At 63.2% G+C, this 89,041-nt stretch carries 69 protein-coding genes and 1 tRNA gene (1 of these 70 only partly in view); 35 read left to right on the top strand and 35 right to left on the bottom strand.

Annotated features, from left to right (window positions below):
- Both Q363_RS42555 and queF read right to left on the bottom strand, forming a co-directional pair.
- On the bottom strand, positions 1-539 hold a 539-nt coding region (locus Q363_RS42555), incomplete at its 3' end, for a hypothetical protein (RefSeq protein ID WP_035359330.1).
- Positions 540-619: 80 nt separating this feature from the next.
- Positions 620-1,054 (bottom strand): preQ(1) synthase, encoded by a 435-nt coding sequence (gene queF / locus Q363_RS33890; protein ID WP_035359329.1) that lies wholly within the window; start codon positions 1,052-1,054, stop codon positions 620-622.
- Between the two features lie 151 nt (positions 1,055-1,205).
- Here queF and Q363_RS37290 point away from each other — a divergent pair, with 151 nt between their 5' ends.
- The 3 genes from Q363_RS37290 to Q363_RS45175 all read left to right on the top strand — a co-directional run bounded on the left by Q363_RS37290 (position 1,206) and on the right by Q363_RS45175 (position 2,585).
- Positions 1,206-1,610, top strand: a complete 405-nt coding sequence (locus Q363_RS37290; RefSeq protein ID WP_084081026.1) for a c-type cytochrome — start codon at positions 1,206-1,208, stop codon at positions 1,608-1,610.
- A gap of 214 nt (positions 1,611-1,824) precedes the next feature.
- Positions 1,825-2,400, top strand: coding sequence for a hypothetical protein (locus tag Q363_RS33880; RefSeq protein WP_245632654.1), 576 nt, complete (start codon positions 1,825-1,827; stop codon positions 2,398-2,400).
- Positions 2,370-2,585, top strand: coding sequence for a hypothetical protein (locus Q363_RS45175; RefSeq protein ID WP_245632653.1), 216 nt, complete (start codon positions 2,370-2,372; stop codon positions 2,583-2,585). Before Q363_RS33880 ends, Q363_RS45175 begins: the two co-directional genes overlap by 31 nt.
- 85 nt (positions 2,586-2,670) lie before the next feature.
- Here Q363_RS45175 and Q363_RS33875 read toward each other — a convergent pair whose 3' ends face one another.
- From Q363_RS33875 to Q363_RS33850, 5 genes are all read right to left on the bottom strand, one after another.
- Positions 2,671-3,642: an SPFH domain-containing protein gene (locus tag Q363_RS33875; protein WP_035359328.1), complete on the bottom strand. Its 972-nt coding sequence runs from the start codon at positions 3,640-3,642 to the stop codon at positions 2,671-2,673.
- 342 nt (positions 3,643-3,984) lie between these two features.
- On the bottom strand, positions 3,985-5,205 hold the full coding sequence (locus tag Q363_RS33865; protein WP_035359323.1) for a M48 family metallopeptidase: 1,221 nt from the start codon (positions 5,203-5,205) through the stop codon (positions 3,985-3,987).
- Positions 5,206-5,455: 250 nt separating this feature from the next.
- On the bottom strand, positions 5,456-5,980 hold the full coding sequence (locus Q363_RS33860) for a type II secretion system protein (protein ID WP_084081025.1): 525 nt from the start codon (positions 5,978-5,980) through the stop codon (positions 5,456-5,458).
- The gene (locus Q363_RS33855; RefSeq protein ID WP_342667486.1) at positions 5,974-6,600 is read right to left on the bottom strand and encodes a type II secretion system protein; all 627 of its coding nucleotides are present in this window, start codon (positions 6,598-6,600) and stop codon (positions 5,974-5,976) included. The genes Q363_RS33860 and Q363_RS33855 overlap by 7 nt, the downstream gene beginning before the upstream one ends.
- A 5-nt stretch (positions 6,601-6,605) precedes the next feature.
- Positions 6,606-9,170, bottom strand: coding sequence for a cohesin domain-containing protein (locus tag Q363_RS33850; RefSeq protein ID WP_035359322.1), 2,565 nt, complete (start codon positions 9,168-9,170; stop codon positions 6,606-6,608).
- A gap of 209 nt (positions 9,171-9,379) precedes the next feature.
- Here Q363_RS33850 and smpB point away from each other — a divergent pair, with 209 nt between their 5' ends.
- From smpB to Q363_RS33835, 3 genes are all read left to right on the top strand, one after another.
- Positions 9,380-9,922 (top strand): SsrA-binding protein SmpB, encoded by a 543-nt coding sequence (gene smpB, locus Q363_RS33845; RefSeq protein ID WP_035359320.1) that lies wholly within the window; start codon positions 9,380-9,382, stop codon positions 9,920-9,922.
- Positions 9,923-10,070: 148 nt separating this feature from the next.
- A complete protein-coding gene (locus Q363_RS33840) occupies positions 10,071-11,627 on the top strand; it encodes a leucyl aminopeptidase (RefSeq protein WP_035359318.1) in 1,557 nt (518 codons plus the stop codon).
- A gap of 20 nt (positions 11,628-11,647) precedes the next feature.
- Complete coding sequence (locus Q363_RS33835; RefSeq protein ID WP_051979715.1) at positions 11,648-12,028, top strand: Imm50 family immunity protein; 381 nt, start codon at positions 11,648-11,650, stop codon at positions 12,026-12,028.
- Here Q363_RS33835 and Q363_RS33830 read toward each other — a convergent pair whose 3' ends face one another.
- Positions 12,029-14,068, bottom strand: coding sequence for an arginine--tRNA ligase (locus Q363_RS33830; RefSeq protein WP_035359316.1), 2,040 nt, complete (start codon positions 14,066-14,068; stop codon positions 12,029-12,031).
- 155 nt (positions 14,069-14,223) lie between these two features.
- On the bottom strand, positions 14,224-15,240 hold the full coding sequence (locus tag Q363_RS33825) for a lysylphosphatidylglycerol synthase transmembrane domain-containing protein (protein WP_035359314.1): 1,017 nt from the start codon (positions 15,238-15,240) through the stop codon (positions 14,224-14,226).
- A 243-nt stretch (positions 15,241-15,483) separates the two neighbouring features.
- Here Q363_RS33825 and Q363_RS37285 point away from each other — a divergent pair, with 243 nt between their 5' ends.
- Positions 15,484-17,157: a hypothetical protein gene (locus tag Q363_RS37285; protein ID WP_051979713.1), complete on the top strand. Its 1,674-nt coding sequence runs from the start codon at positions 15,484-15,486 to the stop codon at positions 17,155-17,157.
- Here the strand turns inward: Q363_RS37285 and Q363_RS33810 are convergent.
- The 7 genes from Q363_RS33810 to Q363_RS33780 all read right to left on the bottom strand — a co-directional run bounded on the left by Q363_RS33810 (position 17,105) and on the right by Q363_RS33780 (position 34,758).
- Positions 17,105-19,177 carry a DUF3857 domain-containing protein gene (locus tag Q363_RS33810; protein ID WP_084081024.1) on the bottom strand — a complete coding sequence of 691 codons (2,073 nt, stop codon included), beginning with the start codon at positions 19,175-19,177 and terminating at the stop codon, positions 17,105-17,107. The genes Q363_RS37285 and Q363_RS33810 overlap by 53 nt on opposite strands.
- 43 nt (positions 19,178-19,220) lie before the next feature.
- A complete protein-coding gene (locus Q363_RS33805) occupies positions 19,221-21,209 on the bottom strand; it encodes a DUF3857 domain-containing transglutaminase family protein (protein ID WP_051979712.1) in 1,989 nt (662 codons plus the stop codon).
- Positions 21,210-21,408: 199 nt separating this feature from the next.
- Entirely contained in the window at positions 21,409-26,004 is a 4,596-nt protein-coding gene (locus tag Q363_RS33800; RefSeq protein WP_035359309.1) for a cellulose synthase subunit BcsC-related outer membrane protein, read from the bottom strand.
- On the bottom strand, positions 25,946-26,404 hold the full coding sequence (locus Q363_RS41795) for a tetratricopeptide repeat protein (RefSeq protein ID WP_157468183.1): 459 nt from the start codon (positions 26,402-26,404) through the stop codon (positions 25,946-25,948). Before Q363_RS41795 ends, Q363_RS33800 begins: the two co-directional genes overlap by 59 nt.
- 147 nt (positions 26,405-26,551) lie before the next feature.
- The gene (bcsZ, locus tag Q363_RS33790; protein ID WP_035359306.1) at positions 26,552-27,730 is read right to left on the bottom strand and encodes a cellulose synthase complex periplasmic endoglucanase BcsZ; all 1,179 of its coding nucleotides are present in this window, start codon (positions 27,728-27,730) and stop codon (positions 26,552-26,554) included.
- Between the two features lie 30 nt (positions 27,731-27,760).
- Positions 27,761-32,236, bottom strand: a complete 4,476-nt coding sequence (gene bcsA / locus Q363_RS33785; protein ID WP_035359305.1) for a UDP-forming cellulose synthase catalytic subunit — start codon at positions 32,234-32,236, stop codon at positions 27,761-27,763.
- Positions 32,233-34,758, bottom strand: a complete 2,526-nt coding sequence (locus tag Q363_RS33780) for a cellulose synthase operon protein YhjQ/BcsQ (protein WP_035359303.1) — start codon at positions 34,756-34,758, stop codon at positions 32,233-32,235. The genes bcsA and Q363_RS33780 overlap by 4 nt, the downstream gene beginning before the upstream one ends.
- Positions 34,759-35,044: 286 nt before the next feature.
- On the opposite strand from Q363_RS33780, the gene Q363_RS33775 reads away from it, so the two are divergent.
- A tRNA-Lys gene (locus Q363_RS33775) sits at positions 35,045-35,120 on the top strand.
- Between the two features lie 79 nt (positions 35,121-35,199).
- Here the strand turns inward: Q363_RS33775 and rfaD are convergent.
- The 3 genes from rfaD to Q363_RS33760 form a co-directional block, all read right to left on the bottom strand.
- Complete coding sequence (gene rfaD, locus Q363_RS33770; RefSeq protein WP_035359302.1) at positions 35,200-36,171, bottom strand: ADP-glyceromanno-heptose 6-epimerase; 972 nt, start codon at positions 36,169-36,171, stop codon at positions 35,200-35,202.
- The gene (gene hldE / locus Q363_RS33765) at positions 36,168-37,649 is read right to left on the bottom strand and encodes a bifunctional D-glycero-beta-D-manno-heptose-7-phosphate kinase/D-glycero-beta-D-manno-heptose 1-phosphate adenylyltransferase HldE (protein ID WP_035359301.1); all 1,482 of its coding nucleotides are present in this window, start codon (positions 37,647-37,649) and stop codon (positions 36,168-36,170) included. The genes rfaD and hldE overlap by 4 nt, the downstream gene beginning before the upstream one ends.
- 95 nt (positions 37,650-37,744) lie before the next feature.
- Positions 37,745-38,827 (bottom strand): glycosyltransferase family 9 protein, encoded by a 1,083-nt coding sequence (locus Q363_RS33760; RefSeq protein WP_245632652.1) that lies wholly within the window; start codon positions 38,825-38,827, stop codon positions 37,745-37,747.
- On the opposite strand from Q363_RS33760, the gene Q363_RS33755 reads away from it, so the two are divergent.
- The 4 genes from Q363_RS33755 to Q363_RS33740 all read left to right on the top strand — a co-directional run bounded on the left by Q363_RS33755 (position 38,827) and on the right by Q363_RS33740 (position 42,106).
- Positions 38,827-39,522: a DUF4254 domain-containing protein gene (locus Q363_RS33755; RefSeq protein ID WP_342667485.1), complete on the top strand. Its 696-nt coding sequence runs from the start codon at positions 38,827-38,829 to the stop codon at positions 39,520-39,522. The two genes, Q363_RS33760 and Q363_RS33755, sit on opposite strands and share 1 nt — an antisense overlap.
- 190 nt (positions 39,523-39,712) lie before the next feature.
- Positions 39,713-40,273 (top strand): tetratricopeptide repeat protein, encoded by a 561-nt coding sequence (locus Q363_RS33750; protein ID WP_035359298.1) that lies wholly within the window; start codon positions 39,713-39,715, stop codon positions 40,271-40,273.
- A gap of 85 nt (positions 40,274-40,358) precedes the next feature.
- The gene (locus Q363_RS33745) at positions 40,359-41,504 is read left to right on the top strand and encodes a gluconeogenesis factor YvcK family protein (protein WP_084081022.1); all 1,146 of its coding nucleotides are present in this window, start codon (positions 40,359-40,361) and stop codon (positions 41,502-41,504) included.
- Positions 41,501-42,106, top strand: a complete 606-nt coding sequence (locus Q363_RS33740) for a GNAT family N-acetyltransferase (protein ID WP_035359297.1) — start codon at positions 41,501-41,503, stop codon at positions 42,104-42,106. The genes Q363_RS33745 and Q363_RS33740 overlap by 4 nt, the downstream gene beginning before the upstream one ends.
- Here Q363_RS33740 and Q363_RS33735 read toward each other — a convergent pair.
- Both Q363_RS33735 and rlmN read right to left on the bottom strand, forming a co-directional pair.
- Positions 42,099-42,542, bottom strand: coding sequence for a hypothetical protein (locus Q363_RS33735; RefSeq protein WP_035359295.1), 444 nt, complete (start codon positions 42,540-42,542; stop codon positions 42,099-42,101). The genes Q363_RS33740 and Q363_RS33735 overlap by 8 nt on opposite strands.
- Positions 42,539-43,759, bottom strand: a complete 1,221-nt coding sequence (gene rlmN, locus Q363_RS33730) for a dual-specificity RNA methyltransferase RlmN (protein ID WP_425387830.1) — start codon at positions 43,757-43,759, stop codon at positions 42,539-42,541. The genes Q363_RS33735 and rlmN overlap by 4 nt, the downstream gene beginning before the upstream one ends.
- A 95-nt stretch (positions 43,760-43,854) precedes the next feature.
- On the opposite strand from rlmN, the gene Q363_RS33725 reads away from it, so the two are divergent.
- Positions 43,855-45,171, top strand: coding sequence for a M16 family metallopeptidase (locus tag Q363_RS33725; protein ID WP_035359292.1), 1,317 nt, complete (start codon positions 43,855-43,857; stop codon positions 45,169-45,171).
- A 56-nt stretch (positions 45,172-45,227) separates the two neighbouring features.
- On the top strand, positions 45,228-45,758 hold the full coding sequence (locus tag Q363_RS33720; RefSeq protein ID WP_051979711.1) for a type IV pilin protein: 531 nt from the start codon (positions 45,228-45,230) through the stop codon (positions 45,756-45,758).
- A 187-nt stretch (positions 45,759-45,945) separates the two neighbouring features.
- On the opposite strand, the gene Q363_RS33715 is transcribed toward Q363_RS33720, so the two are convergent.
- Positions 45,946-46,899, bottom strand: coding sequence for a DUF2950 domain-containing protein (locus Q363_RS33715; RefSeq protein ID WP_035359290.1), 954 nt, complete (start codon positions 46,897-46,899; stop codon positions 45,946-45,948).
- A gap of 83 nt (positions 46,900-46,982) precedes the next feature.
- Entirely contained in the window at positions 46,983-48,359 is a 1,377-nt protein-coding gene (locus tag Q363_RS33710) for a DUF3300 domain-containing protein (RefSeq protein ID WP_035359288.1), read from the bottom strand.
- 396 nt (positions 48,360-48,755) lie between these two features.
- Between Q363_RS33710 and Q363_RS33705 the strand changes: the two genes are divergently transcribed.
- The 3 genes from Q363_RS33705 (at position 48,756) to Q363_RS33695 (ending at position 51,027) form a co-directional block, all read left to right on the top strand.
- Positions 48,756-49,394, top strand: a complete 639-nt coding sequence (locus Q363_RS33705) for a LolA family protein (protein ID WP_245632651.1) — start codon at positions 48,756-48,758, stop codon at positions 49,392-49,394.
- Between the two features lie 400 nt (positions 49,395-49,794).
- Positions 49,795-50,517 carry an HAD family hydrolase gene (locus Q363_RS33700; protein ID WP_035359287.1) on the top strand — a complete coding sequence of 241 codons (723 nt, stop codon included), beginning with the start codon at positions 49,795-49,797 and terminating at the stop codon, positions 50,515-50,517.
- Positions 50,518-50,565: 48 nt separating this feature from the next.
- Positions 50,566-51,027, top strand: coding sequence for a (deoxy)nucleoside triphosphate pyrophosphohydrolase (locus Q363_RS33695; protein ID WP_035359285.1), 462 nt, complete (start codon positions 50,566-50,568; stop codon positions 51,025-51,027).
- A 14-nt stretch (positions 51,028-51,041) separates the two neighbouring features.
- On the opposite strand, the gene Q363_RS33690 is transcribed toward Q363_RS33695, so the two are convergent.
- The 3 genes from Q363_RS33690 to Q363_RS33680 all read right to left on the bottom strand — a co-directional run bounded on the left by Q363_RS33690 (position 51,042) and on the right by Q363_RS33680 (position 55,395).
- Complete coding sequence (locus tag Q363_RS33690; RefSeq protein ID WP_035359284.1) at positions 51,042-52,292, bottom strand: Nramp family divalent metal transporter; 1,251 nt, start codon at positions 52,290-52,292, stop codon at positions 51,042-51,044.
- Positions 52,293-52,456: 164 nt separating this feature from the next.
- Positions 52,457-54,049: a UbiD family decarboxylase gene (locus Q363_RS33685; RefSeq protein ID WP_035359282.1), complete on the bottom strand. Its 1,593-nt coding sequence runs from the start codon at positions 54,047-54,049 to the stop codon at positions 52,457-52,459.
- Positions 54,050-54,147: 98 nt separating this feature from the next.
- The gene (locus Q363_RS33680; protein WP_035359281.1) at positions 54,148-55,395 is read right to left on the bottom strand and encodes an acyltransferase family protein; all 1,248 of its coding nucleotides are present in this window, start codon (positions 55,393-55,395) and stop codon (positions 54,148-54,150) included.
- 141 nt (positions 55,396-55,536) lie between these two features.
- Here Q363_RS33680 and Q363_RS33675 point away from each other — a divergent pair, with 141 nt between their 5' ends.
- Positions 55,537-56,256, top strand: coding sequence for an energy transducer TonB (locus Q363_RS33675; protein WP_035359279.1), 720 nt, complete (start codon positions 55,537-55,539; stop codon positions 56,254-56,256).
- Between the two features lie 7 nt (positions 56,257-56,263).
- Here the strand turns inward: Q363_RS33675 and Q363_RS33670 are convergent, their stop codons facing one another.
- From Q363_RS33670 to Q363_RS33660, 3 genes are all read right to left on the bottom strand, one after another.
- A complete protein-coding gene (locus tag Q363_RS33670) occupies positions 56,264-57,292 on the bottom strand; it encodes a VTT domain-containing protein (RefSeq protein ID WP_035359276.1) in 1,029 nt (342 codons plus the stop codon).
- A 110-nt stretch (positions 57,293-57,402) separates the two neighbouring features.
- Positions 57,403-58,629, bottom strand: a complete 1,227-nt coding sequence (locus tag Q363_RS33665) for an HlyD family secretion protein (RefSeq protein WP_051979710.1) — start codon at positions 58,627-58,629, stop codon at positions 57,403-57,405.
- A 2-nt stretch (positions 58,630-58,631) separates the two neighbouring features.
- On the bottom strand, positions 58,632-60,215 hold the full coding sequence (locus Q363_RS33660; protein ID WP_245632650.1) for a TolC family protein: 1,584 nt from the start codon (positions 60,213-60,215) through the stop codon (positions 58,632-58,634).
- A gap of 147 nt (positions 60,216-60,362) precedes the next feature.
- On the opposite strand from Q363_RS33660, the gene Q363_RS33655 reads away from it, so the two are divergent.
- Positions 60,363-61,436: a Gfo/Idh/MocA family oxidoreductase gene (locus Q363_RS33655; protein ID WP_035359274.1), complete on the top strand. Its 1,074-nt coding sequence runs from the start codon at positions 60,363-60,365 to the stop codon at positions 61,434-61,436.
- A gap of 297 nt (positions 61,437-61,733) precedes the next feature.
- The gene (gene argJ, locus Q363_RS33650) at positions 61,734-62,978 is read left to right on the top strand and encodes a bifunctional glutamate N-acetyltransferase/amino-acid acetyltransferase ArgJ (RefSeq protein ID WP_035359271.1); all 1,245 of its coding nucleotides are present in this window, start codon (positions 61,734-61,736) and stop codon (positions 62,976-62,978) included.
- A 178-nt stretch (positions 62,979-63,156) separates the two neighbouring features.
- Here the strand turns inward: argJ and Q363_RS33645 are convergent, their stop codons facing one another.
- A complete protein-coding gene (locus Q363_RS33645) occupies positions 63,157-64,119 on the bottom strand; it encodes a quinone oxidoreductase family protein (RefSeq protein WP_035359269.1) in 963 nt (320 codons plus the stop codon).
- 99 nt (positions 64,120-64,218) lie between these two features.
- A complete protein-coding gene (locus tag Q363_RS33640; protein WP_281176128.1) occupies positions 64,219-64,707 on the bottom strand; it encodes an Rrf2 family transcriptional regulator in 489 nt (162 codons plus the stop codon).
- A 340-nt stretch (positions 64,708-65,047) separates the two neighbouring features.
- On the opposite strand from Q363_RS33640, the gene aceE reads away from it, so the two are divergent.
- From aceE to Q363_RS33625, 3 genes are all read left to right on the top strand, one after another.
- Positions 65,048-67,735, top strand: a complete 2,688-nt coding sequence (aceE, locus tag Q363_RS33635) for a pyruvate dehydrogenase (acetyl-transferring), homodimeric type (protein WP_035359266.1) — start codon at positions 65,048-65,050, stop codon at positions 67,733-67,735.
- A gap of 79 nt (positions 67,736-67,814) precedes the next feature.
- Positions 67,815-68,687, top strand: coding sequence for a thiamine pyrophosphate-dependent enzyme (locus Q363_RS37280; protein WP_051979708.1), 873 nt, complete (start codon positions 67,815-67,817; stop codon positions 68,685-68,687).
- A gap of 130 nt (positions 68,688-68,817) precedes the next feature.
- Positions 68,818-70,761: a capsule assembly Wzi family protein gene (locus tag Q363_RS33625; protein WP_342667484.1), complete on the top strand. Its 1,944-nt coding sequence runs from the start codon at positions 68,818-68,820 to the stop codon at positions 70,759-70,761.
- A gap of 23 nt (positions 70,762-70,784) precedes the next feature.
- On the opposite strand, the gene Q363_RS33620 is transcribed toward Q363_RS33625, so the two are convergent.
- Positions 70,785-71,729, bottom strand: coding sequence for a UDP-glucuronic acid decarboxylase family protein (locus tag Q363_RS33620; RefSeq protein WP_035359264.1), 945 nt, complete (start codon positions 71,727-71,729; stop codon positions 70,785-70,787).
- A gap of 144 nt (positions 71,730-71,873) precedes the next feature.
- Positions 71,874-73,289 carry a UDP-glucose dehydrogenase family protein gene (locus Q363_RS33615; protein ID WP_035359396.1) on the bottom strand — a complete coding sequence of 472 codons (1,416 nt, stop codon included), beginning with the start codon at positions 73,287-73,289 and terminating at the stop codon, positions 71,874-71,876.
- Between the two features lie 142 nt (positions 73,290-73,431).
- On the opposite strand from Q363_RS33615, the gene Q363_RS33610 reads away from it, so the two are divergent.
- The 5 genes from Q363_RS33610 (at position 73,432) to Q363_RS33590 (ending at position 79,874) form a co-directional block, all read left to right on the top strand.
- Complete coding sequence (locus Q363_RS33610) at positions 73,432-75,690, top strand: GumC family protein (protein WP_051979707.1); 2,259 nt, start codon at positions 73,432-73,434, stop codon at positions 75,688-75,690.
- Positions 75,687-76,676 (top strand): polysaccharide biosynthesis/export family protein, encoded by a 990-nt coding sequence (locus Q363_RS33605; RefSeq protein WP_035359263.1) that lies wholly within the window; start codon positions 75,687-75,689, stop codon positions 76,674-76,676. The genes Q363_RS33610 and Q363_RS33605 overlap by 4 nt, the downstream gene beginning before the upstream one ends.
- 42 nt (positions 76,677-76,718) lie before the next feature.
- On the top strand, positions 76,719-77,975 hold the full coding sequence (locus Q363_RS33600; RefSeq protein WP_051979706.1) for a glycosyltransferase family 4 protein: 1,257 nt from the start codon (positions 76,719-76,721) through the stop codon (positions 77,973-77,975).
- A gap of 76 nt (positions 77,976-78,051) precedes the next feature.
- Complete coding sequence (locus Q363_RS33595) at positions 78,052-79,248, top strand: glycosyltransferase (protein ID WP_035359261.1); 1,197 nt, start codon at positions 78,052-78,054, stop codon at positions 79,246-79,248.
- 17 nt (positions 79,249-79,265) lie between these two features.
- Positions 79,266-79,874 (top strand): LbetaH domain-containing protein, encoded by a 609-nt coding sequence (locus Q363_RS33590; RefSeq protein ID WP_035359260.1) that lies wholly within the window; start codon positions 79,266-79,268, stop codon positions 79,872-79,874.
- Positions 79,875-79,892: 18 nt separating this feature from the next.
- Here the strand turns inward: Q363_RS33590 and Q363_RS33585 are convergent, their stop codons facing one another.
- A complete protein-coding gene (locus Q363_RS33585; RefSeq protein ID WP_157468180.1) occupies positions 79,893-80,273 on the bottom strand; it encodes a response regulator in 381 nt (126 codons plus the stop codon).
- A 165-nt stretch (positions 80,274-80,438) separates the two neighbouring features.
- Between Q363_RS33585 and Q363_RS33580 the strand changes: the two genes are divergently transcribed.
- Positions 80,439-81,791, top strand: a complete 1,353-nt coding sequence (locus tag Q363_RS33580; RefSeq protein WP_035359257.1) for an ABC transporter ATP-binding protein — start codon at positions 80,439-80,441, stop codon at positions 81,789-81,791.
- Positions 81,788-83,578: an ABC transporter permease gene (locus Q363_RS33575; RefSeq protein ID WP_035359256.1), complete on the top strand. Its 1,791-nt coding sequence runs from the start codon at positions 81,788-81,790 to the stop codon at positions 83,576-83,578. Before Q363_RS33580 ends, Q363_RS33575 begins: the two co-directional genes overlap by 4 nt.
- A gap of 8 nt (positions 83,579-83,586) precedes the next feature.
- On the opposite strand, the gene Q363_RS33570 is transcribed toward Q363_RS33575, so the two are convergent.
- Positions 83,587-84,069: an AI-2E family transporter gene (locus tag Q363_RS33570; RefSeq protein ID WP_051979705.1), complete on the bottom strand. Its 483-nt coding sequence runs from the start codon at positions 84,067-84,069 to the stop codon at positions 83,587-83,589.
- Between the two features lie 154 nt (positions 84,070-84,223).
- Between Q363_RS33570 and purQ the strand changes: the two genes are divergently transcribed.
- From purQ to Q363_RS33545, 5 genes are all read left to right on the top strand, one after another.
- Complete coding sequence (purQ, locus tag Q363_RS33565; RefSeq protein ID WP_035359255.1) at positions 84,224-84,922, top strand: phosphoribosylformylglycinamidine synthase subunit PurQ; 699 nt, start codon at positions 84,224-84,226, stop codon at positions 84,920-84,922.
- Positions 84,923-84,988: 66 nt separating this feature from the next.
- Positions 84,989-85,780 (top strand): tyrosine-protein phosphatase, encoded by a 792-nt coding sequence (locus tag Q363_RS33560; RefSeq protein WP_035359253.1) that lies wholly within the window; start codon positions 84,989-84,991, stop codon positions 85,778-85,780.
- A gap of 39 nt (positions 85,781-85,819) precedes the next feature.
- Positions 85,820-86,791 carry a hypothetical protein gene (locus Q363_RS42550; protein WP_169747242.1) on the top strand — a complete coding sequence of 324 codons (972 nt, stop codon included), beginning with the start codon at positions 85,820-85,822 and terminating at the stop codon, positions 86,789-86,791.
- Between the two features lie 26 nt (positions 86,792-86,817).
- Entirely contained in the window at positions 86,818-87,555 is a 738-nt protein-coding gene (locus Q363_RS33550; RefSeq protein ID WP_035359250.1) for a cupredoxin domain-containing protein, read from the top strand.
- Positions 87,552-89,041 carry the 5' portion of a cytochrome c oxidase subunit I gene (locus Q363_RS33545; protein ID WP_084081020.1) on the top strand. Its footprint extends 313 nt past the window's final position, so only the first 1,490 of its 1,803 coding nucleotides appear in the window; the start codon lies at positions 87,552-87,554; the stop codon falls past the right edge of the window. Before Q363_RS33550 ends, Q363_RS33545 begins: the two co-directional genes overlap by 4 nt.

The following is an 89,041-nucleotide window of genomic DNA, read 5'->3' as shown; positions in this document are numbered from 1 at the left end:
GTCTTGCCGGGTAGTTTTTCGGTGTGCATCTGGGGTTTGAGGTTGGGATCTGCGGTGTTTGGGGCAGCGACTCCCGAGGTCATGGCTGCGAAGCCCGGCGAAGGCGCGCCGGAGGCGATGACAGAGGATGAGATCCCTCCGATGAGGAAGCTTCCGGAGCCCATGGAGGCCGTCGTCTGTCCGCGAGCTCGCATGGCGGCGAGATCGGGCATGTGGGTGCGATTGGCATCCTTGCCGGGTGTCATCCATACGGTGTGGGTGTGGGCGACGGGGTCTGTCACGAAGGTGGTGGTTATCTTGACCCCCTGTGGGCCGAAGATACCGGGAGAGCTCGTCTGCATGGTTCTGCCCTGCGAGTCGCGGGCTTCGGTTTTCGTGTTGACGCGGGTGATGGTGCTTCCGTCGGCGAGCTTCTGGACGAAGGTCTCCTTCTTCGTCGCGGTGTAGGGGAGGTTGGGGTGGCCGACCATCTGGCAGAGGGCCGTGGCGACAAAGAGAGACAGGGCGGCGGGAGCAAGGCAGCGGTTCAGAGCAGTCACAGACGATCCTCCGCAACAGGGTTGGAGACAAGCTCTGCCAGTTTGCTCTCGACCTGTGCGGAGTTCAAATAAAAATTGCGCTAGCGGGGACCTTTTGAGTTTTTGGGGCGAGGGTAGAAGGCCTCGACGATGGTGGAGATGCCGCCGCGGGGGCGGAAGTCGCCGACGACGTGAGCCCAGACGGGGTCGGTGGCTTTGACAACGTCGTTGAGGACCTGGTTGGCGATGTTCTCCTGGAAGATGCCGAGGTTGCGGTACGTAAAGAGGTACTCCTTGAGGGACTTGAGTTCCATGCAGCGCTTGCGTGGCATGTAGCGGATGGTGAGGCGGCCGAAGTCGGGCAGGCCGGTCTTGGGGCAGACGGAGGTGAACTCGGGGTCGTCGATGAGGATCTCGTAGGCCGGGAACTGGTTGGGCCAGGTTTCGATCTCGGGGAATTTGGTGGAGAGGCCGGCGGCGGCGTGAGTGTCGGTGTAGCCGGTGGTCTTTTTAGGGGCTTTGTCCTTCTTGGGCATGGGGATATTTTATCGGGTCAGGCGATTGGTTTGGGCGGCGAGACGAGCATTCCGGGCAAAGGCAAAGATTCATGCCGCAGAAAGATAAAGCTTCCCCATTTGGCGGCGGAGGCATAGGATTTCGCTCGGCAAATAGAAATAGGAAGCTCACATGTTGAAGCTCTTTTTCTGCTGCACACTATGTCTTCTCGCATCTTCGCTACAACAACCGGCCCCTGCGCCGTCCTCGACAGCTATTCCCGCTGAAGCGGCCCGCATGGTGAATCCGGTCAAACCGACGCCTGAGACGTTGGCCAAGGCCAAGAAGATTTATGGCTACGACTGTGCCATTTGTCATGGAGAAAAGGGCGACGGTAAAGGCGACGTCGTTGCCGACTTGAAGCTCAAGATGAAGGACTACACGGATCCGGCGGCTCTGAAAGACCTGACCGACGGAGAACTGTTCTACATCATCAGGCATGGCAGAGGCCAGATGCCGCCCGAGGAGGTTGGGCGCGCAAAGGATGAAGATGTCTGGAATATGGTTGTGCTGGTGCGGTCGTTTGCCAAAAAGTGATGGATTTGCGCTTGACGGCTCGTAAGCGTGGGCCAATGGTGTGAGGGCGCGGTTGATGATGGCGGCTCCTGGCCGAGTCATCGAATTGCGGCGGCCGCGGCTGAGCACGGCAGAGCCTTATTGTGAGCGTGCCGGTTGCATATTATCTTGCGGCATCCGGCAAACTCCCCTCCGGCACGTTTGGAAGCTTATCGATGCTTTGAAGGAGAGTTCTATGGCTACAGATGCCGTTGTTACGCCTGCGTCGCGCGGTCCTGTCTCGAGGCCGGTCAATCGCACTTTGGAACGAATGTTCTTCAGCGGCATGGCCGTTTTGATGTGCGTGTGCGTCTCTATTGGTTTTTCCCCGACGTACTTCCAGGCGGGCATGCTGCAGGCTCCGCTGCCGAGCCCGATTCTGCATGTTCACGGCGCGGTGTTCACGCTGTGGATGCTGCTGTTCACGGTGCAGGCGGCGCTGATCTCGGCGCACCGGGTGAAGTGGCACCGCTCGCTGGGGACGGTGGCGTTCTGCCTGCCGCCCATCATGATTGTGCTGGGTGTGATTGCGGCGGTGGACGCGCTGAAGCGCGGGGTGCAGATCGGGCCGCTCGATCCTGCGGTCTCTTTTGCCATACCGACGATCGGGATTATCGGGTTTGTGATTGTGATCTACGCCTCGTGGCGGGCGCGGAGGAGGCCGGATGCGCATAAGCGGCTTATTCTGCTGGCGACGGCAGGGTTGGTGGAGGCGGCGTTTGGGCGGTTTCCGTGGGAAGGATGGGGTTTCCGCCGGCTGCCGGTGCGTTGACCGGGCTGGGCATTCTGGTGCTGCTATTGATCGTCTATGACCTGGTTTCGCTGCGCAGGATTCACCGGTCGACGATGTGGGCGGCTCCGCTGACGTTCGTGGTGAATGCGCTGGCGGTGCCGATTGGGATGACGCAGGCGTGGCACTCGTTTGCGGCGATGGTGAAGCACGCCGTGGAGTCGTAACTCCAGGCGGCGTTCCGTTGCAGCGGCCAGGACTGGTGAAGAGAGAATGAGGGGGCCTGGGGACAGGCCCCTCTGTTGTGGATGGTCACTGCATCTTAGGCAGCTCCATGAGGAGGCCGCCTGTGCCGGACTGGACTGTGGGAAGCTGACCATTCCAGCGTTCGATGAGAGCCTTCTGGTTCTCGATCTTGCGCAGCTCGAGGAGCTGCGGCGTGAGCGAGGACTGCCGGATACGGTTAGCTTCAGCCTCGCCGTTGGCGCGGGTGACGGCGGCCTTCGCCTCGCCGTCGGCCTCGGCGACGGTCTTGGCGGCTTCGGCCTGAGTCTTGGCGAGTTCGTTACGGGCACGCTCGGCGTCCTGTATGGCCTGGGCCTTGGCGGTGATGGCCGCTGCGATGACGGCGGGAACGCGGGGCGCTCCGATGAAGCCGAACTGCTGGATGCCGACGCCGACGGCCTCCATGCGCTTCTGGATGAGAGCCTGGACGCGGGTGAGGAACTCGGTCTTCTGCTCGCCGTAGATCTGTTCCACGCTGTACGTGGAGGCGACCTCGTTGAGTGAGTTGCGAACCACGTCTCGCAGGATGCCGTGGGTAAAGAGAGAGAGGTCGTTGACGCGATACTTCACGTAGAAGTCGGGCACACGCGTGGGGTCGATGGCGTAGCTGAGCGAAACGTCGGTGTAGATCTCCATGCCTTCCTTGGAGTTGAAGCTCATCTCCTCGTTGGTGGCGCGGCCCTCGCTGAGGTCGCGAGTCCACTTTACGGTTTGCACGAAGGTGGGAAACTCGATGATCTGACTGTGAAGGGGGCTGTAGACGACCCAGCCGGTGCGGATAGGAATCTCCGCGGGGCCGCGCTGCGAGCCGCTGAGAACGACCTCTACGCCGACGTATCCTGCGCCGATGCGCGTGATGGAGACGACGTAGTTGAAGAGAATAAGACAGGCGATAACGACGGCGACCAACACAGCACCAAACCTGAGACGTTTGGAGAGGTTTGGATTTTGCAAGTCGATGGTGGGGCCGTTGCCCGGGAATTCACGAAAGAGAGTCATCAGAGTCTCCAGACCTTTCTGAACACAACGAACCCACCTGCTGCGATGAGAAGCAGCAGGCACAGACCTCCCAGAACAGCTCGATCACTCGGCAAATTGAGTAAATGGAAGGCGGTTACCATGCCGCAGTACAGAAGCAGAGTAACCATGAGAGAGACCAGCAGTTTCCAAAACGGCATACGTTCCTGGCCATACCTTTCGATGGCCCCGATACCAGCAGAGGATACTATGCCGGATTTCCTAAGTAAGTCATAAAGATGGGCGACTCAAGAGTAACCAACAGAATGGCCGCGACGAGAGGTCTCGATCGCGGCCATTCTATTGGTTACAGAGAGTAATGGATCAGCGGCGGCCGAGGGTTGGGCGGTCGTCGGTGCTGGAGGGTGGCGCGGTGGGGTCGTTGGGATCGCTGGTGCTGGCGCCGGTGCGACGGAGGGTGGGCTTCGAGCCGTCCTTCTTGTCGTTGAGCTTGCGCTTGTTCTCGAGGCGGGCGAGGCGGGCCTTGATGTCGTCGAACTCGCTGGTCGAGACGATGTAGTCGGGCCGAGCGGGCATGATGGTGGCGATCTCTTCCTCAGAGCGGGCGATGCGGTCAGGTGTCTGCGGGTGGTCGGCGAAGACCTTGGCGAGAGTGCCGGGCTTGTGCTTCTCGAGAGCGTCGATCTTCTCAAAGAACTGGATGAAGGCCTGGGGATCGTAGCCGGACTTGTACATGTACTGGAGACCGAGCCAGTCGGCCTCGGCCTCGTCGCCGCGGGCGAACTTGAGGAAGGCGATGGGGATGGCGAGCTGAGTGGCCTCGTAGATGCCATAGCCGGTCCAGGTTCCCGAGGTGAAGATGATGAGCGGGATGGAGCCGATCTGCGCGTAGTTCATCTTGGTCATCTGGCGGGCGGCGTGGTGGGCGCAGACGTGGGCGGTCTCGTGCGCCATGACACCGGCGAGTTCAGCCTCTTCGTCAGCAGCCAGAATGAGGCCGGAGTTGACGTAGAAGAAGCCACCGGGCAGGGCCATGGCGTTGATCTCGTCGGAGTCGATGACCTTGATGGTGAAGGGGACCTTGCAGTCGGAGTTCTTAACGATGTTCTGGCCGACGCGGTTGACGTACTCGTTGATGACGGGGTCGGTGACCATGTGGGCGGACTTCTCGATCTCCATGGCGTAGCCCTTGCCCATGCGGACCTCGGAGTCGATGGAGTACCAGTTGCCGAGTCCGCGGCCGCCGACGTTGCGGGTTCCGACAGCGTTGACGTCGTCTAGACTGCCCTTCTTGATGTTGGGGTCGAGGTTCTCGCCGGGGGACGGGAGCGAGTCGGTCTTCTTCGCGGCGGTATCTTTGGCGGCCTTGCTCTCCTCAGGGGTAGCGGTGGGAGAGCCGGGGATGGGCTTCTCGGCGCCGGGAGGGGTGGGAGGCATCGGGCTCGAGGGCTGGGTGCTTTGCGGGGCAGTCTGGGGTGAGCCGGGAGGAGTGGACTGCGGAGACGTGGGGGTTGGGGACTGCGCCCAGGAGACTACGGAGAGCGAGAGTATGGCGGCCAGACTGATTCGAGTTGCGGGACGCATAGGGAGTCTCCTAAGGGAGCTGCTTTCCAGTGCGACGGACGCAGCTCGGCGCTCTGTTAGACGTAGTATGCGCCTTTTTGTTGTGGTGTGGAATGGATGGGTTGGGGAATGTGGGCTTGAAAAGCAGGTTTCTCACCCCGCTTCGCCCTCCGTCGAAATGGCAGGTTTTGGGGTTATGCTGCAGTCGAAACGGCGATTTTGACTCTTACGCTCGGGTCGGAGATGACGATCTTTTTACAGGAGCGAATGCTTACCAGGTGGAGTAGGAGGTTCCGTCGGAGGCGGCTCCTTGGGCTCCGGAGTGGACGTCGTTGATACCGGACTCGGTCTGGTCGAGAGTCTGGAGAGTGTCGTCCTGGGCGGGGATCCAGGTGTCCGTGCGGTTCGTGAACGGGTCTTTGGGCATGGACTTGATATAGCCGGCCTGGACGAGGTCTTCGAGGGTCTGAGGGGCTTTCTGCTTGTCGACGGTGTAGGCGTCGATGGCGGAGCGCATGGTGCGGAGGTCCTCTTTGAGGACGGCCTCTTTGGCGTGACGGACGCTCTGAACGTACATTGGGACGGCGATGGCGGCGAGGAGTCCGATGATGACCATGACGATCATCAGCTCGATGAGGGTGAAGCCGCGTTCCTTGTTTTCAGGCCTGTCCCCGCGAAGGATTGGGCTCCCGGCATCCTGGGACGAAATACAGGGGTTGCTCCGCTCCACGGCTTCGCCACTCCGGTCGAAATGACGGAGGTTTGGGAGAGGGCGGAATGGGGAGAGGTTCACCATGTGGAGTATTTTGTTCCGTCGAGGGCGGTGCCCTGGCTCTTGGAGTGGACGTCGAAGACGTTCTGGCCGCCGAAGGAGTCGGAGTCGGGGTCGTCCTGGTTGGAGCGGAGGCCCCACTCATTGGTTCCGGTCATGGGATCGACGGGGATGCGGCGGAGGAAGCGGACTTTCTTGCCCTGTACGTCGACGCCATCGACGAGGGTCTGGAGGTCGGGCGGGTAGCCGAGGGAGTCGGCCTTGACCTGAAAGGCTCCCTTGTCGGCGGCGTCCTTGTAGCGATCGATGGCGGCGCGCAGTTCCCAGAGGTCGCGGCGGAGCTCTCGCTCCTTTTCGCGGCGGGCCTGGAAGCGGGCGATGGGGACGGCGGCGGTGGCGAGGATGGAGAGGATCGCGACGGTGATGATGAGTTCGACGAGCGTGAGGCCGGCTTCGCGGTTGGTGATGTGAGACCGGGGGCCGGCAGAGAAGAGGACCTCAGGGGCTAAAGCCCCTTTCCCCTTCGAGCTGTTATGGCTCGGCTGAAGCCGTGCCCTTAAGCAAAACGTTTCGAGCTTGGCTCGAATGAACCCAGGTCTCAAAAGCGAGACCTGGGGCACCCGGGCTTGTGTCGAGTTGTTCAACGCGATCACTTGACATGCACCACGGCCTGCGAACCGACGGCCGGAAGATTGGCCTGGGTGCTGTTGCGCGCACCCACCTTGACGAGGGCGAGGTTCGAGTCGCCCGCGGCGACGGCCTTGAAGGTCAGGGTGGCGACGCTTCCCTGCCCGGTGACGCCGGCGACGTTGGGCGGACGCGAGGTGGAGATGGTCACCAGGCCGTTGCCCTCGTCTCTATGGACGATGGAGACGGCTTGTCCGTCACGCGCCAGCAGGTCACCGGCGTCCACATTGACGAGCTGGAGGACGGCGGGGTTGTACTGGAGCTGCATCGGCACGGAGTAGAGATCGCTTGCGTTCGTTGCCCGGATCGCGACCTGGAAGGTGCTGCCGACGGCCTGGTTGCCGGCAGGAGGAGCGACGGAGAGGCTGATGGGCGAGCTGGGCGGTGCCTGAGTCTGGGGCTGGGCCGGCGTTGGAGTGGGTGTCGTTCCCGGTGCGGGTGGGGTGGGCGGCGCGGCCTGCTGCTTCATCTGCTCGACGGCAGCGGAGGCGGCGTTGGCGGCCGAGGTAGGCTGGCCGATCTGCGGCGTACGGGCAGGGTTCAGATCGCTGAGCTGGTCTGCGAGTGTGCCGTCGCGGCGAAGCTCGATGGACTGGCCGGTACCGGTGTCGATGGCGCGGGTGTTGAGGCGGGAGAGGACGGACTCGCGGACGATGTGCGGGATGAGCAGGAAGACGATCTCGTTTTCCTGGACGTCACGGGAGTTGGAGGCGAAGAAGTATTTGAAGAAGGGGATCTCGCCGAGGCCAGGGGTGCCGGAGGAGCTGCGGCTGTCCTGCTTGGTGACGAGGCCGGCAAGGATGCTGGGCTCGCCTTCCTTGAGCTGAATGACCTGCTCGACGACGTTCTGGCCGATGATGGGCTCGGTGACGCCGGAGATGGTGACGGAGCCCTGCTGGGAGGAGACCTCCATCTTGGCCTTGAGGGTGACCTGACGGTCGTAGTGGACGGTCGGGGTGATGTCGATAGTGACGCCGACGTCGAGGTAGGTGAACTGGGTCTGAACGCCGATGCTGGCTACGCCGGTGGAGACGCCGGCGTTGTAGGAGCCGGTGGCTACGGGGATGCGCTGGCCGATCTTGAGATTGGCGCGCTGGCCGTCGGTGGCGCGGATGCGGGGGTTCTGCAGGATGCGCGTATCGGAGGAGGTGAGCAGAGCGTTGAGCGTGGCAGGAGGAATGCTGACGGCGAAGTTGGTGGCGTTCAGGTTCGCCAGGGTGTTGAGGGTGAAGTTGGAGGACGTGGTGGTGGTGGTGGTGGTGCCGTTGGTTGGAGTGGAGCCGGAGCCCCCGGAGGTGCTGCTGGGCGAGGCCTGCGGGGTGACGGTGATGGACTGCGGCAGGGTGATGCCGAGGTTGCGCAGCTTGTCGCGATTGACCTGGAGGATGGCGACATCGACGACGACCTCAGGACGGGCGCGGTCGAGGTCGTTGATGAGCTTCTGGGCGAGGAGGAGCTGGTCAGTGGTACCGCGGATGATGATGGCGTTCTGGCTGGGAACGAGCGTGATCTTCATGCTCGGGTCCATGAGGTTGCGAATCGCGGTGAGCACCTCGTTGGCGTCCTGCTGCTGGGCGGCGTTGGTAAGGTAGAAGGTCTGGACGGCGAGTTGATCGAGGTCGGTGCGCTTGGTGCGGTTGTTCTGCGCGACGAAGATGGTGTTAGGGGTGACGGGCTTGTAGAAGGTTCCGGCTTCAATACCGACGATACGCAGGGCATCGGCGAGCGAGACGTTGGTGAGATCGACGGGGATGCGCTTGGAGGTGTAGTCGGGATCGAAGATGACGTTGAGTCCGGCGGCCTTGCCGATGGCCATGTAGATGTTTTTGACGTCCTCGACCATGTGAAGCGTGATGGGCTCGTTGGAGACGGGCTTGAGCTCGATGGGGCTGGCGACGGAGGTGATGCTCTTGAGGGCTTCCTCCTGGCCGGACATCTGCTGCATGCCCGGAGGCGCCAGGACAGATGAAGGAGCTTTGAGCTGCTGATCGACCTGATCGATCTCCTGCTGGGCAGTCTGGTTGCCGCCATCGATCTCGAGGGCGCGTTTGAACTCAGTCAGTGCACCCTGGAGGTCGCCGTTCTGGCGGAGCAGGCGGCCGCGGTCGACGTGTGAGATGGATGCCTGGAAGCGCGTGGTCTCGAAGTGGGCCCTATAGCGGAGGTCCTTGGGATCCTTGAGGGTGGCCTGACGATAGGCCTCGAAGGCGGTGTCCCAGTTCTGATGGAGCTCGGCGTCCTGGCCTTTCTTGTACCAAGATTTGGCCGACTGCGCGTGAGCGTGCGTTGCGGCGCCGGCGACCAGAATCAAAAGCAGCAGTGCCGGGAGCGCCTGAGCGGCGCGTGTCTGGAGCTTTGCGAGGACTACGTTCTTGCCGCGACCCATTCTACGTCTGTCTGCGTCCTTTACACCGTTAAGAGTGTGGCGTTTGCCGGAGTACACGCCTGCCCCAGTGTTGCTGAAGGGGAGGACGCTGCCTGCGGGGGCGGTGCCTGCCAGGCTGTTGCGCTCCGGTGAGTATAGCATTCGGGCCTAAGAATTCCTTCTGTCTGGCAGGTGTGACTTTTGAGTCATTCAGATATTGCAGGGGTTAGTCGTACGGACAGTAGTTAGACGTGCGGAGATCGCATGCGTGAGGTGGTGTGAGCAAGAGCGGCTTGCCACAATTGTGTTATGCCGCGGTGGGCTTCTTCGATGGCTGACGGCGCATGTGGACATGTTAAAGTAGAAGATTCATGCCTCGTTCCCTCTCCAATCCGACTGCGGCCTACCAGCCGAAGGCGACTGCTGCAAAGCCGAAGGACCGCGATCCTGTGGCGGCGGGAGCGCGCGACGCTGCCGTGAACAGGGCGGCGAGCCACAATTACTTCCTGACCGACCGGTTTGAGGCGGGAGTGGCACTGCGGGGGACCGAGGTGAAGTCGATCCGCGAGGGCAAGGCGAACCTGAAGGACTCCTACGGGCTGCTGAAGGATGGCGAGTGCTTTCTGCTGAACGCGCATATTGGACCTTTCTCGCATGGGAACGCGATGAATCACGACTCACTGCGGACGCGGAAGCTGCTGCTGCACAAGCAGGAGTTGCGCAAGCTGGAGGGGCTGACGCGGCAGAAGGGGTTCACGCTGATTCCGACGCGGCTCTACTTTCGCAATGGACGGGTGAAGTGCGAGCTGGCGCTGGCCAAGGGCAAGCAGGACTGGGACAAGCGCGAGACGGAGCGTCGGCGCGAGGCCGACAAGGAAGCGCGGGCGGCGATGGCGCGCGGCCAGCGGCGATAGAAAATACTCTTTCTTTGTAAGAAAGATGAGAAGTCGGCGGTGCAGCCGGAGCGTCTGTTCTATCCTTTGAGACGAGGCGCGTGTTTTTGACTCGTTTTTGATGCTTCTGATGTAGGAGGCAGCGAGCCGCTCGCGCTAGGATATTGCCATGGATATGAAGCTGGTGTTTCAGGATGCGGCGGGCTTCGCCACGCCGATGCTCGCAGTGTTTGCGGTGGACATTGCGACGGGCAAGGACGCCGATCCGCTGGTGGCTCTGCTGACCACATCGGACGCAGTAAGCAACGCGGCAGCGACAGCGCTGGCGACGGGCGAGTTCAAGGCCGTGCTGGGAGAACAGCTTCTGCTGCATGCTCCGAACGGGCTGAAGGCGCAACGGCTGCTGATCGTGGGGCTGGGCAAGGCGAAGACGCTGTCGGTGGATGAGGTGCGCAAGGGCGCGGGCACGGCGGTGCGCTCGGCCAAGCCGCGCGGCGTGCGCGAGATGGCGATCGCGTTTCCGGAGGACCACGCGCTGGACGACGAGCACATGGAGAACCTGCCCTGCACGCTGCTTTGTCGCGCACTGGTGGAGGGAGCGGCGTTTGCCGAGAGGGATTGGGACACGTACCGGAGCGAGCGGAAGGACGTCTCCGTGCAGGAGCTGACGGTAGTTGCGCGGGATGCGGAGGCCTCGACCACGGAGGAGATTCAGAAGGGATTTGAAGAGGGTCAGATCGTTGCGGCGGCGCAGAACTTTGCTCGCGTGCTAGTGAACGAGCCGGGAAATGTTCTGACTCCGACGGAGTTGGGCAGGCGCGCGGCGGCGATGTGCGCCGAGGTGGGCCTGGAGTGCGAGGTTCATTCGACGGAGAAGCTGCTGGAGCTGGGGATGGGGGCGTTCCACGCGGTGGCGAAGGGCTCGGCCGAGGCGCCGGCGCTGATTGTGATGACGTATCAGCCGAAGCTTGAGAAGGGAAAGACGCTGGCGAAGGATGCTCCTGTGCTGGGGCTGGTGGGCAAGGGCATCACGTTTGATACGGGCGGCATCTCGATCAAGCCGGCCGACGGCATGGAGAAGATGAAGTACGACATGGCCGGGGCAGCGGCGATGATCGGAGCGATGCGCGCGATCGCGCAGCTGAAGCCGGCGGTGAAGGTGATCGGCGTGGTGTGCTCGGCGGAGAACATGCCGAGCGGACGGGCGTACAAGCCGGGCGACGTAGTGACGTCGATGTCGGGCAAGACGATCGAGATTCTGAACACGGACGCCGAGGGGCGGCTGGTGCTGGCAGATGGTCTGCACTACGCGAAGACGCTGGGATGCACGCACCTGATCGACGCGGCGACGCTGACGGGAGCGTGCGTGGTGGCGCTGGGGATCATCAACGCCGGGCTGTTCTCGAACGATGAGGCTGCGTTTGAAAAGTTTCTGAACGCGATGAAGGTTTCGGGGGAGAAGTTCTGGCGGCTTCCCTGCACCGAGGACTACAAGGACCAGATCAAGAGCCAGATCGCAGACATTATGAACACGGGCGGCACGCGATGGGGCGGTGCGATCTCGGCGGCAATGTTCCTGAAGGAGTTTGCGGACGAGACGCCGTGGGTGCATCTGGATATCGCGGGCTGCGCGTGGATCGAAGAGGTGAAGCCGTGGCAGCCGAAGGGGCCGAGCGGGATCGCGGTGCGGTCGATTATTGAGTGGGTTCGGGGGTATGAGGCCTAGACTCAGGAAGCAGGAGATCGGTGCCCATCTCTTACAACTTCCCCGGTGCAGCAGACGTCATCGATTGGTTTGGAGCGTGGCCGTCATTTCACGACGCCGAGATTGTGAGCCTCGAACTGAACCGGGTCGGAACTTCGATTCTGAAGGTCCATGCTTTTTCTTCGCGGACGAAGCATGCCATTGTCAGCTTTCTTCTCTATGACATCGTCACGATTCACCTTGATGACTTCAACCATCAGAACGTGATCTTTGACCTGAAAATCCTGAGAAATCCCGAGGGTTACGAGATCTTGCTTGCGCCCTGCTATGGACTATCTGGAAGCATTGTCGCGAAGCAAATTCAAGTCACCCTCGAACCGGGTATTCCAGAGGGTAGTGTTTACGCAAAAGACCAGAGATGACTACATGCGCTCGGGGGCTTCGATGCCGAGGTAGCCGAGGGCGCGGATCATCTCGCGCTGTGCTACGGCGGCGGTGGCGAAGTAGAAGGCTTTGCGCGTGGGGTCGGTCTCGTGGAGGATGTGGTGGCGGTGATAGAAGTTGTTGAACTGCTGGGCTAGCTGGAAGGCGTACTTGGCGAGGTAGGCGGGCTCGGAGGTGGCGATGGCCTGCTCGATGAGCAGGGTGAGCTTTGAGACGAGCAACCAGGTCTCCCAGAGCGTAGTTCCCTCTTCGCCCTCGAGGATGCCTGAGAGATCGAGCGAGGCGAAGGCCTGGAGTGCGGCCTCGGCGGAGGTCTCGCCCTTACGGAAGATGTTGGCGGCGCGGACGATGGCGTACTGGACGTAGGGACCGGTTTCGCCCTCGAAGCTGAGCGCGTCTTTGAAGTCGAAGGCGATGACGGTGTTGCGCGTGTAGCGCAGCATGAAGTAGCGCAGGGCACCGACGCCGATCTGTTTGGCGATGGTGTCGCGGTCGGTATCGGAGAGGTCGGGGTGGCGGGTGTCGACCTCGGCGCGTGCTGCGGCGATGAGGCGGTCGAGAAGATCGTCTGCCTTGACGCCGAAGCCCTTGCGGCCGCTGACCTCGATGTAGGGGCGCTTCTGGTCCTCTTCGCTGATGGGGTAGCCGAGTTCGATGGCGCAGCGTGGGGTGAGGGCGACCATCTCGTAGGAGAAGTGAGTGTAGCGGTCGGCGGCCTCGGTGAAGCCCATGCCGCGCAGGGCCTGGATGACCTGGGTCTGCGGGTCGTTCTGGCGCGAGTCGATGACGTTATAGATGGCGTCGGCGTGGCCGAAGCTGGGGTGCGGGGTCTCGCCGCTCTCGGCGGAGATCCAGCAGGTGTGGCTGGAGTACTCGTAGAACTCTTTGTAGCCGAAGTCCTTGCCGGGCAGGAGGCCGAACTTCCAGAGGTGGTAGGCGATGTCCTTGCCGACGTAGGTGATGGTGCCGCTGGAGCGGATGATGACCTTGGCGTCTTCGTCCGGGCCGTCATTTGTATCCCACGTCTCAGAAGCGAGACGTGGGGCACCCGGATCTGCGGCTCCGTTGACGGGGGCGCGGCGCATGACCCAGCAGCCTTTGTTCTTGCCCTCGGTCTCGAGGTAGAGGACGCCTTTGTCGATCATGAGTTGGCGTGCGGCGTCCCAGAAGTGGAGGTGCAGGATCTCGCTCTCGCGGGGAAGGAAGTCGTACTCGATGGAGAGACGCTGCATGGTCTCGAGGTGGCGGCGGAGGACGGCGGTGGCGATGAGGTCGGCGACCTGTGCGATCTCGTTGCCGCCTGCTTCTACGGCGTGGAGGGTGGCGAGGCGCAGGGCCTTGCGCTCGGCGAGCGCGGAGTCATCGGCGGTGTACCACTGGGAGACGCGGGCGTAGAGGTCCCAGCAGTAGAAGTCGATGCGCTCGCCTTTGGCGGCGAGGTCGTCGAGGAGTTGCTTGGTTGCGGCGAGGTCTTTGCGCTCGAGGTGCATGAGGCCGACGACGACGTCGGCGACCTGGACTCCGGTGTTGTCGATGTAGTTCTGGACGCCGACGTCGTAGCCGCGTTTGTAGGCGTCGGGACGGAGGAGGCGCTGGAAGGTGTCGCCGAGGATGGCGTTGCGGAGGTGGCCGATGTGTGCAGCCTTGTTGGGATTGATGCTGGTGTGCTCGACGAGGCGGAAGCCGGGGCCGCCGATATCGGCGTGCTTGTCCTGAGCGACGCTGCCGGCGATGTAGGCGCGGTTGAAGCGGACGTTGAGGTAGCCGGCGCCGGCGGCCTCGACGGAGGCAATGCCTTCGGGGAGTGCAGCGGAGAGCTCGGCAGCGAGTTCGGCGGCGATGGCGCGGGGGGCCTTGCGGAGGCGCTTGGCGAGCTCAAAGGCGACGGGAAGTGCGAGTTCGCCGAGGGCGATGGAGGGCGGCTGCTCGACGGCGAGCGTGGCGAGGGTGATGTCGTACTTCTGGGCAAGGATGGCCTGGATGCGGGCCACGAGCGACTGCTGAATTGTGCGATACATGCTTCGGATTCACCGCTTGGTTGGGTTTGTTTTCAGTTTACGTGAGGTGCGGGTTCGACGACCTTCTGGGTAGAGAAGCGGGTTTCTCCACTTCGCTGTGCTCCGGTCGAAATGCCAGAGTTGTGGCGGTGACGAGGACGGAAGATAGCCGCGGCTTACGGCATCTCGGCGGGGAGGGTCTCGATCTCTTCGAGCAGCGGGGTGCGGTTGTGGATGCGGATGCGGTGGATGAGGAAGATGATGCCGCCGGCTCCGGTGACGGAGATGAGCAGCCAGGCGTGGAGCGCAAGGCCGTAGAGCGCGGCCCGCGGCTCGGCTGCGCCGTGGCTGACGAGTGAGGTCTTGACGGCCCACTCGAAGGTTCCGATGGCTCCGGGCGAGCTGGGGATGAGGTAGGAGAGGTTGGCGACGGAGACGGCTTGCCAGGGGCCGATGCGATCGGTGGCCAGCCCGATGAGACGGGCGGCAGAGACGAAGATCATGCCCTCGCAGGTCCAGATGATGAACGACTGGATAAGCAGGAGGAGCGAGCCGGCGATGCCGATCTGGCGGATGCAATGAAGCGCGAGCAGCAGCCAATGTTCGATCTTGTGCAACTTTGAGGCGAGGTTCGGGTCTCCAGGATGACGGGCGAAAAATCTGCGGATGACGGGCTCGAGCGTGCGGGCTCCGAGAAGCAGGACGAGCAGCCCGACCGATGAGATGGCCAGCAGTATCTCGGCGACGAGGCGGGAGTGCGGATTGACTTTCGGGCCCATGAAGGTGACGAAGAGGAGGACGAGAACGAAGATGTCCAGAAGCTTTTCGAGGATGACGGTGGAGAGGATGGCCGAGGGAGAGGCGCCGAGATCGCGCGCGTAGGTGAAGACACGCATGATGTCGCCAATGCGGAAGGGTAAGATGTTGTTGGCCGCAAGCGAGGTCATCAGGACGCGGGCACAGGTGGCAAAGGGCGCGCCGGTGGGCCGCATCATACGGGTCCAGCGCACGCAGCGGAGCGTGTAGCTGGCAAGGGTGAAGCCGAGCACGCCGAGGATCCAGAGAGGCGCAACGATGCGCAGCGCGCGCATGTGTTCAAAGGAGATTCCGCGGAAGGTGTACCAGAGAAAGAAGGCACTTACGAGGAGGCCGGGAAGGGTTTTGACGAGATTACGGCGGCGAGGCTGGGTCATCGCGACCTGCGTAGCGACTGGCGAGGATGCAGTGGGTCGTGAGACAGGCGGACGCATGAACCTTTTTATTGTAACGTCACGATTCTTCGCGGAGGATAGAGACTCCCCGAGCATTCGGGGCGTCTTATTTATATAGCGCTTTATTTTTCTGAGCGCGCGCGCGTTGCCGGGTGCCTGGGGACGAGCGGTTTTGTGAACGGGTCATCAACGAGGCCGCGATAAGGCGGCAGGAGCACAGGTTACTTGGCGACATCGGTCCTTTCCCCTCTCAGGATCCCCCAGGAACAGAGCGCTGAGCAGCGCAGCAGGAAGGAGCGCAGATTTGCGGCGCTTCTTGTAACGGGGCTGACCGCGGCGGCTCTTGTGGTACATGGCTATCATCCGTTTGCCGAAGACGGCGGCCTCTACATGGCGGGGATCAAGCGCGTTCTGAACCCTGCGCTCTATCCGTACGGCGCGGAGTTTGTGCTGGGGCATCTGCGCTTCTCGCTCTTTGCGCCGGCGGTGGCAGCGGTGGTGCGATGTTCGGGGATGCGGCTCGAGGTGGTCCTGCTGGCGATCTACCTGGCGAGTACGTGGCTGACGCTGGCGGCGGGCTGGATGCTGGCCAGCCGGTGCTTCGACGGCCTGAGGGAGCGCGTGGGCGCAGTGGTTCTGCTCGCGGCGTGGCTGCCGCTGTCGATTGCGGGGACGTCGCTGATGCTGATGGATCCGTATGTGACGGCGCGAAGCATCTCGACGCCGTGCGTGCTTCTGGCGCTGGTGGGCGTGCTCGATTTTCTACGGTCGGTGCAGTTGCGCGAACGGTGGCGGTGGGGCCGTCTCGCGCTGGCGATGGTGGCGTTTGCGGTGGCGGCGGCGATGCATCCGCTGATGGCGGCGTATGGGTTTGGGTGCGCGTTGGCACTGGGCCTGACGCTGCCGGAGCGCCGCGGAGTGCGAATGGCGGTGGCGCTTGGGCTTTGCTGCGCGGCGGTGATGGTTGCGGCTGTGCTACAGACGGTGGCACAGCCGGAGAGCGCGGCGTATCACGGCGTGGCGATGTCGCGGTACTACTGGTTCCTGAGCCAGTGGCAATGGTATGAGTGGATCGGGCTGGCCGCTCCGCTGGCGATTCTGGCGGGAGCGGCGTGGCAGGAGCGCGGGCGAGGTGACAGTGCTCGGGCGGCTCTGACGCTGATGGCGCTGGTGACGGGCTCGATCGCGATCGTGATTGCCGTCGTGTTCGCGCGCGCGGAATCGGCGACGCATATCGTGGCACGGCTGCAGCCGCTGCGCATCTTTCAGCAGGTGTATATCGTGATGATCCTGTTTGTGGGGGCCGCGCTGGCTCGCTGGCTGGGGCGGCGGACGCTGCTCTGGGCAGGCGTGTTCGGCCTGCTTGCCGCGATAATGTGGACGGTGGATCGGCAGACGTTCCCGGCGTCGGCGCACCTGGAGTTGCCTTCGTTGTCGGGAGCGGAGCCACCGGCGAATGCGTGGGTGCAGGCGTTTGAGTGGATCAGGGCGAGCACACCGGTGAATGCAGTCTTCGCGCTGGACTCGGACTACATTACGAAGGCGGGTGAAGATGCGCAGTGCTTCCGGGCGATCGCAGAACGAAGCGTGCTGCCGGACTACTCCAAGGACGGCGGCGAGGCGGCGATTACACCGTCACTGACTGCTGCATGGGCAGCCGGGCAGAGCGCGCAGGCGCGGCTGAGTGAAGAGAGCGATGCGGAGCGGCTGGCTGCGCTGGTGCCTGAGGGTGCCGAGTGGGTTGTGCTGGAGCGAGGCGCGGCCACATCGTTTGCCTGCGACTACGCCAACGCGGCGGTGAAGGTGTGCCGCCTGCCAGGGGTTGAGCCGGCAGGCGGCGTGAGGCTCAGTTTGCGGAGCCAGCCGGCTTCACAGCCGATGCAACCGGCGACGCGGTGAGAACGACGCTCTCCTGATCCTTGGTCTCCATCTTGTTGTAGAAGGCGCGCAGCCCGGGGTACTCCTTCTGGAGGAAGGTGAACTCGCCGAGCACGAAGTCGCGGCGGACGGTAACGGAGTCCGGCGCGGACTCGGTGGTGAGGTTGTAAAGCGCGAACTTCTCGAACTGCTGCTTCTCTGCGGTGGGCATCGACTCCACCTTGATGCTGGCGGGTAAATGAATGCGCACGGCGTCCTGCACCATGTGGTTGTAGTCGAAGTAGACGGGGATCTCGCGCTTCTCGTGCGGGAAGGCGGCCTTCTCGTTGGAGACGAAGATATCGCCGGGGATGAGGAGACGCTTCCCGGTGGGAGCACCGATTGGACCCTTGACGTTGAAGGTGACGGTGAGAGGCTCCTCGTAGCTGGTGAGCTTGTCGATCGAGGCGACCTGGACCTCCATGCCGCCGGGGAGCAGATGCTCCACGGAGGTGCGAAGCTGACGCTCGAGGCTGGCCTGGTCGCCTGAGAGCGAACGGTGGCGCCAGATGACGGCCGGAGCGCCCATGTAGGTCATCCTGACGGTGCCGGTGACCTCGCCGTGCTCGTCCATGGTGAGGTTGGCGACACGCTGGATGCGGGATGCGGTGTAGGGCTCGCCCGACGTCTCCGTCACTGTGGTGCCTCCCTCCACCTGGCGAAGACCGGCGGCAAAGCTGTGCTTCCACTCGAGATGGCCGTAGGGGCAGTAGCGCGAGCCGGGATCGAAGTACTGTTCCTTGCCATCGACGTTGACTACAGCAACGATGTCGTCGAGCTGGCCGAGGCTGAGGTAGGCATTGGTAAAGATGCTGCGGTCGCGGTTGGTGACGGCGAAGGCGTAGGCCTTCATGCCGGCGGCACGCGCCATGGCGATGAAGAGCTCGGCGAGCTGATCGCTGGAGCCGCGCTTGCGCTCGAGGATGTCGTCGGTGTTATGGACCTCGCGAAGACCGGCGGCCTTGTCCTCGACCTTCTCGTGCTCGCGGGTGAAGTCGGTGTTCTCAAGCTGCATGACCGCGGCGTAGAGCTTGCGGAGCTTCTGGTCGGCGGTGTCGGAGGGTGCGGTGAGTTCGTGAACAGAGGCGGTGACCTTCGCTCCGGGTCCGATGAACTTGTCGGTGTCCTTGGACCAGAACTTGCCTTCGGACTTCCAGAATTCCTCGCCGCTGCGGTAAGGCGAGTAGTAGAAGAGAACGCGGTAGGTGAAGGCGGAGATCGGCGGCATGTACTCCTCCTTTGGCGCGGGAGGAACGTCATGCACGTTGAGCTCAAGGATGATCTGGCCCTGGTCGAAGCCAGTGGCGGGAAGGCGTGTCTGCTTCACCTCGGCGCCGGCGGGAAGAACGGGAAACCAGCCGATGGCGCTGGTGAGTTGCTCGCGGCCGCCAGCGCTGCGATGGACCAGTTGCGCGCTGGTGGGCTTCCAGACGTAGCGGCCCTTGCGGAGGAAGAGCTCGGACTGGATGTACCAGTCGGGCGACATGTAGTAGTTGTCGTCGTAGCGGATGGAGTAGCGGTACTCGATGATGCTGCCTACCTCGACGTCGGGCAGGGTGAAGACCTTGGCCATGTATTTGTAACCCTCGTAGCCCTTGGTCTTCTCGATGAGTTTCTCGTACGGCTTGCCGGTGAAGGGAATGATGGTGCCGTCGGGATGGATGGTGCGGCCGGCGATGTCGCCGACGGTGTAGCCGCCGCCACTGTTACTGGAGCCGTACTTGAGCTCGACGTTAGCGTAGTCCTTGCCCTTCTCGGTGAGGACCTTCAGCCGGACGTAGATGCTCCAGGCGTGCAGCTTGTCCTCCGTGGTCTCCTCCTTGTTGAGATAGACGGCCGCGGCGCCGGGGACCTCCGGGATCGACGTCATGGAGAGCTCTTCCCTGGTGGGCGCGGTCCACTGGTCAGCGCGGAGCAAGGGCGATGCAGCGGCAGCGAGCGTGGCAAAGAGCATTGCGCGGAAGAGGCGGTGGCCTGCTCTCGGATTCGTGAGGCGATTCATGCGTGCGATTCCCTTCTTTTGTGGGCTGAGGGTGGTGGAGAGTCTACTGTTTCTTGAGGATGGCGCGGCTCTGCTCGTCGGTGGCGATGACGCTTGAGAGCTTCTGGAGATCGGCGTACTTCTCCGGCGGCAGGGTGACCTGGCGGACGGTGTAGGTGCGCGAGTAGTGAAGGACGTTGCCCTTGACCTGGCTCTGGCTCTCGTAGGAGGCGAAGCCGAGATCGACCTTGACAGGGTCAGGCAGCTCGTCGACGACGTAGCCGGCGGGAAGCTCGATGTCGTAGTCGTCGCTTGCTTGCATTGTTTCGGTGAGATCGATGGGGACGGTGCGGGGCTTGTGGTCGACGCGCGGAGCCTCTTCACCGAGGACGCGCGGGCGGACCATCAGGAGAGGCCCGGTGGAGCGGGCGTAGCGGTCGACGTCGATGGTGAAGGTGGTGGTGAGGTCCTTGTTGAGAGCCTCGGCGTTCTCGACCTTGATGTCGGAGACCTTGAAGGTGGTGAAGTCCTGCCCGAGGACATGGTCGAGGTACTCGCTCTGCTGCTTGGCATCGCCGTGAGTGTAGAGGGTGCGGCGGTGGTCGGAGATATCACCGAATCGCTTCTCCGTGACGGAGCCCTTGAGCGTGCCGTCGGAGTCGAGGTGAAGGCTGGCGGTGCGGTGGACCGTATTGAGCGTCGGGGAGAGGAGCGGGAGCGCGATGACCTGAGAGTCAGAGCCTTCCATGAGGACACCGTAGCTTCCCTGCAACTCGTGTTCGAGCTGGCCGAAGGGAGTCTTCTCCCAGGTGGGATCGAAGATCAGATAGCGACGGCCGGTCTTGGCCGTGACGACGCTGCGCAGCTTCGGCGAGTCGTAGTCCTTGGGAACCTCGATGGCCGCGACCATGTGGTTGCCGACGATGGAGGGCGCGTCGGGATCGATGACGCCGCGCCGGTCGTCGACCATGAGGAGCGCGGCGTGAATGCCGACGGTGGAGAGCATGGAGGAGAGCAGGGTCGCCTTGTCCTTGCAGTCGCCGTAGCGGTTGTGGAAGATGTCACTGGCGTAGTGGGGCTGATAGCCGCCGACGCCCATCTCGATGACGAAGTAGCGGATCTGCTTCTGGACAAACTCGGCGATGGCCTCGGTCTTGTCGTAGAAGTCGGACTTGCCGGCGGCAAGCTCTTGCGCCTTGGCCGTGATCTCGGGCGTCGCTGCGAGGCGGTCGTGGGAGAGCCTGTCGTACCACTCGCCGACGCTGCGCCAGCCATCCTGCGCGGAGACAGAGGAACCTGCCGGGGCATAGTGGACGGTCATGCGGCCGGCAAGTGAGAGCTCCGATGGGCGGTGCGTGACCTCCTTCAGATCGATGCCGGGGGTATCCTTCATCTCCCAGCGCCAGCGCCGGTTTTCGAGGTCGGCCTCTTTTGCGGCGGCGTGATGGGCCCAGACAGTGGTGTAGGTGAAGCCGGCAGGGAGCTCGAGCGTGAAGACCTGGTCGAGCCGCGGTGTGGTTCCCTGGAAGAACCAGGTCTTTTCGGCGATGTAGGGCCGCATGCGCTGCTCGTACTCACAGGCGATGATGCCGCCCGGATCGCGCCCCGGCGGCTTGGCTGCCTTGAAGCGCACGTCTTCGTAGAGGATGCCGCCGCCGGGCTGGCCGAACTCGACGATCTCATTGTCCTTGACGGCGTACTCATGGCCGTCAGGGCCGATGCTCCAGACATGCATGGATAGGATCTTGCTGTCCTTGTCGAATGGGACGTAGACGAGTCCCTCGTCGCGGCCTTGAGGACGAAGGATCTTGAGGACCGTGCGCGAGTGTTCTACAGCTGTGCCGTCAGGCGCGACCGTATAGGTGGTGTCGTCGAGCAGGATGACGGCGTTGGTCTCCGGCGGATAGGCCGGGACCTTCTGCGCGGCGGCGGTACGGACCCAGTCGGGGACGCTGTCTTTTGCAGCACAGGAGGGCACCGCAAGCAGAGAAAACAAAGCAGAGACGAAGAGGTATCGTTGGGCTCTTCGCAGCAGATCGATCAATCCTGTCATCAAGCCCCTCGCGCACAACTTTCCTTGCGTGGCTAAGGCATTGCCCTGCCAGAGATCGAAGATGTTGGCGTTTCGCCGTTATACGACGAAGCAAGTTGCTGATTCAAGTGAAATGTTGCCTGTGAAGCTCCCCGTTTGGGTCATTGCGCGCACACGTCCGATTCGGAGGCGGCGATTCCCTTCCCGCCTGAGCGCGGTGCTACGGGACGCGTAGCGGGCGGAAGCCGGTGTTGGTGGGGAAGATGCCCTTGAAGCCGCTCTCGGTCGGGACCTGTGATTTGAACAGGTAGCGCACGAAGAAGCCGCCCGAGACCATGTTGTAGTTGCGGGTGTTGTTCGCGGTGAGGAAGCCGCCTACGTACCAGTGGTCGGCGACACGGTAGCTGCCCTCCGACTCAGTGGAGTAGTTCAGGCCGGTATTGCTGTTCTGCGGGTAGAAGGCGTTGCTGGATCCGGTCTGGAGCGGGCGGTCGAGAGGATAGTACGACGCGCTCTCTTCCTGGAAGCTCTGGAGTCCCACAGCGCCGTTAATGACGTAGTTGAAGTTCTTGCCGTAATAGCCGTTGTAGGTGAGCGGCACCGAGGCGAGGAAGTAGATGTTGGGGCTGAAGTATCCGCCCTGCCCGTAGGTCATGCCACGCTCGTTGTGATCGTAGTGCATGCCGAAGAAGTTGACGCCCATGTTCAGGCTGCCGTATCCGGGCCAACGGTGCACGCGGAAGTACGCTCCCATGGTGCCGTCGTAGCGGCGGTTGTCGAGGACGTGGTAGCCGGTAAGGGCATAGCCGCCGCCGGTGACGTACATGCCGGCGCGCTCGTTGCCGTTCTCGACTCGGACGCCGCCGCCGGTGGAGATCACGCCGCCCCAGATGTTGCCGGAGAAGACAGGAGTGATGCTGCCGGGGTTGCGCAGGCCGGCGTAGGAGAGCTGCGTGTCTTTGACGGAGTCGCGGTCGCCGAAGAAGGTGAAGTGCCCGCCGAGAGGACGCCACTGCGCGTGGGCGGTGACGTTGGAGACCAGGAAGGCGTAGGGCGTGTAGCCGACGGCGAGGCCGATATTGGCGCTGGTGAGCTGAATCTCGCCGCCGACACCGGAGGAGAACTGCTGCTGCGGAGCCACGAGCGCATTGGCCGGAAGCGTGCCGAGGACGGGGATGACGCCGCCGTTCTGATTCTGGAAGCTGGTGGTGTCGATGGTGCCGGAGTTGAGGAAGACGGCGCGCGGAACGACGGTAAGGCGAATGGATTTCCCAAGGACGGCGGAGGCCTCAAAGGGAGCCTCGAGATCGGTGAGGCGATCGAAGCCGGCGGTGCCGCTGCGGTAGCGGCCGTAGCCGGTTCCGCCGACCCAGCCGCTGTACGAGGCCTCGATGGCAGCGATCTCCAGCTCGGTCGTCTCGCGCTGCGACATTGGGCCGCGGGGAACGATGGCGCTTGGATCGTAAGAGCCGCGCAGCGGAGGAAGGCTCTTGGCCATCAGGTCGGCGTCGCTGGGAGGATTGCCCTGCGTCTGCGGGACCAGCGTGGGGTAGCCGGAGTCGCCGAGCGGCTGCCTGACGTTGGGGTAGCTCAGGGGCGGGGTCGTCGGCCGGGGGGCTGCGGCGCGGTGCGTCGTCGTGGAGCGTGTCCCAAGGCCGGGCTGCGGATACTGCTGGGCGTAACTGTCGGCGGTGGGCTGCAACTGGCTCTGCGGGTTGTACTGCGCATTATGGGTGGTCAGCGTGCCGTAGTCATCCGGCGGAGGGTTGCTCTCCCCCGTCATCGGACGGGTGGAGCGTTGCGAGCCGATGCGCGCGGTGGGCATGTAGCGCGCGGTGGGAAGAACGTCGGTGACCTCCTTCTGCGGAGGATCGATGTGCGGTGTGCTGTCGCCGAGCTGCACCGGAACCGGGGACGGTGTATAGCCCCAGCCGGGATTCTGCGGCGCAACAGAGGCCGTCTGGGCTGAGTTCTGCGCGGGAGGGGCGTACGGCACGTAGGGGCCGTAAGTCTCCTGCGGGACGGCGGAGATCAAAGGCTGCGACTGCGCCTTAGTGGTCAGCCGGGCGATCGCCTGGCGCGGATACTCCTCGGAGGAGAGCGGTGCTGCTGCGGGTGTCGCGTCGGCAAGCTCCAGGGCGGGTGCGGCGGCGGGAGCCGTCGGGCTGGATACCTCAGGAACATAGTCGCGCAGCGTTCCGGTGGTAGAGTACGAACGGCGCGCGCCTGGATTGGCCATGTAGGCGGGTACGACGCTCGAGGTGGGCCCATAGGGGCCGCCCTGCACTTCGACCGGAGCCTGACCGTACGCGTTCACATAACTGGGAAGGTAGGGCTTCGAGGGAGCCTGCTGCCCGTTCTCGTCGGCGTCGGCTGTGCCGAGGAGGCGGGCGAGGTCCTGCGCGTGGGCGGAGCTGGGCAGCCGATTGGTCGGGGCGGGCTGGCTCAACTCGCTGGCGAGTTCGGCTCCTGGGTCTCCGGGAGGAAGAGCGGCGAGAGAGGCTTTAAAGTAGTCGGCGGCGCGGCCGCTGTTGCCGCGAGCCTGCTCAAACTTTGCGGCGAGCGAGAGTATCTCGGCGTCGCGGGAATACTGGTCGAGGCCGTAGCGGAGCCAGATCTCGGCGTCCTTGGTGTCGTTGGCGGCAAGTGCGGCGCCGACGGCGGACTTATAGTCGGAGGCCGTGGCCGAGGTCATGTCCTGCGACTGAAAGATAAGGATGGCCTGCTTGGGCTGGCCGGCGCGCGCATAACCCGAGGCCAGGGCCCGAAGCACGCCGGGGTTATCCGGGAAGGCCTTGGCGGCGGCGTTGAGGATAGCGAGCGAGCGCTTGATGTTGCCGGTGGCGGCCGTCTGGTTGGCGCGCCGTACGGCCCAGTTGGCCCAGATGGTCTGCACAGCGCGGCGCTGCTCGTCATTCAGGTCGGGACGGCTTCCGATGAACATCAGCTGGCGGTAAAGCCCGGCGTCGTTGCCACCGTTATAGAGCAGCCAGGCGTCCTGAATATCGACATCGGCAGGAGGAGCGGCGTGCTGCATGGCGTAGTGCTGCTGCACGCGCTGCAGGAAGACCATCGCCTGCTGAGGCTGGCCGAGCGCGTTGTAGACCGCGCCCATCGCCTGCAGGTACTCGGGGTCCTGCTCGAGCTGCTGGCGAATGGCGGGAGGAATCTGCTGTACCTGGGCGAGCGCCTCTTGATCGCGGCCCGTGCCGTGCAGGATCGTGACCAGGCCCTTCCACGCATCGGCGCGCTGCGGATCATCAGTAAGGATCTTGCGGTAGATAGGGTAGGCCGCCTGCGCGTTGTTGCGCGAGAGATAGAGGCCGGCAAGTTGCAGCAGGATGGCCGTCGAGGGCTTCTGCCCCGCCGTCATCTGCGCGGAGACGGATTTTTCGAGGATGTCCTGCGCGACGTCGAGCCGGTTCTGCGCCTGATAGATGGAGGCGACCGTGGCCTGGAAGCCGGGGTCGCGCATCGCCAGCTGGTAACTGGAGGGCGGCATGCTCTGGAGGGTCCCGACAGCCTGCGCATCGTCCTTCATCGCGTGCTCGACGCGAACCAGGCCCTGCCAGGCCTGCGTGTTCGCCATGTTGGTCGCGATGACCTGACGGTAGAGGCCGGCGGCCTGATCGGGGCGGTTCGCTGCCTGAAGCAGAGCGGCGTACTGCAACTGTGTCTCCTCTTTGAGGCCGCGCGCTCCTGGAGGGAACGGAAGGTCGAGCGCGCTTTTGAGCACGCGCTGCGCATCGGCATCGCGGCCCACGGCCGAATAGGCGGAGGCGAGCGAGCGAAGGAAGTCGGGGTCCTTCATGAGCTGCGAGCGCACGGCTGGGGGAATCCTGCGCTCGGTCAGCAGCGCGCCGGGAGCGTTGCCCGCGCTGTACTGCGCGATGAAGAGGCCGCGCCATGCGGCGGCGGCGGACGGCTTCGCCTTCGTGTAGCGATCGTAGACCTGAACCGCAGCCTCAGACTGCTGGGCCTTGAGCAGCGTTCCGCCGAGACCTTCGAGAGCCTCAGGGCTGTTGGGGCGGAGCGTGAGGGCCGCCTGGTACTTCTGCTCGGCGGTAGTGAGGTCGTTCTCGTTCAGCGCGACCTGGCCCTCGCTCATGGTGGAGTAGAAGCGCGCAGTCTCAAGCGCGTTATCGAGGCCGGTGTCGCGGGCTCCGTACTGTTTGGCCTGTTCGAGGAAGCTGATGGCCCCGCCGAAGTTCGACTGCTGCATCCGCACGTAACCCATGCCGGCCAGAGCGCGCGGACTCTGCGGGTCGTTTGCGAGGATCGCCTTGAAGCGCGTCTCGGCCTCGTCGAGCCGCTTGGCGTTCAGAGCGTTGTAGGCGGCCTGCTCCTCCTGGCTGCGGGCGCGCTCTGCGGAGGCGGCAGCGCGTTCCTCAGGAGTCTGCGGCGCGGCGCCGGGCTTCTGCGGACTCGGCTTGGGCTGCTTGCGCAGCGCCTCCGCGAGCTGGGGGTCGTTGTGCTTTGCGAGGTAGGCGCGGATGTCGGCCGCGGAGGCGGGACTGGTCGCGTCCCAGAGCAGCGACTGACGCAGGGCATCGACAGCCTGAGGATCGTTGGGGTGCTTGTCGAGGAAGCGGCGGCCTTCGGAGCGTGTCGCGGGCGAGTAGGTCAGAATGCGGCCGAGCGCAATCTGATAGCGCGAGTCGTTCGGGTACTTCTGGACCAGGCTGCGAAGCCCTGCGATGGCGTGGGGGCGGCCGTCGGTCGTGGCGGCCTCGGTCTCGTAGTAGGCCAGGGCCCAGTCACCGGGGGGGCGGAGCGTCGCCGAACATCCTGCGATAGATCGCCATGGCTTGCGCATACTGCCCGGCCTGGGCATACTTGCCGGCCTGCTGCAGCTCCGCCGACTGGTTCGCCTGCGAGCCCATGTTCTCGATGCGCTGGATGTTGGGGTCGTTGGGATTGATGGCGCGGAGACGGTCGATGTAGGTCCCGGCGAGCGCGTTGTTACCGCTAACCTTTGCCGCGCGCGCGAGGCCGGCGAGTGCATCGACGTTATTAGGATCGGCCAGCAGAACCTGCTGCCAGGTCTGCGCCGCCATGTCGAGCCGGCCGCGCACCTCAAGTGCGTGCGCCTTGTCGAGCAGCGCCTGCGTGGCAGGCTCTACCGCCTGCGCGTGAACAAACAGGGGCATCGGCGCCAGAACGCCACCAAGGAGAATCGCAGACCACAGCGGCCGAATTGACCGAAAAGACTTCATTGTCTTGTCATACCGGAGGCATAAGTCACACAAAAGCCTGTGCTGACACCTCGTACATCCTACGGAAGCTTACCGCTTTTTTCCGGATTTGTAGCTATTTTTCAAGTATTTACTGGTTTACTACTACCTTTGCCGGTAAGCAGACGTTTACTTCCATTTCACGCGGAGCTTTCCCTCGCGATCGAAGCGATAGCGTCCCTCGATCCAACCGGTAGCAAAGAGTGCGAGATTCTGATCGTAATAGTTGCCGGTCTTTCCGTACAGTCCTGTCGCTGCATCTTTTGTGGCAGCGAGCCGGTCCATCTGGGCATTGGCATGGTGCTTCATATCGAGCGCCTTGAGATACGGAACGACTGCTGCCGAGAAGCCGGACGGCGCGTTGGGATTGAGCACCCTGCCCTGCGGGTCGACCTGCTGGGGCGGCAGCGGATGACTCTTGAGATACTCGGCCATACCGCCGATCCGGTGCAGCATCGTCTTTACGCCAGGGGTCTGGGGGTCGGCGATGCCGAGCCAGAGATAGACGCGGATGGCGTCGAAGCTGCCGAGCGGAACGGCTGCGGAGTCTCCCGAGGCATGCTGGGCCGGCGAGAGCGCGGGGCGCACTGTGGTTCCGGCCTCGATCCAGTCCATTGCGAAGCCCACGCCAGAGCCCTGGGCGAGGATGGGATCGAGCGAGCCGAGGATTGCAGCCCAGGGACCGTTGGGCATGATCTTTGCGAGGTGGGCCAGCACTGAGGGCTCGAGATAGCTTGGGTTGAGGACCCAGGTCTCGGAGTCGGGATGAAAGCCCGTCGCGCCGGGCAGGAGCGTGGTTCCGACGCGGGGGACGAAGGCCGCCTCCTGCTGGGCGATGCGCGCGGCCATGGCCATGCCGAGCCGGTCGTAGCGCGGCTCGCGCCACAGCCGGCCGGCTTCGAGCAACGAGTAGGACATCCAGAGGTCGGCGTCGGAGGCTGAGTGCGGGTCGAGCACACGCCAGCTGCCATCGGGCGCCTTGCCCCAGTTCCATGCGGGGAGCTGCAGGGCGAGATTGCCGTTGGCGAGATTGATCTCGGTCCAGTGGAGGAGCTTGTCGAAGCGGGCGCGATCGTTGTCGACGAGGGCGAAGAACATCGCGTAGGACTGCCCCTCGCTGGTGGTGCGATCCTGCGCGCTGCGGTCAATCACACGCCCCTGCGGGTCAAGGACGGCGAGGGCGTAGCTCTCCCACAGCGGCCACGGCTGCTGCGCGCGGCAGAGGTCGGCGAACGCAAAGCAGAGCAGAAGAGTTGCCGTCGTAAGCCAACGGCCTCTCCGCGAGCGGTTTTGCCTCTCTGACGCCATCGGGATGAGTCTCCAGCGGCGTTGCTGCACCTACTCGTTCCCCTGCAGGCGCAGGCGAGCGCGCCGGCGCAGTCCGCTCCGGGCCACGATCGCCATCAGGAAGCAGACGGACATGGCGCCGACGACCATCATCCACTGGAACTGGGTGAACCAGATGTTCAGCTGCGTCCACAGGCTGAGCGAACCGACGTTGTAGACGTCGTTGCCGATCCGGTAGGAGACGAAGCGTTTGCCGTGGAGCACGCTGACCGACTGCGAGATATCGGAGGACTGCGAGGTCTTGAGGAAAACGGAGAGAAAGTCCGGGACGACGGCGTGATCGCGCAGCGCAACCAGCACGACAGAGCGCTTGGACCGGCTGGGCCACTCGATGCCCTCGATGAGCACGTCGGGAAGTCCGCCGGCCGTCTCGAGCTGGCCTGACTGGATGCGGTCGGAGCTGCGGACCTTCCACCATGCGCGCTGGAACGAGGCGAAGAAGCCCTGGGTGTCCTGGATATGGAGGCCGCTGCCGTCGACCATGACGGGCAGCGAGGGATTGAGGAGCGAGATGGCGGGCGAGTCGTCGACGGTGCCGATGACGAGGTAGTCTTTGTGTGCGTTCGACTTCATTCCCTCGGCGTCGGTGACGGTGACGTTGAGCACCGGATAGCCGGTCTGGCTGCCAAAGTGGCCGGCGAAGGTGAGGTAGGTCTCGATCTCGTCGGCGGTGGGCGACGACGGAAGCACGACGGCGGTATCGGAGAGGTCGGCCTTGCGGGTGAAGGGATAGCCGGCGTTGGCGAAGATCTCGAGGTTCGGCAGGACCGCCCAGTGGGGGATGTCCTTGATGTCGAGGTAAGAGTCTTTGATGATCGACGCCTTCATGTTGTAGGGCGCGGTGTCCTGGCACTTCCCTTTCTTGGCGAGCAGGAAGATGAACTGCGACATGAGGGTGTTGGAGAAGGGCCGCATGTTCGAGACCGGCACGGGAATGATGGTATCGAGCTGCGCCGAGGCGTTGTCGGTGTGCGGCAGCGGCGTGGAGCTGATGTAGGCGTCGTTGATGTAGACCTGCATCGAGCTCTCGTTGGAGATGGGGATTCCGTTATAGCGATAGCCGAGATGGAAACCGAGGTTCTGCGACTGGCCGTAGTAGAGGTCGGGTGGGATACGCATGTAGATACGCAGCGGCACGGAGCCGTCTCCCTGCAGGTCGCCTGTCTGGGCGATCTCGCCGACTGGGGTGTTGCGATCGGTGCTCAGCCACCGCGGCGCGTCGTCCGGCTGGCGCGGCGCGGGCATCTTCATCGAGGCGACGCGCGCCTGGTCGCCGTCCAGCATGTCGCGCTGGAGCGCAAGCCCAAGGGCGGCGGTGAGGAGATCATCGGAGTTGTCGCCGGTGAGGACCAGCACCTTCGAGTAGGGATCGGACGGGTTGGCGCGCATGGCGACGGTCGGTCCCGATGCGCCTCGGATCCCAAGGGTGGAAGGAAGGTCGGATGAGTTCTCCGCGATGACGATGGCGTTGCCCGATGGGATGGTGCCGAGCGAGACCGGGAAGCGCACCTGGCGGAAGTCGGCGAGCATGCCGAACGACGAGGAGATGATGCCCGCGGCCTGAAGCGCCTTGGGCGACGGCTGGCCGAAGAAGGCGATCGGGATGACGGGGTGCAGGTTGACCGAGGCGTCGTAGAACGGCAGCGGCAGCAGCTTCAGGTCGTTGCGCAGCGGCAGCAGGTTGCCGGCGAGTTCGATGGTCGAGTTCGAGTCGACGTGGCTCCAGAGCGTGGTGTGCGAGGGGTCTTCGCACTCCATGGTGTAGTGGCCGACGAACTCGAAGGTGAGCTGGTTGTCGCGGACCAGCATCTCGGCGGGAAGCGTTAGGGTGGCTTCCAGGAGTGAGTTGTTCTCGCTGCGCGGGGCGTTGGGATCGGCCGGGCCGGGAGGCGTCGGTGCCGCAGTGACCGGGAGGGTGGCGAAGAGGGTTCCGTTCAGGCTGACCTTAAGGTGGCTCAGCGAGGGAATCAGCCCCGGAGAGAAGTGGTAGCGCAGGTGCATCGTCGCCGACTTCACCACCTGCGTCTGCGGGAGCGAGAAGTAGACCGTGTGGTAGGCGTCGACGCCGCGAAGCACGATGGTGTCGGCCACGCCGAGATCGGCGAGGGAGAAGAGATTGTCGAAGTTTCCTGGTGCAACGGGCCTGGCCTGCATGCCTGTGTCGGAGGGGATGGCCATATTGGCCTGGGCGGTCGGGGCGGAGGGCTGCGTCAGTTGAGCCGAGAGCGTCCGCGAAGACAGCATCGCCAGCAGAAGGAGTGGAGCTATGCTGGTGACCAGCTTGCCCTTCGGGGGACTCTTCTTATTTGTCTTCATCAATTCTTTCGCCGTCTGGGTAAGGCCGAGTATGGAGAGCTCAAAGATGCGTCCGAGGCTCTTCATCGGCTGATCGGGCTCGCGGTTCTCTCCCCATCCCAGCCAGGTGTCTGCGCGCGAGTAGAGCACCATCGTGAGCGCCTCTTCTTCCTGCATGGTGAGGGGATCGAACTGCGCCCGCAGAATATTTCCGCTCACCTCGATCACGGTGGCGGGCAGAGTCGCGCTGCCGTCGAGAACCGGAAGAGTGAGCTTGATGGAGTCGCCGGTGGCGACGGTAAAGTCGCGCTCCATCTTCATCATCAGGCCGCCGCTCGACATATCGGTGGTGACACCGTGGACCATGCTGCCGCTGGGCATGCGCACATCGACCGGAACAGCCATCTCGACACGGACCGTCTGGCGGCGCTGCTGGTTCTCCCATGCGATTGCGGCGCAGACGCCGAGGATGATGGTATTGAAGCCAACCCAGATGAGGTTCATCACGATGGTGCCGACGTGGTTGCCGTCGTAGAGATCGCTGATGTACGGGAATGGAAAGTAAAAGAAGCGCGGGATCGCCATCAGGATGCCGAGCAGGTTCAGCCCCACGAGAAAGAGGAAGGGCCGCGCGATGCGGCCATCGAAGAAGCGCCGGTTGACGACTCCGCCCTTGGCCGTCACATTGAAGCTGCCAAACTTTGGGTTGACAAACGTCAGCATGGTGGGCAGCAGGATGTAAGGCGCCAGAACCGTCTCATAAATTTCGTTCCAGAACGAGTGGCGGTGATTGCCCTGGATGCGCGAGTTGGTGATGCTCGACAGGAACAGGTGAGGCAGGGCGTAGGCGAAGATGGCGGCCCAGTAGCCCGGAACGTTGACCTGTCCGAGGACGAGATAGATCAGCGGAGCGGTGAGGAAGATGAGCCGCGGCAGCGCGTAGAGGAAGTGCGTCATCGCGTTCAGATAGCAGAGACGCTGCGCGGGCCGGAGTCCCCGGGCGAAGAGCGGGTTGTCGGTGCGCATGATCTGGATCATGCCGCGCGCCCAGCGGATGCGCTGCTTGACGTGCCCGCTCAGCCGCTCGGTGGCGAGGCCCGCGGCCTGCGGGATGTTGATGTAGGCCGTGTTCCAGCCATTCATCTGCATGCGCAGCGAGGTGTGGGCATCCTCGGTGACGGTCTCGACGGCGATGCCGCCGATCTCGTCCAGCGCCGTACGCCTGAGCACAGCGCAGGAGCCGCAGAAGAAGGTCGCGTTCCAGAAGTCGTTGCCGTCCTGCACGATTCCATAGAAGAGCTCGCCCTCGTTGGGGATGGTGCGGAACTGGCCGAGGTTTCGCTCGAACGGATCGGGCGAGTAGAAGTGGTGCGGCGTCTGCAGCATCGACAGCTTGGTGTCGCGCTGGAACCAGCCCATCGTCATCTGCAGGAAGCTTCGCGTGGGAACGTGGTCGCAGTCGAAGATGGCGACGAAGGGAGAGTCCAGCCGGGCGAGCGCGCGGTTGATGTTGCCGGCCTTCGCGTGTGTGTTGTCGTCGCGCGTCATGTAGCCGATGCCGGCCTCTTCGGCGAATCGGCGGAACTCCTCGCGCTTGCCGTCGTCGAGGATGTAGACGTTGAGCTTGTCGGCGGGCCAGTCAATGTTCATCGAGGCCAGCGCCGTGTACTTCACGACGCTGAGCGGCTCGTTGTAGGTGGGGATCAGCAGGTCGACCGAGGGCCACAGCTGCGGATCGTCGGGCAGCGGCACCGGAGTGCGGCGCAGCGGCCAAACGGTCTGCAGATAGCCGAGGAAGAGGATGACGAAGGCATAGGCCTCGGCCAGCAGCAGCATCGAGATGAAGAAACCGTCCAGCCAACTCCAGTTCGAGCCAGGATCAAAGAAGAACTTGCCTGTGGTCGAGATGCGCCAGAAGCCGTAGCGAAAGGTCGAGTACATCGACGCGATCATCAGCGTCAGCGTGACGAGGTAGGAACTGGAGCTGCGGTCAATCCATATGGCGACCAGCACGGTGAGCAGTCCCAGCACAAGCTGCTGCGGCCAGGTAAGCTCCAGAATCCCGGTGAAGCCGAGGAAGAGAATTCCACCCACAGAGATGACGAAGCGGAGCAGTTTCAACAGGAGCGCATCGCCAGACTCAAACTCCCGCCACAGCGGCGAATCGGTCATCGTTCGCTCCAGCGCACGTTACGGAAGCCTGCGGCAGCTGGCGCGGCGATCGTACGGAGCCAGGTCGCGACGTTCATGTAGTCCCCAGAGACGGGCGAATCGGGTGCATAGTCGACCACCGTCATGCCCTCGGCCAGCGCCTCGGAGACCTCAGGGGCGCGATGGATGACAAACGGCAGCAGCCTGTCGCCCAGCTGCCGCCGGAGAACCTCGCGCACATCGAGATGCAGCGGCAGAGAGACGTCAAACTGGTTGATCACGTAGTAGGGCTGCAGAGGCCGGCCGTCGGCATCGACCATGCCGCGGAAGAAGTTTTCGATGGACTGCAGGCTGATGACGGAGTTCATGTCGGGCGCAACCGGAACCAGAACGGTCGGGCTCATGCGCGCCATCTGGCGCACGATCCACGACGAGCCGACGGTGAGGTCGAGCAGAATCCGGTGCGTGCCGCGACTGTTGTTCACGATCTCTTCGACCAGGCTCTCCTGCGCCTGCTGGTCGGCCTTCTGATCGACCTCGTAGCTGACCAGGTAGATCGGAGCGTCAGTGCTTCCACTGGGCGGAGAGAAGGTGCGCACGTTTCCCTGCCGCAACTCGCTGGCGCCGAAGTAAAACGGCAGCAGGCCGTGCGAGGTGGTGTCGGTGAGCAAAACCTTTTCGCCGAGCGAGGAGAGCGAGCGTCCGATGGTGGCCACCATACTCGTCTTGCCGACGCCGCCGGCCAGCGAGAAGACCGCCAGCACCGGGGTGCGAATCTCTTTCTGCCGAACCGGCGCGGGCTCGACGACCTCCTGACCCGGCTGCTCGAAGACACCCTTCAACGCAAACCATCGCGCGGCGACGCGCTCGCGGGAGTGCTGCAGCGTCTCGGCCACGGAGGACTGCGCCGGAGGAGGCGTGATCGAAGGTTGCGCGATCGGGACAGATTGCCCGGCCGATGCCGACGACGGAGCATACAGCCATGCCGGACCCGCGGGATCGGAGGAGTACGCCGCGCGCGATGGCTCGGAGTCCGTCGAAGGAGCCACGCCGACGCGGCGCGGAAGATCGGAGTACGCGGGCCGCGACGCATCGGAGTAGTTGATCCCCGAGGGATAGCCGAAGTCGTCCTGGGCCCTGCGGCCGCGTGTTCCCTCAGAGTGCATGGGCGCCGGAGGCTGCGAGAAGGGCGAGACTGGCCGTGGAGCGTTCGACGGCGGCTGAGCGCCTGCCGCCGATCTCTGTGACGTGTATCCTGCTGCCCCTGATCCGGGCATCGCCTCGCGGCTGGAGACGTATCCGACATCGAAGTTCGCGGCGGGCCGGTCGCCCGAGCTCGCGGTCTGCCAGAACGGACTCGTGGCGGCGGGCTCCTGAGGACGTGCCGGGCGCGGCTGCTGGGCCTGCGGGTCGGTGTGTCTCTTGCCGCTTCCGGTAAACGGAGCGCGGTCGCCGCTGGAGCCTGTTCCGCTGCCTGAGCCGCTTCCCGCTCCACTGCCGGGCGCAACCGGGCCGCTCTGCGGCGACTGCTCCGGAGCGCCACGCCTCTCTCTCGGCGGCTGGCCCTCTGCGCGAAGCGGCTGGCGGATCGAGTCCATCATGCGAGGCGCGGGTTGAGGAGCGGTGTACTCCGGTCCCCGATAGATCTGGCGCACGCCTGAAGCTTCATCCGGGTGATAGCCCTGCGGACGACGTTGCGAACCGCTCGAATCGCCACGCGCGGAGATCGATTCGACGACCTGTGCGGGAGCATGTTGCGCCGTAGGCGGTGGCGGTGCGGCGGGACGGGCCGGCGGCGGCGCCTCTGCCGCGAACGGCGGTGCGGGAGCGAAGCCCTGCGGCTGCCGGAAGGCGGGCTGGGGCTGCGCAGTCGCAGCTCCGGCAACAGCTCCGGAATGAGCCAGCGGCGCCCCCGCGGAAACGATCGGATGCGGCTGCGGCGTGTAGGGGTCTTCGATATGGCCGGGAACCCCGGCCGAGGTCTGGCCTGTGATCCCTGCGGAAAACTGTCTGCCGTGTCCTTGTGACATTGCGCCTCCCCGGCCAACCGACATCTCGCGGCGGCGAATCTCCGATTCAGCGTAACGGGCAGCCTGTCGCGCTGCGGAGGCCTGTGCTTCGGCGATCTCACGTTCCTCGCGGCGGCCTGCTGCTTCGGCGACGGCGGCTGCTTCTGCGCGACGCGCTGCCTCAACACGTTCGGCGGCTGCGGTGCGCGATGCCTCTTCCGCCTCGCGAAGGCTCTGCTGCTGAGTGGAATCCGATCCGTTGCCCTTGTGCGCCAGCGCGGCCTCGGCGGCCTTCTTCGCGGTAGCTTCGGCGGCCTCGGCGGCGGCCTCAGCCTCGGCCTGTGCCAGCAAAGCCTGCTGGCGAACCTGCTCGGCGGCGCGATGCCGCAGTTGCGCGCGATACTCGCGGCGCGATGCCGAGAAGTCGTGATACTTCGCTCCGTGAAGGTTGGCCCAGGAATAGAGGACGGCTACGTCTTCCGGCGTCTCCGCGATACCCAGATCGTCGATCTTGTCCGTGCCACGCTTTTCCATCGTCACTCGTCCTGTCCCGGCGTTCCGGGCCTCACCCTCGGCTGCACCAACGCAGGGGCCACAGCAGAGACGTTGCACCTGTTGTTATGCAATAGCACGAGGCTAACGGCACCCCTATCGCAAGTCAATGCAACAGAGGTGGCACTTTTGTGTCAGCCCTTCGTCGCTTGATTCCCGCCTGGGGAAAGGTCACGAGCAGCACTCTTCCCTGCTTCGAACGATCGCGCGCAGTACTCCCGCAAGCGGAAAACAACACCCCTGATGTGCTAACTTGGATGTGTGGTTTGAGAGCGTAGCTCAGTTGGTAGAGCATCGCCCTTTTAAGGCGTTGGTCCTGGGTTCGAGCCCCAGCGCTCTCACCATCTCCCTCAGCGGCTTGCTCTGTTCTCTGCTCCAGAATCCCTGTCGATAAAGGCGTTTTCGCAACGATGCCGGTCAGGGCTATCGGGCGAACGTCTCCGCGACACCCTGCTCGAGCGGAGTGAACGGAGCCGTGTAACCTGCGGCCCGCAGCCCGGTGATGTCGGCCTGCGTGTAGTGCTGGTAGCGGTCCTTCAGATCGCCGGGAAACGGCATGAACTCAATCCTGCCGGGGCCGTGCACCTGCATCAGCGCCTCGGCCACTGCCTTGAAGGTGCGCGCCTCTCCGGTGCCCGCGTTCACCACGGCGTGAACATGCTTCGGGGAATGCTCGCCCGGCAGCAACCCGGCGAAGAACATGTTGATCCGCGCGAGATCCCGAACGAAGACGAAGTCACGACGCTGTTCGCCGTCGGCGTAGCCGCCCGATCCCTCGAACATGCGGATCGTCCCAGTCTCCTTCAACTGCTTCGTGAAGTGATGCAGCACGCTCGCCATGCGTCCCTTGTGCTGCTCGCGCGGGCCGTAGACGTTGAAGTAGCGCAGCCCCACCACGGTGCTCTTCATCTCCGGCATCAGGCGGCGCACGTAGTTGTCAAAGACGAGCTTCGAGTAGCCGTAGACGTTCAGCGGCCGCTCGTTCGCCGGCGTCTCGACGAAGCTCGAACTGGCTCCGTAGACCGCGGCCGTCGAGGCATAGACAAGCGGAATCTTATGCTCGAGCGCAAAGTGCAACAGCTCCTTCGAGTAGCTGAAGTTGTTGTCCATCATGTAGCGGCCGTCGTCTTCGAGCGTGTTCGAGCAGGCGCCCTGATGCAGGATCGCGCGGACCTTCGCCCCTTCAAAGTCCCCGCTCTTCAGCGCCGCGCGGAACTCACGCTTGTCCATGTAGTCGGAGTACTCGGCACCGGCGAGATTGAGAAACTTCGGCCCGCTGAGGTTTGGAGCCGGGGCGAGGTTATCGACCACCAGAATGTCCTTCTCGCCGGCGTGGTTCAGCTCATGCACCAGGTTGCTGCCGATGAATCCTGCGCCTCCCGTAACGATGATCACTTGCCGCCCTCCTGCGCTGCCGTCAGCTTCTTGACGATGTTGGTCGTTGAAAATCCTTCTACGGTGGGCACGATCTCAACGCGCCCGCCGAAGGCGATGACGTCCTCGTGGCCCACCACGGTCTCGATCGTGTAGTCGCCGCCCTTCACCAGCACGTCGGGCCTGAGCGCGCGTATCAACTCGAGCGGCGTGTCCTCTTCAAACAGCACCACCGCATCGACGGCAGCCAGCGCAGCCATCACGCGCGCCCGCTCGCGCTCGCCGACGATCGGCCGCGTCGGGCCCTTCAGCCGGCAGACCGAGGCGTCTGCATTCAGCCCCAGCACCAGCTTGGTGCCGAACCTGCGGCAGTCTTCGAGCAGCGTGATGTGGCCGACGTGCAGCAGGTCGAAGCAGCCGTTGGTGAAGACGATGGTCTCGCCCGAGGCCCTCCACTCGGCGACACGCCGGGCGATGCGCTCGCGGTCGAGTATCTTCTCTCCCGCGGTGACCCCCGTGCTCGGCGTCAGCGCGGCGATCAGTTCATGCTGCGCGATCGGAACCGTTCCCATCTTGCCGACGACGATGCCCGCCGCGAGGTTCGCGAGATCGACTGCCGTCTCCACCTTGAGGCCCCCGGCAAGCGCCGCCGCGAGTGTTGCAATCACGGTGTCGCCCGCGCCCGAGACGTCGAAGACCTCGCGCGCCCGCGCCGGCGAGTGATACCTGCGCTCCGGCCACATGACGCTGATTCCTTTCTCGCTCATCGTCACGGTCAGAAACTCAAAGCCATGCTCGGCGACCTGCCGCTGACCGGCATCGAGCAAAGCCTCGGTCTGATGCGACGAAATGCCGGTCGACATGGCCAACTCGCCCAGGTTCGGACACACCGTCGTCGCGCCCGTGTACTTGCTCAGATCAGGCGTCTTGGGGTCGGCGAGCACAGGAATGCCCTTCGCTCGCGCCGCGCGAATCACCGCCTCGCAGAGCCTGCGCGAGAGCGCGCCTTTGGCGTAGTCGGAGAGCACCACGGCGTGCACCTTGCCCACAAGCTCGGTCGAACGTGCAATCAGCCGCTCCATATCGAGCTCTGGCGGAGTCTCGCGGCTCTCGATGTCCAGCCGCAGAAGCTGCTGCATCCTGCCAACGATGCGCGTCTTCGAGATCGTCGGCAGAGAACTGGTCACGACCCCGACCGTATCGACTCCCGCGCGATCGAGCAGCGCGTGCAGTTCGGCCTTCTCGGTGTCGTCCCCCCAAAAACCTGCAAGCACGCTCTGGCAGCCGAGGCCGGCGAGGTTCATCGCCGCGTTTGCGGCGCCGCCCGCGCGCTCGTAACGCTGCGCATGCCGGATCACCGGCACAGGAGCCTCCGGCGAGATCCTCTCCACCTCGCCGTGAATGTAGCGATCCAGCATGATGTCGCCGACCACGAGAATCTTAAGCCTGGAAAAACCGCCTTCGAGGAGGTTCAGGATGGAATGAAGTTCCGGTAGCATCGAGCGGGCAAAGACTCCTTCTCTCCAATCATCGCATCCCGACCGTTCGAGGCTGTGAATACAACCGCCGGCCCCCCGGATCGTCCACACCGAAGTCAGCTCAGCACGGCGCGAATCTCGGCGACGACTTCATCGACCGTGATCGACGTGAGGCATCGCTTCCGTTCGACCGTGCAGGTCTCAAGCCCGCAGCCCCAGCACTCGGTCTGGTGATACACGACACGGTGCTGCTTTCCGTACGGGAACCAGACCCGCGGCTTGTTGCGCGCCGCAAAGATCGCCACGCACGGAGTCTGCACCGCCGCGGCCAGATGCATCGGGCCGCTGTCGTGTCCGACGAAGAGCCGCGCCCGCCGAAAGGCCGCCGCGCTCTCGCGTGGCGTCAGCTTGCCGCAGAGGTTCACCACGGGCCCCGCGTTCCACAGCTGGGAGGCAAACTCACTGGCTTCGCTCTCCTCTGGGGCTCCGCTCAGCGCAAGCCCATAGCCGGGGTAAAGCTCGGCCACCCGCCCCAGCAGCGCGCGCCAGTTGTTGCGGCCCCAGTCCTTGGACTGCACCTTCGTCCCCACGCTGACCGCGATCATGGGCATGCCTGCCAGCGGCCCAAGAGCAGCATCGGCGCGCGCCTTCTCGCCATCGGTCAGGTGCAGGTCCCAGCTCTGTGCATCTTCGAGCCGCGCATCGCCAAGCGTCGCGATGTTGCGCGCCAGCCGCGCCGCCTCAGGCTCCAGTGCCTGCTCGGCCTCGTCCCAGCCGTTCTGCTGCATCTCGCCGGTCACCGGCACCCCGACGATCCGGCGAATCCCGCAGAGGCGGAAGAATCTCTCATCGCGTTGTGCCGACTCCACCCCGCGGGCCGACCCCAGGTACACCAGCACATCGGGACTCCAGCGCCGCAGCGTCCACCACAGCCGCGCCAGTTCGTCGAGACTTCGGGTTCCCACGGCGTAGCGGAAGTAGCCATCGACCAGCCCCGTGCTCTCGAGGATCGCCGCCGCCGGAGGAGCCTTCACGTTCACTGGAACGTTGGTAAGCATGCGGCGCTCGGCCCGCGGAAACGCCCGCGCCACCACATGCAGCGCAGGCAGTGCTATCAGCGTGTCGCCCAGGCTGCCCAGACGGTAGATCAGCACGCGCCGCGCGTCTGCAGTCATTTCCTTCGTCGAGGTGGTCGTCATTGGCCCAGTCTCTAGTCTGCTTGCTCGCTGCTGATCCGGCAACCAACCCGCGTCAAACTGGTAAAGTCTTCCGTGGAGCTCCATTCAAAGCCTGCATGCTCGACGCCCCAACGATCACACGCCTGCACGACGACACCACCGACGCCTGGCATCTCCCCTCCGCCGCCGAGCCTGACCCCGATCCCTCCGATCTGGCCGCGCTGATCCGTGCGCAGCACCGCGCCAACTTCGACCTCTGGCACGAGGAGGACAAGGCCCGCGACCCCGCCGCAACCGATCGCGAGATCGCCCAGGTCAAGCGCGCCATCGACCGGCTCAACCAGCAGCGCAACGACCTGGTCGAGCAGGTAGACACTCGCCTGCTCGCAGAGCTCCAGTCCAATCTCGACGCGCACCCAGACGCCCCCCTGCACTCCGAGACGCCGGGCCTGATGATCGACCGGCTGTCCATCCTCGCGCTCAAGATCTTCCACACCCGCGAGGAGGCGCAGCGCACCAGCGCCTCCGAAGAGCACCGCCAGCGCAACCGCGACCGGCTTGCGCTGCTCGAAGAACAGCGCACCGATCTCGCGCTCGCCCTGGATGCACTCTTCTCCGACATCGCCGCCGGAAGGCGCCGCTTCAAGCTTTACAGACAGATGAAGATGTACAACGATCCGGAGCTGAATCCGGCTGTGTATAACCGCAAATCGTAAGCTATGAAGGAACGACAGTTGTAGCCTTCACCGAGCGAGGGATACCACACAGGCACACGTAACACGGACGTGAGTTGACCTTACGCTCGCGGCTGCGTATAAATCCGAAACTGGAGCAAATCAGAAAATCGGTCGGCCACAACTATGGCAGACTCAGGAGTGCGCCCCACGGGGCGAGACGATTAAGACCATGGCACAGACAGCAAAGACCGCAACTGCTTCCAAGCGTCCCCCCCGCACCCTTGCCGGTGCGGTCTCCCCAGCAGACGATCCGGCCCGCGCCCAGGTTCTCGCAAGCTACGAAGCCGCCATACGGCTGATGCAGGAGGGCAAATTCGACAAGGCCCGCGCGGCCTTCGAGAAGCTGCTCGCCTCCGGAGCCGGCGATCTCGCCGACCGCATTCGCATGTACATCAACGCTTGCACCGCGCAGCTCTCGCGCGCCAAGGCCACCTTCTCGAACCACGAGGAGCACTACGACTACGCCGTCTCTCTGCTGAACGACGGCCACTACGAGGACGCGCGCGAGCAGTTCCAGCTCATCCTCAAGCAGAACGAGAACGCCGACTACGCCTTCTACGGCCTCGCCGTGCTGGCGTCGATGACCGGCGACTCGCACACCTGCCTCGAGCACCTCACTGAGGCCATCCGTCGCAATCCGCGCAACCGCATCCAGGCGCGCTCGGACTCCGACTTCCAGGACATGGCCGACGATCCGCGCTTTACCGAGCTGCTCTATCCGGAGGTCTAGGCCCCGAGCTTTCGCGCCCGAGGTTTAGCGCCAACTCTCATCCGCCAACACCTCCGTTCTCTGCCCGCTCCTGCATCCAAGTACCATGGATAAGAGCGTCCAGATTGAAGAGGTATGCGTGTTGCTGTTGAACTCAAACGAGTTGCCCGTGGAAGAGCCGGTTTCGCCCTCACCTGAAGCCAAGGGATCGACGGAACGCCCCCTCCGGGTCGTCGCCATCGGCGGAGGCACCGGCCTCTCGACGCTGCTGCGCGGCCTGAAGCAGTACGTCCCCGTGCAGGACCGCCGCCGGGGCGCGCGCACTCCTGCCGATGCCGCTCCGTCGCCCCAGCATCCCATCGGCGAGCTCGCTGCGGTGGTCACGGTCACCGACGACGGCGGCTCCTCCGGACGCCTGCGCGACGACCTCAACATCCTCCCTCCCGGCGACATCCGCAACTGCATGGTCGCGCTGTCGGAGGACGAGCACCTTCTCGCCAGGCTCTTCAAGTACCGCTTCGACCAGGGCGAGCTCCAGGGCCACAGCTTCGGCAATCTCTTCCTCGCCGCCCTCTCGCACGTCACCGGCGACTTCGCCCAGGCCGTCCAGACCTCGTCGCAGATCCTCGCCGCACGCGGACGCATCTTTCCCGCCACGACAGCGAACGTCACGCTCGTCGCACAGATGGACGACGGCTCGACCGTCCTTGGCGAGACCAGCATCACCCGCAGCAAGAAGACCATCATCGAGCTGAAGCTCGACCCCGCCGAGGTCGATCCCCTTCCCGAGACCCTCGAGGCCATCGCCCACGCCGACCTCATCACCCTCGGCCCCGGCTCGCTCTACACCTCGCTCATCACCAACCTGCTCGTCCGCGGAATCCCCGAGGCCATCGCCGCTTCGCGCGCCTGCCGCGTCTTCATCTGCAATCTGATGACCCAGGCCAATGAGTCCATCGGACTCACCGCCTCGCAGCACCTCGAAAAGATCCTCTGCCATTCGCGCGGTCATAAGCTCTTCGACTACGCGCTCATCAACACCCAGCCCATCCGGCCCGCGACGCTCGCCCAGTACGCGCGCGAAGGTCAGGAACCCATCATCAACGACCTCGACTGCATCCGCGCACTCGGCGTCGAGCCCATCACCGGCAACTTTCTCCACGAGGGTGAGGTCCTTCGCCACGACCACGACCGCGTCGCCGATGCCTTGCTCCAACTCTGCTTTGGCCGACAGTCTCCAAAAGACGCATGACACTCCCCGAGACCCCTGTTCTCGAAGGCCCACGCGTCCGCCTTGAGCCCCTGTCCCGCGCTCACCTGCCCGCGCTCGAAGAGGTCGCCTACGACACGCGCATCTGGCGCTACATGCTCACGCGCGTCACCAACCGCGAAGAACTTGAAGCATGGGTCGAAGCCGCCCTCGCCGCGCGCAGCAACGGCCACCTGCCCTGGGTCACGATTCTGAAGGCGCAGAACGGCTCGGAAGAAGCACGCGTCGTCGGCTCAACGCGCTTCCTCGACCTCGACCTCCACCACCGCACCGTCGAGATCGGCCACACATGGCTCACACCCACGCTCCACGCAGCGGGAGTCAACCCGGAGGCCAAGCTCCTCCAACTCGCCTACGCCTTTGAGACCCTCAACCTCAACCGCGTCGCCTTCAAGACCCATCACGAGAACCTGCAATCGCAGGCCGCCATCAAAAAACTAGGCGCCCAGTACGAAGGCACCTTCCGCAACCACTACGTCATGCCCGACGGCACACTCCGCCACACCCTCTGGTACTCGATCACTCGAGAGGAGTGGCCTGAGGTCAAAGTGAAATTAGAACAGCGTCTGCAATTGATTACTTAGCATTGCTCGCATCGCGCCCTTGGAAGAACCTGCGAGTGGATGGAAGCAGTAAAACGGCCCATCCCAACAAGACCGGGATAAGGATAAGAATTCCAATTCCATCGCCCCATCCTTCTCGGAAAATACCCTCAGTCTGAGAAGCAACAGAGGTGTAAATGCAATACATGGCGAATACCCCAGCCATCAATCCAATCCCAAGAGAAGCCTTCCAGGCCCAGCGCAATCCATCCAGAAATGCAGAACTGGTGAAGTAGCACGCGGCGGCGATCATTAACAGAACGGACGCTACTCCAACGGAACTGACACAGCGTGACCAGTCGTAGTGAAGCAGACCGTAGAAGCCGTAGACAATGTACATCAACCCCAAAAGACCAGTGGCGAGACTCAGTATCATTTCGCAGACAAACACGAATACAACACCAAGAGGCTTCTTCATCCGATCGTCACCAGCTGCCCCTGCTCCTCGCTCACCGTCCGCTTGAGCTGCCCGCAGGCCGCATAGATATCCCGGCCCCTTGGCCGCCGGATATACGCAGGCATCCCGCCCTCGATCAGCATCTTCTGGAAGACCGCCACGTCCTCCGGCTTCGGCTGCGTGTAGTCGATTCCCGGCCCCGGATTCCACACGATCAGGTTCACCTTCGCCTTCATCCCTCGCAGCAGGTCCAGGACCTCGCGCGCGTGCTCCGGCTGGTCGTTCACCCCGCCCAGCAGAACGTACTCGAAGGTCACCCACTCGCGCTTGCCCAGCGGCAGCGTCCTCACTGCGTCGAGGAGCTGCCCGATCTTCCACTTCCTCGTGATCGGCATCACCTGCTCGCGAACCACGTCGTTCGAGGCATTCAGGCTCAGCGCCAGCTTCGGCCTGAGTGGCTCTTGCGCAAATTTTCTGATCGCCGGCTCGATCCCACTCGTCGAGACCGTCATCCGCGACTCCGGAATACCGATGTGCTTCACCAGAATCTCTACGCTGCGGATGAACTCGTCGTAGTTCAGGAACGGCTCGCCCATCCCCATGAAGACCAGGTTGATCCGGTCCTTGCCGATCTTCACCCCATGCCGGTTCAGCACCGCCGCCACCTGCCCGGCGATCTCCCCGCCCGTCAGATTGCGCTTGATCCCCAGCTTCGCCGTCAGGCAGAACTGGCAGTTCACCGCGCACCCCACCTGGCTCGAGATGCAGATCGTCGCCCGACTGTAGCCGCTCTGCTCCAGCGCGCCGACGTTGCGAAGATCACGCCGTGGCGCAAACTCCGAGACGTTCCCCTCCAGCCCCTCGGCCTGCTCCTCCTCGGCTGAAGCCTCGCTTCCATCCCCACGCTCACCGCCATCGCCGTCCGGCATCCAAACCGTCTCGACGGTCTCGCCATCGCCCATCCGCATCAGGTACCGCTCCGTCCCGTCGACCGACTTCGCCGTCTGGACGATCTCCGGCATCCCCACCGCGATCCCCCGCAGCGCAAGCTCCTCCCGAAGCGCCGCCGACAGCGCCGTCATCGCCCCAATATCCGTAACTCGCTGACGATACAGCGCTTCAGTGATCTGCGTGGCCCGGTAGCCCTTCTCCCCCAGCTCCGCCACCAGCTCCTTCAGCTCCTCCGGCAGCATGCCGAAAAGCGCCTTCTGTGAATCCTCCACGGAACCGTCAACCACTTGATTTTTCTTCGAGATAGACATCAAACCTTAAACCACAACCCTTATCTTTCTATAGTTTACGCCCATTCACACAGCTATGAAACAATATCCCTATGGCAGCCACGAACGTAGTCGAAGATATCGGCGTCGCCCTCCGTACGCCCCGCAGCATCCGCAAGACCACCCTTACCAACGGCCTCGTCGTCCTCACGGAGAGGATCTCGCATCACCGCTCCGTCTCCATGGGCGCCTGGATCAACGCCGGCTCGCGCGACGAGATACCCGCCATCAACGGCATCTCCCACTTCGTCGAGCACATGGTCTTCAAGGGAACCACCACGCGCTCCGCCCGCCAGATCGCCCGCGAGGTCGACACCATCGGCGGCAATCTCGACGCCTTCACCGGCAAGGAGAGCGTCTGCTTCAACATCAAGGTCCTCGACGAGCACATCACCCCGGCCCTTGACGTCCTCACCGACCTCGTCCTCCACCCCACCTTCACCCCCGACGAGATCGAGCGCGAGAAAGGCGTCATCCTCGAGGAGATCAAGATGGACGAGGATAACCCCGACTACCTCGTCAACGAGGTCTTCACCCAGAACTTCTGGAAAGGCGATGCCCTTGGTCGGCCCATCCTCGGGACGAAGAAGACCGTCTCCAGCTTCAACCAGCAGATCGTCTTCGACTTCTACCGCGAGCAGTTCACCCCGCGCAACATCGTCTTCTCCGCCGCCGGCAATCTCGATCACGAAAGCTTCGTCGACCAGGTCGAGCAGCACTTCGGCCAACTCGCTCCCAGCGTAAGTACCCCCTTCCCCGCCCCGCCCCCCGCCGCACGCCCGCACATCACGCTGCGTCGCAAGAAGTCGCTCGAGCAGGTGCAGCTCGTCCTCGGAGTCTCTGCGCCGCACGTCGCCCACCCCGACCGCTACGCCATCTACCTGCTCAATAGCATCCTCGGCGGAGGCATGAGCTCGCGCCTCTTCCAGACCATCCGCGAGGACCGCGGCCTGGCCTACTCCATCTTCTCCGAGATGAGCCCCTTCCGCGACACCGGCTCGCTCTGCATCTACGCCGGCGTCGCCGTCGACAAGATCCAAGAGACCATCCGGCTCACCATGCAGGAGCTCACCCGTCTCAAGCAGCAGATGGTCTCCGACTCTGAGCTCAAGCGCGCCAAGGACCAGCTGAAGAGCAACATCGTCCTCGGCCTCGAGAGCTCGTCCTCGCGCATGGCCAACCTCGCCCGCCAGCAGATGTACTTCGGTCGCTTCTTCGGCGTCGAGGAGATCACCCGCGAGATCGAGGCCGTCACACCCGAGGACGTCGAGCGGCTGGCCAACGCGCTCTTCCGCCCCGAGGCCATGGCCCTGACACTTTTGGGTAACCTCGGCGAGATGAACGTCGAGCGCGGAGACCTCGCCTGCTGATACAGTCTTGAATTGTCAGGTTCAACCCAAGGGACGAGAGGCCAAAGAGAAACACGATGATCGCAGCAGAACTCGAGCAGCACCGCAAGCAGCAGACCCGCACGAACGAAGAAGGCTTCACCCTCATCGAGCTCCTCATCGTCATGTCGGTCATGCTCATCCTCATGACCCTTGCCGTCCCGCAGATGCTCAAGCTCACCAAGCAGGCGCACGAGACCTCGGCCATCCAGTCGGTCCGCACCATCGTGCAGGCCGAGCTCCAGTACAACTCCATGTACCCGGGCAACGGCTTCGCCTGCTCGCTGGCGCAGCTCGGCGGCGATCCCAAGTCCGGAGCCCCCTCGGCACAGGCCGCGCAGCTCGTCACGCCGGACCTCGCCACGGGCAACAAGGCCGGCTACACCTTCGCCATCACCAACTGCAACAAGGTGACGGTCAACAACCAGGACATGTACACCTCCTACGAGGTGACCGCCGTCCCCGCTTCCGTCGGCAAATCCGGCGACCGCGGCTTCTGCTCCGACGAGAACAACCGCATCACCTTCGACCCCGCCGGCGGAACCAACTGCACCCAGCCGATTCAATAGCTGCGAGCACTGAGTCCCGAGCGGCATTCGCTCTACACAAGAGCGTCTAGCAGCTACTGATCCTCTAAAACGCCGATCACGCTGTACTTCAAACCAGCACGGACATTGCTGGGCTCACCGGAAAGACGGCTCGGGTTAGCTTCAGTATGCGTAGCAGCAGCATCACTGACGGGGTCGGAAAACCCGTTCATTGCGCTACGATAGTCCAGCCGGGATCGGGATCGAACCGGGTCATCGCGGCTGCGATTTCTGTCGTGTTCTTCCCCAGGTCCTTCTGGAGCAACACGCCATCCTGGTTGATCATGAAGGTCATCACCCCTGAGTTGCCGTGTTCCGCCGGATAGGCGACGAAGGCGAATCCGCCTGTCATCTTCCCGTTGACCACGTAGTCCTTCGCGCCGCCCGGCGCCTTATCGGTTTGGCCAGTCAGCATGCGGAAGTTGTAGCCGTGGAATGTAGTGTGGCTTCCCTCGGGGTTTGCGCGATATCCTTCGGCGGATGCGTTCGCAGCCAGCGGGCCGAGCGGGCTCGCTGGCTGCCCTTCCGCCGACTTCCAGTACAAGCCGTTCTGCCTGCCCGGATCGCTGAGGAACTTCACCGCGAATTGTTTCGTCTTTTCGCCATCGCGAGGTCGCGAGAAGTACTCCCCTTGTGCGTCCGCCACCGCTCTACAGACCTCGATGATTGCCAGCTCATTGCCGCCGATACGGCGGTTCAGAACCTCCTCCCTGCCCGCAGCCGTATCGAAGAACCACTTCCCGTCGTTATTCTTCTTCAGCGGAATCGGGAAGGGGAAGTTGTCAGCTCCAACAAGCAGGCCCAGCGAATCATCCGGCAGCTTGCGCCAGCGGTGCATCACTCCATACCGAGCCACGAATGCGTCGGCGGCATTCTTGTCCTCCACGGCATCGCCGGAGTAGATGACCTGCTTCGAATCCGGACCGAAGAGTGCCAGCAGCGCGTTTTGATCGCCTGACCTTTCCGCCGCGAGCAGCGCGTTGCCCGCGTTGTCGGGGGAGGCAAAGACGCTGATCGAAGGTTTCTCCGGCGTCTCGGATTTTTTGCAAGCAGCAAGTGGAAGGACGATCGCCAGAAGCAGCAACCGAATCGTAAACGCAACTCTGCGGTGGTTGAGCGACATTCCATCCTCCAAGATTTCGTCTCCAACCTCTTTACCGACACTGCCCACTAACGTTGACTTCGTCTACAACAGGACCGTTGGCTTCACCGACGGCGACCTCCCCAGCCGCCACCACCACCGCGGCTCGCCCAACCACGTGCACTCGACTGCCGGGCTTGCCAACCGTCTCCGCCAAAGGCCGATCCGCTAAATCCCTGTTGCGCTCCATAGCCTCGAGCGGAGGAACCCTGGGTTTGGTTCCAACCGCCTCCGGTGTTCTTGTAGACATTCCCGTTTACCGCCGCATACTTGTTGCCACTGGCGGTCTTAGCCGCGGCTGCGCTGTTGCCGTACGCGCCGGTCGCCGCAGCAGCGTTGCCGCCCGCTGAAGTCTGTACCGACGCCTCGGACCCTCGCGCAGTCGTTTGATGCTGGGTGTATGCGGTGTTGCCATCCTTTGAGACAACCGAGCTTCCGTAGTTGCCATAGGCGTTGGACGCTTGATGCGTCGCAGCATACGCTCCCGTGTTTGGGTTGTATGCCTGACCCGCTCTTTGGGTGCCATAAGGAGTCGCGGTTTCTGCGCCACGAGCGTAGGTTCCGGTCGACGGATTATAGGCGTTGCCAACCCGTGCGGCACCGTAAGGACCGTAAGCGGTCGCGCTGGAACCATAGTAGCCGCCGTGCCATGCGGAGTTTCCGTAGTAGACGTTGCTCCGGTAGACGACTGCGCCGCCGTGCCAATTGCAGTTCCAGTAGCTGTAACCCCACCCGCAACAGCTATTGTTTATCGCGGCTCCTACGGCGATACCAACTCCGAACGCGAGGATGCTGGTCGCCACCACATCTGCTGTGCTGTAGCCCGGCGTCGTAACCGGAGCGCCGTAGACAACCGTGGGGTTGTACTGCGGGACGTACACCACCTGCGGATTGGTTGGCTGAATCACGATCACCTGCGGCGATTGCTCCACCACGGTGATCTGTGAGCCTGATTTCAGATTGCCGGCAGCCTTTGCTTTGGCGCGCAACGTCTGCACCGCCGCCATCACTTCGGTGGCCTGCGTGTGGTACGCCTCCCCTAACGAGGAGGTCCAGCTGAGGTTCTTCGCCAGGTTGTCGAGAACGGACGGAAACTGTGTCAGCGCCTTCACGCTGGGATCCCACGGTTGCTTATCAACGGCCTGCATGAGAGCTGTGCCGGTGAGGCTCTTGTTCTGCTGCAGCCAACTGCTGGCGGCGGTAATCTGGTCCGGAAAGGTCGCGGCTCCAAGAACCTGGGCGACGAGGGCGTCAGGGTACAGCGCAATCGGAGCCACCAGCTGTTGCAGCTCGTCCGCAGACAGGGGCGCGCCTTGTCCGGCATATCCGGCGGATCCCGCTGGCGCCGACTGCTGATCTTGAGCTTCCAATGGCACAGCGGGGAAGACGAGTAGGAAAGATAACACTGTTGACAAAAGCTGTTTCACGAAAGTCCTGATCATGTTCCCTCCATCCGGGAAAGACATCGTGCTTCGCCTTATCTACCAAATAATGATCGAGTTGCGGACAGTGTAGGCTCGAAGTGCAACCCGAAACGGATGCGCCAGCGGCTAGCCATAAATAACCGAACCACTCACCGAGCTGCGGATTAGTAACGTGAAGTCTTAGTGCAAGGCGGCTTGTGTTGAGTGATGGTCGCCATATGCCCATTCCTGCAGCTTCATCACATGAGCGGGCAATCGCGCGAAGCGCTATCTACCCTCCGGCAAATTGTCATCCAAACCCAAATTGTTTGTCATCCTGAACGAAGCCCAACGGAGTCGAAGAGCCTGCCATGAGCTTGTCGAAGGGACCTGCATTTTGTCCCGGCCCGCTATCCAACTACCATTGATCCAGACATGATGCGCGGTCTCACACTCCTGCTCGCAGCTCTCCTCTTCCCCACCCTCGCCCACGCCCAGGACGCCGACACGCTCCTCCGCAAGGTCGACGACCACTACAACCGCCTCTCCTCCCTCCGCGCCCGCTACACCGAGCACTACGCCGGCATGGGGCTTGACCGCACCGAGTCCGGAACCCTCCTGCTCAAGAAGCCCGGCCGCATGCGCTGGAGCTACGACCAGCCCGCCGGAAAGCTCTTCGTCCTCGACGGCAAATACGCCTGGTTCTATACCCCCGGCGACGACCAGGTGCAGCGCGTCCCCGCCAGGCAGCTCGACGACCTCCGCAGCCCCCTGCGCTTCCTCCTCGGCCGCACCCAGCTCAAGAAGGAGCTCGGCAGCCTCACCGTCACCCAGGACTCGCACGGCATCCACATCGCCGGCGTGCCCGTCGGCATGGAGCAGCGTATCAAGACCCTCACTCTCGACGTCACCCCCGCCGGAGCCATCCAGCACATGCGGCTCGAAGAGCTCGACGGCGCCACCACCGAGTTCGCCTTCACCCAGGTCGAGGAGAACGTCCCCACCCGCGACTCCGACTTCACCTTCACCCCGCCCAAAGGCATCGCCGTCGTGGACGCCCTTCCCCCCATCTAGCCTGTGGAAAACGCTGTCAAGCCCCTCCGGCGCGGCGATCTCTCCCACGCGCCGATTAACCAACCGTTTACCAACAACTTACAAGCACAGGCCATCTTCCCAGGATGTGCCGATTAATTAGCCTGCATTTCGTAAACTTTAAGTAGGACAATTGAGCGGCAGACAGGCCTGAGCGGCAGACGGGCCCATGGAGCAGCGAAGGGGCCGGACGGGCAGACCGGAAAACAGAAGTACCCTGCTAAAGTATCTCTTTCGAATACTTTGCATACCTTTGGTACTGGGGTACCCACCGGGATTCTGCCCATTCGCCGAACCGGCACAGGAGTAAGATAGAGAGCGAACGATTGACTCGATTCAACATAGCGCGTGACTGCAGACCGCGCAGAAATGTAGAACACCAGTGACCGAGACCCTCACCACCCGACCCCTCACCACCGAACAGTTCCACGCCGCCGTCCACTCCCTCAATCCAAAGATCGCCGTCTTCGACTGCGACGGAACCCTCTGGTCCGGTGACGCCGGCTCCGGCTTCATGACCTGGTCCATCGAAACCGGCCTCATCTCCCGCGAGGCCGCCGACTGGATCGACGCTCGCTATCGCGCCTACAACCGCAACGAGGTCTCCGAACTCGCCATCTGCGGCGAGATGGTCCAGCTCTACCAGGGCCTCCGCGACGACGAGCTGCGCCGCGCCGCCCGCAACTTCTTCGCGCAGAAGATTGAACGCCACATCTTCCCCGAGATGCTGGAACTCATCGCCAACCTCCGTGCGAACGGCACCGACATCTGGGCCGTCAGCTCCACCAACGTCTGGGTCATCGAAGAGGGCGTCCGCCGCTTCGGCATCCCGGTCGCTCGCGTCCTCGCCGCGCGCGTCGAGGCGAAGAACGGCATCGTAACCGACCTCCTCGCCGATGTGCCGACTGACGAAGGCAAGGTCGCCTCGCTCAACCGCGTGGGAGTCACGTCGCCCGACGCTGTCTTCGGAAACTCCATCCACGACGCCGCGATGCTCGCCATCGGCCGCCGCGCCTTCGCGGTGAACCCGACGCCTGCCCTGCTCGAGCGCAGCACGCAGCAGAGCTGGCCTGTTTACTATCCTGCCTCAGTCACGCCCGCCTGATCCTCAGTCGAGGCCACACAACTGCGGAACGGCGTCTAAACTGGTCAGGTGAGGGAGCCCATTCGCAAGCTGAGAGGACATATCGAAGCACCCGCCCCAAGGCCGGTCAGATTTGTGGTCGCGGCGCTCATCCTCCGCAGCACGGGGTCGGGAACCGAGGTGCTGATCTGCCAGCGCAAGGCCGATCAACCCATGAGCCTCAAGTGGGAGTTTCCCGGCGGCAAGATCGAACCCGGAGAGAGCGCCGAGGAGGCCCTGCGCCGCGAGCTGGACGAAGAGCTGGGAATCATCGCCACCATCGGCAAGAGCGTCGCCCGCATCCGCCACAAGTACCGCAACGGCGGAACCATCGACCTGCAGTTCTTCATAGTGCGCGAGTTTACCAGCACGATCGAGAATCGCATCTTCAACGACGTGCGCTGGTCGCCGCTCGAACGCCTCACGGAGTTCGACTTCCTGGCCGCCGACCTCGGCCTGATCCGTGATCTCTCCGAAGGCAAGCTGCTCTAACCGGAGCCATTCTTTCAGCCATGGATCGTGTTCCACATCAGCATCAGCGACAGGCAGATGACCACGATCGCTGTGCCCCATGCAATGATGTTGAACCATCGTGAGTTGGTGTATTTTCCCATCAGCTCGTGCCGGTTGATCAGCCGCAGCATGAAGATCAGCACCACGGGAAGCAGCACGCCGTTGAGCACCTGCGATCCGATGATGACCTTGACCAGCGGAAAGTTCGGAATCAGCACAGCGGCGGCGCCAAGCGCCAGCAGCAGCGTGTAGAACCAATAGAAGAAGCGCGCGTCCTTGAAGCCCTTGTCCAGCCCGCTCTCGAATCCGAGTCCCTCACAGACCGTGTATGCCGTGGAGAGCGGAAGAATGGACGCGGCGAAGATCGAAGCATTGAAGAGCCCCGCGGCGAAGAGGATGAAGGCGTACTGGCCTGCGAGCGGCTTCATGGCTTCGGCAGCGTCGGCGGCCTCGCCGATGTTGCGCAGACCGTGCGTGTACAGCGTAGCCGCGCAGGCCACGATGATGAACCAGGCGACGACGTCCGTAAAGATAGAGCCCACGATGACATCGAGACGCGTGTTGCGGTACTGCCGCACCTCGATGCCCTTCTCGACGATGGAGGACTGCAGATAGAACTGCATCCATGGTGCGATCGTGGTTCCGATGACGCCGATGACCATGTAGACGTAGTTTCTGTCGCTCCAGACCGCGCGGCTGGGAATCTTGACCGTCTCCGCCAGCGCGAGATGCCAGTTGGGCTCGCTGAGCACACCGGCGAAGATGTACGAGATGTAGACGGTGCTCGCGAGAAGGAAGACCTTCTCGACGCTCTTGTAGTCGCCCTTGACGACAAGGATCCAGACGATGAACGCGCAGACCGGCACGCTGATGTACTTGCTGACGTGGAACAACTGCATGGAGCCGGCGATTCCCGAGAACTCGGCCATCACATTGCCGAAGTTCACGATGACCAGCAGGATCATGACGAAGAACGTGATGCGCAGGCCGAACTCCTCGCGGATCAGATCGCTGAGGCCCTTGCCTGTCACGACGCCCATGCGGGCGCACATCTCCTGAACGACGATCAGCGCGAGCGTGATGGGAATCATCGTCCACAGCAGCTGGTAGCCGTACTGCGCGCCTGCCTGCGAGTAGGTAAGAATGCCGCCGGAATCGTTGTCCACGTTGGCGGTGATGAAGCCCGGACCGAGCACGGCGAAGATGAGCATCAGCCGCGTTCTCCATCTGCGCCACAGTGCCATCGAAGCCCCTTTGTCTCACGGATAGAGGACAGTGTCTTGGCTTGCCCTCATCAAAGGCCAGCCGCAAGTTGTGCGAAGGAGCAGGTCTGTACCCGCCAGCTCTAGAGTACCTGATTATGCTGACGGCAAAGAGCCACTGCAAGATGACGTGCAAGGAACGTACATCACGCGTCGATACCCATCTTCTTCCAGATCGCATCGACCCGCGACTTTACCGCCGCGTCCATGGCGAGCATCTGCGGCCACGGGCGATTGAAACCCTCCGCCGGCCACTTTCGCGTCGCGTCGATCCCCATCTTGCTGCCGTAGTTCGGGAGACGGCTGGCGTGGTCGAGCGTGTCAATGGGACCCATGGTGAACTGAATGTCGCGCTCGGGGTCGATGTTGTTCGTCGTCCGCAGCACCACCTCGGCGAGATCCTGCACGTCGCAGTCCTCATCGACGACGATGATGCACTTGGTAAACATCGCCTGCCCCATCGCCCAGATCCCGTTCATCACCTTGCGCGCGTGGCCAGCATAGGACTTGCGGATCGACACGATCATCAGGTTGTGGAAGACGCCCTCGGGAGGCAGGTTCACGTCGCGAATCTCCGGCAGCGTGAGCTGCATCAGCGGCAGGAAGATGCGCTCGACTGCTTTGCCCATCCATGCGTCCTCCATCGGAGGCTTGCCGACGATGGTCGCGGCGTAGACGGGATCGCGGCGGTGTGTAATGCAGGTGACGTGGAAGACCGGGTAGTCGTCCTGCATGGTGTAGAAGCCGGTGTGGTCGCCGAAGGGTCCTTCGGTGCGCAGCTCGCCCAACTCAACGTATCCCTCGAGGATGTACTCGGCGTTCGCCGGCACCTCGAGATCGATGGTCTCGGCTTTGACGAGCTCGAGCGGTTTCTGGCGAAGGAAGCCGGAGATAAGGTATTCCTCGACGTCAGGCGGCGCCGGGACAATCGCGCTGAAGGTGGTGGCGGGGTCGGTGCCGATTGCAACCGCGACCTCCATGCGCTCGTTGCGAATCTTGCCGAGCGTGACCTGCGAGATTGTCTCGAGCGACTGGGCCGCCGTGGTGCCTCCGGCGGTCAGGGCCATCAGGTCGATCGCCGCGCTGGGATCGACCGAAGCCGCGCGCAGGCGGTCGCGCATGTGTTCTGCTGCGACCTTCTGGCGCTGCCAGTGCATGCCGGTCGTCTGGCCGTCGTAGACCTGCATGCGGTACATGCCGACGTTGCGTTTGCCTGACTTTGGATCGCGCGTGATGACGCAAGGCAGCGTGATGAAGCGCCCACCGTCGTGCGGCCAGGTCTTGAGGATGGGCAGCCGGTTCAGATCGACGTCGCTGCCGCGAAGGATAACCTGCTTGCACGGGGCGTCCTTTGCGGCAATCACCTTCGGGAAGAAGCTGCCCACTTCGGCGAGCTTCGGCAGCAGCTTCAGCTTGTCGATGAGGCTGGTCGGAGTCTCGGGCTTGAGCAACGTGCGGATGCGGTCGGCGATGGCATCGAGCGAGTCGGCCTCGAGCGCGAGCCTCATGCGGCGCTCGCTGCCGAACTGGTTCATCAGGACGCGCGCGCCGGCGTGGCCTTTGACGTTCTCAAACAGGAGCGCCGGGCCACCTGCTTTTGCTGTGCCGCGGCTGAGCTTCGCGGTGCGGTCGGCGATCTCGGCCATCTCGAGGATGGGATCGACCTCGACGGTGATGCGCTTCAGCTCTCCTGCCTTGTGCAGCTCATTGATCCAGTCGCGAAGATCGTCGTAGGCCAATTCCCTCTCCTGCCGCAGTATGCTGCAGCCCGTGATCTATGGTAACGGCTCGCGAAGGTGGAAGCGCACTCCGCATACGGACGAAGCACTCAAAGCGATCAGAGCTTCACAAAGATTCGCTTACGCCAGAGAATCCAGTTCGGGATGAAACACACGAGCACAAAGGCGAACGCGAAGGCCGCCGAGGTCATGTTCGTGGAGCCGTTGCTCGCGAAGATGTGCCAGTAGATCCAGCCCCAGCCGTTGAGCGGCTTGCCGGTAGGCCCGAGGCTCGAGGTGTGGATGAGGAAGAGGGTCTTCACGAATAGCGCCGCGACCGAATAGGCCACAATTGCGTTCGAGCCGAAGACCAGCCACGGCCAGGTGAGCCAGCCGCCGACCTTTGTCTCGTGGAATCGGCGGATGTCGATGAGCCAGTAGCACGTCGCAAGGCCAACCAGAGCGCAGCCGGCGGCGAAGAGCACGTACGAGCTGGTCCAGAGGTTCTTGTTGAGCGGGAACCAGAGGTTCCACAGCAGGCCCGAGGCCATGCCGAGCAAGCCGGAGAGCAGAAGGCCCATCGCACACTGCGCCCGCGTCATCAAAGGAGGCTTGCCGTCCGCCTTTCGAAGCCAGAGACCCGCCACCGCGCCCAGCAGCGTTGTGCCGATAGCGGGAATGGTGCTGAGAAGCCCCTCGGGGTCGCGCGTCCCTTCATACAGTCGCCCGGTGTGAATGGTTCGCTGCAGAAAGTCGTTGATGCCGCGATCCATCCATGCGGCGAAGTTGCGGTCCGGGTCGAGCAGGGGAATCTCGTGCGTGGGGACGCCGAAGCCCGGGACCGGAACGAAGCGCATCAGCAGCCAGTAGCTGACCAGCAGCGCCGCCGTGATCGCCAGCAGCGCGCGCGCGCGCTGTGTGACCAGGCAGATGAGTCCGGCGATGAGATAGCAGACCGCGATCCGCGTGAGCACGCCGTAGATGCGCAGGTGCGTGAAGCGGAAGTACGGAATCAGGTTGATGAGCATCGCGACGAAGAAGATGGTCGCCGCGCGGCGGACGGTGTGGATGGCGAGCTCACGCCGGCTGGCTCCGCGCTGCAAACGAGTGTAGAGCGACAGGATGATCGAGATGCCGACGACGAAGAGGAAGGTCGGGAAGACAAGATCGGTGAGGGTGCAGCCATTCCACGCCGCGTGCTCGAGCTGTGTATAGACGTGCGACCAGTCGCCGGGATCGTTAACGAGGATCATGAAGGCGATCGTGATGCCGCGCAGCACGTCGACCGAAAGAACGCGTGAGGACGGCGCCTTGACCGTGGTGGCAGCAGCGCCAGGAGCGACGAGAGTTGAAGACCGTTCAGCCATGGTGATTCATCATCGCTCAAGCGGCGCTCTGTTGTGCAGTCTTTTCTGCGGGAACAATTTAGCCACCGTAGGGGTCTAACGCTGTAACGGACGCATTCCTCGCAGATGCGCCCCTGAATCGGAACGGTTCGGAGGTGGCATATGTTTGAGGACAGCCTTGTTGAGTCGCGGGTCGCGCATCTCTCCCCCACAACACGATGGACGATGGCAGGATCGACTGCATTGCAGCTTGCGGCGGCAGCAGCGCTCATCGTTCTTCCGCTGCTGCACCCTGAGCGGCTCACCTTCCACGCCAGCACGCCGCTTGTGTTCACGCCTCCACCACCGAGGCCTCCCATTCCGCAGACGCGGCCCGAACCTGCCGCCTCGCAGGGACCTTCGATCGCCGATCTGCCGAGCGCTGCGCGCCCCATCACGACCATTCTCATCACCCATCCGGGGCCCGCGGTAGAGGAGCCGCCCGTGATTGGCACGATCATTGGCATGGGACGGGCGACGGGCTTCCCGGACGCCCTGCGCAACGGAGTTGGCAGCGACACGAACGTGACGGTGGCTGCGGCCAGACCGGTGAGGCCGATACCAGTCTCGGAGGGTGTCTCGACGGGAATGCTGCTCTCGCCCATCCGGCCGGTCTATCCAGCGATCGCGAAGGCTGCGAGAATCTCCGGCACGGTTGTGGTCGAGGCGATCATCTCGAAGACCGGAACGATCGAGAGCCTGCACGTCGTCAGCGGGCCGGAGATGCTGCGCGGCGCAGCCCTCGACGCGATTCGCGCGGCGCGCTACCAGCCCTTCCGGCTGAACGGCGAGCCGACAGAGGTCCAGACGACGATTACGGTCAACTTCCGCTTGGGAGCGTGATTCAGGATTAGAGGAGCGGAAGGGCCGGCTTCGACTCCGGAGCCGCCGCGATCTCGGTCGTCAGCACCGCCGTCGTAGGCGCGTCCGTGACGTAGTCCATCAGCGGATAGCCGGCGTTCTTCCAGCCGTCGAAGCCTCCGCGCAGGGGCCGCACGCGGTAGACGCCCACCTTGTGGAGCTGCAGCGCGAGCTTCGCGCTGGTCTCCTCGCTGGGGCAGGTGCAGTAGAGCACCACGTCGCGATCGCGAGGGATGATCTCGCTGTGCTGCCGAATCTCGTTGGGACCGATGCGCAGAGCACCGGGAAGCACGCGAGGATCGGGAAGATAGTCCAGCGGATGGCGCAGGTCGACGATGAACGGCGGCGTGTTGCCCATCTTTTCGGCCAGGTCCATCATCTCCTTCAGCTCCTGAGGCTCGAGCCTGAGCTCCCGCACCTGCTGGAGGAACTTGCGCTGCTTGAAGATGCGGTAGGCCATCAGGCCCAGCACCATCAGGATGAAGATAGCGAAGGCGAAGTGGCCGAGCCAGTGGAAGAACGGCGCGCTCTTCTGCGCGATGTCGCCGAAGAAGCGTCCGGCGAGGAGGAACGTCTCGGCCCAGATCAAAGAGCCGGCGAGATCCCAGAGAAAGAAGCGCGCATACGGCATCCCGATCTGTCCGGCGATGGGTGGAGCCACCGTACTGAGCCCGGGGATGAACTTCGAGAACAACAGGGTCGCCGGCCCGCGGCGGGTGAAGTAGCCCTCGGTCTTCGAGACGCAGGTGGAGGCCTCGAAGGAGAGCCGGCAGAGCAGCTTGAGGACGCTGTTGCCGTACTTGCGGCCCAGGGCGAACCACATCGAGTCTGCGATGGCACAGGCAGCAAGCACTGCGATCAATGCCGGAAGGTGGTGAATCCGGTGGGTCGCGCTCAGCGTTCCGGCGGTCAGCAGAACAGGCAGGCTCGGGATCGGAATACCGATCTGCTCCACCAGGACCCAGAGGAAGAGGATCAGGTAGGCATAGTGAACGAAAAATTGGAGCGCGATCGGCATAAAGACGGTTCCATCAACTGTAAGTGGTCACCGGGATTGGATGCGTCCTCGTACCTTAAAGATACACAGCCCGGGGCCGTTGGGCAGCCGGGCTGCATGAGTTGAGACAGCTACTTCACTGAGACGATCGGCGTGACCGAGAAGCCGGGACGCAGCTGATGGTCGCTGTTGTCCTGGTCGAGATTGGTGAAGTTGATGCGCACCGGAATGCGCTGAACCACCTTCACATAGTTTCCGGTGGCGTTCTCCGGGGGGAAGAGCGAGAGCCGGGAGCCGGTAGCTCCGCCGATCTGCTTGACCTCACCCTGGAACTTGCGTCCGCCGAGAGCGTCGACCTCGACGACGACCTTCTGGCCGGGCCGCATCTTTTCAAGCTGCGTCTCCTTGAAGTTGGCCGTGACCCACAGATCGGTGACCGGAATGATCGTCAGCAGATCCTGGCCGACCGAAAGGTTGGCACCCACCTGCACGTTTTTCTTATTGACGATGCCCGTGGTCGGGGCCGAGATCTTGGTATAGCTGAGGTTCAGCTTCGCCTGATCGACCTTCGCCTGCGCCTGCTTGACGTCCGCCAGAGCGGCCTGCGCTTTAGCCTCCTGGGCCTTCACCTGGCTGGGCCCGTTCTTCGTGGCTTCGACGGCGGTGGAACGAGACTGCGCGAGCTTCTGCTGGGCCTGTCGGACGGCCTCCTGCTGCGCAATCAGCGTGGCCTCGGCTTCGAGAACGGAGGCCCGATTGGCCGCAGCGGCAGCTACCGCAGCATCAAACTGCTGCTTGGAGATGACGTCCTTCTCAACCAGCGGCTTGTAGCGCTCGACGTCGAGGTCGGACTTGATGGCGTTCGCCTTAGCCTGGGCGACGCGCGCCTCAGCTGCGGCCACCTGCTTCTGCGATTGAGCGACGGCAGACTGTGCACCCTGCACGTCGGAGCTGGTGGTGCTGATGCTGGTGCTCGAAGTGATGCTGGTGATCGGCACATTCACATTGGCCTGGATCGCAGCGGCCTCGGCGCTGGCGAGGTTAGCCTGGGCCTGCTCGAGCGCGACCTGAAAGTCCTTGGGGTCGATCTCGGCCAGAACATCGCCCGCCTTGACCTCCTGATTGTCTTCCACGTAGACCTTAATCACTTGTCCGGCGATGCGGGAGCTGACCTGGTAGAGGTCGCCATCCACCTGCGCGTCGTCTGTGTCCTCGGTAAAGGTCGAGTGCCAGTAGAAGAGTGCGGCGCCAATCGCGAGCAGCGTCACCACAGCGATGACGATGAGCTTGCGGCGCGACTTCTTCTCCGGGGACTCCTCTTCGATGTCCGGGGCAATATTCTTCGGTTCGTCGGGCAAGGTTACTTTCCTCCAAGATAATCTTTGTAATTGCTCTGGGCCGCGCCTAACGCGCGCGCCAGCGAGAGCTTGGCGAGGTTGTGCTGGTAGAGCGCACTGATGTACTGATCGTTGGCCTGCTCGGTCTGGGACTGCGCCTGCGAGACGGGAAGGTTGTCCGAGACGCCGGCCTTGAAGCGCTGCTGCGCCTCGCTCAGCGCCTCGTTGGCAAGCTCGACGTTCGAGTGCGTCGCCTCAACCAGCTTCGCCGCCGCCTGAATATCGAGGATGCTGTCGCGAACGTCCTGGTTCACCTGCTGGGCCTGATCGGCGAGACGGGCGCGCGCCTGCTCATAAGCAGCTCCTGCAACCTCGTTCTGCCCCTTCGTCTTGGCGACCTGCAGGATCGGAATGGTCACCTGGCCAGTGGCGGTGTAGCTGGAGTGCGATTGGCCGGGAGTGGTTCCCAGGTCGCCGAAGTCGCCGACGAAGCTGGCCACCGGATATTGGTAGGCCCGGGCCGAGGTCTTCTGTGCGCTGGCGGCCTTCACCTGCTCGCCTGAGGCGGCGAGATCCTTGCGGGTCTTGAGCGCCTGCTCGACCGCCGTCTGCGGATCGACTTTGTTGAAGGCCGCGTATGGAACGAGGTCCGTCAGGCGGAACTCCTGATCGAGCGGGAGGCCGATGGTACGCGCGAGCGCCAGCTTGTCTTTGGCGAGCTGGTTCTTCGCGGAGATCAGCGTCTGCTGCTCGTTCTGATAGTCGACCTGGGCGCGCAGAACGTCGAGCTTCGGGCTGGTTCCGGCGTCGTGCGCGGCAACCGCCTGATCGAGCGTGATCTTTGCGGTCGCAAGCTCCGCGATGACCGCCTCGATGCGCGCAGCGTCCGCGATGCAGAGCAGATAGGCGTTGCCGACGGTGAGGACGACGAAGTCATGCGCGTCTTCGGCGGTGAACTTCGCGGCGGCGAAGTTGTGCTTCGAGGCGATGTAGTTCTGAAGCGCCGAGACGTTCAGCAGATTCTGCGTCAGGTAGGCGCGGAAGTCGACGACCTGGAAGGGGCCGATGATGGGATTGAGTCCTGGAAACTTCAGACCGTAGGCGGCGAGGTTGATCTGCTGGACGTTGATGCTGGCCGCGCCCGTGACAGTGGGAAGAAGCGCCTGCAGCTCTTCCAGGCGCTGTCCGTTCGCGTTTCGCTGCGCGGCTCCCTGCAGGATGACGCCGAGGTTATTGCGTAGGCCGCGCTGGATGGCGTCGTCGAGCGAGAGGTCGAGGACCGTGCCAGTGGACTTGCCCTCGACGACGGAGCCCTTGAAGGAGCCCTGCGTGACGGTAGCTCCATTCTCTCCGGAGGCGGTGTAGAGCTGCTGCTGGGCTCCGGCGATGGGCGAGCTCTCGGTCGCGGTGCTCGCGCCGGTCTGCGTGGGCCGAGGCTGGTTGCCCGAGGGATAGACCGGAGTCTGTGCCATAAGTGGCTGGCCAAGCAGGCTGAGGCCCAGAGCGGTCACAGCGCCGCCGAGATAGGGCACTCGCCGCGAAGCGGTACTATGCCGCTTTGCGGCCGTTCCTTTGCGTTGAACCATGGTTCTGATGGTACCTTGCATCCTTTTCTTTTCGGCTCGGTTTCCCGTTGCGTCGGGTAGGGCGCGTCTGCTTGTACACCTATCTATCTAGATTCTGATGCTTAGGGTCTGCGGTGGTCTCAAAAAGTTTTCCTGCCGTGAAACAATGGCCGCACCAAAGGAGGATGCATGCAGGAGATTCGTGTGGCGGTAATCGGCTTCGGGCTGGCGGGGCGTGTATTTCATGCGCCTTTCGTCAGCGCGGTGCCGGGGCTGAAGCTTGAGGCGATCGTGCAGCGGAGGGGCGACGAGGCCGCGAAAGCTTATCCGAAGGCTCGGATTCTGCGGTCGGTGGACGAAGCGCTGTTGGACAACTCGATCTCGTTGATCGTCGTCGGGACGCCGAACGAGACGCACTTCGATCTGGCGAAGCGCGCGCTCGAAGCGGGCAAGCACGTTGTGATCGACAAGCCGTTCGCGGCGTCGAGCGCCGAGGCAAGGCAGCTGATCGAGCTGGCGGCGGAGAAGAAGCTGGTGTTGGCACCGTTCCACAACCGCCGCTGGGACGGTGATTTCCTGACGATTCGCAAGCTTCTCAGCGAGGGCCAGTTGGGCAGGCTGGTGACCTTCGAGTGGCACTTCGACCGCTTCCGTCCGCTTCCGCGCGAGGCGACGTGGAAAGAGGCGAGCCACGACGCGAACGGCATGCTCTTCGATCTGGGGCCGCATCTCGTTGATCAGGCGCTGGCGCTGTTTGGCGCGCCGCAGGCGATTACGGCGAGTGTTCGGCGCGATCGAGACAAGACCGATATTGAGGATGCTTTCGACATTACGCTGCACTATCCGCGGCTTCAGGCGATCTGCCGGGCGACGATGCTGGCGGCTGAGCAGGCGCCGCGATTTTTGCTGCATGGAACGCGGGGCAGCTTTCGGAAGTACGGGGTCGATCCGCAGGAGCCGGCGCTGGTTGGCGGGGCGACGGTTCCGCCGATGGGCGACGCGCGGGAGTGGCTGGGGGAGCCGGAGGCGGCGTGGGGGACGCTGGCGGTGGCTCCCGATCCTGCGGAGCCGGGGATTCTGGTCAGGACGAAGGTGAAGACGGAGTTGGGTGATTATCGCGGGTTTTATGCGAACGTTCGCGATGCGATCCTCGGGACGGGTGAGCTGGCAGTCAGCTCGGAGGACGGCTTCCGGGTGATCCGGCTGCTGGAGATGGCTCGGGAGAGCAGCACGAAGGGGCTGACCTTGCCGGTCTCGTTCTAGCCCCCGTACTTTTTTGCGCAAACTCTCGGAACGAGAAACTTTAGGTTGGTACTTCCCTTTGCTTGCGGTACTGAAGGCAGGAGCCGCGGCCTGAGTTTTGCTCATCTCCAGGGGCTTTGCTTAATCCAATACTTTAAACTTAACAAAACGAGGGGAATTAATCGGCAACCTGGATTTCTTTTGCTTTGAAGGGGATCGGCAGGTTTGGGGCTTGATAGCGTTTTGGCCTGGGCAGCGTGTGGAAAAGCGGCTCTGCGGCGTCATCGACAATGATTATGGTTGATAGAGTAAGGACTTATGGAACGAGAAACGAAGATGAGTGGGGCGGTGCCCGGCGGGTTTGAGTGGGGTGCGACGAAGGCCGGGATCAAGGCGAGCGGGAATCTGGATTTGGCTGTGGTGCGGGCAGCTGGGGGTGCGCAGGCTGCTGCGATGTTTACCACCAACCAGGTGGTGGCGGCTCCGGTGACGGTGGGGCGGAGACATATGGCTCTGTCCGGCGGGCGGGTGGGTCTGGTGCTGGTGAATGCGGGGAACGCGAACTGCGCGACGGGGCAGGCCGGCATCGACGCCTGCGAGAAGACGTGCGTGGCGGCGGCGGAGACCTTCGGGTGCATCTTCGACGAGGTCTTCCCTTCCTCGACCGGCATCATCGGGGTGCCTTTTCCGAGGGAGAAGGTGATTGAGGCGTTGCCGAGGCTGAAGGCCGGGATAGGACCGACGGCAGATGATGCCGAGTCGTTTGCGCGCGCGATCATGACGACGGACACGCGCATGAAGGTGGCGCGCGCCTCGATTGCGGTGGACGGCAAGGAGGTGCGGATCTTCGGGGCGGCAAAGGGCGCGGGGATGATTCATCCTCGGCTGGGCGCGCCGGTGGCTCCGCACGCGACGATGCTGGTGTACCTGTTCACGGATCTCGATGCGACGAGCGCGGAGCTGCGAGGGTTGCTGCCGGGGGCGGTGGAGCACAGCTTCAACTCGATCTCGATCGACGGGGACACGTCAACCAACGACACAGTGCTGCTGCTGGCGAGCGGGACGAGCGGGGTGAAGCTGGATGCCTCGGCTTCTCCGAAGCTGCGTGAGAGCTTCGCGCATGCTCTGGACCTGGTGTGCCGCAAGCTGGCGTACGCGATTGTGGACGACGGCGAGGGCGTGACCCACGTGGTGACGCTGCACATCACCGGCGCGCGGAACGAGCGTGAGGCGAAGCAGATTGCGAAGTCGATCGCGCACTCGCCGCTGTGCAAGACGGCGTGGTCGAGCGCGGATCCGAACTGGGGGCGGCTGCTGGCTGCGGCGGGCTACTCGGGCGTGGAGTTCGATCCGGCGCGGGTGACGGTGCGGATCGGCGGGGAGCCGGTGTACGAGTCCGGGATGCGGTCGGCGAGGTTCGATGAGGCCCGCGCGCATGAGGTGATGAAACACAGGGAGTACACGATCACGATGGATATGGGCCAGGGGACCGCGGAGTGTCTGTTTGTGACGTGCGATATGACGGAAGAGTATGTGCGGATTAATGCGGATTATTCGACGTAGGATCGTTTCTCATACTAATCTCGGTAGCGAACGTTGCAGATCTCTAAGGCAGTCTGGGACTCAATCAGAGTCCCAGACACTTTGAACGAGGTGCTTGCCAAGATTCGCCGCGCTGTTGCCAGAACAGCTTTCAACGCGCGTCGGATGCTGCGGTTATCTATGGAGGATGAAACCACTTCTAGGGGATAAATACGACTTTGCCAGCCGTTTTGCGTGCCTCAAATAGTTGGTGAACCTTCACTGCCTCGCTCAGAGGATACTTTGCGGCTTCGACCTTGAGCCTGCCCTCCGCTACGGCTTTGAAAAGGGCCGAGAGCGCCTGCGGTACGAGCTGAAGACTGCCTTCGAGATTGAAGCCTCGCAGCGTGATGTTTTTCTCTACCATGGCGAAGGTGGATTCGACGGGGAGCGGATTATGCGCGCCCGAGCGAACACCAAAGATAATCCACTGAGCAAACTGACCGAGCAGGGGGAAGGCCTCCGTCGCAAGATCACCGATCGAGTCCAGGTAGACCTGAATTCCTTTTTCTCCGATCTTGTCTTTGACCGTGGCGGCCCAACCGGCTTCTTCGTAGTCTGCGACGTGATCGGCTCCGAGATTCTTCACCAGCTCGAACTTTGACCTTGAGGTAAGGCCGATAACCTTTGCGCCCCTTGCTTTCGCCAGCTGAACGGCGATGTTCCCAAGACCTCCGCCAGCTGCGGCGATCAGCACGGCATCACCCTCTTTGACCCTGGCCTCGTCAAGAAGGATGTAGGCCGTGAGACCCTGCACGAGCAGCGCGACAGCGAGTGCATGATTGAAACCCGTAGGGAGCGGGATTGCCGTCGCAGCGGGGATCATCGCATGTGTCGCATAGCCGCCACCTGCCAACGTGATCGCCGCAACTGAATCGCCCTCCTTAAAGCCCTCAACACCCTTACCAACGCCTGTCACCACGCCGGCAATCTCAAATCCCAATGCGAATGGCGCCTTCGGAACCTGTGGGTAGAAGCCGGACCGAGCCATGATGTCTGCATAGTTGAGGCCTGCAGCCTTCACTTCGACCAACAACATGCCTTCACCTGGCGTGGGAGTTTCTGTTTCTACTAGAGTGAGCACTTCTGGCCCACCAAATTGAGGGGCTTCAATGAACTTCATTGCTGTCTTCTCCGATCATGAGTTTTTATGGATGCCAGGCATCGTTGGTGAGATATGATTGTGTGTTAGCGACACACATACATATAGGGACAAAAATAATCAACAACCTTTCCAGGGAATGTTAAACTTCCCCAAACGGGCTACGTCTTTGGCGATGTCGGCGATGGTTACCGAGGATAGCTGCTGTTCAAGCGCTCTTGTCGCCCGATCTAAGGAAGGGAGCATAGCAGCTTGAATGTTCTTTCCGACGACGCAGGACTCATTCGGGCCCTGCCGATGAAACGCAAAAATCTCCCCATCTTCGACCGCACGGTAGACGTCCAACAGACGGATCTTCTCGGCAGCTTTGGCCAGCAACGCTCCACCGCCAGTGCCCAGCTGAGATGTCGTCAGGCCGGCCTCTTGCAGCCGAGACAGTAAGGAGCGAATAAACGTCGCGTTCGTGTTGACACTGAAAGCCAGATCCTCCGAGCGCATGGGGTTCCCCTCAGTCACCGCAAGCGATGTCAGCACATGAATAGCGAGAACGAACCGAGTGCTCGTAGGCAATGGCCACCTCAGAAGTGTGTACTTGACTCTCGTACACACAATCTAAGATGTCACAATTCGCCGCCGGTTGCAAAGAAGTTTGCCTCATGAGAGACGGATAATTCGAAAGTTCTTGCAATTCTGGATGAAACTCGATTGAGAACAAGAGGGGCTTGTTTGAGCACTCGGGAAGGCCTACGAGAAAAGCGATTAGGAACCACAGCGGCTTCACCAAATCAGTGCCGACAAGTGCGTGGGCGGGCACCGGTTCGCTATCCGGTGTTCGCACGGGAATTTTGGGTGGCAGTGACGATCGTGGCCTTTGGCGATTATCTTAGATGAGGCTAGTTCTTTCCGGGCCGGAGTATGTCCGTGCCGGAATGGGGGATAAGGACCGCTTATGACGACAAAGCTTGAGACCGCCGCCGCACAGGCAGATTTTGCCAAAGAGGTATCGGAGTGGATTGAGGCCTTCGACGAGGTTGTGGCGAATGACTGGGAGCAGAGTGCCGAGTTGCTGAACGCTCTCAGGACGCGGGCGCGTGAGGCCGGCGTTCCGGTGACGAGCGAGCTGACCACTCCTTACCTGAATACGATTCCGAAGCACGACGAGGTTCCCTACCCCGGCGACCGCGCGCTGGAGCGGCGCGTGGAGGCGCTGATTCGCTGGAACGCGATGGCGATGGTGCATGGGCAGAACAAGAAGGACCCCGGCATCGGCGGGCACATCTCGACGTACTCGTCGCTGGCGACTCTGCTGGAGGTTGGGTTCAACCACTTCTTCCGGGCGAAGTATCCGAGTGCGGCGGGCGCGGGCGAGCTGCCGGGAGACTTTGTGTACTTCCAGGGGCACGCCTCGCCGGGTGTGTATGCGCGGGCGTTTCTTGAGGGTAGGTTCGACGAGACGCGGCTGAAGAACTTTCGCCATGAGCTGCGCGGGGAGCCGGGGCTCTCGAGCTATCCACACCCTTGGCTAATGCCGGATTTCTGGAAGTTCCCGACGGTTTCGATGGGCATCGGGCCGCTGAATGCGATCTACCAGGCGCGGTTTATGCGGTATCTGGAGAATCGCGGGCTGATTGAGAAGAGCGATCGCAAGGTGTGGGCCTTCGTCGGCGACGGCGAGACGGATGAGGTGGATACGCTGGGCGCGATCTCGCTGGGCGCGCGGGAGAAGCTGGACAACCTGATCTTTGTCGTGAACTGCAATCTGCAGCGGCTGGACGGGCCGGTGAGGGGCAACAAGCGCATCATCGACGAGCTGGAGGGGATGTTCCGGGGCGCGGGATGGAATGTGATCAAGGTGGTGTGGGGCTCGGACTGGGATGAGCTGTTCGAGCGCGATCACCAGGGCCTGCTGTTGAAGCGCATGGAAGAGGCCGTAGACGGCGACTACCAGGCGTTCAAGGCCAAGGGCGGCGCGTATGTGCGCGAGAAGTTCTTCGGGAAGTATCCGGAGCTGCTGAAGCTGGTGGAGGACAAGACGGACGAGCAGCTGGCAAGGCTGCATCGCGGCGGACACGACCCGGTGAAGATCTACAACGCCTACAAGCGGGCGCTCGAGCACAAGGGCGGGCCGACGGTCATCCTTGCCAAGACGGTGAAGGGGTATGGTCTGGGCTCGACCGAGGCGAGGAATGCTTCGCACCAGGAGAAGAAGCTGACGGACGAGTCGATGAAGTACTTCATCGAGCGGTTCGAAATTCCGGTGACGGAGGAGGCGGCGAAGAATGGCGCGTTCTTCCGGCCGGAGGAGTCGGCTCCGGAGAACAGGTATCTGCAGGCGCGTCGCGAGGAGCTGGGCGGGTATCTGCCGAAGCGCGAGGTTCCGAAGATCGAGTTCAAGGCGCCGGCGCTCGAGACATTGAAGGAGTGGACGAGCGGATCGAACAACCGCGCTGTCTCGACGACGATGGGGTTTGTGAGCCTGCTGCGACATCTGCTGAAGGACCCGGGGTTCGGCAAGCTGGTGGTTCCGATCGTTCCGGATGAGGGCAGGACGTTTGGTCTGGAGTCGGTGATCAAGCAGGTGGGAATCTATGCGCCTGAGGGGCAGAAGTACACGCCGCACGACTCGGACATGCTGTTGAGCTATCGCGAGGAGAAGGAAGGGCAGATCCTCGAGGAGGGCATCACGGAGGCGGGGTCGATGGCCTCGTTTACGGCGGCGGGCACGGCGTATGCGAACTACAATCTGCCGATGATTCCGTTCTACATGTACTACTCGATGTTCGGCTTCCAGCGCATCGGGGACATGGTGTGGGCGTTTGCGGACTCGCGCGGCAAGGGCTTCCTGATGGGCGGGACGGCCGGGCGCACGACGATGCTGGGCGAGGGACTGCAGCACCAGGACGGGCATAGCCATGTGCTCTCGAGCACGGTGCCGACGTGCCTAAGCTACGATCCGGCGTATGTGTACGAGCTGGCGGTCGTGGTGCAGAATGGTCTGCGGCGGATGTATGAGAACGGCGAGGACGTCTTCTACTACATCACGATGTACAACGAGGACTACGCTATGCCGGCGATGCCGGAGGGCGTTGCGGAGGGCATTCTGCGCGGGCTTTATAAGCTGAAGGCGGCGCCGAAGGGCGAGGCGACGGTGCAGCTGTTCGGTTCGGGACCGATCCTGAACGAGGTGCTGCGGGCGCAGGAGATTTTGTCGACGAAGTACAAGGTCGAGGCCGACGCGTGGAGCGTGACGAGCTACAACGAGCTCAGGCGCGATGCTCTTGCGGTCGAGCGCTGGAACAGGCTGCATCCGGCAGAGGCGCTGAAGAAGAGCTATCTCGAGACGACGCTTGAGGGCACGAAGGGGCCGATCATCGCGGCGAGCGACTACATGAAGGTGCTTCCGGATGCGCTTTCGCCGTGGCTGCCGGGGCGGCTGGTGACGCTGGGCACGGACGGCTTCGGGCGCAGCGACAACCGCGAGCATCTGCGGCGGCACTTCGAGGTGAGCGCGGAGGCGATTGCGGGTGCGGCGCTGTCGCGGCTGGCGCGCGATGGGAAGCTCAAGCCGAAGGCGGCGCAGAAGGCGCTCGCGGAGCTTGGACTGGATACCGAGGCGGTCGATCCGGCCAAGGCATAATCAAATCTGTTGTAGCTGCAAACGAGAGGGTTCCTCAGGGGACCCTCTCGGTGTATATGGCAAGGAGAGACGAGAGACGATGGCGAAGGGTGCAGGTGAGGCCGGCGAGAATCCGCTGGTGCCGAATGCAAAGCTGAGGCAGATGTACACGATGATGCTGGAGGCGCGAACTCTGGAGAAGGCGCTGGAGAAGCGCGCGACGGCGAAGGGAAAGCGACGCGGCGCTACGATTCGTGGGCAGGAGGCAGTGCGGGTGAGCACAGCGATCGATCTGGGCGCGGACGATTTGGTGAGCGATGGCGCGGTGACGGGAGGGATGGGGCTGATCCTTGGAGGCGATGCCGGTTCCCTTCTGCGCGGCCTCTCGCGCGCGAAGGACATGCAAGAAAAGGCGCTGCGAGATGCGGGCGCGACGCGACTCCTGCGTGTCTCCAGCGATGCGGAGGAGCGGCTGCGTCTTGCGGTGGGCGCGGCGCTGGCGCTGAAGGCGCAGGGCAGGCGCGGCGTAGTGGTTGTGTATGCGGGCAAGGGCGAGGTGAGTCCTGCAGCGTGGCGGCGCATTCTGGGCCCGGCGGGCGAGCTCGATCTTCCGGTGATCTTCGTCGTGCTGCCGCGCACAGGCGCGCCGAAGAAGGGCGACGAGACGGCGGAGTTGTGCGGCGTAGCGCGGAAGGTGGGGGTTCCGGGCATGCCAGTGGATGCGTGCGATGCGGTGGCGCTGTATCGCGTGGTACAGGAGTCGCTGGGAAGGACGCGGAACGGCGATGGGGCGGTGCTGATCGAGTCCATCGTATGGCGTCCGGAGGGGAGGCGCAGCGGCGTGGACGATCCTCTGGAGCATCTTGAGGAGTCACTGCTGGCGCGAAGAATCTGCACGCCGGCATGGTTCCGGCAGGCGCGCAAGGCGGCGGACCGGCGGCTTCGAGCGAGGCCGCGAGAATCGAAGAAGTAAGTCATCACAAAGATAAGACGACATCATGCAGCGGCGTGGATAGCACAGAAGAGGAGACACCGCTCCGCTGTTTCTTCAACCGGCGATTACACTTGGAAAGTGGCGAATCACCGGGCCGTTTGAGGTGCAATTGCAGATCAGAACTCTTCTTTTTTTCTCCGGTTTCTTTGCAGCAACATTTTCCGCCGGATTCGCCCAGACTGCTCCGCCTGCGTCTGTACCGACCGAGGCGCCTCCGACGCAGGCTCCCGCAGCGCAGCAGCCCTCCAGACCAGCTTACGATCCTGACCAGACAAAGTCTCAGCCCGCACAGAATCCTCCCTCCCCTGCGCCGGCCTTGCCCTCGACACCACAGCCACAGCCGGCTCCGGCCCCTGCGCCGCCTCCCGGACCGACCTCTCCCGAGAGGGTCTACACCGCATATCCCAACTACGACACGACTGCCCCGCCCCCGAAGACCGATGCCCTGGGCTCGGCCTACATCCCGATGGACAGCTGGGTTTACCCGGCGATGATGCGGCTCTATTCGATGGGCTTTCTCGACACCGCCTTTATCGGAATGCGACCGTGGACGCGTCGCAGCGCGGTGCACATGCTGCAGAAGTCGCAGGTGGACATAATGCGCAGCGACAACGAAGAGGCGCAGGGGATCTACGACAAGCTGCTATACGAGTTCCGGTCCGAGGCTCCGCTGGGATACGCGCAGCGAGGCGTGGTGTATGGCATTCAATCGGTCTACACGCGCTTTATGGGGATCGGCGGAACACCGCTGCGGGACAGCTATCACCTCGGCCAGACGATTGCGAACGACTACGGGCGGCCGTACCAGAGCGGATTCAATAACGTCACCGGCTTCTCCACGCTGAATGAGGCGGGGCGCTTCTCGCTGTTTGTGCGGGGCGAGTATCAGCACTCTCCTTCGGCGGCCGGCTACAGCTACGACCTGTCGGAGTTGCTCTCGCGGGTAGACCGCCTGGCACCGTATGCTCCACCGAACAGGCCGCAGGACACGATCCCGGAGGGGCCGATCGCGTCGGAGAACAACTTCCGACTGGTGGAGGCTTCACTGTCGTTTCATCTGCTGGGTCACGAGATTTCGGGCGGCAAGAACGATGCGTGGCTGGGTCCGGCGCAGGGTGGAGCCATGGCATGGTCCAACAACGCCGAGAATATCTACTCGTTCCGCATCAACCGCGTTGAGCCGATGTATATTCCGCTGGTGTCGAAGCTGATGGGGCCGCTGCGCTACGACTTCTTCTACGGAAGCCTGAAGGGCCACACGTCGCCCAACAGCCCCTACGCGCACTCGGAGATGTTCTCCTTCCGGCCGACGAAGAACTTCGAGTTCGGGTTCCAAAGGACAGTCATCTTCGGAGGCAAAGGGCACACCCCGGTGACTATGCACACCTTCCTGAAGAGTTTCTTCGACTTCAGCGATACAACGGCGGACGAGAAGTACTCACGGGAGGATCCGGGGGCGCGGTTCAGCGACTTCAACTTCTCCTGGCGGCTGCCGTTCATGCGCAAGTACGCCACGCTCTACCTGGACTCGATCAGCCACGACGACGTGACGCCGATCAGCGCGCCGCGCCGCGCCTCCTATCGCACGGGCCTTTACATCTCGCAGTTTCCGGGAAGTCTGAAGAAGCTGGACCTGCGCGTGGAGGCGGTGACGACTGATCCTGGCGTGACGCCTAGCCATGGAGGCGAGTTCGCCTACTGGGAGGTCGTCCAGCTACAGGGCTACACGAACAAGGGCTACATCATGGGCGACTGGATCGGCCGAGAGGCCAAGGGCGGCCAGGCGTGGCTGACCTGGCACCTCTCGGGCAACGAGTGGCTTCAGCTGGAGTACCTGAACAAGAAGATCCCCAAGGACTTCGTTCCGTCCGGCACGACGCAGAATCAGTTTCAGGTCAATGTGGTGAAGCGCTTCGGCCCGGACGTGGAGATGAAGGCCTGGGTGCAGTACGAGGGCTGGAAGGCCCCGGTCTACAAGAACGGATACCAGAGCGACACGGTGGGCGCCTTTCAGCTGACCTGGTACCCCCGGCTCAGGCGTTATCCACAGTAGCTCGACTGCGGCGCAGTCTATTTCTACGCGAAGGCGACACTCGACCGGAAGTATTCGAGCGAGCGCTCGAGGCCCTCGCGCAGGGCGATCTTCGGCTCCCAGCCGAGCAGCGTGCGGGCTCGGGTGATGTCGGGGCGACGGCGCGCGGGATCGTCTGGAGGAAGCGGCATGAGGACGATCTCCGAACGCGACCCGGTGACCGCAAGGACCTCGCGGGCGCACTCGAGGATGGTCCACTCGTCCGGATTGCCGATATTGACGGGCAGATGCTCGTTGGAGCGCGACAGGCGGAGGATGCCATCGATCAGGTCGGAGACGTAACAGAAGCTGCGGGTCTGGGAGCCGTCGCCGTAGATGGTGAGCGGCTCCTCGCGTAGCGCCTGGATCATGAAGTTGGAGATGACGCGGCCGTCGCTGGCCTGCAGGCGAGGACCGTACGTATTGAAGATGCGGACCAGGCGTGTGTTGAGGCCGTGATAGCGGTGGTAGGCCATGACGGCGGCCTCGGAGAAGCGCTTGGCCTCGTCGTAGACGGAGCGCGGGCCGATGGGATTGACGTTGCCCCAGTAGGTCTCGACCTGGGGATGGACCTCGGGGTCGCCGTAGCACTCTGAGGTGGAGGCGTGCAGGTATCCGGCGTTGTATTTGCGGGCGAGATCAAGAGTGTTGATGGTGCCGGCGGAGCCGACCAGGAGGGTCTCGATGCCGAGGCGCGTGTAGTCGACGGGGCTGGCCGGCGAGGCGAAGTTGAAGACGTAGTCGACGCGGCCGGGATCGAAGGCGCGGGTGATGTCCTGTTCGAGGAAGCGGAAGCGCGGCTCCGCGGAGAGGTGATCGATGTTGGCGGTGTTGCCGGTCGAGAGGTTGTCGACACCCAGAACGGTGTGGCCTTCGGCCAGCAGAGCGTCACACAGGTGCGAGCCGAGAAAGCCCGCTGCTCCGGTGACGAGGATGGTGTGAGACGCCATGTTTTGCCTTTCTAATTCTTCGCGTCGGCCAGTTGCCCAGCGAATTGCCTAGCAGAGCGGCCGATGCGGCACGACGGCGCGCCCTGGCAGCCGCGCATGCGTCGTGCGGGGAGGGTTTCGACGCTGGTGTCTGATCGACGCAAGCTAGCCCCTCGAAGACGCCGCGGCGAGATCACGGACAGGATACGCCGCGGGCCGGCCGACACTGAGATAGGTAAAGCCGTGCTCGGTCATCACCGAAGGGTCATAGAGATTGCGGCCATCGATGACGATGGGATAGCGCAGAGCCTTATTGAGACGCTTCAGATCGAGTTCGGCAAACTCGGGCCAGTCGGTGAGGATCAGCAAGGCGTCGGCGTCGGCGACGGCGTCGTAGGCGTTGGAGGCGTAGCGCAGTTCCTTCGACTCCGGCAGCACTTGGCGGGTGCGTTCGATGGCCGCGGGATCGAAGGCGGCGATGATACAGCCTTCGTTCAGCAGCATCTTGACGATCTCGATCGCGGGAGACTCGCGGATGTCGTCGGTGTCGCCTTTGAAGGCGAGGCCGAGGACACCGAGACGCTTGCCGCGGAGGTTCCACAGGGCCGAGCGCACCTTTCCAACGAAGCGCTTCTTCTGCTGGATGTTGATCTTTTCGACCTCGCTGAGGAGGCTGAAGTCGATGCCGAGCTGCTCGGCGACGGAGCGGAAGGCGGCGACGTCCTTGGGGAAGCAGGAGCCTCCGTAGCCTATGCCGGGGCGGAGGAACTTCGGTCCGATGCGGGTGTCCAGGCCCATGCCGCGGGCGACCTGTTCCACATTGGCGTTGGTGGCCTCGCAGAGGTTCGAGACGGCGTTGATGAAGGATATCTTGAGCGCGAGAAAGGCGTTGGAGGCGTGCTTGATGATCTCCGCGCTCTTGGTAGAGGTCATCAGCAGCGGCGGAGGCTCGGAGACGGTGCAGGGACCGGGGATGCCATCCTCGCGCTCATAGTATTTGCCGCCGGTGAGAGGAGCGTAGATGTCGCGCAGAATTGCACCGGCGCGCTCGCTGTCGGCGCCAACGACGATGCGGTCCGGGTGGAGGAAGTCGGCGACGGCGGTTCCCTCGCGCAGAAACTCGGGGTTCGAGACCACGTCGAAGAGATGGCGCTCGACACCGTTGCGCTCGAACGCACGGCTGATCCACTCGTTGGTGTAGACGGGCACGGTGCTCTTCTCGACGATGACCTTGTAGCTGGTCAGCGAGCGGGCGATCTCGCAGGCGACGGCCTCGACGTAGGAGAGATCGGCGTCGCCGTTCTCGCTCTGCGGCGTGCCGACGGCGATGAAGATGGCGTCGGACTCTCGCGTGGCCTCGGCGAGATCGGTAGTGAAGCGGACGCGTGAGTTGCGGTACTTGCCGAGCAACTCCGGGAGATAGTGTTCGTGGATGAGGGTATCTCCGCCTTGCAGCGCAGAGACCTTTCGCTCATCGTTATCGACGCAGATGACCGGATGGCCCATCTCGGCGAAACAAACGGCGGCGACGAGGCCGACATATCCGGAGCCCACAACAGCGATTGGAATCGGTTTGCTCATAGGAAAGGCAGCGTGACTCAGCGTTTGAACCTCACATTTGAGCATATCCGACTTTCTGTGAATTTCAAGGTACAGAAAGGGTTACTGCGGGCATCTCTCAATTCGCTCGCTGGTACCTGCTCCTCTTGTTAGACTAGTCGCAATGGGTCCGCAAAGCGCGAAGACACCGCCTGGGGCGGACACACCTGAGGTCAATGCGCCGGCATTCAGTACGTCGGTCACCGACACGACCCTCTCCGATGCGTTGCTCACGCTGAGGAAGCGGCGGGCGGTTGTCATCATCTGTGTTCTGCTGGGCCTGGCCTATGGCATCTACAAGGCCGGGACTCAGCCGCGGGTGTTTGAAGCCTTCGGACGCATCCAGGTACGGTCCGGCTCGTCGAACGAATACCGCGTCAGCGCCGTTCAGGGATACACCGGCGACGCCACGGGCTCGCGTATGCTGGCCGAGGTCGCGATTCTCGAGAGCGACTCGCTCATGCTCGCGGTGGCCCGCGAGATGGATCTCGCCAACAATCCGGACTTTCTCGGCGGCAAGGCTCCCGTGCCGCGCGCCGCGCTGGACGATCCGCGAGTGCGGCAGGACACGATACACCGGCTGCAGAGCAGTCTGCACATCATGCTGGTGCAGAAGACCGACATTATCCGCATCGGGTACAGCAGCCTGAGCCCTAAGCTGGCGGCCGACATCGTCAACAAGGTGATCGCGGCCTATATCCAGCGGAGCTACGAGACGAGGTTCGCCTCGACCCAGAGAGTGTCGAACTGGCTCTCGGGCCAGCTGGACGACCTGAAGCAGCAGGTGCAGACCTCGCAGGAACAGCTGATGGACCTGCAGAAGCGGCTCGGCATCCTCGGCTTCGACCAGAACCACAGCCAGATCAACGCCTCGGTGGAGCAGCTCTCGAAGGCCTCCAACGATGCTCACATCGCACGCATCCTGGCGGAGTCGCGCTACCGCATGCTCAGCAGCATGGACCCGAACTCGATCGAAGCATCGATCGATACCGCGTCGGGGGCCACGGCGTCGGGGCTGAATCAGCTTCGCGGCCAGTATGCGACCGCCAAGGCGACGTATGCCCAGATGGAGTCGACGCTCGGGCCGAACCATCCACAGGCCAAGGCACAGAAGGCGCAGATCGACGAACTGAGCCGCGAGATCGACACCGAGGAGCAGCGGCTGGTCCTGCAGGCCAAGGAGAACTACCTTGCTGCCCGCACCAACGAGGACCAGACGAGCGCAGCGCTCGAGGCCCAGAAGGCCGATGCCTACAAGCTGCGCGACGACCTGGTGGAGTACACGATCCGGCAGCGCGAGTTTGAATCGAACCGGAACCTCTACGAAGGGCTGCTCCAGCGTCTGCGCACGGCGGGCGTGCAGGCAGGGCTGGAATCGCTGGAGATCGACGTAGTCGATCAGGCGATGCTTCCGGCGGCTCCGGTGCTGCGGCCAGTGTCGACGATCATTCTGACCGGGCTGATCTTCGGACTTCTGGGCGGCATTGGCCTGGCCTTCCTTCTCGAGAGTCTGGATACAGGCCTGCGCAGTGTCGCCGAGATCGAGCGGATCACCGAGCTTCCTTCCCTCGCCATCGTCCCTCGCGCCCGGCGCACCGCGACCGACCAGAGCACTCTCTCCGTCGCCGAGCGAAATATCATCTCGCTGTCGCAGCCCAAATCGCAGTTCGCCGAGGCCTTCCGCTCGCTGCGCACGGCGCTTCTGCTCTCGAGCGCAGGGCAGCCTCCGAAGGTCATCCTGCTTACCAGCGCGACGCCGTCGGAGGGCAAGACAACGGCGGCCAGCAACCTCGCCGTCATCCTTGCACAGGGCAAGGCCCGTGTCCTGCTGATCGATGCCGACCTGCGGAGGCCCAACGTTCACCATCGCTTTGGTATAAACGCGAGAGTCGGACTAACGACGCTGCTGACGGGCGCAACGACGCTCGAACAGACGGTCCAACACGTCCCCAATGTGCCGAACCTCGATGTCCTGGTCAGCGGACCGGTTCCTCCGTTCCCCACAGAGATGCTGAGCTCGGAGTCCATGACGACTCTGCTCGAACAGTGCTGCCGGATGTATACCCATGTGATCATCGACTCACCTCCGATCCTGTCGGTCACCGATGGCGTGATTCTGGCGCACGAGGCCGACGCCGTGGTGCTGGTGGTCCGGCACGGCAAGTCGAGCAAGCACGTGGTGCGCCGAGCGCGCGACCTGCTGATGCGCTCCGGTGCCCCGATCACGGGCATCATGCTGAACGCAGTCGATATGAGCTCGCCGGAGTACTACGGCTACTACGGATACTCGGGTTACTCGTATTCGGGTGTGGATGCCGAAAGCTGGGAGTCGCCGTCACGCGCGGCGCGCCACGCCGAGACAACGGACGAGGTGAAGCGATGAGCGGGCAGCGGCCCTTCCGGTCAGCCCTGGCGGTCCTGCCCCTGTTCTTCGTGCTGGGTCTCGCCGGTCCTGTGGCACAGGCGCAGTTCAACGGGCCTGCGCTGGGAGCTTCCACGGCGGTGAACCGCCGGGTGACCCCGACCACTGATCCCGCGATCCTCTTTCCGAAGGGACGCGAGATTCATGTCGGCGCAGGAGACCTGATCGCGGTGCATCTGTACGGATCGACGGACTATGCGCCGGTGGCGCGGGTCAGCCTGGATGGCTCCGTCCAGCTGCCGCTGGTCGGCACGGTGGTGGTGGACGGTCTGTCCATCCACGAAGCGGAGCGGCTGATCGCTGACCGGCTTGTGGCCGGCGGAATGTACCGCAACCCTCAGGTGACGCTGCAGCTGATGGAGTCGCCGAATCAGGTTGCCACCGTAACGGGTGAGTTGCACGCCGTGGTCCCGGTCGTGGGCCAGCGCAGGCTCTTCGATGTCCTGGCAGCCGCGGGCGGACTTCCTCCCACGGCGAGCCATATCGTCACAATTTATCGTGCGGACGTCGCTCAGCCGGTCGTAATCGACCTCGGCACCGACCCCGAGCAGAGTGACAAGTCGAACGTTCCGATCTTTCCGAAGGACACGATCCTGGTCGCACGGACGGGCGTGGTCTATGTGCTCGGCGCATTCAAGACCCAGGGAGCCGTTCCGCTCGCGCAGAACTCTCCTCTGACGCTGATGCAGGTCGCGGCAGTCTCCGGCGGCCCAGGCTTTGAAGGTAAGCTGGGGGATCTGCGCCTGATCCGCACAGTTGGACTCGAGCGCAAGGTCGTCCATGTCGACATCAAGCGCGTGATGGACGGCAAGGACCCCGATCCCGTACTTCAGACCGACGACATCGTCTTCCTCCCGACCGACCGCATGAAGGCCGCGATCAAGTCGGGAGGCGTCTCCACTCTGCTCGGATTCGCCTCGATTCTGATCCTCGCCGTGCAACAGTAACGCAACCGATCTCCACGAGACTGCACCGTCAACATCATCACCATGGATTCCCTCCCCCAGCGGACCACAGAGAGCAAAGACGGCAGGCTCAGGCTGGCGTATCTCGTCAGCCATCCCATCCAGTACCAGGCGCCGCTGCTGCGCCGCATCGCGCAAGAGCCGGATATAGACCTTACAGTCTTCTTCGGATCGGACTTCTCGGTGCGAGGCTACAAGGACAAAGGCTTCGGCGGCGTGGGCGTCAAGTGGGATGTGCCTCTGCTCGAAGGTTATCGGCACGAGTTTCTTCCGGTCCTCAGGGACAATGCGACCAACAGCCCGACGTCGCCGATGAACTACGGCATTGCAAGCCGGCTCAAGGGCGCACCGGGACAGGGAGCCTTCGATGCTCTCTGGGTGCACGGTTACTCCAGCGTGAACTCGCTGCACGGCATGACTGCGGCGAGGGCGCTGGGAATTCCAGTGCTGCTGCGTGCCGAGTCCTGGCTGGGCGATCGTGAACGCAGCGGAGCGAAGCTGGCCGCCAAGCGGCTCTTCCTTCGTGCCCTGGGGCAGATGATCGATGCCGTGCTTCCCATCGGGACCCTGAACACTGCCTACTGGCGCTACTACCTGGGCGACGAGTTTCCTCTCTTTCCGATGCCCTATGCGGTGGATAACCAGTACTTCCAGCAGCGCAGCCGCGAGGCCGAGGTCCGCCGTGCGGAGCTTCGCGCCGAGCTTGCGCTGGATCCCTCGCGGCCGGTCATCCTCTTCGCCTCGAAGCTGCGGAGTCGCAAACGCGCGATCGATCTTCTGGAGGCCTATGTGCGACTCTCGCCTGCGCCGGGCATGGAGCCCGATCCCTATCTGGTGATCGTCGGCGACGGCGAAGAGCGCGCCTCGCTCGAGAAGAGAGCCCGCGAGACCGGCTTCAGCAGCATCCGCTTCTGCGGCTTCCGAAACCAGTCCGAGCTTCCACGGTTCTTCGATCTGGCGACCGTCTTCGTTCTGCCGTCGCGACACGAGCCCTGGGGCCTGATCGTCAACGAGGCGATGAACGCAGCGCGGGCCGTCATCGTCTCCGACGAGGTAGGCTGCCAGCGCGATCTGATTACGGACGGCGTGGAGGGAGCGGTCTTTCGCGCCGGCGACGTGGAGGCGCTGGCCGATGCCCTGCGCAGGACTCTGGCGTCGCCCGAGACGGCCTCCGCAATGGGCCGGCGCGCCTTCCAACGCATTGAACGCTGGAGCTTCGACGAAGATGTTCGCGGACTGCGAAGAGCGCTGGCTGCGGTAACCGGAAAGATTACGGCATGAGGGCAAGAGGCCTGATTGCAGAAGAGATGGACGAAATAATGAGACTGCTATTCTCGATAACGATGGTTAACTGCTGATGCGAATTCTGCACATTATCGGAACCCTGAGCCCGGAGGCCGGCGGTCCGACCGAATCGGTGCGGGTGCTTCTCAGCTATGGCCCGATCGGCTACGCCGGTGAGGTGGTTACGCTCGATGACCCGAAGGCGCCGTTTCTCAGGGATCTGCAGTTTCCGGTCCACGCGCTCGGGCCGACGAGAACGAAGTACGGCTTCAACTCGAAGCTGCTGCCCTGGCTGAGGGAGAACCGCTCCCGCTTCGACGGCGTGGTAGTCAACGGCCTGTGGCAGTATTGCGGCTTTGCCGCCTGGCGCGCGATGTCCGGCAATACGCCCTATGTGGTGTTCACGCACGGCATGCTCGATCCCTACTTCAAGCACGCGTTTCCCCTGAAGCACATCAAGAAATGGCTCTACTGGGTGCCCGCGGAGTATCGGATTCTGCGCGACGCGTACCGTGTCCTGTTCACCTCGACGGCGGAGAAGAGGCTGGCCGAGCAAAGCTTCTGGCTGCATCGCTGGAACCCCTTCGTTGTTCCCTACGGAGCCAGCGGTCCGCCACCCAAGGACCGGGACCTCCTCAGAGAAGCGTTCTTTGCGAAGTGTCCGCAGGTCCGCGGCAAGCGATTTCTTCTGTTTCTGGGCCGCATCCACAAGAAGAAGGGATGCGACCTTCTGATTCAGGCCTTCGCCAGTATTGCCGACGAGGATCCGGAGCTTCATCTGGTGATGGCCGGCCCCGACCAGCAGCTCTGGAGAGCGCACCTGGCTGAGATGGCTGAGAGCGGCGGAGTCGGCCAGCGCGTTCACTGGCCCGGCATGTTAACCGGAGACGCCAAGTGGGGCGCGTTCTATGCCTCCGAGGCCTTCGTGCTGCCCTCGCACCAGGAGAACTTCGGCATCGCAGTGGCCGAGGCGCTGGGCTGTGGAACGCCGGTGCTGCTGGCCGACAAGGTCAACATCGCCGAAGACATCGCACGAGACAACGCGGGCCTGATGGAGACCGATACCATCGATGGAACTCTGCGGTTGCTGAAACGCTGGATCGCAACGCCTCCTGAGGAGCGGGCCGCCATGGCAGACCGCGCGGAAGAGTGCTTCCACCGCCGCTACAATATGCGCGAGAATGCAAAGGCGATCATTCGGCTGTTCGAAGCCGCGACGCAGGGCGAGGCCGTAACGCAGGACGAAGAATCCAGCGTCATCCATTCCTGAAGGCCAGGCCAGCGGACATGCCAAGAGAGATTCATTACAACGCGGCGGAACACATCTCTGCGAATACGGCTCGGGACCCGTATCTGCGTCCGGCCTTCCCGCTCCGGCTCAGGCTGCGGCGGCTGATGTGGAACGTCTGCTGGTCGCTGCTCTATCGCACCTCGCCGCGCCCCCTGCACTCGTGGCGTTCCTTCCTGCTGCGATCCTTTGGCGCCAGCATGGGTCCGAAGTGTCACTTCTACCCCGCCTCCAGGGTATGGGCGCCCTGGAATCTGATCTGCGCCGAGCAGGTGACGGCGGCCGATGGCGCCGAGATCTACAACCCCGCGCCCATCACCCTCGGCTCCCATGCCATCCTCTCGCAGGACGCCTATCTCTGCGGAGCCACGCACGACTACGACGATCCCGCGTTCCCGCTGATCGCCTTTGCCATGAGCCTCGGAGCTTATAGCTGGATCTGCGCCCGCGCTTCGGTCGCTCCCGGCGTGAGCGTTGGAGAGGGCGCGGTGCTGGGACTGGGCTCGGTCGCGACCCGCAATCTCGAGCCATGGACCGTCTACGCCGGAGTTCCAGCCGTCAAGGTCAAGGAGAGGCGGCGGCACGCGACTGACGTCGTTGCCGGCTAGAGACAGGCGTAGATACGCTCAGCTGCGCAGCTTGGCCAGCAGGTCCGTCGGGTGGACGGGCTTGGCAAGTATCTCGAACTCATGACCCTGCACGCGTGCCTTCTCGAGCAGGTCGGCCGTGGCTGCCTGGCCGGAGAAGAGAAGAATCTTGCACTTCGGAAGGCGGGCTCGCGTGATAATTGCGGCCTCGATGCCGGTCATCCCGGTCATGATGACATCGCTGATGAGCATGTCGGGCTGAAAGCTGTCGAGCATCTCGACGGCCTTCTCTCCGCTGAACACCGCGCGCGCGTCAAATCCTGCCTGGTTCAGGATGATTGCCAAAGTATTTGCGATTACCTGCTCGTCGTCAGCGACGAGAACTCTCGGTCTTGATGTCGTTGACGGCATCTCTGACATGCTGAACTCTTCCCCATCGAAATTATTCAACGCTCCATTGCAATGCAATCGATCTGCGTCGCTTTACTATGATCTTACAGAGTAATGATACGCTGGGCCCAGAGCCTCGGACAGCAAGCCTACATCAATTTCAGCCGACTCACTACGTCTTGAACCCAGACTCCGATGCAGCAAGTGATCATACGCGCCGAACAGGTCGAAAAATACTATGCGCAGCCGAGCGAGAACCGCATCCAGGTCATCTCGCCGACCGATCTCTCGATCAGCGAGGGAGAGATCGTGGCGCTGCTGGGGCCATCCGGCTCCGGCAAATCGACGCTGCTGCGTATGTTGACCGGTCTCTCGACGCCTTCGGCGGGCCAGGTCTACTGGCACGACCGGCCGGTGCAATCGGCCGACGTCAACGTCTCGATCGTATTCCAGAGCTTCGCCCTCTTTCCCTGGCTCACAGTCTTTGAGAACGTCGAAGCCCCGCTGAAGGCCCGCGGCATGGAGCCGGCCGAGCGCCGCAAGCGCGCTATGAAGATCCTCGATACGGTCGGCCTCGACGGCTTCCAGGCCGCCTACCCCAAGGAGCTCTCCGGAGGCATGCGCCAGCGCGTGGGATTCGCCCGCGCCCTGGTCGTCGAGCCCGAGGTCCTCTTCATGGACGAGCCCTTCTCCGCGCTCGACGTGCTGACCGCCGAAAACCTGCGCAGCGAGCTGCTGGAGCTGTGGCACAACAAGACCATCCCCACGCGCGCCATCTTCATCGTCACCCACAACATCGAAGAGGCCGTGCTGCTGGCCGACCGCATCATCGTACTCGGCCGCAACCCCGGCCACGTCCGCACGGACTTCCGCGTCGCCATTCCGCATCCTCGTGACCGCAAGGCGCCGGCCTTCACCCAGCTGGTGGACTACATCTACAAGGTGCTCACGCAGCCCGAGGCCAAGCCTCCCGCTCTGCCCGTCACGCCCGACGGCAGGCCCGTGCGCGACCAGCGCCACATGCAGTACCAGATGCTGCCCCATGCGCGTCCGGGAGGCATCGCCGGCCTGCTCGAGATTCTGCTCGATCACAACGGCAAGGACGACATCTACCGCCTCGCCGACGACCTCGCCTTTGAGATCGACGACCTGCTGCCCATCGTCGATGCCGCGCAGCTTCTCGGCTTCCTCAAGGTGAACGAGGGCGACGCGGCCATCACACCCACCGGCGCCGAGTACGCAAACTCCGAGATTCTTCGCCAGAAGGAGCTCTTCCGTACCGCCGCCGTCGAAAACGTCCTGCTGCTGCGCCAGATCGTACGCGCCATCGAGGCCAAGAGCGACAAGAGCGTCCCCGAGGAGTTCTTCCACGACATGCTAGACGAGCAGTTCAGCGAGGACGAGACCGTGCGCCAGTTGGAGACTGCCATCAACTGGGGCCGCTACGCCGAGCTGTTCGACTTCGATGCCTCGCGACGCCGCTTCATTCAGCCCGAGAAGCTCCATCAGGAGGCCGAGACTCCGACTGCGCCGGAGATCGAGGTATGATCCAGCTCCCTCCCAGCTTCAGCTACACCCGCAGCACGGAGATGCTCGCCCGCTCGCAGGTGCTCAAGCGAAGCTGGCCGGTCGTACTCGATCTCTGCGTCGCCGGAATCGGCCTCGCCTGCTTCTACGGCGTGGTGCAGATCGCGAAGTACTGGTTCGGCCAACCGGTTCCGCAGATCACCATCTCGCTGAGCCCGCGCGCACTGCCGCTCTACGCCTTCTACTCCATCGTCCGCATCGGTCTGGCCTATCTTCTGAGCCTCATCTTCGCCATCGGCTACGGATACATCGCAGCCTACAACCGCCGCGTCGAGGCGTTGATGATCGCCGGGCTCGACATCCTGCAGTCCATCCCTGTGCTGAGCTTTCTGCCTGGCGTCATGCTGGCGATGGTGGCGCTGTTTCCCACGCGGCAGATCGGCGTCGAGATGGGCGCCATCGTTCTCATCTTCACCGGCCAGGTCTGGAACATGGCCTTCAGCTTCTACTCGTCGCTGAAGAGCATCCCGCGCGAGTTGAGCGAGGCCGCGACGATCTACAAGTTCTCGCGCTGGCAGCGGCTGATCGAGCTTGAGCTGCCTTACGCCGCCATCGGTCTCGTGTGGAACTCCATGGTCTCGGTCGCCGGAGGATGGTTCTTTCTGATGGCCTGCGAGATGTTCGTTCTCGGCACGCGCGACTTCCGCCTGCCCGGCCTCGGCTCGTACCTGCAGACCGCCGCGAGCACCGGCGACGGCAAAGCGATCGCCTGGGGCCTGTTCACGATGATCGCCATCATCGTCGCCACCGACCAGCTCATCTGGCGGCCGATCATCGCCTGGAGCGATAAGTTCAAGTTCGAACAGGTGGAGACGAAGTCGCGCATCGGCTCACCGCTGCTGCATATGCTCCAGCACTCCCGCGCAATCAAGACGCTGAGCCGCCGCACTATCAAACCGCTCACCGAAGCCATCTATCAGCGCGTCGCCGAAGGCCGAAGCAGCCAGGCCCGGAAGGCCGCACAGTTCGATGAGGCCGCGGTGAAGCGACACGAGCGCTGGGCGGGGCTGCTGCGGGGCTTTGTCCTCGCCGTCATCTTCGTCGTCGTTCTCTACGCGGCCCTCCACGCGCTCTCGCTGCTGCGCCAGGTGCAGCGGACGGAGTTCGCCGCGATCATGAAGGGAGCGCTGGCAACGTTCCTGCGCGTCAATACGGCGCTGCTGCTCGCCTCGGCCTGGACGATTCCTGCGGGAGTCGCCATCGGCTTTCATCCTCGCCTCGCGCGCATCGCCCAGCCGCTGGCGCAGATCGCCGCATCTGTTCCCGCCACCGCGCTCTTCCCTGTCATTCTGCTCGCGCTGGTCAAGATGGGCGGAGGCCTTGGCATCGGCTCCATCGCCCTGATGATGCTCGGAACGCAGTGGTACATCCTGTTCAACGTCATCGCCGGAGCCATGGCCATCCCAACTGACCTGCGCGAGGTCGCGACGCTCTTCCGCTTCACCGAAGTGCAACGCTGGCGGACCGTCATTCTGCCCGGCATCTTTCCCTACCTCATCACCGGACTGGTCACGGCTTCCGGCGGCGCGTGGAATGCCAGCATCATCGCCGAGTACTTCCACCTGAAGAACCAGACGCTGCAGACAACCGGCCTCGGCGCAACAATCAGCGCCGCCACCGACAGAGGGGAGTTCCAGATCCTTCTGCTCGCAACCATCGTCATGGCGTTGATGGTCGTCACCATCAACCGGCTGGTCTGGCGTCCGCTCTACCGCCTCGCGGAGACGCGCTACACGCTCGGAGCCTGAGTCGCCGCCTACCGCTGCGCCGCAGACCTGTCGCGCAGCGCATAGATAACCGCCAGCAGAGGCGGAGCCAGAATGACTCCCCAGGGCGGGATCAGCAACCCAAGCACGATCGGGCCCAGTAGTGCAGCCCACCACGGCACCCTCGTCTTGCGGTGCAGGACATACGGCCCAATCACCAGCCCATCCAACATCACGATCAACCCATAGAGGCCCAGAACCAGGCCCAGACGCCACAACTCGTCCGAGCCCATGAACGTGGTCGCCAGCACAGGCCCGATCAGCGCGATCATGCTGCCGTAGACCGGGATCAGCTGCAGCAACGCGCCCAGCAGAGCCCACAGCGGCGCCCACGGCACACGAATCAGCTCGAGGCCAATCAGCCACATCCCTCCCACGATCAACGCATCCAGCGTTGCGGCGCGCCACCAGTCCATCAGCGCGCGGCCCGCTGTGCGAAACGGCGACGGCGGTCCCAGGGGTGCTGCGCTCATCTCACACGCTCCAAATCTTCTGCGCACATCACATCTGCTCAGGATAAGACAGTTCCCTGCCGCAGCTCCGTGCCTCAGGCAGTTCTGCACACAGTGAGTCCGCTCAACAGCAGATGCTATCCTTAAAGCAAGAAATCTCTCGCTTGGTCATCTTATGAAATTCGGCGTCCTCGTCTTCCCAGGCTCCAACTGCGACCACGACACCTATAACGTCATCGACACGCTCACGCATCAGCCGGTGACCTTTCTCTGGCACGCCTCCGAAGACCTCGAGGACTGTGACGCCATCCTCGTGCCGGGGGGCTTCGCCTACGGCGACTACCTGCGCACGGGAGCCATCGCCAAGTTCGCGCCCATCATGCAGTCCGTCACGAAGTTCGCCAACAGCGGCGGGCTCGTCATGGGAATCTGCAACGGATTCCAGATCCTCTGCGAGGCCGGCCTCCTTCCCGGCGCGCTGATGCGCAACGCCGGACAGCGCTACATCTGCAAGCAGGTCCACCTGCGCACCGAGACCGCAAACTCAACCTTCACTCACGGGCTCGAGCGCGGCCGCGTTCTCCAGATGCCCGTCGGCCACATGGAGGGCAACTACTTCTGCGACGCCGACACCCTGGCGCAGCTGAAGTCTCAGGATCGCATCGCCTTCCGCTACACCACGCCTGCAGGCGAGATCACCGCCGCGGCAAACCCCAACGGCTCGCTCGAAAACATCGCCGGTGTGCTCAACGAGGGCCGCAACGTCCTCGGCATGATGCCGCATCCCGACCGCTCGAGCGAGAGCCTGCTCGGCTCTGCCGACGGCCTTCTCCTCTTCCAGTCGATGGTCGAGTCACTTGCGCTGGCTCGGTAGCCCATTGCCCGGTAGCTCCATCGTGTTACAAAAACACCCCACGGGCGATGGTAGGATGAGCACGCGATGATTGATATTCACCATCATCTGCTCTGGGATCAGGATGACGGCGCCACGAGCCTCGACCTCTCGATCGAGATGGCACGCATGGCTGCCAACGATGGCATCACCCACATCGCCTGCACTCCGCACGCCAACGGACACTACCCGTACCTCCCCGAGGTCATCTCCAGCAAGGTCGCCGAGCTGCAGCACCTGCTCGACAAAGAAGGCATCGACCTCAAGCTAGGCCGCGGCTGCGACTTCCACATGTCGTACGACAACATCGAGCAGGCTCGCATGGATGCCAGCCGCTTCACCCTCAACTGCGGCGGCTACCTCCTCGTCGAGATCCCCGACTACGCCATCCCCCGCGGCCTCGCCGAGACCTTCTACCAGATGCAGCTCGACGGCCTGACTCCCATTCTCACGCATCCGGAGCGCAACGCCACACTGCAGAAAGACTCCTCGCTGATCATGGAGTGGCTCCGCGGCGGCGTGCTCGTGCAGGTCACTGCCGGCTCGGTCACAGGCCGCATGGGCAAGACCGCCCAGCGCGTCGCGCATGAGCTGCTGTCGAAGCGTTGGGTCCACTTCCTCGCCACCGATGCCCACAACACCGGCTCGCGCCCGCCGAAGATGCGCGAGGCCCACGACCTGGTCGCCGACAAGTACGGCCCCGAGTACGCCCACCTGCTCTGCGTCTCCAACCCGCTGGCCGCCTTCCTGAACAAGCCCATGCCTCCGCAGCTCGAGCCGATCGATCTCTACGAGAACCTGGAGCCGAAGAGCTGGTGGCAGCGTCTGCTGAATCGGTAATGACAATTTAGAAATCCGGCCCGGGTTACACTTGGGCGCATGCCGCATCTCCTGCTTTTCTGCCTTCTTTCTACAAGCATCTCCTTCGGTCAGAGTTCCGCAACTCCACCAGATCTCCCATCATTGATTCGAAATCTTCCCGAGGCGGCAGCTCACCCTGATTCCGATGGACTCGAGAGTCTCTCAGAAGCGCTCGCGAAAACCCCTCTCACGGACCTGCAAGCTAACCTACCTGCGCTAATAGCCCTTACAGAGTCGCCCGACGAGCTCGTTCGCCCCTTTGCAGTCCTCTCGCTCGCAGGGATGTCCGCGCAACCGGGTCCCGGACTCGATCGTCAGCGGCGCCAGCTTTTAGTTCCGTACCTCTTGCGCCTCGCCCCCCGTCTTCTCGATCCAGCGACCGAAGCGCCCGCTTATTTCGTATTCAACTCCATTGCGTTGCTCCGTCCGCCACCCACTGAGTTACTTCCGATATTGATCCGAGCTCTTGATGATCCGAAAAGCACCCAACCTCTTCCCTCACCTAAAGACCCGGAGGATAAGATCTACGCTGGCCCCGGTATTGCGGCCATCCTTCTCATTGCGGGGGCGTCATACCACGCCGACCCGGTAACTCACATCACAGAAGGCTCCTCTTTGCCCGAAGCGCAACAAGCCGTCCGGCGTTTTCTTCATCGTTCCGATCAGACGGCTCCATCAATCGCTCAAACAATCCAAATGATCGCGCTCGCGCAACCTCAAAATCCTGAACTAAACGATGACCTTGTGCGATTTCTGGACTCAAGTGACCCCGCAGTGCGTATGACCTTGCTCACTAACCTGCCAAGAATCACTTTTAGTCCGGCAATCTTCGCAGCGACGAAGACACATCTCGGTCAACTGGCCTCTGATCCATCAACATCATCCGAATTCCGCACTGCAGCTCACACAATCCTTGTCTGCTGGGATAACGATCGCCATCACGCCTGTCAGTACATTCCCAACACTGTAACGGTCAACTCAACGCCATAAGGCGCGTTATCCTTGATGATGTGCCCTTGGCTCTTTATCTCACGGTCCTGCTGCCGCTCCTCCCGGCGGACGCCAGCGCGCACGGGCCTGCTCTTGACCATCATCTTCTCCTCAATCTCTGGATCATCCTCGCCCTCGCAGCGCTCGCACACGCCCTCCTTCTCGCGGGTCTAGCGCTCCGCCGATCCACCGAAGCCCGCCACCTCCTGACCATCGAGTACCTCCCTCTCGCTCTGCTCGCCGTCACCTTCACAGCCCTCGCCATCCACGCCGAGCGCCTCTGGGCCGCCACCCGCTACACCGGCGCCTCGCACGAGGCGATGCAGATCGAAGTCACCGGGCTTCAGTTCGCCTGGTACTTCCGTTACCCCGGCCCCGACGCCACCTTCGGCGTCACGCGCCCGCAGCTCGCCTCGCCCGGCGAGGGCAACCCCGTCGGCCTCGACCCCGCCGACCCGCACTCCCCCGACGACGTCGTCACCTCCGAGCTCGTCCTGCCCGCAAATCGCGAGGTCGATCTCACCCTCCGCGCGCAGGACGTCATCCACGGCTTCTCTGTCCCGGAGCTCCGCCTAAAACAGAACGCCGTCCCCGGTGAGTCCATCCACATCCACTTCACCCCCACCACGCCGGGAACCTACGCCATCCTCTGCACCCAGCTCTGCGGCCTCGGCCACTACCGCATGAACGCGAACCTCCGCGTGCTCCCCACCGACGACTTCCGCTCCTGGCTAGCCGCCAAAGAAAAGACCGCCCACCCATGACCCCTAACCCAAAGTCATCGAACCCGAAGTCGCCTAAGCAGGACCCTACTCCCTACTCCCTACCCCCTACTCCTTGCTTTTTGGACCATCGCACCATCGGCCGTCAGTACCTCGGGCTCGCGCTCATCGCCGTCACACTCGGCACGCTGCTCTCGCTGCTCATGCGCATTCACCTCGTCTGGCCGGACCTCTTCCGCAACCCACCCATACGGCCCGAAGACTACCTCGCCATCGTCACCCTGCACGGCACCATCATGCTCTTCTTCGTGCTAACGACCGCGCCGCAGTCCGGCTTCGGCAACCTCATCCTTCCGGCGCAGATCGGCACGCGCCACATGGCCTTCCCTCGCCTGAACGCCGCAGGCTTCTGGCTCACCGCGCTCGCGCTCCTCGTGCTCGTCGCCTCGCCCTTCGTCCCCGGAGGCACCGCAATCTCCGGCTGGACCGCCTACCCACCTCTGAGCGCCGTCGCCTCCGCTGGCCCCGGACAGGCGCTCGGCATGGACCTCTGGCTGGTCTCGATCGCGCTCTTCGCCATCGCCTCGACCATGAGCTCCATCAACACCCTCGTCACCATCGTTCGCCTGCGCTGCGAGGGCATGACCTGGGATCGCCTCCCCCTCACCGTCTGGGGATGGTTCACCGCCGCGCTGCTCAGCATCATCGCCTTCTCGGTGCTGCTCGCCGCGCTGCTGCTGCTCTTCTGCGACCGCCACGCCGGAACCAGCTTCTTCCTCCCCACCGGCAATCTGGTCAACGGAGTCCTCCACTCCGGCGGGGGCCCCGGCAATGGCTCCCCGCTCCTCTGGCTGCATCTGTTCTGGTTCTTCGGGCATCCCGAGGTCTACATCGCCATCCTGCCTGGCATGGGCCTTACCTCCATGGTGCTAGCCAACTTCAGCCACCGGCGCGTCTTCGGCTATCGACTGATGATCGCCACGACGCTCATGATCGGCTTCCTCGGAATCCTGCTCTGGGGACACCACATGTTCGTCGCCGGGCTGAACCCCTTCGCCAGCACGGCGTTCTCCGTTACCACTATCGCCATCGCGCTGCCCGCCTCGGCCAAGATCCTCAGCTGGACCGCCACCACCTGGCGCTCGCGCCCGCGCTACACCACAGCGATGCTCTTCTCCCTCGGCTTCGTCTCGCTCTTCATCACCGGAGGCCTCACCGGCCCCGTCCTCGCCCAGCCCATCCTCGACGAGTACCTGCACAACACCATGTTCGTCGTCGCGCACTTCCACCTCATCATGGCCATGGCCGGAGTCTTCGGCCTCTTCGCCGCCGCTTACTACTGGTTCCCCCTCCTCACCGCCGCGCCGGGACGACCCGGACGCCTCCTCTCCGAGCGCCTCGGACGGTGGCACTTCTGGCTCACGCTCCTCGGCGCCTACGCGACCTTCCTGCCCATGCACTTCACCGGTCTCGCCGGCGAGCCACGCCACTACGCCCAGCTCATGGGCATCCCCAACGCCGCCGGACG

Origin of the sequence: Edaphobacter aggregans DSM 19364 (genome assembly GCF_000745965.1) — a bacterium.
GTDB classification, from domain to species: Bacteria; Acidobacteriota; Terriglobia; order Terriglobales; family Acidobacteriaceae; genus Edaphobacter; species Edaphobacter aggregans.
This window is presented reverse-complemented; position numbering and strand designations above follow the sequence as displayed.

Excerpts from the sequence above, each read along its gene's own strand:
- Q363_RS33725 (WP_035359292.1), top strand. The coding sequence starts at position 43,855 with ATGGCAGCCACGAACGTAGTCGAAGATATCGGCGTCGCCCTCCGTACG.
- Q363_RS33860 (WP_084081025.1), bottom strand. The coding sequence starts at position 5,980 with ATGGTGAACCTCTCCCCATTCCGCCCTCTCCCAAACCTCCGTCATTTC.
- Q363_RS41795 (WP_157468183.1), bottom strand. The coding sequence starts at position 26,404 with ATGAAGTCTTTTCGGTCAATTCGGCCGCTGTGGTCTGCGATTCTCCTT.
- purQ (WP_035359255.1), top strand. The coding sequence starts at position 84,224 with ATGAAATTCGGCGTCCTCGTCTTCCCAGGCTCCAACTGCGACCACGAC.
- Q363_RS33670 (WP_035359276.1), bottom strand. The coding sequence starts at position 57,292 with ATGCCGATCGCGCTCCAATTTTTCGTTCACTATGCCTACCTGATCCTC.
- Q363_RS33800 (WP_035359309.1), bottom strand. The coding sequence starts at position 26,004 with ATGCGCAAGCCATGGCGATCTATCGCAGGATGTTCGGCGACGCTCCGC.
- Q363_RS33760 (WP_245632652.1), bottom strand. The coding sequence starts at position 38,827 with ATGACGACCACCTCGACGAAGGAAATGACTGCAGACGCGCGGCGCGTG.
- Q363_RS33645 (WP_035359269.1), bottom strand. The coding sequence starts at position 64,119 with ATGAAGTTCATTGAAGCCCCTCAATTTGGTGGGCCAGAAGTGCTCACT.
- Q363_RS33875 (WP_035359328.1), bottom strand. The coding sequence starts at position 3,642 with ATGACTCTCTTTCGTGAATTCCCGGGCAACGGCCCCACCATCGACTTG.
- Q363_RS45175 (WP_245632653.1), top strand. The coding sequence starts at position 2,370 with ATGGGGTTTCCGCCGGCTGCCGGTGCGTTGACCGGGCTGGGCATTCTG.
- Q363_RS33830 (WP_035359316.1), bottom strand. The coding sequence starts at position 14,068 with ATGTATCGCACAATTCAGCAGTCGCTCGTGGCCCGCATCCAGGCCATC.
- argJ (WP_035359271.1), top strand. The coding sequence starts at position 61,734 with ATGGAACGAGAAACGAAGATGAGTGGGGCGGTGCCCGGCGGGTTTGAG.
- Q363_RS33720 (WP_051979711.1), top strand. The coding sequence starts at position 45,228 with ATGATCGCAGCAGAACTCGAGCAGCACCGCAAGCAGCAGACCCGCACG.
- Q363_RS33690 (WP_035359284.1), bottom strand. The coding sequence starts at position 52,292 with ATGGCACTGTGGCGCAGATGGAGAACGCGGCTGATGCTCATCTTCGCC.
- Q363_RS33880 (WP_245632654.1), top strand. The coding sequence starts at position 1,825 with ATGGCTACAGATGCCGTTGTTACGCCTGCGTCGCGCGGTCCTGTCTCG.
- queF (WP_035359329.1), bottom strand. The coding sequence starts at position 1,054 with ATGCCCAAGAAGGACAAAGCCCCTAAAAAGACCACCGGCTACACCGAC.
- Q363_RS42550 (WP_169747242.1), top strand. The coding sequence starts at position 85,820 with ATGCCGCATCTCCTGCTTTTCTGCCTTCTTTCTACAAGCATCTCCTTC.
- Q363_RS33750 (WP_035359298.1), top strand. The coding sequence starts at position 39,713 with ATGGCACAGACAGCAAAGACCGCAACTGCTTCCAAGCGTCCCCCCCGC.
- hldE (WP_035359301.1), bottom strand. The coding sequence starts at position 37,649 with ATGCTACCGGAACTTCATTCCATCCTGAACCTCCTCGAAGGCGGTTTT.
- Q363_RS33560 (WP_035359253.1), top strand. The coding sequence starts at position 84,989 with ATGATTGATATTCACCATCATCTGCTCTGGGATCAGGATGACGGCGCC.
- Q363_RS33735 (WP_035359295.1), bottom strand. The coding sequence starts at position 42,542 with ATGAAGAAGCCTCTTGGTGTTGTATTCGTGTTTGTCTGCGAAATGATA.
- Q363_RS33590 (WP_035359260.1), top strand. The coding sequence starts at position 79,266 with ATGCCAAGAGAGATTCATTACAACGCGGCGGAACACATCTCTGCGAAT.
- Q363_RS33570 (WP_051979705.1), bottom strand. The coding sequence starts at position 84,069 with ATGAGCGCAGCACCCCTGGGACCGCCGTCGCCGTTTCGCACAGCGGGC.
- Q363_RS33675 (WP_035359279.1), top strand. The coding sequence starts at position 55,537 with ATGTTTGAGGACAGCCTTGTTGAGTCGCGGGTCGCGCATCTCTCCCCC.
- Q363_RS33615 (WP_035359396.1), bottom strand. The coding sequence starts at position 73,289 with ATGAGCAAACCGATTCCAATCGCTGTTGTGGGCTCCGGATATGTCGGC.
- Q363_RS33865 (WP_035359323.1), bottom strand. The coding sequence starts at position 5,205 with ATGCGTCCCGCAACTCGAATCAGTCTGGCCGCCATACTCTCGCTCTCC.
- Q363_RS33810 (WP_084081024.1), bottom strand. The coding sequence starts at position 19,177 with ATGAATCGCCTCACGAATCCGAGAGCAGGCCACCGCCTCTTCCGCGCA.
- bcsZ (WP_035359306.1), bottom strand. The coding sequence starts at position 27,730 with ATGGCGTCAGAGAGGCAAAACCGCTCGCGGAGAGGCCGTTGGCTTACG.
- Q363_RS33710 (WP_035359288.1), bottom strand. The coding sequence starts at position 48,359 with ATGATCAGGACTTTCGTGAAACAGCTTTTGTCAACAGTGTTATCTTTC.
- Q363_RS37280 (WP_051979708.1), top strand. The coding sequence starts at position 67,815 with ATGGCGAAGGGTGCAGGTGAGGCCGGCGAGAATCCGCTGGTGCCGAAT.
- Q363_RS33680 (WP_035359281.1), bottom strand. The coding sequence starts at position 55,395 with ATGGCTGAACGGTCTTCAACTCTCGTCGCTCCTGGCGCTGCTGCCACC.
- Q363_RS33580 (WP_035359257.1), top strand. The coding sequence starts at position 80,439 with ATGCAGCAAGTGATCATACGCGCCGAACAGGTCGAAAAATACTATGCG.
- Q363_RS33655 (WP_035359274.1), top strand. The coding sequence starts at position 60,363 with ATGCAGGAGATTCGTGTGGCGGTAATCGGCTTCGGGCTGGCGGGGCGT.
- Q363_RS33840 (WP_035359318.1), top strand. The coding sequence starts at position 10,071 with ATGGATATGAAGCTGGTGTTTCAGGATGCGGCGGGCTTCGCCACGCCG.
- Q363_RS33585 (WP_157468180.1), bottom strand. The coding sequence starts at position 80,273 with ATGTCAGAGATGCCGTCAACGACATCAAGACCGAGAGTTCTCGTCGCT.
- Q363_RS33805 (WP_051979712.1), bottom strand. The coding sequence starts at position 21,209 with ATGACAGGATTGATCGATCTGCTGCGAAGAGCCCAACGATACCTCTTC.
- Q363_RS33660 (WP_245632650.1), bottom strand. The coding sequence starts at position 60,215 with ATGCAAGGTACCATCAGAACCATGGTTCAACGCAAAGGAACGGCCGCA.
- Q363_RS33740 (WP_035359297.1), top strand. The coding sequence starts at position 41,501 with ATGACACTCCCCGAGACCCCTGTTCTCGAAGGCCCACGCGTCCGCCTT.
- Q363_RS33705 (WP_245632651.1), top strand. The coding sequence starts at position 48,756 with ATGATGCGCGGTCTCACACTCCTGCTCGCAGCTCTCCTCTTCCCCACC.
- Q363_RS33610 (WP_051979707.1), top strand. The coding sequence starts at position 73,432 with ATGGGTCCGCAAAGCGCGAAGACACCGCCTGGGGCGGACACACCTGAG.
- Q363_RS33620 (WP_035359264.1), bottom strand. The coding sequence starts at position 71,729 with ATGGCGTCTCACACCATCCTCGTCACCGGAGCAGCGGGCTTTCTCGGC.
- Q363_RS33715 (WP_035359290.1), bottom strand. The coding sequence starts at position 46,899 with ATGTCGCTCAACCACCGCAGAGTTGCGTTTACGATTCGGTTGCTGCTT.
- Q363_RS33825 (WP_035359314.1), bottom strand. The coding sequence starts at position 15,240 with ATGACCCAGCCTCGCCGCCGTAATCTCGTCAAAACCCTTCCCGGCCTC.
- Q363_RS33850 (WP_035359322.1), bottom strand. The coding sequence starts at position 9,170 with ATGCTATACTCACCGGAGCGCAACAGCCTGGCAGGCACCGCCCCCGCA.
- Q363_RS33745 (WP_084081022.1), top strand. The coding sequence starts at position 40,359 with ATGGATAAGAGCGTCCAGATTGAAGAGGTATGCGTGTTGCTGTTGAAC.
- Q363_RS37290 (WP_084081026.1), top strand. The coding sequence starts at position 1,206 with ATGTTGAAGCTCTTTTTCTGCTGCACACTATGTCTTCTCGCATCTTCG.
- Q363_RS33600 (WP_051979706.1), top strand. The coding sequence starts at position 76,719 with ATGGATTCCCTCCCCCAGCGGACCACAGAGAGCAAAGACGGCAGGCTC.
- bcsA (WP_035359305.1), bottom strand. The coding sequence starts at position 32,236 with ATGACCGATTCGCCGCTGTGGCGGGAGTTTGAGTCTGGCGATGCGCTC.
- Q363_RS33605 (WP_035359263.1), top strand. The coding sequence starts at position 75,687 with ATGAGCGGGCAGCGGCCCTTCCGGTCAGCCCTGGCGGTCCTGCCCCTG.
- aceE (WP_035359266.1), top strand. The coding sequence starts at position 65,048 with ATGACGACAAAGCTTGAGACCGCCGCCGCACAGGCAGATTTTGCCAAA.
- smpB (WP_035359320.1), top strand. The coding sequence starts at position 9,380 with ATGCCTCGTTCCCTCTCCAATCCGACTGCGGCCTACCAGCCGAAGGCG.
- Q363_RS33780 (WP_035359303.1), bottom strand. The coding sequence starts at position 34,758 with ATGGAAAAGCGTGGCACGGACAAGATCGACGATCTGGGTATCGCGGAG.
- Q363_RS33595 (WP_035359261.1), top strand. The coding sequence starts at position 78,052 with ATGCGAATTCTGCACATTATCGGAACCCTGAGCCCGGAGGCCGGCGGT.
- Q363_RS33575 (WP_035359256.1), top strand. The coding sequence starts at position 81,788 with ATGATCCAGCTCCCTCCCAGCTTCAGCTACACCCGCAGCACGGAGATG.